Genomic DNA, 110,909 nt, shown 5'->3' on the forward strand with positions numbered 1-110,909 from the left:
ACCCCTACGACCCGCGCCGCCTGCGTCCCGAGTACGACTCCGGGGACCATCTGCACCCCAGCGACCTGGGGTTCGGCAAGATGGGCGAGGTCTTCGACCTGAACGCGCTCAAGGGCGCGGGGCAGGCGGAGCTGTAGGGGCCGCGGTCACTGTGCCGAGTCCCGGGCGGCCCTGTCCCGCCGCCGGAGCAGCAGCAGCCCGCCGGCCACGGCGGTGACGCTCGCCGCGCCCAGCCAGCCGAGGACGTCGGCGGTGCCGGTCGCGGCGAGGTCGTGCCCGGGTTTGCCGGTCGTCTGTGTCTGGGGGCGGGGGTCGGAGGCCGCGGCTGTCGTGCTGGGGTCGGAGGCCGCGGCTGTCGGGCTGGCGGAGGCCGGGGTCTGCGGCCGGGGGCTCCGGTCGCGGGTGAAGGTGAGCGTCCCCAAGCCGAGTTGGTCGTAGCCGCCGCTGTTGGGGCCGTAGTCCCCGCCGCCGCCCTCGGGTGCGGCCTTGGCGGCGATCCGGGTGAGGTAGGTGGCGGAGAGGCCGCGGCGCCTGGTGTAGTGGTTGACGATCACCGCCCAGATCGGGCGGGTCATGGCCGGGTCGACGGCAGCGGCGGCGGTGGCCGTCTCACTCCCGGACCAGCCGCCGATCGCACCTTTCTGCCGTGTGTCGGCCGTGTACGGCACGGATTCCCCGAGGCTCCATCTGGCCACGTACTGGGCGCCCTTGAGGAAGCGGCTGTCGTCGTAGCCGTAGAGGTCGATGCCCTGGTTCCAGGCCATCTCGCAGATGGTGCCCATGAGGCCCACGCCGAGCAGGGCGTGCCCCTGGTCGCGGCCGGCCTCCAGCCACTCGGCGAATCCGTCGGCCTGGACGACCGGGATGGCGTGCCGGACGGAGCCGAGACCGGCGCCGTGCTTGAAGTGCGCGACGGCCTGGTCGACCCGCCCCCGGTCGTCGCAGAAGATGCCGGTGGCGAGGACGCAGGCGAGGGCGCACAGGTCCCAGTTGGGCCAGTAGTTGGTGACGACGGCGTTGTTGTGCCGTTCGAGGAAGGATTCGCTGAGCGCGGAGAAGACGTTCAGCAGGACCTTTCTGGCGGCGGGCAGGTCGAAGTCCGGGTGGTCACGGACGAGTTCGGCGGCGTTGGCGAACTGGTAGCCGTACAGGCCGGCCGCGAGGAACCGGTCGGCGGTCCCGGCGAGCGAGGTGAGCGTGCGCGACCAGCCGTTGAGGATCGCCACGGCCGTGTCGGCGTACGCCTGCTCCCCGCCGACGTGGTGGCGCAGGGCGTTCTGGTAGGCGGCGTGGATGTCGTTGTAGAGGATCGCGTAGTTCTCCGGGCTGCCCGAGCCCCGGTACACGGTCGGCTGCGGGTTGGGCCGCCAGCCGCTCTGCGCATGCCGGTTGGCGGTGAGCCTCGCGTACCCGGCGGTCCAGGGCGTGGCGCCCGCCTTCACCTTGGCCGCCATTCGGGCGAGGTCGGTACGGGTGTGCAGCAGACCGGGGTGCGCGAAGGCGGTGGCAGCGGCGGCGGGTGTCGTACTCGTGCTCGTACCGAGGGCGGTTGCCGCGGTCGCGACTCCCGCGGCCTTGACGAGGCTCCGGCGGCTGAAGGTCTGAGGTGTCACGTGCATGCCCCGGAGACGGACGCCGGCCGCCGCCGATAACAGAAACTCAGGCTCCGGTCGTCGACCCCGGCCGCACGATCATCAGGATCGTCACGGCCGCCCACAGCAGGTTGCAGCTGCTTCCCGGTGGTCCGGTGGGCGAGCGAGGTGGGGTCACTCAGCCCCGGCGGTCCGGTCGGCGAACGAAGTCGGCCGGCTCAGCCCCGGCGGTCGGCGACGGCCCAGGAGGCGAGGGCGACGGCACCCGCGACGCCGAAGACCGACGGCCAGGCGCCGACCTTCTTCGCCAGCGGGTGGGACCCGGCGAACGCGGCGACGTACGCGGCGGTCAGCGCACCGGCGGCCTTCCCGCCCGCCTGCCGGCGCCACTGCTGTGCGGCGGCGGCCCCCGCGACGGCCAGGACGACCCCGCCGAGCGGCCGCTTCCTGGTCCAGCGGGCGACGCCGTACCCGCCGACGAGTCCGGTCGCGGCGATCACCGAGCTGGGAACCTTCGCCATGTCTGCCTCCCTTTGTCTGTGCCCTGAGGCTAACGCCGGGGTCGGCGGACGAGCTGAACCTGAGTCGGGGCTTGTCAGGTTTCCGCCTGCTGCTGCGCACCTCGCCCCAGCCAGACACCCGCCCGCTCAGGGGGCTGGCCGTCGGGGCGTACCGAAGTCAGTCCCACTGTGCGTCCGCGAGGGAGCTGACCGGCTGCGGCTTGCCGATGACGGCCAGGGCGATGAAGAAGTTGATCTGACCGATCGCGATGGTGAGGGTGGCCAGCGCCTTCTCGTCGTAGTGCTTCGCCACCTCGGCGTACAGCTCGTCGGAGACTCGCTCCCTGCCGTGCGGGGCGGGCTGGAGGGTGGCCTCCACCAAGGCGAGGGCGGCGCGCTCGGCGTCGGTGAAGTACGGGGCGTCCTGCCAGGAGGAGACGGCCGTGATGCGCTCCTCGGACTCCCCGGCCTTGCGCAGGAAGCCGGTGTTCAGGATCGTCAGGTAGGTGTTGCCGACGATCTGCCCGGCGCGCAGGTGGACGAGGCTCATCGTGGTGCGCGGCACCGAGCGGTTGCCCGTGGCCCGGAAGAGAGCGGCGCTGACGTCGTTCAGCTCGGGCACGAACTCGGCCGGGTTGGGCATACGGGAGATCGAGGTGTTCGTCATGGCTGCTCTCCTTGGCGTGGGCCTTGGTTGGCGTCTTCACAGCACTGACGGATGGACGCACGGGGATGTGACAGGAACCGGGAGGGATTTTTTCCGGCGTGCTCTGGAGGCGCTCCGGGCCTGCTCCGGGCCTGCTCCGGGCCTGGTGGCAGCCCCTCCTTGCGTCAACTTCCGTCGCACGAGGAGCCGTTGACGTCGGCAGACCAGGGGTGGCGACGGAGCCGGCAGACCTGCGGCGAGAGATTCGCGCACGTGTACGACAGTGGTGCGCACCCTCACCGCGGCCCCGTTCGTCCCGACGGGTGTGCCGGCCCTTCATGGTCGAGGCGTATGACGGGCACGGCTTTCGAGTCGTGGAAGGATCGGTGCCATGGGCACCGAGAAGCGCTGGGTGTACCGGGTCGACGAGCCGCACGGTTCGGAGGGCTGGCGCCTTTACGGCGGTCACCCCGGGCGGCGGCGGGGGACCGTGACCACCGACGATCCGGCCCATGAAGCGAGGTACGTCGCTGCGCTCGTCGTCACCGACCTGGTGACCGAGTGGGAGGTGCGCGGCGCCGGGGAGAGACATGTGCGCGTGATCGTCTGGGAGGACGAGGAAGGCGTCGGCCCCGAGGACGCGGCTTTCACCGTGGAGATCCGGCCCGACGTCGATGCAGGGTGACAGGCTGGTCGCATATAGCCCATACAGCGTGTTCGGGGGTGGGGGCGGGCGGGTGCTCGGCCGACAGGGCGCCTCTCAGACCCGCTCGAGCGCCCGATGCGGGCGGTCGGGCAGCTCCACGGCGATGGGATCCCCGGGCCGCACGACGCCCCCCACCTTCACCACACCCATGACCCCGGCCTTGAGCACGACGCGCCCGTCCTCACCGCGCCCCACGACCTCCTTCAAGAGCCCCTTCTGAAAGTTGTCGATCTGAGCGCAGGGATTGCGCAGCCCGGTCACCTCGACGACGGCGTCGTCCCCGATCCGCAGCAGCGCCCCGGTGGGCAGCCCCAGCAGATCGATCCCCCGGGTGGTGATGTTCTCCCCGAGCTCCCCGGCCGCCACCTGGAACCCGCTCCCCGCGACCCCCTCGAAGAGCTCCTCATGAATGAGGTGCACCTGGCGCAGGTTGGGCTGAGTCGGATCCTGGGCAACCCGGGACCGATGCTTGACGGTGACGCCGGCATGCACGTCCCCCTCGACCCCGAGCCCGGCGAGCAGCGTGATGCTCTCCCGATTCGGCTTGGTGAAGGAGTACTCCCCGTTACTGCTCACCGCAGTGACAGTCCCACCCATGTCGCAACCCCCGCTTCTGCTCGTCCGCTCTCGGCTTCGAGAACAGCCGAGAGCCTAACCCGCACAGTGTTGCGACTCAGAGGCTCGGGCGCCTCCGGGCGACGAGGGCGGCGATGTCGTCGTCGAGCTTGCCGCCGCTGTAGGCGATCAGGTCGCGGTGGAGATGGTCGAGGAGCTGGTGGGGCGCCTCGCCGCTCCATGAGCGGACGCGTTCGGCGAGGGGGTAGAAGGCGCCGGAGCGGTCGCGGGTCTCGGTGACCCCGTCGGTGTACAGCAGGAGCTTGTCTCCGGGGTGGAAGGGAGCGAGATCGACGTGGTACCCGTCGCTCACCAGGTTGCCCAGGTTGAGCGGCGGCGAGGGGGCGGCGGGCTGCAGCTCCCGGACCTCGCCGCGGTGCAGCAGCAGCGGGGGCGGGTGGCCGCAGGTGACGGTCCGGACGACCGGTTCGTCGTCCGGGATCTCGGCGAGGAGTGCGGTGATGAAACGTTCAGCGATCTCCGAGCCCGGGACCTCCGGGTACTGGGAGGAGTGGCGCCTCATGCTCGTCTCCAGCCGGTGCGCGAGGTGGGGCAGGTCGGGCGCGTCGTGGGCGGCCTCGCGGAAGGCGCTGAGCAGCGTCGCGGCCGCCTGAATCGCGAGCAGGCCCTTGCCGCGTACATCGCCGATGAGCAGCCGCACGCCGTGCGGGGTGCGCATCGCCTCGTACAGGTCGCCGCCGATCCGGGCTTCCGCCGCGGCGGCCAGGTACAGGCTCTCCAGCGTGATGTGCCCGAGGTGCCGCGGTACCGGATGCAGCACCGCCAGCTGGGCGGTCTCGGCCACTGAGCGGACCTGAAGCAGCTGATGGGCGCGTCGGTCCAGCAGACGGTTGAAGAAGACGGCGAATGCCGCAATCGCCACGAGAGTGGCCAGCTCGGAGTAGGCGGTCACATCCCGCAGCGCATCGAAGTCCACCATCAGGCCGACAAAGACGGCGCACGCGCCCACTCCGATGAACACGGTCCCCCACAGGGGCAGCAGCGCGGCGGCAGAAACCATGGCCGTGGCGAGGAAGGCGTCCGGCCTGACATCGCGGGGTGTGAAGAGGCCGACGAGCAGGCCGATGAGCAGCAGCAGAGCCGGCAGCACGGGCAGCAACCTGCTCCGCGCACCAGCCCTGTGCGGGGCTGCGCGTTCCTCAGGAGACCTCGCCACCGTGCCGCTCCCCAAGGTCATACAGGCCGAGCGGCAGCCCAGGTCCGGAAGCCAGGCCACCGATTTGAGTAATTTTATCTTTTTCGCCGTTCGCCCGTAGCCTACGAACAGCCGGTGAGCGGTGGTGACGGGCAGACGTCAACAGGTCCGCCGTGTCGCAGCACGGCGACAAGGACAACCCGCGGCCTACGCCGACTCGTCTCCCACTGCACATCCACCTGGACCAGCCCGGAGCGCCGGAGGCGATCCGTCGCCCGTGTGAAGCCATGAAGACGACGTCGTCGATGACGAAATCCGGTGCCGCGGGTGCCCCCACCGCCCGGTACAGGACAGTGAGCTGCGCTGGCAGCGGATCTGCGCGACGGGGATCGTCGGGAATAGCCTGGAGAAGAGCAGCACCGGGGCGGAACGGACTCCCGATGCATTTCCTTGGCCTTCACCGAGAGGGACGTAAGAGAGGGAGGCCAGGAGTCATGCCCTGGAATCTGAACGGCACGTATCTGGAGAGCTGCAACTGCGACGTGGTGTGCCCCTGCACTACCTCGGGCCTCACCGCACCGGCCGATCACGAGCGCTGCCAGGTGACCTTCGCGTTCCACGTGGACAGCGGGAACGTGGACGGCGTGGACGTCTCTGACCGCAGCGTCGCCGTCTTCATCGACGCGCCCCGGGTGATGGCCGACGGCGGCTGGCAGGTGGCGCTGTACCTCGACGCTGCGGCCGACGACGGCCAGGCGGATGCGCTGGGCAAGGTCTTCTCCGGCCAGGCCGGCGGGCCGATGGCGGCGCTCACTCCGCTCATCGGCGAGGTCCTCGGCGTGCAGCGCGTTCCCATCGACTACCGCGACGACGGCCGCCGCCACGCCGCGCGGGTGGGCGACGCCATCGACATCGAGATCGAGGATCAGGTTGCTCCGGAGTTCGGTGAGGACGGTCCGGTCATGGGCCTGACCGGCATGTTCCACCCGGTGAACAGCACACTGACCATTGCCCGGTCCACCCGGGCGACGGGCGACGGCGTGTACGGCAGGTCCTGGGACTTCTCCGGCGGCAACGGACACTCGGCGCCCTTCACGTGGTCCGCGTGACCGGTCGGTTGGTCACCGTCCGGCGCAGGGCGGGCCCCGCCGGACTGCTGCTGGTCGCGGGGGCTGCCGCCTGGATCTGGGTGGTGACGCGCTGGGGCGGCATGCAGGCGATGCCGGGCACCATGGGCCTGGACCTGCCTGCCTTCCTGACCGTGTGGACGCTGATGATGGCTGCGATGATGCTGCCCGCCACGGCGCCCGTCGCCGCGTTGTACGCACGCACCATCACCGTGCACAAGGCACCGCGCATGGTCGTGTTCACGGTCGCCTACCTGCTTGTCTGGGCCGCGGCCGGGCTGCCGGCGTACGGGCTGGCCGCCGGCCTGGGCCGGGCTGCCAGCCTCCCCGCCGTGGCGGGGACCGCAGTGGCTGCGGCCGTGTTCGCGCTCAACGGCGTCTACCAGCTCACGCCCCTCAAAGACCGCTGCCTGGCCAGGTGCCGCTCACCGATCGGGCTGATGCTGCGCTACACCTCGTACCCGGGGCCCTCGCGCGATCTGCGCGCCGGAGCCCACCACGGGGCCTTCTGCCTGGGCTGCTGTTGGTCGCTGATGGTGCTGCTGGCGGCGTTCGGTGTGATGAACCTGTGGGCCATGGCGGTCCTGGCCGCCGTGATCACCACCGAGAAGCTGGCTCCGGCCGGCCGCCTTGTGGCCCGTGCAGTGGGGATCGCCTCGATCGCCTTGGCCGTCGCCGTCTTCTGGGTCCCGGCGCTGGCTCCCGGCCTCACCGGTAGCGGTACGGCCGGGATGTGAGGACGGAGGCCGTGTTCGCCGAGCAATGCCTTCTCGTGGCAGGCGAGTTCGTCCTGGCCGGTGATGTCCACGCCGGACGACACGAGTTCGTAGTGGACCCGCTCGCCGTCGTACATGTTGAAGCCGGGCACGGGGATTACGCCCACCTCGACGGCGGCCGAGAGGATTCCGAGGCTGAGCGAGGGCAGGTCGATGTCACGCAGCAGGCGTTCCATCTGCCCCCGCATGACTTCCGGCCCTCCGACAGTTCGCGTACAGGGCTTGCTCGCCAAGGATCACGTCGTGGTGATGCTCCCTGTCGTACAGGACCTGCTGACGCTCCCAGCGCTTGGCTGTACCAGCCGCCACGTCGTTTGGCACACCGAGATGGGCTTCCTGAACGCTGGAGGAGGGGGGACGACATGGCGTCGGCACCCTCGCCATCGAAGTGGTTCACGAGTAGCAGGGACGCGTCGAACAGCCAGAAGTCGTTGCCGGGCAGGGCGATGCCGGTGGCTCTCTCAGCACCGGTCCCCAGGAAATCAAGCTGTGCGCGAGTGCCTTTGAGGCGGTCTGGGAACTGGGTGTTCCTCACGCCGACTACCGACTCGTCTGATCGGCAGAGGAAGATGCGGCAGCCAGCGCACTTCTTCGCCTGCGGCTATGTTCAGGCCGTTGGTCACCTCGTGCTCGAACCGGATGTACTTGCTCACCGGCTCGGACACGATGCGGGCGCGGCGGACCCTCACTCCTCGGCTCCTCGCCTCGGTGACCAGGGCGAGCCAGTCAGCCCACCTCTCACCGGGGTCAATCACCGCGCCGGCGTCCCAGTCGATGTACGCCGGGTCCGACTTCATGCAGGCGTCCCGCATCTCCAGATGGACTGCCGATTCGCGGCAGTCGCGGAACAGTTCCTCAAATGTCGAGAACGTGGTCACGCTATGCCTCCAAGAAGAACTGCACGAGATAGGTGTCCTTCTTCTCGTCCAGATACACAGTGGGCGAGCCACCGCTCGGGCTCTCGGGGTCCTTGCCGAGCTTACGCAGGGCCATAGGTCCCCCTCCGTCGTAGGTGACGGTCCGTATGCCAGAGGCTGCCGCCCAAGTCGCTTTAGAGGATAGGAGCTTGCCAGAACTTGCCAGAAGTGACGCAGTCCTTCGCCTGCAGGGAGGGGCGCGCACAACCTATTGGCCGAGTAGGTTGGCGTCATCGTGCTGCCGCCACGAAGTTCTTCGAAGTGGCAGCGGGACGGCATCAACGTCGAGAGTTGTTGAACCGATGGATCAGGCAACCCAGTTCAAGCAGACTGTTGACTCGGAAGGTCGGCAAGTGCAGGGCTTCAGGGGTGTTCCACTGGATGGTGGCCCAAGGTCCACGGCGCACAAGCGCAGTGCGCATCCCGGCCTTGCCAGCAGGGAGGATATCGTTGTCGCACCGATCCCCGACATAAAGGATCTCGTCGGCATCCAAGGGCACGACCTCGGCGAGCCGCTTAAAGAACTCGGGATCGGGTTTGCTGGATCCCCAGTCGTCCGACGTGCCGATCAGATCGACGTCCTTGGAGAAGAGCGCCTGCAGGATCAGCCCTGCCTGTACCGTCTGGTTGCCCGCGATCCCAAGTCACAGCCCGTCGGCCCGGAGTCGGCTCAGGGCCGGGCGCACATCGTCGCAGAGATCCTCTTCCCCAAACATCTCTGGCTGCCCGGCAGCCGCCCGCTTCTCTCGCTCCTTGAGTAGATCGAACCCGGGGCGGAACTCCTGGAAGGTATCTAGGTAGTCACGGCTTGGGCAATCACTGCCCCCGAACATCGCGTGAAAGGTGTGCCGCGGCACGTCAAGCCAGTCGGCCCAGGTGCCGTACTCCCAGGTCTCGTCTACGAGGCACTCACCGACGTCGAACACGACCACACGAATCATGAGAGGAAGGCTAGCGGGGTATCCCTTCGTCAGCGCGCTTCCAGTTCCCCTCGCCCTAGCGCATGTGTAAAGGCGTGCCAGGCCTGAGCTCGGACAGCTATCACAGACTCATGGTTATGCTTTGAGTCACGCACGAGGGTGCAGTCCCCAATCAGCGCGCACTCCACGCACTCAGTCCCGCTGCCGCCGCTGTAGGACGACTTGTACCATTGCGGCGTTGAGGGTGCTGTCATCAGAGCTCCTTGCTTATACGGTCGACGATCTCGGCCGAAGACTCGAGGTCGAGTGCCTGCGCGCTGAGGTACTCGAACGCCAACCTATAGCGCTCCAGTTCTTGTTGCTTCTCCATGAAGAGCCCGCCTCCGATCAGATCCACATACACGACGTCCAGGTTCGGCTGCGGACCGCGCAGGACAGCGAAGCTGCCAACTGCCGCAGCATGCACCCCCGATGAGAACGGCAGCACCTGGACAGTCACAAGGGGACGTTGCGACATTGTGAGCAGGTGATGCAGCTGCTCACGCATGACATCGCGGCCGCCCACATGGCGTCGTAGTGCCGCCTCATCGATGACGCACCAGAGACGAGGCGGGTCAGCTCGCTCGAGCAACTCCTGGCGCTTCATGCGGATATCGACCATGTGCTGGACTTCCCGCTCGGGGCACTGCACCTCTGAGGCTCGGTGCACAGCCTCGGCGTAGGCGCGTGTCTGTAGAAGTCCGGGGATGTACATGCACGCGTAGTGGTCTTCGCGTACGACCTCGTCCTCAAGCGTGAGCATGAGATTCATGGACTCGGGGATGGGATCGGCGAGTGATCTCCACCAGCCTTGGATCTTGGCGTCCTTGGCGAGCTCTACCAAGGCGAGGCGTTCCTCATCTGTGGCACCGTACTCGCGGCAAAGCGCGTCGACAGCTGGCCACTTGACCGTGCCTTCCTTCGTTTCGTAGCGGCTGAGCGTCGCCTTTGAGATGCCGACGCGCGCGCCGGCCTCTTCCAAAGTCAAGCCCTTGGACTCACGGAGGCGGCGCAGATCAGCGCCGAGCTGGCGCCTTCGTGTGGTGGGTCCAAGCGGCATGGTTTCAACCCTTCGTATCGATCGACCAGATCGTCCTCGTTGCCGGGAGTCAACGGCAAGCTTGCGTGCGCCGGGGGCGCGCGGCGTGGCTGAGTGCTCCTCTTCGCTCGGTATGAGAGTTCCATTTTGAGAGTTTCGCTGCGACTCTCGGTGTGTAGTGAGCGGGCGAACGTAACTTGGCTGATCGATGGAGGAGTTGAGCATGCACTGCCTGACGAGCATCCCAAGGAAGCCATGGGCCCTGCCGTTTCTCGCGGAACCCGAAGAAGTGTCTGCGCTGCGTCGTCTTCTACGGATCCATCTGGGGACTTGGGGGCTGCATCATCTCGCCGAAGGGGCGCAGCTCTGCGTGAGTGAGCTGGTTTCCAACGTGATCAAACATGTTGGGCACGGCACTCCGACCACTCTCGCGGTCTCGATGAACGACACCTTCCTGCACATTGAGATCCACGACCCCGACACGCGCGCCCTCCCCACTCTCCTCGAGGCCGACCTCGACTCCGAGGGCGGTCGGGGCATGGCGCTCGTCGATAGGTTGGCCGATCGCTGGGGTGTCCAACTTCGGGCGGATCGCAAGGTGACCTGGTGCGAGTTGGCCACCGGGTTGTCCTCCTCGACCGGGCATTGCGGTGGTGCGCGCGTGACCCGAGTCGAGGCTCTGCTCGGGCTCTACGGGGCCACGCGACTTCCGCAGGCGACGGTCCCGAGCATCCTGAGCGTGGCGGTGGCGGAGGAAGCGGCCATTGATGTGATTGCCGATCTCCTCCGCTGGCTCCGAGCGCATGGCTGCGATGCGGATGAGGCTTTGGACCGCGCCCAGATGCACTTCGAGGCTGAGTTCGATGTTGTGAGCGAATCGCCGTGACACGTCACCCGGCTGCGATCGCCGAGTACGTCCAGACGTCCGCCGGGATCTCGTGCCTCAGCTTCCACGTGATCGCCATCGGCTTGCTCCCGGTGTGCTCCACGTACTCAGCCGGACCCAGCAGCATCCAAGGCTGTGCACCGCCGATGTCCGTGCTCTTGTAACGGCGGACGAAGAGCAGTACATGGCTGCCCTCGGCAGCATGCTGCTGGTAGCGCAGGCCGGTGGGGGAGGTTTCCGAAGTCTGGTTCTGGGACTCCCAGTGGAAGAGGGTCTCGCTCAGCGCATAGTCGTGGTAGCGGGTCTGTGGCGAGAAATCCTTCTCGTCCTTGTCCAGGGTGATCAGCAGGGCATCAGTCTTGATCGATTCGCACCACTTAACCCCCTCGCGGAAGTCTCCTGGCATGAAGCCACCTATGGCGGATTGGCCGAGGGCGGGCAGGATTTCCTCACGGGTGTAGGACGCGTGCACGGTCAGCGGGATGCCGGCATGGTTGCCAATTCCGAGGAGCGGGATCGGAACGTGTTCGGTCTGGGCGAGGTTGTGCGCAAGCACCTGGCGCAGCTCACTCCGCACCGCGTGCTGCTTGCGTAGCGTCGCGAACCCCGCGCCATAGTGTGCAAAACCCTTTCGTGTTACGCCGCCAAGCGGCCAGAGCTGGAAGAAGAGCATGCGGGCGTACGCCTGCCCCTGCTCGTCGAGATCGCTGTAGGCAGGAGCGTCGTCTTCCAACATCCTGGTGTATGCGGCCACGCGCAAAGGGTCGTCCACGTGGAGGAAGGAGGAGACGCGCTTGAGGAGCGCCGTTTCACCTTCGGGCGGGTCACCCTTGAGGAGACCGGAGCGGCGGAGGAGCCCAGTCCAGGAGTTGCCGTTGCCGCGGTAGATCTCCTTGAGCTCGCGGCCGCTCTCGTTTAGGTAGCGGCTGATCGTTGGCTCGGCGTAATCAGCGACCTCGCGGGCCAGCACTGTGACGTTGACGCCGATCTGCTCCTTGATGTTGGCGATGATGGTTTTCTTCGCCTTCTCCTCAAGGATGATCTGGCAGCCGGACGGAAGCTGAGGGAAGTCGTGCTCAAGGTTGTCCAGCAGGCGCTTGCGGGTCAGGTTGGTGAGAGCCCGGAACTGGTTCTCGAAGCGGAATTCCTTGCGGTGCTGCCCGATGAAATCGAGCACGGTGAGTACGGCCTTGTCCTCCGAGCGACGCAGCCCCCGGCCGAGCTGTTGCAGGAACACCGTGGCGCTGGAGGTCGGGCGGAGCAGGAGCAGCGTGTCTACGTCAGGGATGTCGAGCCCCTCATTGAAGAGGTCGACCGAGAAGATCACCTGAAGGGCACCTGACCTCAGGTCTGTCAGCGCCTGCTTGCGCTGGTCCGCAGGGGTCTCGCCGGACAGGGCGATGGCGCTGAGGCCGGCCCTACGGAAGCACTCCGCCATGAATTGTGCGTGCTTCACCGAAACGCAGAAGCCCAGCGCTCGCATGGCACCCGGCTCAGCGACCTTCTCCTGGACAGCCTTCACGACCAGCTCTGCGCGCCTCGTGTCCCCCGACAGCTTGTTGCTCAGCTCGCTTGGGTCATATGCCCCTCGCTTCCACTCCACCGTGCTGAGATCGGTGTTGTCGCTGATGCCGAAGTAGTGGAAGGGGCTAAGGAGATCATTCTCCAGTGCCTCCCACAGTCGCATCTCGGCAGCGATCCGGCCGCCGAAGAACTCGTCCTGGATGTTCTTGCCGTCCATGCGCTCAGGTGTCGCAGTGAGCCCCAACAGCTCCAGCGGTTTGAAGTGATCGAGGATCTTCCGATACGTCGGTGATGTCCCGTGGTGGAACTCGTCGATCACGATCACATCGAAGTGGTCAGGATCGAGCTGATCGAGGGCCCGTGCATTGAGGGACTGCACGCTGGCGAACACATGGGTCCAGCGCTCCGGGATCTCACCACTGTGGAGTGACTCGCCGAAGTTCGGGTCCACCAAGACGTCTTGGTAGGTCCGAAGTGACTGCTGCAGGATTTCCTTGCGGTGAGCGACGAACAGGAGGCGCAGGTCACGGCAGTGCTTCTTGCGTAGCTGCTTGTAGTCGAGCGCAGCCATGACTGTCTTGCCGGTGCCGGTAGCGGCGACGAGCAGATTCCGGTGCTTGTCGTGCACCTCCCGCTCGACCTCCAGCCGCTCCAGCATGTCGCGCTGGTGCGGATACGGCCGCACTTCCACACCGGACAGGGTGATCCCGCGTTCAGCGGCGGTAGTCGACGACGTACCGCCTGCGATCGCCAACGCTTCCTGCAGGCGGCCGCCGTCGGCTTCGGGGTCGTATGTCTCGAAGGAAGGATCACTCCAGTAGGCCTCGAAGGTGGCCTCGAACTTGCGCAGTATGTCCGGTGTCGCTATGGAAGACAGCCGTACGTTCCACTCCAAGCCGTCCAGCAGCGCAGCCTTGGACAGGTTGGAACTACCGACATAGGCGGTGTCGTAGCCGCTCTTGCGGCGGAACAGCCACGCCTTGGCGTGCAGTCGCGTCGACCGGGTCTCGTAGTTGACCTTGACCTGGGCGTTGAACTCCTCCACCAAACGGTCCAACGCGCGCCGTTCGGTTGCCCCGATGTAGGTCGTCGTGATCACCCGTATCGGCACACCTCGCTCATGGGCTGCCCTCAGCGACTGCTCGATGATCCGCAAGCCGTGCCACTTCACGAAGGCGCAGAGCAGGTCGACGCGGTCAGCTGTGGCGAGTTCGGCGCGCAGCTCGAAGCCGAGGCTCGGGTCTTCGGGCGCATTGGTGATGAGCGCAGTTTCGGACAGCGGGATGCCGGGCCGTACGGCGAAGACGCCTGGGGCCTCTTGCTTTGTGAGCGCGAGGAGTTGGCGGGGACCATCGGCGACGAGGTCTACCCACTCCTGTGCACCTTCCAGCGTGCTTATGGACTCGAGGATGTGGTTGGCCGCGTAGACCCGTTCTGTGGCCGGGAGATTTTGCAGTACGCGCCGAACGGTGCCTGCGACATGTCGAGCCAGTACGTGCGGCACTGATTCCGGCTCGACCGTGTCGCTCACGGGGTGCCAGCCGAGGCTGTCAAGTTCCTTCAACTGCTGCTCGAAGCGCAACGTGATGAGCTGTTCGTACAGTCCGTCGGAGGGGGTAGCTGCGTCGTGGCGGCTCTGAGACATCGGCTTGTACCCCCGCTGAGCATGTCGATGGACGATGCAGATGTTCTACCAGGGGGCACTGACAGAGCCTAAGAGTGATCAAATCTGGTCATCGTCTATGCGTGCGCCGATCTATTCATGGGAGTAAATGATCGATGCAAGTTACCTTCTGGATGTGCCTCTACGTGACCTGTTCATACGCATTGCGGAGACCTACGACGCCAAGGGTGGTACGTCCAAGGGCGTTACGGCTCAGGACCTCCTAAGAGAGGTGAAGGAAAGGCCCGACCTCCCGTTGCCGCCCGGATTCGTCGCCTCAGGCCATGGCGGGCAGACGACCGCGGCCAGCACTCCGTGGATCGGGGTGTTCGACCCGGAGATCAACAAGGAGCCCCAGGAGGGGCTGTACCTCGCCTACATCTTCGACGCGGACCTCACCGCAGTGACCCTCACCTTGCAGCAGGGCGTGACGAAGCTGTCCGATGAGTACAAGCCGGCTGAGCTGCGGCGTGAGCTGAAGCGCCGAGCGAAGCATCTACGGGCCGGAATCCAACCGGAGTTGGCGGTCCGGTGGACGTATGCACCGTCCTTCGGCGCGCGGCAGGACCGGCCTCGCGCATACGAGGCAGGGAGCGTGGCCGCCCGACGCTACGAAATTGCCAACCTGCCTGCGGAGGAGGTCCTCGCCGAGGACCTTCGCACTGCGTCCCTACTGCTTCGTGATGCTGCTGCCAGCCAGCGCATCTGGCTCCAGACGACCACGCCGGATGATGAGCCCTTCGTGTACGCGAACGAAGGGCATGCTCCTGCTGATGATCCCCTGGACGGCTTCCACCCCAACAACAGCAGCGACTATTTCGTCCGTATCGAGGGCGGCCAGCACCGCAGGGAGCGTCTACACGAAGAGCTCATCAACGACTTTGCACTCCACGTCGTCACGCGCGGATACACGCCGATCACGCGTGGCACGTACCCCAGAGACCTGGTCCTGCGTCGACGTGTTGCCGACGAGCCGCGCACCTGGCTGGTCGAAGGCAAGGCGGTGAAGAAGGGGAACGCCACCAAGGCTGTCCGTGAAGCAGTTGCCCAGCTGCTGGAGTACAGCTACTACTGGCACGAGAAGCGCGGCGAACCGAAGCCCCACCTCATCGCGCTCTTCACTGAAGAAATTGGGCAGTATGTCGAATACCTTGAGGACCACGGCATTGCCTCGATCTGGCGCACTGCAGATGGAGACTGGGCGGGCTCATCCATGGCTGCTGCCTGGAATCTAGCCGTGTAGGCCTGAGCGAAGTCCCTACGCACCCCGCTCGGCCCGCCGTTGCCTCACGCCGCCGCTGCGCATCGTGGCCGGGGCAGGGCGCGGCATTACGCCCCGTGGCATACCCCGTAGCCCTGACCCGACCCACACCAGCACCCCGCCCCCCTCTGCGGAGGCCACCCCACAGCCCTCCCCCTCGCCGCCAACGTCGTCGCATACTGCGGCAGCAACGCCACGTCCGCCGGCGACGCCCCCTCCGACGCCGCGAACGCCTCGTACGACGGCACAGTCCCCGTCACGATGCCCAGGTTCGGGGTCCCCGAGGAGGACAGTTCGCGGAGCGAGGACTCTATGGTCGTGAGGTGGTCGGCGTGGGACGGGTACTCGGCGGCCAGGTCCGGGTACGCCGAGAGCAGTTCCCCCAGCTCATCGGCCGGCCAGTGCAGCACAGCCACCGGGAAGGGCCGGGACAGGGCCTGCCGGTAGGCGCCCAGCTCCGCCCGCAGGCGGGAGATCTCGGCCTCCAGTTCCGCGGGGTTGTCCGAGCCCAGGGACCACACGCGCTTCGGGTCGTGGAGTTCGTCCAAGGAGACCAGGGAGACCGGGGAGGAGTGGAGCGTGTCCGCCAGGGTGTCCCAGTCGTCGTGGGCCAGGCCCAGCATCCTGCGTACGCGGTGGCGGCCGAAGAGTAGAGGATGGGTCGAGTAGGGGGGCTCCGAGCCGTCCGTCAGCAGCAGTCTCGCCGCCTCCGTGAAGGTCTCCTCCGCCGCCTCCAGTTCGTCGTGCGACTCCAGGGACTCGGCCACGATCACCCAGGGGGCCGGGTCGCGGGGCGCCGATGCCCGGATTCCGTCGATGATCGCCCTTGCCTCTGCCTCGTGGTCGTACTCCCAGAGGTTCGACGCCTTCAGGGCCCGTACCAGGTGGGGGTTCTCCAGCGAGGCTGGATCGGACAGCAGACGGTCGTAGAGCGTCGTCGCGGCGGGGCGGTCGCCGGCCAGTTCCAGGTGGGCCGCGGCGCGCAGGAGCAGGGCCTCGGCGTCCTCGGGGTACAGGCCGGAGGTCCGCTCCAGGCGTGCCGCCTCGGCGGTGTGGTCGACATTCTCGGCAGGCGTGTCGGGGCGCATGGGTGACACCGTACTGCCGGGCGGTGACAAACGTGAGGCGCAAAGGGGAGGGAAAGTCGTGAGAAAGGGGAGGTGGGAAGTGGCTCCCGGCGCACGGGAGATGGCGGGAGGGCCGATACGGACCGCTATCTTCGACGCGGACATCGACAAGCGGAGTCGGCATGGAGAAGACAGGCGCCCTGGTCGCCGAGGAGCAGGCGGCGGCCGTTGCGGTAACGGACGGGGCGGGGGACGGTGATGCGCGGGCGGAGCGGCCCCGGTCGTGGCCGCTCCTCCTCCTCGGCGCCGCTGTCGTGCCCGGTACGGCCGTGGTGCTGATCGGGCGGTGGGGGGACGCCCCGGCTGTGCAGGCCTGGCGGACCGTGTGTCTGGCCGTCACGGTGCAGGCCCTGCCCTTCCTGCTGCTCGGCACGGCCCTGTCCGGCGCGATCAACGCGTTCGTGCCGGAGCGGGTGTTCAGCCGGGTGCTGCCGCGGCGGCCCGCGCTCGCCGTACCGGTCGCCGGCGTCGCCGGGGCCGTCCTGCCCGGGTGCGAGTGCGCTTCCGTGCCGGTTGCCAGCAGTTTGATCGGGCGGGGGGTCGCCCCGGCCGCCGCCTTCGCCTTCCTGCTGTCCGCCCCGGCCATCAATCCGGTCGTGCTCACCGCCACCGCCATCGCGTTCCCCGGAAACCCCGCCATGGTGCTCGCCCGTTTGCTCGCCTCGCTCTCCGCAGCTGTCGTCATGGGCTGGCTCTGGCTGCGGTTCGGGCGGGAGGAATGGCTGCGGCCCGGCGTACGGCACACCGGGCACCGGGAGGGGCACAGCCGGTGGAACGAGTTCCGGCTCGGGTTCCAGCACGACTTCCTGCACGCCGGCGGGTTTCTCGTCCTCGGGGCCGTGGCGGCCGCCACTTTCAACGTCGCCGTTCCCCGGTCCGTCCTCGACACCTTCGCCGGGGCGCCCTGGCTGTCCGTGCTCTTTCTGGCCGCGCTCGCCGTGCTGCTCGCCGTGTGTTCCGAGGCCGACGCGTTTCTGGCCGCCTCGCTGACCGGGTTCCCGCCGGTCGCGCGGCTGGTGTTCATGGTGGTGGGGCCCATGGTCGACCTGAAGCTCATCGCCCTGCAGGCGGGCACCTTCGGGCGAACGTTCGCCGTACGGTTCTCCGCCGCCACCGTCGTCGTCGCCGTCGCGTGCGGCTCGCTGATCGGTGGGGTGCTGCTGTGAAGCGATTCCTCCAGCCCGTCCTGCTCGTGCTGTGCGGGCTCGGCCTGCTGCACGTCTGCCTCTTCACCGACCTGTACCTGAGGTACGTCAAGGAGGGGATGCGGCCCCTGCTGATCGCCTCCGGGGCGGTGCTGCTCCTGCTGGGCCTGGCGAGCGCCGTACTCGACAAACAGCGGGAGGAGGACGAAGAGGGGCACGGCGGTCACGGTCACGACCACTCCGCCATGCCCCGCGTCGCCTGGCTGCTCCTCCTCCCGGCGCTCAGCCTGCTCTTCTACGCGCCTCCCGCCCTCGGCGCCTACACCGCCTCCCGCCAGCCGCCCAGGGCTGTCGCCGAGCAGAGCGACTTCGATCCGCTCCCCGCCACCTCGCCCGTCCCCATGACTCTCTCCGACTTCACCAGTCGGGTACGGCAGGACCGCGAGGACCAGGCCATCAAGGGGCGCAGCATCCTGATGACCGGGTTCGTCACACCCGGTGGGCCGGGCGGGAGCTGGGACCTGACGCGGGTCATCCTCAACTGCTGTGCGGCGGACGCCCAGTCCGTGAAGGTGCGGATCTACGGTGGTCCCGCGCTGCCCGCCAACACCTGGGTGACGGTCACCGGGACCTGGCACCCGGGTGGGAAGCTCGGTACCAGGTCCGCGCCGGTCGCGCTCGACGCCCGTACGGTCAAGAAGGTGCCCCGCCCGTGGAACGCGTACCAGGACTCACTCCCTCCCGAGGCCCTGAGCCGCCGGGCTACACGGTGACCCCGTCCACCTGCAGCGTCTGCACCGACTTCGCCGCGAAGGGGACGGCCACGGTCCTGCCGGACAGCTGTGTGTCCGAGTGGGAGGTGTAGAGGTCCCCGCCGCCCGTCGTCAGCGTGTTCCAGCGCGGGACCAGGCCGCCCGTCCCGCCCGTCACCGTCGTGAACCGGGACAGGTCGAACGTGAGCGTCTGGGCGGAGGACGACGTGTTCGCCGCCACGATCACCAGCCGCTTCGCCGTCTTGTCCAACGCCGCCACCGCGTAGCTCACGCCCGTGTCCAGGATCGTCATCCCCGGGCGGATGTGACGGCTGAACTGGGCCATCACGTAGTACTTGGTCTGGATCGCGCCGGGCCGCAGCGTGCTCGCGTCGTACGCGATCATCGCCCAGCCCGCGCTCGGGTCCATCACCTGCCAGTAGACCCAGGCCGTGGGGTGCAGCCAGCGGAAGTCGTAGAGGAGGTTGCCGGCCAGGGTCATCCCTGTGCCGTCGCTGTCGCCCGTCTCCGAGTTCCACAGGGCCTTGCCCGCCGTCGTCACCACGTCCGTGTAGAGGAGGTCGCGGCGGCCGCCCGAGCCCTGGTAGCCGTGGACGTTGACCCGGTTCACGTAGCCCTTCGTCGTGGAGGAGAAGGAGTTCCACGTCGTGCGGGCCAGGTCGTAGCTCGTCTCGTCCGATGCCGAGATCTTCGTGCCTGTCAGGCCTCGTTTGTCCAACTCGCTGCGCAAGTAGGGGAGTACCGCCGACTGGACCGTCGCGTCCATGTGGCAGCCCTCCTGGGTGCCTGTCGCCGTCCACCAGGACGACGACGGCTCGTTGAAGGCCTCCACCGTCGCGAAGTTCACTCCCCAGTTCTGCTTCGCGTAGAGGGCCACCGCCGCCAGGTGCGAGGCGTGTTGGCGGTAGTTCCAGGACTGGAGGTTGTTGCCGCCGTCGGAGGCGCCGGAGGGGTTGTGGTTGAGGCACATCCACCACATGGGGGAGTTGGCGAACAGTTCGGTCGTCGCGCCCCGCGCCGTCGCCTTCAGCAGCATCGCTCGCTGCGTCGCGTCCGCCGTCCACTTCCAGGCCGAGGACGTGGGGTCCTCGTTGTTCCAGTCCTGCCAGTAGCCCTCGATCTGCTTGAAGGACGGGATGTTGGGGGACGTCGCCATCGACTCGCCGCCTACGCTGTTCCAGCTGCACGCGCCGAGGTTGTAGCGGGCGATGTTGAGGCCCAGGCCGGGGAGTGCCGTGCCGTTGTACGTCGTCGTCCTGGTGGTGAAGAAGAGGTCCGCGAAGTCGTCCCGGGCGCCGAAGACGTTCGCCCACCAGGCCAGGGAGGTGCCCCAGCCCTCCCAAGTGCCGTAGGTCGTGGAGGGGTTGACGGCGATCGTGGCGTCGGCGCGGGCCGTGCCCGTGGCCAGGGCGCTGCCCAGGAGGCCGCCGCCCGCGGCGGCCAGCAGCGTTCTGCGTCGGATCATGGCTTCTTCTCTGCCTCTCCGTGCGGCTCAAACACCGGTTCCCGGACCGGCGTCGACTCGTCCCCCCGCATGCCAACAGGAAGCATCGGGTGTGGCCCGTGAGGTTGTCGAGGGTTGTGACAGCCCTTTCTAAAACCCGTTGAGGAAGCCGACGTCAGCGGCCGAAGTGCTTACGGCTCTGGTGAGTTCACCTGACTCGCCCTATCGTGCGGGCGGCTCCTGGGAGGTGGGTGTGCGGATGCGTGTCGTGCAGCACCGTGACCGGCGGAGGCGGGCCAGGTGGCGGCGGGGGCTGTGGGGCGGCGGCGAGGTGCTCGTCACCGTCGGGGCCGTGCTCATGCTGCTTGTCGTACATCAGTTGTGGTGGACCAACCGGGAGGCGCGGCAGGGGGCCGAGCGGAAGGTGGAGGCCCTGGAGAAGGAGTGGGGGAGCGGCAGTTCCGCTTCGGGTGGCGCGCCCTCTGTGTCCGCGTCGGCGTCGCCGTCGGCGGCCGCGCCGGCTCCCGGACGTGCGCGGCAGCGGTCGTACACCCCCGTCCTCGTCTCCGGCACGCCCCGCCGCTCCCAGGCGTACGCCGTCCTCACCATCCCCCGGCTGCATCTCCGCGTCCCCGTCGCCGAAGGCGTGAGCAAGCCGGACGTCCTCAACAAGGGGTACGTCGGCCACTACCCGGGCACCCAGCAGCCCGGCCAGGCGGGCAACTTCGCACTCGCCGGGCACCGGAACACCCATGGTGAGCCCTTCCGGTACCTGCCGAGGCTGCGCCCCGAGGACACCCTTCGGGTCGAGACGAAGGCGGCCACGTACACGTACGCCGTCGACAAGATCCTTCCGCAGACGTCCTCCCGGGACTCCGGGGTCGTACGACCCGTGCCGCGGTCGCTCGTCCGGCCCTCCTACGGGTACGACGAACCGGGTTACTACATCACCCTGACCACCTGCACCCCCGAGTTCACCTCGCGCTACCGGATGGTGGTGTGGGGGAAGCTGGTGTCGATGCGGCCCAGGGGATAGACGGCCGGACCGGGCCGACTCACCCCCGCTCTCGCAGCACTCCCACAGCCACGGCGCCCAGCGCTGCCAGCCCCGCCGACACCACCATCGCCACGTCCGCGCCCCGCGCCGGCCCGCCGCCCGACGACGTGACGAGGGCGATGGTCAGGGCCACGCCCGCGCAGGAGCCGATGTAGCGGAACGTCTGCTGGGCGCCGGAGCCCATGGCCGCCCGTGCGGCCGGTACCGACTCCACCGCGAGGAGGGGCAGTGCGGCGTTCAGGAGGCCGCTGCCCACACCGCCGAGCACCAGGCCGGGCAGGAGCCGCGTCCAGGAGCCCGCACCGATCGCGCCCAGCATCGTCAGCGCGCCGACCGCGTGGAGCAGGAAGCCGGCGGCCAGCTGCCGGCGGGGTGCCACCCGTCCCGCCAGTCGCTTCGCCTGCAGCGCGACGGTGAAGGAGACGCCGGACCAGAGCAGGAACAGCCACGCCGTGTCCATCGCGGACAGGCCCAGTGCCCGCTGCAACAGGGCCGGGAGGAACGAGAACAGGCCGATCACGGTCAGCCCGGTGAACAGGCCGCTGGCGGAGGAGGCCAGGAAACGGGGGTGGCGCAGCAGGCCCAGGTCGATCATCGGGGTCTTCGCCACGCGGGTCTCCACCAGCGCGAACAGGCCGAGCAGCACCACGGCCGCCGCCAGCAGCAGGCCCACCGGCGCCCGCAGCCAGCCGTCCCGGCCCAGCGTCAGCGCGGCCACCAGGGCCACCAGCGCCAGCCCGAAGGTCAGGGCGCCCAGCACGTCGGGCCGCCCGCCCCTCGGTGCCCGGGACTCGGACAGCCGGCCGAGTCCGAGGCCCGCCACGAGCAGCGCGGCCGCGCCGAGGACGACGTAGGCCAGCCGCCAGTCGGGTATCGCGCCCGAGACCAGCGGGCCGACCGCTATGCCACCGCTCACGAAGGCGCCCCACACGCCGGTCGCGTGCAGCCGGCCGCGTGGGCTCGGGAAGGCCGTCACGAGCAGCCCCAGGCTGCTGGCCAGGATCGCCGCGCTCGCCGCGCCCTGGGCCACCCGGGTCAGGGTGAAGGCCCAGGTGGAGGTGGTCAGCCCGCTCAGCGCGGTGGTCAGGCCCAGGGCCAGGGTGCCGGCGAGGAAGACGCGGCGGCGGCCGTAGTCGTCGGCCAGGCTGCCGGCCACCAGGAGCAGGGCCGCGAGGCCCAGCGGGGTGCCGTTCAGGAGCCAGGCCTGGGCGGAGAGGGGGGTGTGCAGCGCGGCCGCGGTGTTCGGCAGGGAGACCGCCGGTGCCGTGTACGTCATCAGGGCCACGCCGGTCGCTGCGCTGGTCAGGGCCAGGGTCGCCCGGGGGCGGTGCGGGGGTGCCGAGGGGTGGGTGTCCTGTCGGGTGGCCGCGGGGCGCGCGGTGAGAGTTCTTTCATTGAACCTAGTCATGGGGGTACCGTAGCACCGTAGGTTCGGTCATTGAACCAAGAGGTCGGAAAGTGGCTAAGGTGGACGCCATGGCACTGGGCAAGGACTACGCGACGCAGGAATGCTCGATCGCCCGCGCGCTCGAGGTCGTCGGCGAGCGGTGGACGCTCCTCGTCGTCCGCGACGCGATCTACGGCGTCCGGCGCTACAACGACTTCCTCGTCCACCTCGGCATCCCGCGCGCGGTCCTCTCGGCCCGGCTGAAGACGCTCACCGAGGAGGGGCTTCTCGACAAGCGCCGGTACCAGGAGTCGCCGCCGCGCGACGAGTACGTCGTCACCGAGCGCGGCATCGCGCTGTGGCCGGCGCTGCGGGCCCTCGCGCTGTGGGGCCGCGAGAACTTCCAGACGGCCCAGCTGCGGTCCTTCCGGCACGCGGAGTGCGGTACCGAACTGGGGCCGTACAGTGAATGTCCCGCCTGCGGAACCGTCGTACCCGTCGCGGACGTTGTACTGATGCCGGGCCCGGGACTCGATCCCGATCCGGCGGATCCGGTCAGCAGGGCACTGCTCAAGCCGAAGAGGCTCCTGGAGCCCCTGGAGATCGATCCTGTATAACCGGGAGTGAGCAGAACAGCAGGTCAGCGAAGGGGGAGGAAGTGGACCGAAGTCGTGTCGTCGGCACGCGTCCCGTCGCCCTGCTGCTCGTCCTGGTGAACCTGCTCCTGCTCCAGGCCGCGCTCCTCGACACCGGCAGCCTCTCCACCACCGTCGCGCTCGCCGCGACCGCCGCCGCCGGTTCCGCGCTCGCCGCGAGCTCGCTCCTTGCCGCCCGCTGCGCACCCGCCGTCCCGCCCACCCGGGTCCGTACGGCGATACGCGACCGGGCCCGCCGTACGGCCTTCCTGCCCCAGCGCGACCCCGACGCCTCGGGACGCCGCCGGCCCCGGGCACCCGGACACGCCCTCGCGACGATCTGCGCGTAGGGCACCGCCGACCCGGTCACACCTGGTCCGGGCCGAACCGGGGCGCACCTGGTGCGGGCCGACCCCGGTCGCATCCGGTCCCGGCCGACCCCGGTCTCACCCGGCCCCCGCGCGGGTCGTCATGCCGCCATGCCATCTCCGGTCACCCCGGCACGACGACACACCCCTGCACGGAGGGTCCCGCCATGTCCGCGTTCATGTCCGTTTTCGCCCGCCTGGTCGAGCAGCTCGCCGACCTGCTCCAGCCGTTCTTCCACGCCTCCGCGGCCGCCGCCGCGATCGTCCTGTTCACCGCGCTCGTACGGCTGCTCGTGCATCCCCTGTCCCGGGCCGCCGCCCGCGGCCAGCGCGCCCGGGCCGAGCTGCAGCCGAGAATCGCCGAGCTGCGCAAGAAGCACGCGAAGGAGCCCGAGCGGCTGCAGAAGGCGGTACTCGAACTGCACGCCGAGGAGAAGGTCTCACCGCTCTCCGGCTGCCTGCCCAGCCTGCTCCAGCTGCCCGCCTTCTTCCTCCTGTACCACCTCTTCTCCAACACCTCGGTCGGCGGCGAGGCCAACGCGCTGCTGACCCACTCGCTGTTCGCCGCGCCGCTCGGCGGACGCTGGGCCGACGCCCTCTCGGGCGGCGGGGTCTTCGGGGCGGCCGGACTCGTCTACCTCGCGCTGTTCGCCCTCGTCGCGGCCGTCGCCGCCTTCAACTACCGGCGCACCAAGCTGATGATGGCCAAGAACCCGGTCACGGTCACCGCCGGTGAGGGCGAGCAGGTGCCGGGGCTCGGCGCGGTCAACAAGGTCATGCCGTTCATGTCCTTCTTCACGCTCGTCACCGTGGCGGTGGTGCCGCTCGCGGCCGCGTTGTACGTCGTCACGAGTACGACCTGGAGCGCGGTGGAGCGGGCCGCGCTCTACCGCTGAGCCGGCTCGACCCGGAGCGCGGAGCCGCCTTCTCGGGGCCGTGGTTACGGTCCAGTCCGTGAACAGGGTCTTGCGGACTGGACACCCGGATTGGAGGATCGACCAGTCCTCCGATGGCTGCACCCATTGGCGGGCGCCCGCGATCGAGGGAGATTGTGACCATGAAGCTGCTGCGAGTCGGTACGGCAGGGGCTGAGCGCCCCGCGCTGCTCGACGCCGAGGGGACCCTGCGGGATCTGTCGGGGATCGTGGACGACATCGACGGTGCGCTGCTCGCGGACGCCGGCGCGTTCGGCCGGGTACGGGCGGCGGCCGAGACCGGCGAGCTGCCCGCGCTGGACGCCGAGGGCCTCAGGATCGGTCCCCCGCTCGGCCGGATCGGCAAGATCGTGTGCATCGGGCTCAACTACCACGACCACGCCCGTGAGACGGGGGCCGAGCCGCCCGCCGAGCCCGTGATCTTCTTCAAGGCCGCCGACACGGTCGTCGGGCCGAACGACACCGTGCTCGTGCCGCGCCGGTCCGCCAAGACCGACTGGGAGGTGGAGCTGGCCGTGGTCATCGGACGTACGGCCCGCTACCTGGAGTCGGCCGAGGAGGGGCTCGCGCATGTCGCCGGCTACGCGGTGGCGCACGACGTGTCCGAGCGGGAGTTCCAGATCGAGCGGGGCGGGACCTGGGACAAGGGGAAGAACTGCGAGACGTTCAACCCGCTGGGGCCGTGGCTGGTGACCGCCGACGAGATCGCCGACCCGCAGGACCTGCCGCTCCGGCTGTGGGTCAACGGGGAGCTGAAGCAGGACGGGACCACCGCCGACCAGATCTTCCCGGTGGGCGAAGTCGTCCGCTACGTCAGCCAGTTCATGACCCTGTACCCCGGCGACGTCATCAACACCGGTACGCCGGCGGGCGTCGCACTCGGCCGGCCCGAGCCGAAACCGTTCCTGCGGGCCGGGGACGTGGTGGAGCTGGAGATCGAGGGACTCGGGCGGCAGCGGCAGGAGTTCAAGGACGCCTGAGGCACCTCGCCGTCGGGGTGTCGTGCTTGCCAAGCGGCGGTCTCGCGGGCAAGCATGGCGCCGGTGCCGGCTTGGCCGAAGGGTGAGGGATGGCCGCGACGGGAGCTGATGGGACCTCGACGATCGGTCGGAGAGGAGTCAGGCCGTTCCAGTGGGCGGCGGCTGTGCTGGCGGCACTCGCTGCGGGCGCGGCCATCGTTCTGTTCTTCACCACCGACGTGTGCGACCAGCAGATGGCTTCGAACGGGAACGTCGTCACCGTCTGTCGACATCCGCAGATGACGGATCCTCCGATGGTCGTCCTCGGCCTCGTGATCCTGGTGCTCCTGGGTGTCTTCTTCTCCGAGGTCTCCGGATTCGGCATCACGCTGAAGCGCCAGGTGGAGGAGGCCCGGAGTACCGCGCAGGAGGCCATCCGCGAGACGCGGGAGGTCGAGGCGAGGCATCAGGAGACCGCGGAGGATCTGGCCGACGGGGTGAGGGAGGCGCTCAGCAGAGCGCAGCCGGGCGGCCGGGCCGCCATGCCGGCGCGGGCCGACCCGGTCGATCAGCTGGCGGCGCGGTACAACGAGATCCGGTGGACCATGTCCAGTGGGCAGGCCAGGACACAGGCGATGTCCGACGTGGCGGACGAGATGGTCGGTCTGCTGCGAGGCGCACCGGACTTCGACGTCGAGAGCAATCTCCGGAGCAGCGACCGGGGGTTGCGGCTGGCTGCTGCCGCGTACCTGTACGCCAATCCGGATCCGGCGTGGGGACGCGCACTCGCCGAGGCGGCGGTGTCCGAGGACAAACCGTTCAACGAGTACTGGGCGCTCAAGGCACTACGCGAGGTCTTCAGGGGCCACTGCGAGTTCCTGGACGAGGAGACGAGGGGCCTGCTCCAACGCCGCATGAATCAGCTGCCCCCGGGTAACGACCGCGCCGGGCAGATCAGGAAGCTGCTGCGCGACTGCCCGGCGCGGCGCGGCGGTCAGGCCGCGGTCTGAGCCGCGCTTCTCAGTCCAGTACGGACGCCAGCCTGCGCCATGCCTCGCGCGGCAGCGCGTCACGCGCCCCCCCGTCCACCACCTGGATCGCCACATGATCCGCACCCGCCTCGTGGAACGCGTTGATCCGGCCCCGGATCCGGTTCTCGTCGCCCCACGCGTAGAGCGCGTCGACCAGGCGGTCGCTGCCGCCGGCGGTCAGGTCGTCCTCGGTGAAGCCGAGGCGCAGGAAGCTGTTGGTGTAGTTGGGGAGCATGAGGTACAGGGCGAGGTGGTCACGGGCCAGGGCGCGGGCGCGGGCCGGGTCGGCCTCGGGGACGACCGCGAACTCCGGGGCCAGCAGCGGCTCTTCACCCAGGATCTCGCGCGCTTGGGCGGTGTGCTCGGGGGTGACGAGGTAGGGGATCGCGCCTGCCGCCCGGTCCCGGGACAGCTCCAGGGTCTTCGGGCCGAGCGCCGCCAGGACCCGGCGCCCGGCCGGGACACCGGCCGTGTCCAGCGCGTCCAGGTAGGCGACGAGTGCAGAGTACGGGCGGCGGTACTGGTCCGCGAGCTTGGCGTGGCTCACGCCGAGGCCGAGCAGGAAGCGGCCGGGGTGGGCCGACTCGACCTCGGCGAAGGCGGCCGCGCTCGCATCGGCCTCGTACTGCCAGATGCTCTGGATGCTCGTGCCGACGACCAGCCGGGACGTCGCTTCGAGGAGCGGGGCGGCGTGCCGGGCGGCGCTGCTGCCGCCCAGCCAGACGGCTCCGTACCCGAGTTGTTCCAGTTCCACGGCGGCCTCGGCGATGGCGTCGCGCCGGGCCGGGTCCTCCGAGCGGAGCCCCACACTCCAGACGCCGTACCGGCCGATCCTCTCCTTGAAGGTGCGCGCGCTGCTCGTCGACTCGCTCATCGGGTCCGTTCCCTCCGGGTGGGTGTCGTGCCGTGATCGTCGTTCACGTCGGTGCCAACCGGAGGGAGCCGCGCGGTAATCCTGCGTACGGGCTACTCGGCCAGGAACTGCTCCAGCGCCTCCACCACGAAGCGGTGGTCCTGCAGTTGGGGCAGGCCGGACACGGTCACCGTGCCGATGACGCCCACCTCCTCGACGTGGATCGGGAACGAGCCGCCGTGGGCCGCGTAGGTGTCCGGATCCAGGCGGGAGGAGTCCTCGAACGTCGTGCCCTTGGCGCGGAAGCGGGCGCCGACCAGGTACGAGGAGACGCCGTAGCGCTCCACCACCCGGCGTTTGCGGTCGATCCAGGCGTCGTTGTCGGGCGTGGAGCCGGGCAGGGCCGCGTGGAAGAGCTGCTGGCCGGAGCGGTGGATGTCGATGGCCACCGGCGCCTGGCGCTCCCTGGCCAGCTCGACCAGGAGGGAGCCGAGGGCCCAGGCGTCGTCATAGGTGAACCGGCGGAAGACCAGACGGCGTTCCTGCGCCTCCAGCTCCTCCACGCTCGGGGTGATCTCGGGGGCGAACTTCGGGGTGATCTGCGGGTGGTGCATCAGAGGGTCACCGTCACCTTGTCGCGGGCGGAGCGCCGGGCAGCTTCCAGTACGTCGAGTGCGGCGGCCGCCTCCAGGGCGGTCACCGGGTTGGGACCGGCGCCGGTCAGGGCCGCCGCCACGGCCGCATAGTAGGCCGGGTAGTCGCCGGGGAGGGTCGGTACGGGGCGGCCGCCGCCGGTCAGCGGGGACTCGCCGGAGCCGATGCGGCCCCACAGCGACTCGGGTTCCGCGCCCCAGGCGGGGCCCGGCCGCAGGCCTTCCCTGAGCGCGGCCTCCTGCGGGTCCAGGCCGTACTTCACGAAGCCCGCCTGCGAGCCGAGGACCCGGAAGCGCGGGCCGAGCTGGGCCGTGGTGGCGGAGACGTAGAGGTGGGAGCGGACGCCGTTCGCGTGGGTCAGCGCGATGAAGGTGTCGTCGTCCGTCTCGGCGCCGGGGCGGCGGACGTCCGTCTCGGCGTACACCTCGGTGACCGGCCCGAAGAGGACCAGGGCCTGGTCGACGACATGGCTGCCGAGGTCGTAGAGCAGACCTCCGATCTCTGCCGGGTCGCCGGACTCGCGCCAGCCGCCCTTCGGCTGCGGGCGCCAGCGCTCGAAGCGGGACTCGAAGCGCCAGGCGTCGCCCAGTTCGCCCTTCTCCAGCAGCCCGCGCAGGGTCAGGAAGTCGCTGTCCCAGCGGCGGTTCTGGAAGACCGAGAGCAGCAGGCCGCGCTCCTCGGCGAGGGCGGCCAGCTCACGCGCCTCGGCCGCCGTACCCGCCACCGGCTTGTCCACGACCACCGGCAGGCCCGCCTCGAGGGCGGTGGTGGCGAGCGGGACGTGCGTCTTGTTCGGGGAGGCGATGACGACCAGGTCCAGCTCGTCGGCGCGGTCGAACAGCTCGTCGGGGGTGGCGGCGATGCGGACGCCCGGGAACTCGGCATGGGCCTGCTCCTGCCGCTCGGGGTACGAGGTGACCACCGTGTCCAGGGCGAGGCCCTCGGTGGCGGCGATCAGCGGGGCGTGGAAGACAGAGCCTGCGAGGCCGTAGCCGATCAGGCCGACGCGGAGGGGGGTACCAGTCATGCGTCCTACTTTCGCAACGCTGTTGCCAAAGTGCAAGTGGCGGGGAGAATGGTGGCGTGAACAGGACGAAGAGCGGCGGGCCGGTGGGAGCGAACCTGCTCGCGGTGCGCAGTCACAACACCGCGCTGGTGCTGGATCTGCTGCGCGCGGCGGGGGCGGAGGGCATCAGCCGTCTGGAGCTGGCCGAGCGGACCGGGCTGACCCCGCAGGCCGTCAGCAAGATCACCGCGCGGCTGCGGGAGGAGGGGCTCGCGGCGGAGGCCGGACGCCGGGCGTCCACCGGCGGCAAGCCGCGCACCGTGCTGCGGCTGGTGCCGGAGGCCGGGCATGCGGTGGGGGTGCATCTGGACCGGGACGAGCTGCGGGCCGTGCTGGTGGATCTCGACGGGGCGGTGGTCGGGGAGCGGCGCGGGGACGTGGACCTGGGTGCCGGGGCGGAGGCCGTGCTGGGGGTGGTGGCCGACGCGGTGACCGGGCTGGTCGGGGAGGTTCTGGGCGGCGCCGATGAGGGACTTCCCGCCGTCGGGTCACTGCTCGGTGTGGGGGTCGCCCTTCCCGGGCCGCTCGATCACGCGCGCGGGGTGCTGCACCGAGTCACCGGGTTTCCGGAGTGGGACGGCTTCCCGCTGCGGGACGCGCTGGCCGAGCGGCTGGGGGTGCCGGTCGTGGTGGACAAGGACACCAACGCGGCGGCGCTCGGGCTGTCGGTCGGGGGTGAGGGCGGGTCCTTCGCCTATCTGCATCTCGGTACGGGACTGGGCGCCGGCCTGGTGATCGGCGGCAGTGTGCATCGGGGGGCGCGGACCGGGGCCGGGGAGTTCGGCCATCAGGTGCTTCAGCTGGACGGGCCGCCGTGCGAGTGCGGGAACCGGGGCTGCGTGGAGGCGCTGTGCCTGGGGGCTGTGGCGCGGGGAGAGGTGGGGGAGGCGGCGCGGGTGCTGGGGGTCGGGGCCGGGAACCTGGTGGGGTTGCTGGACATCGACCTGGTGCTGCTCGGGGGGCGGACGATCTCCGCAGCGCCGGAGCCGTTCGTCCGCGGGGTCGCCGAGATGCTCGACGCACAGGCCCGGCGGGAGGGCGTGCCCGGCGGGACGGTCCCCGTGCGGGTCGCTCCGCGAGGGGAACGGGTCGTCGCGGAGGGCGCCGCGCAGTTGCTGTTGGCGCCGGTGTTCGGGCGGGCGGACGGCTGATTCGGGCGGGCGGTCGGCTGATTCGGGCGGGCGGACGCCTGATGCGACCAGGCGGCTGAGAGGTGCACCGTCCGGACCGCTCGACGGTCCCTTCAGGTGATTGCCGGACGAGGCGCGAGCGGAGCGCGCGTCGCACGGGTACGGCGTCTGCGCACCAGATGCCCCGGACTCGTGAGGAGAACAGCGTGTACGCAGCCGTCAGACGGTACGAAGGGGTCACCGATCCGGCCGAGGCCGGCCGCCGGGTGAACGAGGGATTCGTGCCGCTCATCCGTGATATTCCAGGCCTCCTGGCCTACTACTGGGTCGACGCCGGCAACGGGGTCATGATCTCGACCAGCGTCTTCGAGAACGAGGCGGGAGCCGACGAATCGATCAGGAGGGCGGCGGTCTTCGTGCGGGACCACCTCGCGCCGCTGCTCCCCAACCCTCCCCAGGTCATGTCCGGCCAGGTCGTGGCTTCCGTCTAGCCCGTCGGCCGCGTCGGCTGATCGAGCGGACTTCCCCCCGGCCCCGGAGTGGCACCCCAAGCCCCCCGCCCCCACCCGGCATGGTCATGTGTTCATGCGACCGTGCACGTCTCTGCCCCTCTGCCTCGCCGCAGCCACCGCTCTCGTGCCCGTGTCGTCGGCTGCCGCGCACGCGGACGCGACCCCCTCCTGCGCGGCACCCGGCGGCCGTGCCTTCCCGGTGACCACCCGGATCCACGGCGGGCCCGCCTCCTACGAGGCGGGCGGAGGCTTCGGCACCTGGTACATCGACCTCACCAACACCACCAGCGGCACCTGTACCGACGTCCACCCCGTCGTCGTCCTCGTCGACGACAAGCGCACCCTGAAGCCGTCCCAGCCCAAGCTGGACTTCTACGACGGCCCCCGCGCCCGGCCCGTCAGCTTCGAGAGCACCGACGAGCAGGAGCTGGTCGGCGTGCTGGACGGCGAGGGGTTCGACGGGTTCACCGTGGCGCCCGGCGCGACCGTCACGGTCAAGGTCAGGCTCTCGCTCACCTCCGACGCCGTACCCGACCACATCACCGCCAACGCGGCCGTCGTCCAGCGCCGGGGCGAGGACGGCGACTGGGTCGGGGAGTCCAACGACTACCGCTTCGGCGTCGGAGACGAGCCGGAGGATCCCGCGGATCCGCAAGACCCGCAAGACCCGCAAGATACGGCGGACCCGGAGGCGACGGCGACCAGTCCGTCCGGCACTCCCCAGGCCACCCCGAGCAGTACCGAAGATCCCGGCGACCCCGAAGACCCCGGCGATCCCGAAGACCCCGGCGACTTCGGCGACTTCGACGACCCCTCCCTCCCCTTCGCCGCGGAGGCCGAGGAAGCCGGAGAGCGGGCCCGGGAACTCGCCCGCACCGGGCTCGGGCTCGCGCACGGGCTGCTCGCGGCAGGCGTCGCCCTGCTCGCCGTCGGCGGCGGCGCGTTCCTCCTGTCCCGCCGACGCCGCTGAGGCACGGGCCGCCGTACTACGGGCACGCCCCTGTCTGCGACGATCCCTGCGTGGACTACCCGAACGACCAGGCCCCCGGCGCCCCCGTCCGCTCCGGCATCCCCGAGCACGGGCGCATCCCGAAGTACTACGCGGTCAAGGCGCGCATCGCCGGGATGCTGGAGGAACTGGGGGAGGGCGGTCTCATCCCCACCGAACGCGATCTCGCCGAGCGGTACGACGTCGCCCGCGAGACCGTACGGCAGGCCGTTCGGGAGCTGGTACTGGAGGGGCGCCTCCAGCGGCGCGGCCGGGGAACCGTCGTCGCCGGGCCCAAGCTGGCCCAGCCGCTGTCCCTCGCCAGCTACACCGAGGGCGTGCGCCGGCAGGGCCGTACGCCCGGACGTACGCTCGTCACCCTCGACCGCTTCCCGTGCCCGGAGCCCCTCGCCGCCGAGACCGGGCTGACCCGGGGCGAACCCGTCTGGCACCTGGAGCGGGTGCTGCTCGCCGACGACGAGCGGGTCGGCCTGGAGAGCACCTACGTCGCCGTCGACCGGGTCCCCGACCTCGACTCCCGCTTCGACCCCGACTCCTCCTTCTACGCCTATCTGAAGGCCCAGGGCATCGGGTTCGGCGACGCCGACGAGCGCATCGAGACCGTGCTGGCGACCCCCCGCGAGGCCCTGCTCATCGGCACCCCGCCCGCCCTTCCGATGCTGCTGATCCACCGCGTGTCCCGGGACACGGAGGGGCGTCCGCTGGAGCGCGTGCGCACCCTGTACCGGGGCGACCGGTTCTCCTTCACCACGCACCTGAAGGGCTGAAAACCGCCCAAAATCGCCCATCATCCACCCTCCGCATTGTCACGAGAAGATAACGGGTCTAGCCCAAACGTGATGGGTCGTTCACGCTCTCGTTGTCAGCCGGACCCTTCCGGTTCCCTGTGCGCGAGGAGCGTTGCCGCCGTGAGAGTGACAGTCGTCGGAGCAGGCGTGGTGGGCACCATGCACGCCTGGCAAGCAGTGGAGCGCGGCCACCAGGTCGTCCAGATCGAGCGTGAAGCGGAGGCGCGCGGCGCCTCGCTGCGCAACTTCGGGCAGATCTGGGTCAGTGGTCGCGCCGGCGGAGAAGAGCTGGAGACCGCGCTGCGGGCGCGGGAGCTGTGGGAAGGGATCGGCGGGCGCGTGCCCGGGCTCGGCTTCCGGGCCAACGGATCGCTCACCCCGGTGCGCGGCCCCCTCGAACTCGCCGTCGCCGAGGCCGCCGTGGCCCGCCCGGACGCCGCCGAACGCGGCTACAAGCTGCTGACCCCCGGCGAGGCGCGGGCCCTCAACCCCGCCCTGCGCGGCGAGTTCACCGCCGCCCTCCACTGCGAGCGCGACGCCGCCGTCGAGCCGCGCACCGCCCAACTGGCGCTGCGCGCGGAGCTGCTGAAGTCCCCGAACTACACCTTCCTGCCGGGGCGCGAGGTGCGCGAGGTGGTCGGTGCCGGGGCCGTCCGGGACGACCACGGCGACGTGCACCACGCGGACGCCGTCGTGCTGTGCACCGGCGCCTGGCTCGGCGGACTGGTACGGGAGCTGGCCGGGCCCGAGCTGCCCGTGCGCCGCGTCCGCCTCCAGATGATGCAGACCGACCCGCTCGGCGAACCGCTCACCACCTCGGTCGCGGACGCCGACAGCTTCCGTTACTACCCGGCCTACGCCTCCCCGGCGCTGGACGCGCTCAACGCCGGCCAACCGCAGCCGGCGACCGCCGCCGAGCACAGGATGCAGCTGCTCATGGTGCAGCGCGCCGACGGCGGCCTGACCATCGGCGACACCCACGAGTACGAGCACCCCTTCGCCTTCGACACGCTCGAGGACCCCTACGACCACCTCGCCGAGGTCGTCGAGTCCCTCCTCGGCCGGCCGCTGCCGAAGATCCGCCGCCGCTGGGCGGGCGTGTACGCGCAGTGCGCCGACACGAGCCGGGTCGTGCACCGGCAGCAGGTGAGCGACGGCGTGTGGCTGGTCACCGGGCCCGGCGGGCGCGGCATGACCTGCTCGCCCGCGATCGCCGAAACCACCGCGAACGAACTGGGCTGGTGAGAGAGTTGACCACCGACATCCACGACATCCGTCTCGTCGTCCTCGACATGGCCGGCACCACCGTCGCCGACGGCGGCCTGGTCGAGCGCGCCTTCGAGACGGCCGCCGTCGAACTGGGCGTCGAGCCCGGCTCCGCCGACCACGCCGAGAAGCTGGCCTACGTCCGCGCCACCATGGGCGAGTCCAAGATCTCCGTCTTCCGGCACCTGTTCGGGGACGAGGGCCGCGCCCAGCGCGCCAACACCGCCTTCGAGAAGGCGTACGGCGACCTCGTCGACGCAGGTCTGATCGCCCCGGTCCCCGGCGCCCGCGAGGCCGTCGAGGAGCTGGCCGGCAGCGGCCGTACCGTCGTCCTGACCACCGGCTTCGCCCGCGTCACCCAGGACGCCGTCCTGGCCGCGCTCGGCTGGCAGGACCTCGTACCGCTCACCCTGTGCCCGGCCGACGCGGGCGGGCGGGGCCGACCGTACCCGGACATGGTGCTGGAAGCATTCGTGCGGACCCAGGCCGCCGAGGGCGTCCGGCAGGTCGCCGTCGTCGGCGACACGTCCTACGACGTGCTCAGCGGCGTACGCGCCGGAGCAGGCCTCGTCGTGGGCGTCCGCACCGGTGCCCACGGCGACGACGCGTTCCGCGCGGCCGGCGCCACGCACGTCCTCGACTCCGTCGCCGGCCTGCCCGCCCTGTTGTCGGGAGCGCGCTGAGATGGGCATCCGCTTCGACTCCGTCACCGTCGCCTACGACGGAAACGTCGTCCTCGACGCCCTCGACCTGACCGTCGAGCCCGGCGAGGTCATGGCGCTGCTCGGGCCGTCCGGCTCCGGCAAGACCACCGCGCTGCGGGCGGTCGCCGGATTCGTGCGGCCCGTGTCCGGGCGGGTGCTTCTCGGCGGCAGGGACGTGACGGACCTGCCGCCGTACCGGCGGGGCATCGGCATGGTGGTGCAGCAGTACGCCCTGTTCCCGCACATGCGCGTCGACGAGAACGTGGCGTTCGGACTCAAGGCCCGCAGGACGGCCGGGAGCGAGATACGACAACGGGTCGCCGAGGCACTGGAGATGACCGGCATGGCGGCCTACGCCCGCCGTCACCCGCGCGAGTTGTCCGGCGGGCAGCAGCAGCGCGTCGCCATCGCCCGCGCGCTCGCCGTCCGGCCGGACGTGCTGCTCCTGGACGAGCCGCTGTCCGCGCTGGACGCCCGGCTGCGGTCCGGGATGCTGGCCGAACTCGCCCGGCTGCACCGGGAGTTGCCGGACGTGTCGATGCTGTACGTCACCCATGACCAGGTCGAGGCACTGACCTTGGCCGACCGGATCGCCGTGATGGACGCGGCGCGGCTTCAGCAGTGCGGGACGCCTCGCGAGCTGTATCAGGCGCCGAAGAGTGAGTTCACGGCTTCCTTCGTGGGCGGCGCGAATCTGTTGCCGGTGACTGTGGGCTCCGGGGGAGTCGACTTCGCGGGCACGGAGCTGACGGTCGACACGGGCGGCGTGGTCGCGCAGGCGCGGGCCACGTTGTGCGTACGGCCGCATCTGGTCGGGCTCGGGGAGGGACCCAACCGGATCGTCGGCACTGTCACCGAGATCCAGTGGCGCGGGGCCACACACCGGCTGTACGTGGAGGTCGGTGGGCACACGGTCATGGCGGACCTGCGTGAGCTGAAGGCACCACCAGCACACGGGGACGCCGTGAGCCTGCACTTCGCTTCCGAGGACGCGGTGCTGCTGCCCGCCGGAGTCACCCATGAATAGGCGCCTGTTGTGGACCTTTCCACCGGTGGCCCTCCTCGCCCTCTTCTTCCTCTACCCCCTCGCCCTGGTCGTCCGGCAGTCCTTCCGGCCGGACGACGGAGGGGCCTGCCTCCAGCCGTACGTCGACGTATTCGCCTCGGAGGCGTTCCGGCACGCACTGTGGACCACTGTATGGCTCGCGCTGGCTTCCACGGCCGGGTGTCTGGTCCTCGGCTTCCTGCTCGCTCTGGTCATCGCGTTCGTGCCGTTTCCGGGGGCGAAGGCGGTGGCGCGGTTCGTCGACGTGTACCTGTCCTTCCCGTCCTTCCTCATCACGCTGGCGCTGCTGTTCATCTACGGCACCACCGGCATCATCGGTTCCTTCCAGTTCCTGACCACGCCGTGGGGCGTGCTGCTGGCGGAGGTCACCTACTTCACGCCGTTCGTGATGCGGCCGCTGCTCGGCGCCTTCTCGCAGCTCGACACCGCGCAGCTGGAGGCGGCCAGTTCGCTAGGCGCCCGCGCGCCCCGCATCGTGCGGCGGGTGATCCTGCCGGAGGCGCTGCCCGCGCTCGCGACCGGCGGGAGCCTCGTCCTGGTGCTGTGCCTCAACGAGTTCGGGATCGTGCTGTTCACCGGCGCGAAAGGGGTCACGACCCTCCCGGTGCTCGTCTACAGCAAGGCGATCCTGGAGTCCGACTATCCGGGCGCGTGCGTGGTCGCCGTCGTCAACGTCCTGATCTCCGTGGGGCTGTACGGCCTCTACCGGGTGGTGAGCCGTCGTGCTGGTGCATAGCCGCAAGGGCAGGTGGGCCGTGTGGGCGGTGTTCCTCGTCCTCTTCGTGCCGCTGTTCGCCCTGCCCCTCCTCGTCGTCCTCGGCGCCTCCTTCGCCACCCACTGGTCCGGCGTCCTGCCCTCGGGCCCGACGACGGCCAACTACCACTCCGCCACCCGCGGCGAGGCCCTCCAGGCGCTGACCACCAGCCTGGTCACCGCCGTCACCGCGAGCCTGCTCGCCCTGGCCACCGGCACCTGGGCCGCGCTGGCCGGTGCGGCCCTGAAGAAACGCCACCGCCGGGTCCTCGACGCGCTGTTCGTGCTGCCGGTCGCGGTGCCCTCGGTGGTGGTCGGACTGTCGGTCCTGGTGGCCTTCTCCCAGCCGCCGCTGCTGCTCAACGGCACCCGGTGGATCGTGATCATCGCCCACACCGTGCTGGTCACGGCGTTCGCCCACCAGTCCGTGTCGGCGGCGATCGCCCGCCTCGACCCGGCCTACGAACAGGCCGCCGCCTCCCTCGGCGCCCGGCCCGCGTACGTCCTGTGGCGGGTGCGGCTGCCGCTCCTGCTGCCCTCGCTCACCGCCGCCGCCGGCCTCTGCTTCGCCCTGTCCATGGGTGAACTGAGCGCCACGATGATGCTCTACCCGCCCGACTGGACCCCGCTTCCCGTCCTGATCTACGCGGCCACCGACCGCGGCGCCCTGCTCGCCGGGTCCGCCGTCGCGGTGGTGCTGATGGCCGCGACCCTGCTCGTCCTGTTCGCCGTCTCCCGGGTCCGCACCCGGGCGTCGTACCGCTGAGCCATCACCCGCCCAACCCGCCATCGTCTGCAAGGAGTTCGCCTCGCCATGCCCAGAAACAGCGTCACGCTCGCCATAGCCCTCACCCTCCTCGCCACCCCGCTGCTGTCCGCCTGCGGCGGCTCCTCCGCCGCCTCCGACGAGAAGGTCGTCACCGTCTACAGCGCCGACGGCCTCAGGGGCGAGAACGGCGACGGCTGGTACGACAAGGTCTTCGCCGACTTCCAGAAGCAGACCGGCATCAAGGTCAAGTACGTCGAGGGCGGCTCCGGCGAGATGGTGCAGCGCGCCGTCCGTGAGAAGAGCAACCCGCAGGCCGACGTGCTGGTCACCCTCCCGCCGTTCATCCAACAGGCCGACAGCAAGGGCCTGCTGGAGAAGTACGAGCCGAAGGACTCCGCGCTGGTCAGCGGCGCCGACAAGGCCGTCGACGGCACCTGGATCTCCGTCGTCAACAACTACTTCGGCTTCGTCTACAACAAGAAGGAGCTGAAGCAGGCTCCGAAGACCTGGGACGAGCTGCTCGACGCCAAGTACAAGAACAAGATCCAGTACTCCACCCCCGGCGTCGCCGGTGACGGCACCGCCGTTCTGATCAAGGCGATGCACGACTTCGGCGGCAAGGACGCGGCCCTCGCCTACCTGAAGAAGCTCCAGGCCAACAACGTCGGCCCGTCCGCCTCCACCGGCAAGCTCGCCCCCAAGGTCGACAAGGGCGAACTCCTCGCCGCCAACGGGGACGTGCAGATGAACTACGCCCAGACCAAGGACATGCCGGGCCTCGGCATCTGGTTCCCGGCCGGGAAGGACGGCAGGCCCACCACCTTCGCCCTGCCCTACGCGGCCGGCCTGGTCACCAGGGCCCCGCACGGCGAGAACGGCAGGAAGCTGCTCGACTTCATGCTCGCGCAGAAGCAGCAGCAGGAGGTCAGCGAGATCGGCGGCGGCTTCAGCGCCCGCCAGGACGTCAAGGCCACCGACGCCAACGCCACCGCGCTGACCGAGCTGATGAACGGCGTGGACATCTTCCAGCCGGACTGGAACGACATCGACAAGAACCTCACGACCTACGTCGAGGACTGGAAGTCCGCCACCGGCAGCTGAACCCTCCGGGGGTTCAGCCGTCCAAGAGGTTCCGTTCCGCCGTACGTATGCGCCTGCGCCGTCGTCGACAGCACACCACCGCGTACCGGGTGATCGACGGCGTACGGATCGGCCAGTGATCAGTCGGTGATGAGTCAGTCCTGACCAGGGTCAGGATCAGGCCTTCCTGACTAGGCTGGGGGCGTCGGTACGCCGTGGTTCCGGCGCCCCCGCTTCTTGACCGTACGCACGCAGGAGACGCAAGCACATGGCAGACCGCAAGCCCATCGAGTCGTGGCTCACCGACATGGACGGCGTCCTGATCCACGAGGGTGTCCCGATCCCCGGCGCCGACGCCTTCCTGAAGAAGCTGCGCGACTCCGGGCGGCCTTTCCTGGTGCTGACCAACAACTCCATCTACACCGCCCGGGACCTGCACGCCCGGCTGCGGCGGATGGGCCTGGACGTGCCGGTGGAGAACATCTGGACCTCCGCCCTGGCCACCGCCCAGTTCCTGGACGACCAGCGGCCCGGCGGCAGCGCCTACGTCATCGGCGAGGCGGGCCTGACCACCGCACTGCACGACGTCGGCTACATCCTCACCGACCACGACCCCGACTTCGTGATTCTCGGCGAGACCCGCACCTACTCCTTCGAGGCCCTGACCAAGGCCGTGCGCCTGATCAACGGCGGCGCCCGGTTCATCGCCACCAACCCCGACAACGTCGGCCCCTCCACCGAGGGCGACCTGCCGGCCACCGGCTCGGTCGCAGCCCTGATCACCGCCGCGACCGGCAAGCAGCCGTACTTCGTCGGCAAGCCCAACCCGCTGATGATGCGGGCCGGGCTCAACGCGATCGGCGCCCACTCCGAGACCTCCGCGATGATCGGTGACCGCATGGACACCGACGTCCTCGCGGGCCTGGAGGCCGGGATGCGCACCTTCCTGGTGCTGACCGGCGTCACCCAGCCCGAGGACATCGACCGCCACCCCTTCCGCGCCTCCCGGGTCGTCGACTCCATCGCGGACCTCGTCGACCTCGTCTGAGGGACGTTCAAACCCGGCCCGCATTCCGTACCACCCGTATGGAGCAGTCGTGCGCCTCCCTGGGATGCGGAGGCGCGCCGTACGGGGGAGCCTCCCACTATCTGGAGGTTCACGATGGGTTCAGCACGCCTCACTCTTTGTACAGGACTCCTGGCGGTCACCGCCCTGATCCCGGCGGCGTACGCGGCCGACGGCGGCCCCGGAGTCACGGTGACCCCGGCCTCCCCGGCCCCGGGCGGTGATGTGTCCCTGCTCGTGCGGGGCTGCACCGGAGCGCAGGGCACCGCCGCTTCCGACGCCTTCGTCTCCGACGCACGGCTGACCGGCGGCCAGGGCGCGCTGGCCGGGGAGACCCGCATCCGCACCTCGCTCGATCCGGGCGGCTACGACGTGCGGATCAGCTGTTCCGGCACGGTCATCACCGGTCGGATCACCGTCGTGGAGGCGTCCTCGGGCCAGGGCGAGAAGCCGTCCGGCATCGCCGCCTCGCCCATCGCCCCGGTCCACGCGGGTGGCGGCGGCACCGCACACTTCGCCACGGTGGCCACCAGCGGGTCCGCCCCCGGCACCGGCCAGGCGGTGACCGGCCTGGCCCTCGCCGGGGTCGCCGCGGCCGCCGTCGGGCTGCTCAGGGCCCGCCGGAGCCGCGGCACGGACTGAGGGCGTGGCGCGGCCATGTCCGACGAACCCGGGCGCACCACCGGCGCCGCGCGCCTGGTCACCGTTCTGGCCTGGGCGCTCCTGCTGCTCGGGCTGTGGTTGTGGGGCCGGGGCGTGACCGACGTACCCGAGAGCCCGTCCGGCCCGGGTGACGTGGCCGGCCTCGGCACCGACGGGGTCCGGCTGCCGCCCGCGGCCGAGCCGCTCGGCGCCGCGACCCCGCAGCGCATCGACATCCCCGAACTGGGCGTGCAGGCCCCGGTGACGGCCCGCGGCCTGGACAGCCGGGGTGCCGTCGACCCGCCGCCGTTCGACCGGCCGGGAGTGGTCGGCTGGTACGGCTCCGGGACCGCGCCCGGCGCGGCGGGGGCCGCGCTGATGGTGGGTCACGTCGACACCGAGACCCGGCCCGCCGTCTTCTACAAGCTCAGCACCCTGAAGCCGGGCGAGACGGTCCGGGTTTTCCGCTCGGACGGCAAGGTCGCCCACTTCACCGTCGACGGCATCCGCGTCCTGGCCCGCGACGACTTCGACGCCCGGCAGGCCTACGGCCCCCACCAGCCGGGCCGTGCCGAGCTCCGCCTGATCACCTGCGGCGGCACCTTCGACCGCACCAGCCGCAGCTACACGGCCAACGTGGTGGTCTCCGCGTACCTCACGGGCACCGGTCCGTGACCCCCCTGACACCCCCCGCGCGACCTCGTGACCGGCCCGGCCGGTATGCCACGATTGGTACTCGGTCGACCGGGCCGGAACGATGCGCTCAGGGGGGAATCGCATGTACGACACCAGGGGGGCCCGCTCTTCGGCGCGGGCACGGGCGTCCGCGGCGGTGCTGGGGGCGGCACTGCTGCTCGCCGGGTGCTCCTCCCCGGACGGGGACAAGGCGGCCGGCGCCGGGATCACTCAACAGCCCAAGTCCGCCGACCCGTTCTGGGTGAACCCGGACGGCACCGCGGCCCGCCAACTCGCCGCCTACGAGAAGGCAGGCAAGAAGACCGAGGCCGCGCAGATCCGCAAGATCGCCGAGCAGCCGGTGGGGGAGTGGATCGGCCCGGAGAATCCGGAGCGGGAGGCCCGCGGCTTCACCGAGGCCGCCGAGAAGTCCGACCGCAGGGCCCTGCTCGTCCTGTACGACATCCCGCACCGCGACTGCGGCCAGTACTCCCGGGGCGGCGCGGCCGACGGCAACGCCTACCGCGCCTGGGTCGACGGTGTCGCCCGGGGCATCGGGGACCGCCCCGCCACCGTCATCCTCGAACCCGACGCCGTGCTCCACCTCGTCGACGGCTGCACCCCGGACGAGTTCCACGAGGAGCGCTACGACCTCCTCAAGGGCGCCGTCGCCAAGCTCAAGTCCCTGAAGAACACCAAGGTCTACCTGGACGCCGGCAACGCCGGCTGGGGCCACCCCGACCAGATCTTCCAGCCCCTCCAGCAGGCCGGCATCGACCAGGCCGACGGCTTCGCCGTCAACGTCTCCAACTTCTACTCCACCGAGGACTCCATCGCCTACGGCAAGCAGCTCTCCGCCAAGGTGGGCGGCAAGCACTTCGTCGTCGACACCAGCCGCAACGGCAACGGCCCCTACACGGCGGGCGATCCGGCCCAGAAGTGGTGCAACCCGCCCGGCCGGGCCCTGGGCAAGACCCCGACGACGAAGACGTCCGACCCTCTCGTGGACGCCTACCTGTGGGTCAAGCGTCCAGGAGAGTCGGACGGCACCTGCAAGGGCGGCCCGAAGGCGGGCCAGTGGTGGGCGAGTTACGCACTCGCCCTGGCCAGGAACAGCAAGTAGCTACGGCACCTTGACCCACTGCGCCTTGGACGGCGTCCCCTGGTCGTCGTCCACGAACATCATGTACCAGCCCGACTGCACCAGATTCCGGTTCTTCGGCACGGTGACCGTGATCTTGTCGCCGTTCGTCCTGAAACCGAGAGCGATCGACCGCTGATCCACGTCCGTCACGTGGGTCGAGGCGCTCGGCCGGATCAGCCGCACCTTCCTGATGCTCGAGGCGTGCTTCGAGGTGAACGTCCCCGAAGCACCCCGGGCGATCGTCCGCGGCCCTCCGCTCAACGACGGCCGTGAGTCCCGGTACAGATAGGGCGGCGTGTAGATCTCGATGCGCTGTTCGAACTTCCCCGGCTTGGTGTTCGCCTTGTCCGCGTACAGCGAGTCGGAACCGAAGAACATCACCCGCCCGTCCGGCAGCAGGATCGACCCGGAGTGGTAGTTGCGCCCGACCAGCGGATCGGCGACCTGGGTGAAGCTGTTGCTGTCCGGGTGGTACAGCCGAGCCTGATGGATGTTGGAGTCGCCGCGCCCCCGGTAGTCCTCCGAACCCTCCGACACGAGCACGGTGTCGTCGGGCAGGATCGAGGACTGCGGATACCTGGTGCCCTTCTCCAGCTCGGGCCCGTCGACGAAGTGCGGGTTCTTCGCCTTCAGGTCGATGAGCCGCGTCTTCTTGCTGGACAGCTTGGACTCACCGACCCCGCCCCCACCGATCACCATGAACTTCTCGTCCTGGGCCGGAGGCAGCAGCACCGTCCCGGACGTCTCCATCATGTTGGGGTCGCTGAGCCCGGGCAACTTGGTGAACTTGTTGGTGTCGACGTCCCAGACCCCGGGCACACGGCCCACGTTGTCCGGGCCGTACCCCGCGTTGGAACCCGAGTAGAAGATCTTCCCGTTCTGCATCAGGAACAGCGCCGGGTACGTCGGGAACTGCCGGATCTTCTGCGTGTACGTCCACTTCTTGGTCTTGGGGTCGAAGACCTCGTTCTTCCCCGGGACCAGCTGACCGATGTCGTCGAGACCGGAGACGCTGAGGATCTTCCCGTCCGACAGGGTCGTGAGCGTCGGGTACCAGCGGGCCTCGTTCATCGGGTCGACCTTGATGTACCGCTCGGCGACCGGATCGAACTCGTAGGCGTCGCGGATGCCCTGGAAGTCCTTCTTGTCGAGGGCGAGCTTCTGCGCGATGCCGTACGTGTTGCGCGCGTCGGCGCCGGTCAGGCCCTGGATCCGGTAGTTGTCCTGGGTGCCGGTCTCGTACTTGGTGCCGCTGCGCTGCGCCTCGACGTAGATACGGCCGAGCCCGGGGTCGTTGCGCAGGAACGCGCCGGTCCGCGGGTCGAAGACCTTCTTCGCGCGCGGTACGAGCACCGGGTCCTTGGAGACGAAGGTCTTGCCGTTCTCCTTGCCGGTGAACTTGGTGCCCGCGGGCAGCGTCATCGGCTTGTCGGGGTTCTCGTTGTGCACGACCATCAGGCCCCCGGCCTTGGTGACGTCACCCTTGAGCTTCTCGTAACGCTTCGTCCCGCCCGCGATCAGCAGGTTGCCGTTGGCCAGCTGGGTGTGGCCGGTGCAGAACAGGTCGGCGGGCGTCGGCACCTTCTTGATGGTGCCCTTGACCGGGTCCCAGATGCGGGTGTCGAACTTCTTCTTGTCGAAGTTGTCCTGGTTGTTGCCCGAGCCGGCGACCAGCAGCACCTTGCCGGTGTGCAGGAGTGCCGCGTGGATGGTGTCCTGGCGGTACTCCTCGGGGAACTCGACGATGTCCCAGTGGCCGTTCGCGGCCTTGTACTCGGGCTTGTTGATCTTGTACTGGTGGTACTGCTCGGTTCCGAAGCGGTACAGCCACGGCCCGTTCATCCCGGCCAGCGCGAGTACCACCGCCGTGCCTATCGCGAGTCGACGGGCACGACGGCGGCCGGCCTGGTCCTTCATTCCTTACTTCCCCCATGTCCGCCAAGCGCGATCTGCATGCTCTGGTCGTTGTCCCCTGCGGGGTCCCCGCCCGGTCCCCGGGGGGCGGCGGCCCAACTGGGCCGCTGCTGCGGGGTGTGCGAGGTGTGGGCGCGCTGCGCGTGGGCCGCGTACTGCGCGGGCACCGCGTCCTGCGGCTCCGCCACCGCCGGCCCGGGTGCGGCCACCCCGGCAGCCGCACCCGCACCCGAGGCCGCCTCCGCCGCCTGCCGGGGCTTCTTCTTCTCCTGACGCAGCGCGTGCCGCCAGACGAAGATCGGCGAGGCGGTGATCAGCATGGCGAAGACCGCCCACGTGATCATCGCCGGGTGGGAGTGCCCGAACACGAAGCCCGCGGCGAGCGAACCACCGAAGACCAGGATGAAGAACCAGTGGATCCGGAAGGTCCCGAACAGCGTGTCCGGGCTGGCCGAATCGCCCTTCGGGGTCACCACGAACTTGCTCTTGCGGCGCAGCACCGCGTCCATCAGCGAACGGGCGTAGATCGGCGCGGACAGCGCCGACATCACCATGCCCGCGACACCGCCGGAGCCCTCCGGCTCGTGCGGGGAGACGTTGTGGCGGCGGTTCCAGATGTACAGGCCGATCTGGAGCGCGGAGGCGTTGCCGTACAGCATCAGCCACACGGTCGGGTCGATGTTCACACCCGAGGCGCCCAGGCCCAGGAACAGCGCGCAACTCAGCGCCGCCAGGATCCAGTTGAGGGCGGACATCGGGTAGAAGATGATCATCATCGTGTAGTTGAAGAGCTTGCCGGGCGGCAGCGAGTAGAAGCCCTTCCAGTACTGCTTGAGGATCGTCTCGTACGTCCCCCGGGACCAGCGCATCTGCTGGGTGAAGAAGTCCGTCCAGGCGTTCGGGCCCTCACCGACGGCGAGGACGTCCGGGGTGTAGACCGACCTCCACTTCCGGCCCGTGGCCGGGTTCTTGGCGCGGTGCATCTCGAACCCGGTGGCCATGTCCTCGGTGATCGAGTCGTACAGGCCGCCGATCTGCTTGATCGCGCTGATCCGCACGGCGTTCGAGGTGCCCACGAACATCGGGGCGCCGTAGCGGTTGCCGGCGCGCTGGATCAGGGCGTGGAAGAGGAACTGCTGCGACTCGGCGGCCTTGGTGACGAACGTGTCGTAGTTGCCGTAGACCTGCGGGCCGATGACGAAGCCGACGTCCGGGTCGCGGAAGTAACCGAGCATCCGTTCCAGGTAGTTGGGCAGCGGCACGTGGTCGGTGTCGACGGAGGCGAAGAAGTCGTACTCGTCGCCGTGTGCCTCCAGCCAGGCGTTGTAGTTGCCGTGCTTGGTCTTGGCGCGGTGCGGGCCCTTGGGCTGGTTCCACCGGGCGACGCCCTTGCGGGAGAAGTGGTGGACGCCGAGCCGGGCGCAGACCTCCTTGACGGCCGGGTCGTCCCCCTCGTCCAGCAGCCACACGTGCATCAGGCCCCGGTGGCGCAGCTTGACCGCGGCCTCCAGGGTCCTGGTCACCATTTCCAGCGGCTCCTTGCCGGGCACGAAGGAGGTGAGGAAGGCGACCCGGGTGCCGGTCTCCGGCACGACCGGGACCGGGTCCCGGGCGACGAGCGTGGCGTGCGCGTTGGACAGCACGTTCATGCAACGGAAGAACTCGATCAGACCGATCGAGACGAGCATGACGATGTCGAGCGCCGGCAGGAAGTCGTAGGCCGGGTAGTCCCGTTCGGTCCAGTGCTCGGGCTGCAGCAGCCAGAACAGCAGGACCAGGGAGAGCACCGGGGCGGCGCCCAGCATGAGCGCGGCTCGTATGCGGTGCGGCTCCTGGGAGAGCAGCGAACGGTACTGCACCTTGTAGGGCTTGCCCGGGTCGGGCTGGGTGAGGGGACCTGCCAGCCGGCTGTAGTGCTCGTAGTCGTATCTCGGCAGGCTCTTCTTTATACGGCGGAACTGGCCGGTCCGGTGTCCTATCGCACGGAGCTGGGTGGTCTGTGACGGATCGTTGTCCTGATCGTGGCTCTGCCGGGCGCCCGTCGGCGTCGACGTCATGAGTCATTCCCCCCACACGCAGTTCACCGCGTGTTCGTCGGTCCTTCGCCCGGTCGGGGCCCCCTCGGCCGTCACGGGCGGTTCAGTGGTGAGTCACCGTCACCACGTCTTGCTCACCCTATAGACACGGGACTGCGACCTTCCGGTTGCATGATGCCCCCCTCGGCACCGGTTCATGAGCGAGGCCCCCTCCTCGCCGGCACGCAACCGCTTTCCCCCCAACAGCCGCGAATCCGCGGCTTCATGAACAACCAGGGTTCTACGGTGCTCAGCATGATCGCAAGACGCGAAACGCGGTGTTTACCGGTCAAACCCGTTGATTGTGGCGCGGGTGGGGCTCGGGAGGCTCGGGTGCGCCGGTGGGGGAGAGGCGGGCGCGGATGTTGCCGAAGTGATCTCTTATGGCCCCCTCCGCCCGTATGGAATCGCCGGACCGGACCGCGTCGAGGATCTCCCGGTGCTGACGGCAGGTGACCCGCGGGTCCTGCGGTACGTCCACCAGATCCCGCTGGACCCGGTGGAACGCGTCCCAGAACGCCTCCAGCACCTCGCTCAGCAGCACGTTGTCCAGCCCCCGGTAGAGGGTGGCGTGAAACGCGCGGTCGGTCTCGGCGAGGCCGCAGCCCTCGGCGGCCTCCTGTTCCATACGGTTCACGAGGGCCTCCAGTTCAACGAGGTCCGTCTCCGGCAGCCGCCCGGCCAGCCGTGAGACCAGCCCCGTCTCGACCGCCTCGCGCAGCTCCAGCAGCTGGAGCAGGGAGTCCTCGCCCCGGTAGTGCCCGGCGACGGTACGGAAGGCGAGCCCCTCGATCATCGGGGCGAGCGACATCGGGCCCACATAGGTCCCGAAGCCGTGCCGGATCTCCACGATCCCCATCGCCTGCAGCGCCTTCAGCGCCTCCCGCACCGAGTTCCGGCTCGCCCCGAGGAACTCCATCAGCTCGGGCTCGGTCGGCAGCGGGGCACCCGAGGGCAGCCGCCGGTCGATGATGAGCTTCTTGATCCGCTCCTGGAGGTCACGCGCTGCCATGGCCAGAGGGTATCCGGCCAAACAGCAAGAAGGTCCCCCGTTCGCACGGGGGACCTTCTTCGTCTGTGCGCCGCCAGGGACTCGAACCCCGGACCCGCTGATTAAGAGTCAGCTGCTCTAACCAACTGAGCTAGCGGCGCCTGCTGACGAGAGAACTCTACCTGACCTGGAGGGGTGCTCCCGACCACCCCCGGGTGTCCCGGAGAGCGGTCATATCGGTCTGTACATCATTCGGACCGTCAACATGCGCGCTCCGACGACAGTTGTGAAACTGATCAACGTGCACATCCTCGGACAAATCAACCCCGAATGTGAGGCAGATCGCATGACCGCTCCGGCGTTCGAGGAAATCGACCCCGCGAGCGACTGCGGCTGCCCCGGCTGCGCCCGCCATCGGGTGAGCCCCCGCCCGCCCGGCCGCTTCGGCGGCCACCCGGCCGCCCGAGGGGTGGTGGTCGTGGCCGCCGCCGCGTCCGCCACCCTCGGTGCCACCCCGCCGGCCGTCGCTCTCGCCACTCCCCACGCCCAGCCCCGCCCCGGCGCCCCCGCGGCGGACGACGGGCCCGAGACCCCGCAGGGCCCCCGGGCCCCGCTGCACGGCCCGGCCGGCAAACCGGTCGAGCCCCCGCTCGTCCCGACCCCCGCCACCACCCGGACCAAGATCATCAACCGGGCCAAGACCTGGGTCGACGCCGAGGTGCCGTACAGCATGGACGACTACTGGTCCGACGGTTACCGGCAGGACTGCTCGGGTTATGTCTCCATGGCCTGGGGCCTGGGCTCCAACGAGTGGACCGGCAGCCTCGACCAGTTCGGGGTGAAGATCACCAAGGAGGAGCTGCAGCCCGGCGACATGCTCCTCTTCCACAACCCGGACAACCCCGAGAAGGGCTCCCACGTCGTGCTCTTCGGCGGCTGGACGGACCACACGCACACCAACTACCTGGTCTACGAGCAGACACCCCCGCACGCCCGCAGCCAGCCCACCCCGTACCCCTACTGGACGCACGCCGACAAGTACGTCCCCTACCGCTACAAGGGCTTGACCGCCGGCACCGCGGGCGTCCAGCAGGCCGCCGACAGCAAGAAGCCGGCGCCCTTCCCGGGTGCCGGGTTCTTCGGCGGCGGCGCGCACAACAAGTACGTCACCCAGTTCGGCCGGCTGCTCGTGGCCCGCGGCGCCGGCTCCTTCTACCCCGAGGGCCCGGGCCCGGCCTGGGGCGAGGCGGACCGGCGGGCGACCCGGGCGTTCCAGCTGGCCCAGGGCTGGACGGGCGAGGACGCCGACGGGCTGCCCGGTCCCAGTACCTGGGAGCTGCTCGTCACCGGGCAGGGCAAGAACGTCGCCTCCGGAGCCGCCGGGTCCGCCCGGCCCGCCTCGCACGGGGTGGCCGGCTATCCCGGCCGGAACCTCTTCCGTCCGGGCGCGGAGAACGAGTACGTCACCCGGCTGCGGAAGCAACTGGTGAAGAAAGGGTTCGGCAGCTTCTACGTCGACGGGCCCGGTCCGAGCTGGGGCGAGGCGGACCGGCGGGCCGTGGAGGCGTTCCAGCGCAGCCAGGGCTGGCGGGGCGGCGCGGCGGACGGCTACCCGGGCCCGGAGACCTGGCGCCGCCTGTTCGCGTAGGCGGCGCCGCGGGGCTCTCAGCAGTCCCCCTGATCTCACTCTCACTTCTCACTGTCATGACGCATCTGGCGCGGAGGCTGGAGGCACGCATGAGTACGACCACGTCACACACGTCCGAGTCCGGAGAGCAGCCGGAGGGCACGGTGGGCACCGGGGGCAGGACCACCCGTCCGGCCCGGTTGATCCAGAACGAGGTGACCACCGAGATCCCCGTCCACCTGCTCTTCCGTGACGAGCCCGAGCCGGTGCCGGTGCCGCTCAAGCCCGCCGTCGTGGGCCGCCGGCAGGCCACCGGTGAGCAGCCCCGGCTGAGGGGCCCGGCCCCGGCCCGCAGCCGGACGGTGCCGCAGGTCGACCCGGAGCTGGTGGAGCGTCCGGCGCGGGTGCTGCCCGGTCTGGCCGGGGTGCTGGCCGGGGCGGGCGGCATCGCGGGGTGCCTGGCCACCTCGTGGTGGGCGGGCGTGCTGCCGCCGCTCACGGCGGGGGCGCTGCGCCTGCCGGCCGGCACGGGCACGGGTCTCGGGCCCGCGCAGTGGGCGGCGTACGCCGGGGCCGGTGCGCTCGGCGTGCTCGGCTTCGGCGGGCTCGCCCGCGGCCGGACCGGACAGGCCCGGCTGCTCGGGCTGTTCGGCCGGTACCGGGGGACGGTACGGCGCACCGGCCTGCTCTGGGTGAACCCGCTGCTGGTGCGCCGCCGGGTGAACGTACGGCTGCGGCACTGGCGCAGCGAGGCGATGCCGGCGGCGGACGCCAACGGGATGGCGCTGCGGGTGGTCGTCCTGGTGGTGTGGCGGGTGCGGGACACCGCGCGGGCCGTGCTCGGCATCGACGACCACGAGACCTATCTGCAGGAGTGCGTGGAGGCGGCGCTCGCCCGGGTGCCGGTGGACCTGCCGGGCTCGGCGCGGGGCGGGGTGGCCGTGGCGGGGGAGGCGCTGACCCGGCTGGTGGCGGCGGATGCGGGGCCGATCGGCCTGGAGGTGTTCTCGGTGCAGCCGCTCCGGGTGGAGTACGCGCCCGAGGTCGCCGCCGCGATGCACCGGCGCACCATCGCCGCGCTGGACGCCCGGCAGCGGGCCACCATGCTCAACTCGGTCGTGGACTCGGTGGAGGACACGGTGACCCGGCTGACCATGCGCGGTCTGGTCGAACTGGACGACTACGAGCGCAAGGTGCTCGTCCGGGACCTGACGGTGGCGTTCTGCTCGGGCCGCAGGGAGCCGATGTGACGGTCGGGCAGCGGCTCGGGAGCGCCGACGCGATTGGTATGGACATGTTCAAGTGGCGGCAATAATCTGGGGCTTGGTCTAGACCTACTGTACGGCTCAGCTCAGCTCAGCTCAGTGAACCTCCCCCACGTTCTCCAGGAGCGGCAGCATGCGTACGAAGACCAGATTTTCTGCGCTATCCGCAGTCGTGCTGGGTGTGGTGACCGCCGGAGCCTTCGCGCTCTCCACCGGCGGCGCCAGCGGGCACGGCTACACCGACCTCCCCATCAGCAGGCAGAAGCTCTGCCAGAACGGCACCGTGACGGACTGCGGCGACATCCAGTGGGAGCCGCAGAGCGTCGAGGGCCCCAAGGGCTTCCCGGCCGCCGGACCCGCCGACGGCCAGATCTGCAACGGCGGCGTGAGCCGCTTCGCCCAGCTCAGCTCGCCGAGGGCGCCGTCCGGCGCGGCCTGGCCCACCACGAAGGTGACCGGCGGTCAGTCGTACACCTTCCGGTGGCAGTTCACCGCCATGCACGCCACGACGGACTTCAAGTACTACGTCACCAAGCAGGGCTGGAACCAGAACCACGCCCTGGCCCGGTCGGACCTCAACACCACCCCGTTCCTGACGGTGCCGTACAACGGCCAGCGCCCGCCGGCCACCCTCAGCCACAGCGGCACGCTGCCCACCGGGCTGAGCGGTCACCACGTCATCCTCGCGGTGTGGACGATCGCCGACACGGGCAACGCGTTCTACGCCTGTTCGGACGTCACGTTCTGAGCATTACTTGAGTCCGTCCGGCGGATTCCGCGGGTACCGTCCTGGCACGCCTACCGACGGGTAGGACGGTACCCGAGACCGGGGGATCCCATGGACGTGCTGTTCTACCTCGTGCCCTGCCTGATCATGGCCGTGGCCCTCTTCATGGCCTACCGCGTGGTGCGCCGCTGGCTGCAGATTCGCGGCGCCTGGAACAGCGGGCTCACCGCACAGGGCCGGTGCCTGCGGATGTTCACGACGACCCGCGGCGGCGCCAACGACACCTCGGTGAGCACGACGATCCACCACGTCTACGAGTTCACGACCCCCGACGGCCGCGAGATCCGCTTCGAGGAGGAGAACGGCCCGGCGACCCGCCTGGAGGGTGACCTCGTCACCGTCTACTACAAGGACGGCCCCACGGTGGCCGCCACGGCCCACGAGCCCGGGCAGGTCAGGCAGGCGGCGGCCACCCTCGGCATCCTCGCCTTCCTCGGCGTCGTGGTCGTGTTCTGCGTCGGCTTCATGGTCACGTACACCGACGTCTTCGTGAACGACGACATGGGCGGGTTCTGACCCTCCACATCTGATGGCACGTCAGTTACCGTGCCTCGCCATGAAGTCCACGATGCGCACGGTGGCCGAGCTGGTCGCGGCACGGTGGGGGGATCACCGGCCGGGGCTGTGGTGCGAGGAGCGGATGCTGACCCATCACGACGTTGCCGCGGGGGCGGCCGCCCGGGCCGCGCTGCTCGCCGATCTGCTGCCACCGAGTGCCGTCCCGCACGTCGGCGTGCTGCTCGACAACACCGAGGAGTTCCCGCTGTGGCTCGGGGCGGCGGCGCTCGCCGGGGCCGCCGTCGCCGGGATCAACCCCACCCGCCGGGGTACCGAGCTGGCCCGGGACATCCGGCACACCGACTGCCCGGTGCTCGTCACCGAGCGGGCGCAGCTGCCGTTGCTGGCGGGGCTGGAGCTGCCGGGCGTGCGCGTCCTCGTCACCGACGACGACGCCTACGACGCCCTCCTCGCCCCGTACGCCGGCGCCGTACCCGACCCCGCCCGGGCCGCCCCCTCCGACCGGATGCTGCTCTACTTCACCTCCGGCTCCACCGGCGCACCCAAGGCCGCGATCTGTTCCCAGGGGCGGCTGGCCGCGGCGGGGCATGCGCTGGCCGGACAGTTCGGGGTCCGTGCGGACGACGTGCACTACGTCTGCATGCCGATGTTCCACGGCAACGCGGTGATCGCGGACTGGGCGCCCGCGCTGGCCGCCGGGGCCGGGGTGGCGCTGCGGCGGCGGTTCTCGGCGTCCGGGTTCCTGGCGGACGTACGGCGCTACCGGGCGACGTACTTCACCTATGTCGGTCGGGCGATCCAGTACATCCTCGCCACCGAGGCGCGGCCCGACGACCGGGACAACCCGCTGCGGACGGGCTTCGGGACGGAGGCCGGGGCGGTGGACGCGGCGGCGTTCGAGCGGCGGTTCGGGGTGCGACTGGTGGAGGGATACGGTTCGTCGGAGGGCGGGGCGGCCATCCAGTGGGCGCCTGGGACCCCGGCGGGGGCGGTGGGGCCGGCGGGGCCCGGTCTTGCGGTGCTCGATCCGGATACGGGGCTGCAGTGTCCGGTGGCCGAATTCGATGCCGCCGGGCAGCTCCTCAACGGTGACGAGGCCATCGGGGAGCTGGTGAATCAGGGGCCCAGTCCCTTCGAGGGGTACTGGCGCAATCCGGCCGCCGAAGCCGAGCGGCGGCGGGGTGGGGCCTACTGGACCGGGGATCTCTTCTACCGGGATGCCGGGGGATACCTGTACTTCGCCGGTCGCACGGACGACCGCATCCGGGTCGACGGGGAGAATCTGGCCGCCGCGATGATCGAGAACATCGTCGCCCGGTACGAGGAAGCGGTGGCGGTGGCCGTGTACGGGGTGCCGGATCCGGTCACCGGGGACCAGGTGATGGCGACCGTCGCCGGCCGGTTCGACCCCTGGTCCTTCGCGGCGTTCCTGCGGGACCAGCCCGACCTCGGGACGAAGATGGCGCCCCGGTTCGTGCGGGTGGTGGAGCGGATGCCCGTGACGGCCACCAACAAGATCGAGCGGGCGAGGCTGCGGCGCGAGGGGTTCCGGTGTGCCGACCCGGTGTGGTGGCGGCCGCCCGGGGAGGACGCGTACCGGAGACTGACCGCGGAAGACGTCGAGGGGCCCCTCGCTTCCGCGAAGGGCCCGTCAGTGGGGGGTGTGGGTGGCGGAGCCCCCACGACGCGCGGCGTAGCCGCGCAATAACAGAGACGGCGAGCCAGGTCCGCGCTATCTGCGGACGTGGCTCGCCATCTTCATTGTGCGCCGCCAGGGACTCGAACCCCGGACCCGCTGATTAAGAGTCAGCTGCTCTAACCAACTGAGCTAGCGGCGCATGACTCTCGCCCTCCGCGGACTTTTCCTCCTGCGGCCGGCGACGAAGAAAATACTACCTGGTCCTCAGGTGTGCTCGTGACCACCTAGATCGCGAGCGAGAGCAGTACCGGAGCCGCGTTCCGGTTGAGGGTGTCCGCGGCCTGGCGGAGCCGGTGTGCGTGCTCCACCGGGAGGGACAGGGCCAGGCAGCCGACCGAGGAGCCCGCGGTGATCGGGACGGCCGCGCAGACCGTGCCGATCGCGTACTCCTGGAGGTCCAGGATCGGCACCGTCGGCGGCTGGGACTCCAGGCGGGACAGCAGCAGCTTGTCGCTGGTGATGGTGCGCGAGGTGAGGCGGGCCATCTTGTGCCGGGAGAGGTGGTCGCGGCGGGCGTTGTGGTCCAGCTGGGTCAGCAGGCTCTTGCCGGCGGCGGTGGCGTGCGCCGAGTAGCGGAAGTCGACCCACTCGTTGACCGCCGGGGTGGCCGGCCCGGCGGCGTACTGGGTGACCCTGACCTCGCCGTCCACGTACCGGCTCATGTAGACGGCCGCGCCGACGGAGTCCCGCAGCCGGTCCAGGGTGTGCTGGAGTTTCTCGCGCAGGGCCCGCTCGTGGTCGTGCGTCGAGGTGAGGCGGCGCAGGGTCTCACCGGTGACGTACGCGCCGTCGGCGATCTGCTCGACGTAGCCCTCGCGGCGCAGCATGCGCAGCAGCGCGGTCAGTCGCTCGGGGAGCAGGCCGGTGTGGCGGGCCAGCTCGGTGTCGGTGACGCCGGCGGGGTGACGGGCCACGGACTCCAGCACGCGCAGCGCGTCCTGGGCGGAGTGGTACGGGGCGGTCGGCTCGTGCATCAGCGCCACGGTGTTTTCCCCCTGCGCTCGCCTGTCTGTGGCCGCTAAGTCCGGTCGGCGGATCGCTACCACGATAACGGGCAAAGGGCCGTTGGGGAGAGGGCGTTGGCGAGATTGTGGTGCCCGCGCCCCTCTCCCAACTGCGACGCAGACCCTCTGGCATATGCCAAAGTCATCACCCAGCGCCCGGACCTCGGCTCTTCCCGTCTTCACACCCCGTAGTCACAGGACCGCGCTGAGGAATTCCCGGGTCCGGTCCCGCTCCGGATCGCTGAAGATCTTCTCCGGCGGGCCCGACTCGATCACCCGTCCGGCGTCGAACATCAGTACCTGGTCGGAGATGTCCCGGGCGAAACCCATCTCGTGAGTCACACAGAGCATCGTGATGTCGGTGGTGCGGGCGATGTCCCGGAGCAGGTCGAGGACGCCCGCGACCAGCTCCGGGTCGAGCGCAGACGTCACCTCGTCCAGCAGCAGCACCCGCGGCCGCATCGCCAGCGCCCGGGCGATCGCCACCCGCTGCTGCTGGCCGCCGGAGAGCCGGGTGGGCCGTGCGTCGCACTTGTCGGCCAGCCCCACCAGGTCCAGCAGCTCCCGCGCCCGCTCCTCGGCTTCGTCCCGGGACATGCCGAGCACCTGCACCGGCGCCTCGGTGATGTTCCGCAGCACGGACATGTTCGGGAACAGGTTGAACTGCTGGAACACCATCCCGATCTTCTTGCGGACCTCACGGACCTGCTTCTCCGGCGCCGGGAACAGCCGCTCGCCGTCGACCGTGATCGTGCCCTCGTCCGGCTTGGTGAGGGTCATCAGCAGCCGGAGGATCGTCGTCTTGCCGGAGCCGGAGGGACCGATCAGGGTCACGTGCCGGCCCGCGTCCACGGAGAGGTCGAGGCCGTCGAGGACCGTGTTGTCCCCGAACCGCTTGGTCACCCCCTCCAGGCGGACCAGCTCGGTCGGATGCGTGTCGGTGACGGCGGTCTGTTTACGGGTCTCAACGGACAAGGCGTCGCTCCAGGGCTCGCAGAAGAAGGGAGGCCAGGTAGGAGATGAGGACGAAGGCCACCCCGATCACGGTCAGGGGCTCGGTGAACTGGAAGTGCTGCTGGGAGAAGAGCCGGGCCCGCCCGAGCATCTCCAGCACGGTGATCACCATCAGCATCGGCGTGTCCTTGAGCATGGCGATCACGTAGTTGCCGAGGGCGGGGACCACCCGGCGGATCGCCTGGGGCAGGATCACCGCGGTCCAGGTCCGGCTCCGGGGCAGGTTCAGCGCCGTCGCCGCCTCCCACTGGCCGACGGGCACCGCCTCGATACCGGCCCGGTAGACCTGCATCGTGTACGTCGAGTAGTGCAGGCCGATCGCGAAGACGCCGGTGGCCAGCGCCGAGAACGTCAGGCCCCACTCGGGCAGCACGTAGAACAGGAAGAACAGCTGCACCAGCAGCGGGGTGTTGCGCACGAACTCCGTGACCACCCCGACCGGCCAGCGCACGAACCGGCTCGGCGTCCGCATCAGCAGCGCCCACACCAGGCCGAGGGTGAAGGACAGCAGCGAGCCGAGGGCCAGGGCCTCCAGGGTGACCAGCAGCCCGTCCCAGAAGTGCGGCATGAAGTCACGTACGGCGTTCCAGTCCCACTTCATCCGATCCCACCCCCGCCGACACCGGTGGTCTGTGCGCGCTTCAGCTCACGCGCCGCCGAGAACGTGCCGGTCTCCTTGCCGACCCCGGCCTTCAGCCGTTTCTCCAGAGAGCGCATCAGCCGGGTCAGCACGAAGGCGATCGCGAAGTAGATCAGCAGCACGTACGTGTAGATCTCCGCGCTCTGCTGCAATGCCAGCCGCACCAGGTTGGCGCTGAACGTCAGATCGCCCATGCCCATGACCGACACCAGCGCGGTGCCCTTGAGCAGCTCGATCAGCAGGTTGCAGAAGGAGGGGATCATCTCCGGCACCGCCTGCGGCAGCAGGACCAGCCGCAACCGCTGCCAGGGCGTGAAACCGAGCGCGATCCCGCCTTCCCGCTGCGCCGGGTCGACCGCGTTCAGCGCGCCGCGCACGATCTCCGAGCCGTACGCGCCGTACGTCAGCCCGAGCGCCAGCGTGCCCGCCCACAGCGGCACCAGCTGCCAGCCGAAGGCGACCGGCAGCACGAAGAACACCCAGAAGATCATCACCAGTGCCGAGGTGCCGCGGAACACCTCGGTGTAGAAGCCGGCGAGGAAGCGCACGACCCACAGCCGGTGGGTGCGCGCGACACCGACGGCGAAGGACACCGCGCCGGCCAGCAGCGTGCTGAACACCAGCAGCTGGACGGTGGTCCAGACGCCTTTCAGTACGAGTTCCCAGAGCCCCGAGGTCATCCGCCGCACAGCTCCTTCGCGGTGAGGTCCGTCAGCTCGGCCTTGGTGAAGCCGAAGGGCCGAAGGATCCCGAACAGTTCCCCGCTCCGCTTCAGCCTGTGCAGCTCGGCGTTGAAGGCGTCGCGCAGCTTCGTCTCGGTGGGCCGGAACGCGAACGCGCCGCCGTCGACGTGCGGTTTGCCCTTGACCAGCGGTGCGAACGGCTCGGTGGCCTCCGCCTTGGCGGACTTCTTCACCACCTCGCGCGTGGTCAGCGCCGTACCGGCGAAGACGTCCACGCGCCCGGCCTCGACGGCGTTGAGCCCGGCGACCTGGTCCGGGACGATCAGGATGTCGCTCTCCTTGTACCCGGCCTCCACCGCGTACTGGATCTCGGCGTACCCGGTCCCGGTGGCGAACTTCGCCTTCTTCGCCACCACGTCCTTGTAGGAGTGCAGCCCCTTCGGATTGCCCTTGCGGACGATGAAGGAGTCCAGCATCCGGTAGTCCGGATCCGCGAAGATCACCTGCTCGCAGCGCTCGGGATTGACGTACATCCCGGCGGCCACGACGTCGAACTGCTGGGAGTTCAGGCCGGGTATGAGCGAGCCGAACTCGGTCGGCACGGGCTGCACCCGGTCCACCCCGAGCCGCTTGAAGATCACCTTCGCCAGCTCGGGCGCCTCCCCGGTGAGACGGCCGTTCGTGTCGATGTACCCGAAGGGGATCTCACCGGCGATCCCGAGCCGTACGACCCCCTGCGCGCGCAGCCGGTCGAGCAGGTCGCCGCCCTTCACACCGGACGCCGAGGCCACCCGCGTACAGCCCGCGGCACCCAGTGCGCCCACCGCACCCAGCGCCGCGGCCCCCGCGAGCACCGAGCGTCTGCTGTGTCTGTGTTCCGACCGGATCGTGTGTACGTCGTTCCCAAGTGGTGGAGCCATGGCGGCGCGGCTACCCAAGCGCATCCGTCCTATGCACCCTGTATTTCATGGCCGACCGATTCGTCACCGTCTCGCTCGAGAAGCGGGAAGTGCACTGCACGGCACGACTGCTGGACGACCGCGCGCCCCTGACCTGCGCGGCAGTGTGGGAGGCACTGCCGCTCGCGGGGGACGTCTTCCACGCCAAGTACGCGCGCAACGAGATCTACGCCCTCTTTCCGCCCTTCGCCTCCACGGAACCCCCACTGGAGAACCCGACGGTCACCCCGATCCCCGGCGACCTCTGCTACTTCTCCTTCACCGGCACCGAACTGGGCACGAAGGCCTACGGCTACGACCGCGAGGTCCGCCCCGACGCCACCGTGGTCGACCTGGCCCTGTTCTACGAGCGCAACAACCTGCTGCTCAACGGGGACGTGGGCTGGGTGCCCGGGATCGTCTGGGGCCAGGTCGTGGCCGGTCTGGAGCCGATGGCCGAGGCCTGCAACGACCTGTGGCGCAGCGGGGCGGCGGGGGAGACGCTCAGTTTCCGGAGAGTGTGAGCCCCTCCTCGTAGAGGGCGTGCGAGGCCCGTAGCACCAGGTCGTCCCGGTGCCGGGCCGCGACGATCTGCATCCCGACCGGCAGTCCGTCGCCGTCGGTGCCCACGGGGACCGTCGCCGCGGGCTGCTGGGTGAGGTTGAAGGGGTACGTGAAGGGCGTCCAGCCGGTCCAGCGCCGCAGGCCGGACTTCCCGGGCACCTCCTCGTCCGCCTCGAACGCCGTGATGGGCAGGGTGGGTGTGACCAGCAGGTCGTACCGCTCGTGGAAGCGGCCCATCCGGCGGCCGAGGTCCATGCGGACGTCCACCGCGGCCAGATAGTCCAGCGCGCTGTACCGGGCGCCCTGGGCGCAGATCTCGCGCAGGCCGGGGTCGAGCAGCTGCCGCCGGCGCGGCGAGAAGCTCTGGGTGAGCCGGGCCGCGCCGCTGAACCACAGGGTGTGGAAGGCGTCCACCGGGTCGCTGAAGTCCGGGTCGGTCTCCTCGACGTACGCGCCGAGGTCCGCGAGTCCGGCCACCGCCCGCCGTACGGCCGCCGCGACCGCCGGGCGGACGGCCACCTGCCCGCCCAGGGAGGGCGAGTAGGCCACCCGCAGCCCGCGCACGCCCCGGTCCAGGCCCGCGGTGAACGACTCCGGCGGCGGGGCCAGCGCCGACCAGTCGCGGGCGTCGGGGGCGGCGATGACGTCCAGCATCAGTGCCGCGTCCGCCGCGTCCCGGGTCATCGGGCCGACGTGCGACAGCGTGCCGAACGCGCTCGCCGGGTACAGGGGCACCCTGCCGTACGTCGGCTTCAGGCCGAAGATCCCGCAGAACGCGGCCGGGATACGGATGCTGCCGCCCCCGTCCGTGCCCAGCGACAGCGGGGCCGCGCCGAGCGCGACGGCCGCCGCGCTGCCGCCGCTGGAGCCGCCCGCGGTACGCGAGGGGTCGTACGGATTGCGGGTCACGCCGGTCAGCGGGGAGTCGGTGACGCCCTTCCAGCCGAACTCGGGCGTCGTGGTCTTGCCGAGGAAGACCGCGCCGTGCTCGCGCAGCCGGGCGACCGAGGGCGCGTCCTCGTCCCAATGGCCCTGCTCGGACACGGTCTTCGAGCCGCGCAGCGTGGGGTGGCCACGCAGCAGCAGGATGTCCTTCACCGTCACCGGCACCCCGTCCAGCAGCCCGGCCGGCTGGCCGCGCCGCCAGCGCTCCGCCGACTCCCGCGCCCGCGCGAGCGCGTCCTCCTCGGTGAGGCGCACGAACGCGTTCACCTCCGGCTGGATCCGCCGCGCCCGCTGCAGGGCCTGTTCGGTCGCCTCCACGGGAGTGAACTCGCCCTTGCGGTAGCCGTCGAGGAGTTGTACGGCGGTCAGGTCGGTGAGCTGCATGCACCCTCCTGGTGGTTCAGTGACCGGGGACGTAGCCGCGCTTCTTGTCGACCACGTTCACCAGGGATCTGCCCGCCGCCCACCGCTCGTACAACTCCACGAACTGGATGCCGAGTTCATCTCGCCACCCGACCGTGTCGCCGCTCATGTGGGGGGAGACGATCAGCCCCGGCAGCCCCCACAACGGGCTGTCCCCGGGCAGGGGTTCGGTGGCGAACACGTCCAGGGCGGCGCCCGCGATCCAGCGCCGCCGCAGCGCCTCGGCGAGCGCGTCCTCGTCGACCAGCTGCCCGCGGCCGACGTTCACGAAGACCGCCGAGGGCTGCATCATGCCGAACCGGCGGGCGTCGAACATGCCGTGCGTCTGCTCGGTCAGCGGTGCGGCGGCGATCACCCAGTCCGCGCGGGAGATCAGCCGGTCCAGGTCGCCCGGGCCGTGGATGCCGGTGCGCGGGACCCGCCCGACCAGCGCCGTCGTCACGTCCAGGGCCTTCAGCGTGTGCGCGATCGCCCGGCCGATCGGCCCGGAGCCGACCACGCACGCGCGTGTGCCCGCCACCCGCCGGGTCTCCCGGTGCCGCCAGGTCCGCTCCCGCTGCAGCTCCAGCGTGCGCGGCAGGTCCTTGGCGACCGCCAGCACCAGGGCGGCCACGTACTCGGCGATCGGCTGGTCGAAGATCCCGCGCGCGTTGGTCACCACCGTCTCGGAGGCGGCGAGCTCCGGGCACATCAGGTGGTCCACACCCGCGCTCGCCGTGTGCACCCAGCGCGGCCGAGGCCCCGCCCCGGGCCAGGCCTCCCGTACGGCGTGCGAGGTGAAGTCCCACACCAGCAGCACGTCCGCCTCCGGCAGCCGCTCGGCGAGATGGGCCGCGTCGGTGCGCACGACCCGGGCACGGCCGGTGAGGCGGCCGAGCCGCGGTGGCGGGTCGGCGTCCAGGACGAGGACAGTGGGCAGGGTCAGCGTCATTCGGGGCCGCTCCGGGCGTCTGACATGCGCGGATTGACCACGCTCGCACCGGAACCTACCTTCGTCAACACGGGCGGCCCCACCGACCGTTGCCCCTCGTGTCCTCCCAGCGTGAGGCGGGTGTCTTGCCATGGACATCTCCTTTCTCGGCGGCCCCCGCCCCCAGCGCGGTGTCGGTGTGGTGGCCCCCTTCGACTTCGCCCTCGACCGCGAGCTGTGGCGCTGGGTGCCCGACGAGGTGTCGCTGCATCTGACCAGGACCCCGTTCGTGCCGGTCGAGGTGAGCCTGGACCTGGCCCGGCTGGTCAGCGAGCACCAGACCCTCGGCGAGGCGGTGCGCGCGCTGACCGCCGTCGCCCCCGAGGTCGTCGCCTACGCCTGCACCTCCGGCAGCTTCGTCGGCGGGATCGCGGGCGAACGGGCGATGTGCGCGCAGATGAGCGGGGCCGGCGGCACCCTGCCCGCCGTCACCACCTCGGGCGCCCTGCTGGAGGCCCTGACGGAGCTGCGGGTACGCCGGGTCGCCCTCGTCACCCCGTACACGGTGTCCGTCACCCGGGCCCTTCAGGAGTACGTCGCCGAGGCCGGCGTACGGGTGACCGGCTGCGCCTTCATGGGGCTGACCCGGCACATCTGGCAGGTGCCGTACCGGGACGTGGTCGCCATGGCCCGCGCCGCGATCCGCCCCGGCGCCGCCGACGCGCTCTTCATCTCCTGCACCAACCTTCCGACGTACGACGTCATCCCGCAGCTGGAGGCCGAGCTGCGCATCCCCGTGCTGTCGGCCAACCAGGTCACGATGTGGGCGGCGCTGCGCCGGCTGGGTACCCGAGCCGTGGGGCCCTATCAGGCGCTGCTGGACGAGGCCGCGCGGGAATGGCCCGTACTGCCGGAAGAAACGCAGGAACACCAAGAAGGGCCGTCATGACTGCACTCGGACTCCTCTACCCGGGCCACTCCGGCGAGGACGACTATCCACGCATCGAGCAGCTGCTGGGCGGCGACATCCGGGTCGACCTGGTCCACACCGACATCGGCGTGGACGCGCACCGGGTGGACGCGCTGCGCGAGATGGGCTCGGAGCAGCGGCTCGCCGCCGGCGTGGCGGAGCTGCGGCTGACCGGCGCCGAGACGGTGGTGTGGGCGTGCACCAGCGGCAGCTTCGTGTACGGCTGGGAGGGCGCCCAGGAACAGGTGCGGGCGCTGGCCCGGCTGGCCGGGATGCCGGCCTCCTCGACGTCCTTCGCCTTCGTGCACGCGGCCCGGGAGCTGGGGGTACGACGGGTCGCCGTGGGCGCGACCTACCCGGAGGAGGTCGCCGCGCTGTTCGCGGACTTCCTGCGGGCCGGAGGGCTCGAGGTGGTCGCGGTGCGGTCGTCCGGGATCGTGACGGCGGCGGAGGTCGGGACGTGGGGGAAGGAGGAGGTGCTGACGCTGGCGCGGGCGGCGGACGCGGACGCCTCCGGCGCGGAGGCCGTGCTGCTGCCGGACACGGCGTTGCACACGGCCGCGCATCTGCCGTTGCTGGAGAAGGCGCTGTCCAAACCGGTGCTCACGGCCAACCAGGTGTCGGTGTGGGAGGGGCTGAGGCTGGCCGACCGCCGGGTGAACGCGCCGCGCCTCGGGAAGTTGTTCACCCGCGAGCCGCTCGTGCAGGTCTGACCGGGCGGGCACCGGGGCTCCGCCCCTGGACCCCGATTCCCGCCCGCCCACCGTCTCGGCCGGAATAAGCGGGGACCGCCTCCTGTTAGGCCCGGGCAGGACAGCTCACGGCCAAAACAGGAGGCTCACACCGTGTCGGCAGACGAGATCCGGGGCACGACGCACGGGACCGCCCCCGTCCCCCTCTCCGTACTGGACCTGGTGACCGTCGGCGCGGGCAGTACCGCCACCGACGCGCTGCGCACCAGCGTGGAGCTGTCCCGGTTCGCCGAGTCGCGCGGCTTCCACCGGTACTGGGTGGCCGAGCACCACTCCATGCCCGGCGTCGCCTCCTCCTCGCCCGCCGTGATCCTCGCCCACCTCGCCGCCCACACCGACCGCATCCGGCTCGGCTCGGGCGGCGTCATGCTGCCCAACCACGCGCCCCTGGTGATCGCCGAGCAGTTCGGCACGCTGGAGGCGATGGCGCCGGGGCGGATCGACCTGGGGCTCGGGCGGGCGCCCGGCACGGACGGTGCCACCGCGGCCGCGCTCCGCCGTACGGACACGCTCAACGAGGGCGCCGACGACTTCCCGCAGCAGCTGGCCGAACTCACCCGTTTCCTGGACGACGACTTCCCGGACGGGCATCCCTACCGGCGGATCCACGCGATTCCGGGCCCGGTGCAGGGCAGCAGCCCCGGCGGTGTCCAGTCCCCGCACCGGCCGCCCGTCTGGCTGCTCGGCTCCTCGGGCTTCAGCGCCCGCCTCGCCGGTCTCCTCGGTCTGCCCTTCGCCTTCGCGCACCACTTCTCCGCGCAGAACACCATCCCGGCCCTCGACCTGTACCGGCAGACCTTCCGGCCCTCCGAGGTGCTGGCCGAGCCGTACGCCCTGATCGGTGTCTCCGCCCTCGCCACGGACGACGAGCGGGAGGCCGGCCGGCAGGTGCGGGCGGCCGCGCTGAACATGCTCCGGCTGCGCACAGGCCGCCCGGGCCTGTTCCCCGACCCGGCCGACGCAGAGAAGCACGAGCTCAGCCCCATGGAGGAGGACTTCGTCGCCTCCTGGACCGGCAACATCGTGCACGGCACGGCGGACGAGGTCCGCTCCGGCCTGGACGACCTGCACAAGCGCACGGGCGCCGACGAGTTGATGCTCACCTCGCACGCCCACCGCGGCGAGCTGCGGCTGCGCTCCTACGAACTGATCGCCGACGCCTACGGCTTGCCCACCGCGTAGGCCTCCTGCTCGCCCAGCAGCTCGGAGATACGATCCGGCGGCACCGGACGGGAGTAGAGCCAGCCCTGCCCGGTGTCGCAGCCGATCCGGCGCAGCCGCGTGGCCTGCGCCGAGGTCTCCACGCACTCCGCGGTGACCGTCAGGCCGAGGCGGTGGGCCAGCTGGATCATCGCCTCCACGATCACCTCGTCGGCCGGGTTGGGCGGCACGGCCACCGTGCTCTTGTCGCCCTCGTACTGGAAGCCGCGCACGAAGGAGCCGTCCAGCTTCAGCACCGACACCGGCAGCCGGCTCAGATAGGCCAGGTTCGAGTAGCCGGTGCCGAAGTCGTCGATGGCGATGCGGACGCCCATGTCGCTGAGGGCCTGCAGGGCCTGGAGCGGGCGGCCCGCCGAGCCCATCACGGCCGACTCGGTCAGCTCCAGCTGTAGCAGGTGCGGGGCGAGCCCGGTCTCGGCGAGGGTCCGGGCCACGTCCGCCACCAGGTCGGAGTCCCACACCTGGCGTACGGCGACGTTCACGCTGACGAAGATGGGCGGCTCGCCGGGGTGGTCCAGCTGCCAGCGGCGGGCCTGCCGGCAGGCGGTCTCCAGGGCCCAGCGGCCGAGCTGCACGATCGAACCGTCCTCCTCGGCCAGTCCGATGAACCGATTCGGCGCCAGCGTGCCGAACTGAGGATGATTCCAGCGGACCAACGCCTCGACCCCGCTCAGCCGGCCGTCCTCCATGCCCACCAACGGCTGGTACTCGAGGGCGAACTCACCGCGCTCGATGGCCGGGCGGAGGGCGGAGGAGAGGGCCTGGCGGGTCACCAGGTGCGCGTTGCGCTCGGGGTCGAACAGGGTCCAGCGGGCCTTGCCGTCCGCCTTCGCCCAGTACAGCGTCGTGTCGGCCGCCTGCATCAGGCCCGTGGCGGTCGTACCGGCCGCGTGCCGTTCCACGACCCCGATGGACGCGGTCAGCGACAGCCGCTGTCCGGCCAGGTCGAAGGGTGCCTCCAGGGCCTTCAGCGCGGACTCGGCGAGATCGGCGAGCTGCTCGGTGCCGGTGGAGTCCTCGACCAGCAGGGCGAATTCGTCGCCGCCGAGCCGGGCCACCAGGGGGGTGCCGGCGCGGGCGTACCCGGTCTCGTCGGCGACTTGGGTCAGCCGCTCGGCGACGGCCGCGAGCAGCCGGTCGCCGACGCGGTGGCCGAGGGTGTCGTTGACGGCCTTGAAGCCGTCCAGGTCCAGGTAGCACAGGCCGATCCGGCCGGTGCCGCTCTGCTCGTACGACTCCGCCTCCAGCGCGGCCGTCAGACGCTCGAAGAACAGGGTGCGGTTGGGCAGCCGGGTCACCGGGTCGTGCATCTGCAGGTGCCGCAGCCTGGCCTGGAGTTCGCGGCGGGCGCCGATGTCGGCGACCGACACGAGGACGCCGGGCTCGCCGCCGGGCAGCGGGGCGACGGTGACCTGCACCCACACCGAGTGCCCCTCGGGGTGCTTCACCCGACGGGTGCAGCGCAGCCTGGCCTGCCGACCGCGCAGGACCTCGCGGTAGGCGTGCCAGGTACGGGCGTCCGAGGCCAGGTCCACCACATCGGCGGCGACCCGTCCGGTCAGCCCGTCCGGGTCGGCGCCTAGCAGGTCGCCGAAGGCGGCGTTGGCGCTGACGACGAGACCTTCGCGATCGACGACGGCCATGGCGAGCGGGGCCGCCGCGAAGACACGGCGATAGGTACTGTGATCACTGTCTGTGACGGCTGACCGGTCGAGGTCTGCCGCGGGCGTCGGCCCTTCGGACGTTCCGCTCACCGCTCGCTCCCGCAGTGCACTCGATCCCTGTCCGTGCCGGAAAGTGTGCCGATCATAGAGGCTGGCCCCGAGGCCTTCCAGCCACTCTCCAGTGTCCCGGACAGACCACAGGTTCTGACAGATCGTTTCTGCCCGCACCTGGACGGGTTCTTCAGGCCCCCGACCAGTTGTGACGTTCCGTGAGTGTTTCGGGGTGTCGGCCGTCAACGCACGCCGGAGCCCAAACGAGCGTACTCACCCTTCTGGTTCAGGCAAACAGGACGAATGCTAATGAACTACCACAATCTGGATTCGGTGTCCCGCGAACCGCGTCCGGAGGTCCTTTCGTGCCCAAGCTGCGCAGCACCGCCGCCGTGTTCACCACGATGTCGGCGCTCGCCGCGACCTCGATCCTCACCGGCCCGTCGGTCGCCGAACCCTTCTCGACGGTCCCCTGTGCCCTGCACCGCAGCGAGGCCCACCACTCGGAGGGCGTGGACAGCTGGAACCCCGAATACACCCGCCCGGTCGGCACGCTCGACGCCGTCATGATCTTCCTGTCCTTCCCGGACGCCACCCCCCGCACCACCCCCGCCGAGCTGACCGCCGACCACTTCCCGGCCACCAGCCGCTTCTTCGAACAGGCCTCGTACGGCCGGTTCACGCTGCGCCCGCACCCGCTCGACCACTGGCTGCGCATGCCGCAGTCATCGGTCTCGTACGCCATGAAGCGCGACTGGAGCGCCGATGACCGCGCCGCCTATCTGCGCGACGCGTTCGCCGCGGCCGACAAGGAGGTCGACTTCTCCCGCTACGACGTCGTCTACTTCGTCGCCGACCCGGACGCGCCCGGCGTCGACTCGGACGCGACGAAGGTCGTCAACCTCGACACCCCCATGCACGTGGACGGCACGGACGTGCGCCGGGTCGTCACGGTGTTCGAGAGGCATCCGCCCGACCGGCTGGTCCTCGCCCACGAGACCGGCCACGTCTTCGACCTCCCCGACCTCTATCACCGCCCGGTCGACGGCAAGGGCGACTGGGACACCTACGTCGGCGACTGGGACCTGATGGGGAGCCAGTTCGGGCTGTCCCCGGACCTGTTCGCCTGGCACAAGTGGAAGCTGGGCTGGCTGGATCCGCGCCAGGTGGTGTGCGTGCGGGGTGCGGGGCCGACCCGGCTGACCCTGGAGCCGCTGGCGGCGGGCCCGGGTATCCCGGGGCAGGGCACGGCCGGTGCCCCGGCCTTCGGCCTGGGGCATGGCCCCAAGCTGGCGGTGGTGCGCACCGGCGCGGACAGTGTCCTGGCCTTCGAGGCGCGCGGTCCGGCGGGCAACGACCGTGCGGGCTGCCGGCAGGGCGTCCTGGTGTACCGGGTGCGCGGTGGCGCGGAGTCCGGCGGCGGTCCGGTCGAGGTGGTGGACGCCCACCCGCGCAGCGAGGCGTGCTGGGAGAACTCGGTCTACCCACCCCTGGCCGACGCCCCGGTCTCCCTCGGGGAGAGCTTCACGGTGCCCGAGGAGGGCGTGAAGGTGGAGGTGGAGGGACGGACGGCGTCCGGGGCGTGGACGGTGAAGATCACGCCGGGGCTGGAAGGCTGATCCCGTCGCCTGCGGGGCCTGGCTGGATTCCGCCTTCTGGGGGGCTTGGCTGATTTAGCCTTCTGTGACGCTCGTGTATACGAAAACGGCGGGCCGGATTCTTTCGAACCGACCCGCCGTCGTCCGGGCGTGTGGGTGGCGGAGCCCCATGACGCGCGGCGAAGCCGCGTAGAAACAGAGATGGCGAGGAGGTTCGCACTTTCCGCGAACACGCCTCGCCATCGTCATCGTGCGCCGCCAGGGACTCGAACCCCGGACCCGCTGATTAAGAGTCAGCTGCTCTAACCAACTGAGCTAGCGGCGCCTGCTGACGTCGTAGACCTTAGCATCCTGGTCGCCGGGAGGAAAAATCGATATCCGTACGGCCGCGCGGGCCGCTCGTACGGCTGCCCAGAGCAGGACCTCGGGGCCCGGCAGCCAGGGGTGACGGGTGTCCGGCGCGACCAGCCAGCGGGAGCCGCCGGGGGCGGGGGAGCCGTCGCCGGACAGGGCGGGGACGGTCACCGCGTCTCCCGTGCCGTGGCAGAGCAGCGGCGGTACCGCCTCCGTGCGGTGGGACCCCCACTCCTCCCAGCCCAGCAGCGAGGGCAGCCGGTGGGCCGTGCCCGGCGCGGCGAACAGCAGCATGCGGCCTCGGAACACCGCGACCGGCCCGGAGCCCGGCCCCTCGTCCCATAAGCGGTCCAGCATCCGGCGGCCGAAGACGGCCGGGGCGCTCACCACGTCGAAGACGCCGCCGCAGGGGAGGACCAGCGGGGCGTCCGGGCGTTCCTGCCACAGGGCGAGCATGCTTCGCGGATACGTTCCTGCCGAGGCCAGCCACGCGGCTCCGTCGGCAGTGGCACAGGTGACATGCGGTGTGCAGCTCATGCCAATTACATGTACCGGCCGTGAGCACGCGGTTCTCCTGGGTTGCGGAAAACCGGGACAGGAGCGGGTGGGGAGGAGTATCTTGCCCGCCTGGCATATGCCAGCCGCGGCTAGACGGGGTCGACGGGACTGCGGCCCTCCGTGTCGGCGCCGCGCAGCAGGTCCCGCCCGAACTCCACCATCTTCTTCGCGTAGTCCTCGGTCCACTCCGCCCGCTCGGCGATGTCCGCCGGGGTCAGCCGGTCGAACCGGCCCGGGTCGGCGAGCTGGGCCGCCGCGACGGCCTGGAACTCCACCGCCCGGTCGGCCGCCGCCTGGAAGGCCAGGGCCAGTTCCGTCGCCCGCGCCAGCAGCGCGCCCGGATCCTCCATCGACTCCAGGTCGAAGAAATGCTCGGGATCGGAGGCCGCCTCCGCGGGCTCGAAGATCAGGGGCGCGGGGCGTAGCCGCGGTTCATGCCGACGCGGCGTGGGCTCCGCCATGTCTCGTCTCCTCCTCGTACGGTTCGGTGGGCGCCGCCTTCAGGTGGGCCACCCTCCATTGTCTCGCGCGATGCAAGGGGACCTCAGTGTCTCCGGAAGTCCCGCGTGCACACCAAGAGACTCAAGGCCGCCAGCTCACGCGATGTTCCGCCAAGTGCGCCAGCACCGCGTGATTCGCCTCCCAGCCATCAGGAAACTTCACCAGCGTCCCCAGCTGGACCGGTTCCGTGGACGGGTAGTCGTCCAGGAGGTCGCTGACGCCCGCGCGGCAGACCACGATGCAGGCGTGGCGGTGGCGGGAGGCCAGGACGCACAGGCGGCCGGTCTCCAGGTGGAAGGCGGTGGCGTCGGGGCGGCCGGAGAGGGGGTGGAGGACGACCGTGACGTCGTACTCGCGGCCTTGGAGGCGGTTGGCCGTGTCGACGGTGACGTCCGTGACGCCCAGCTCCGCCAGCGCCGAGCGGACCGCCGCCGCCTGGTCGCGGTGGGCCGTGCCGACGGCGATGCGGTCGGGGGTGAGGGGCGAGGGAGCCGGGATGAGCGTCCCCCCGGTCGAACTGAGTTGAGACGGGGGGCGTTCCGAGACGGCCGCGCCCTCGCGGTCCAGCAGGCGTCGTACGACCGTCGCCACCGCCCGGACCGCCTCCGGGTCCGTGCGCGGGGTGTGCCGGGCGGGCAGCTCCAGCAGGCCCCAGCCGGATTCCGCCGCCTCGTCGATCACCCGGTCCGGGCCCGAGCCGTCGGAGGGGACGGCGAAGGCGAGGTGGCGGTCGTCGGGGCCGGTGCCGCTGCGGAACCGGGTGTAGGGGTAGAAGGCGTCCGAGACCAGCGGGGCCGCGGAGGCCGGGAGGCGCCAGGAGACCGGGAGCCGGTGCTGGGGCAGGCCCGGGTTGTGGGCCAGAAGGGTGGTGACCGCCGAGGCCGAGGGGTCGTACGACAGGCCCGCCCACTGCTCGCTGCCCACGATCGCGAACGGGTCCAGCTGGCCCGGGTCGCCCACGAACAGCGCCCGCTCGAACAGGCCCGCCACGGCCAGCAGGGAGTCCGAGCGCATCTGGTACGCCTCGTCGACGATCGCATGCCGCCACGGCTCGTCCACCTTGACGTGCGCCCACTTCGCGGCCGTGGACAGGACGACCGGGAGACCGGTCAGCTCGGCCGCCTTCGCCGACGTGCGGACCTGCGGCAGGTCGTCCAGCGCCTTGTCGTAGGGGTCCGTGTCACTGCTGTGCAGCCGGCCCACCGGCAGCTCGGGGTTCTTCGCGGCGAGCCGCAGCACCAGGTCGTCCACCTGGGCGTTCGTCTGTGCGACCACCATCAACGGGCGCCCGGCGCCGGCGAGCTCCAGAGCCGCGCGGACCACCAGGGTGGACTTGCCGGCGCCGGGCGGGGAGTCGACGACCACACCCCGCTCGGTGCCCTGCAGGGTGTCGTGGAGGATCGCTTCGGTGGCCTGTGCGGCGGCCGTACCGGGGTCAGGCGGGGCTCCGTGCATGCGACCCGTCACCGGTTGTGCCAGTCGAGTGACGGATGGTGGCGTCGCCGTGTGCTGCGCGAGAACCAAGCCGGCACAGCAACCTCCAATCTCTGGGGAAACCGGGCTGGTTCCAACCCGGCTGGTGCTGATCGCGGAAGACTCGATCTCTCGCTGAGGGATCGAGCGGCGTGAGCCAGGAATCCTGCTCGCTCGCGAGGGGGAGGGTTCAAAGGACGTCCTCCTCGGTCACGGGGTCGGCGATTTCGGGCACGGCGGCCTCGTCCGGCGGGCCGCCGTGCGTCCACGGGGTCTCCTCCGGGTCGGGCAGCTTCGCGCCGCCGCGCTGCTCGTGCTCGAAGAGGGTGAAGCAGAGCGCGTCGCCCTTCTCCGGCACCGAACCGGGCTCGGGCTCCTTGCCCCGGCCCATCTTGTCCACGATCCGCAGGACGAGCACGCCCTCGTCCGCCGAGCCCTCGTGTCCGACGAACTCCGCGGCCTGCGGCTTGCCGCCCAGCGAGCGGTAGACCTTCGCGCGCTCCGCCAGATGCGGCCGGTCGTCCGTGCGGACCGTCACCAGCGGGCGCGGGCTCGGCCGCTTGCCCTCGCTGTACGCCATGACGACATCGGTCACCTCGCCCGCGAAGGCCTCCCCGGCCAGCCGCCGCCCGGCCATCACCAGCGGGTCGTCCAGGGCTTCCTGCGCCTCCAGCCGGGCCTGCTCACGCTCGCGCGTGGCCAGCTTGTTCGCCGCCGTCACCGCGTCGTCGCGGCGTGGCTGCGGGGGCTCGCCCGCCACGACCCGGTCCCGGTGGCCGGTGAACGACCAGCGGTCCCGGGTCCACCGCTCCTCGACACGCGCCCCCTCCGGCAGCGCCCGCAGCAGGTCCAGGCCCCGCCACACCGCGTCCCAGGTGGGCCGGGTGCGGCTCTCGACCAGGTCGCGGATCTCCCGCTCGGCCGCGGTGAGCGCGGCCAGCCGGTCGTCCGCCTCCAGGGCGTCCTCGGCGGCGGCCAGCGCGCCGCGCGCGCGGTCGTAGCGCTCGATGGCCGGGGCCAGGAGCTTGTTGTCGAACGCCGGATCGGTGGCCGGGCCGGCCGGCGGGCACAACAGCTGGCCATCGGAATCCCGGGCGAGTTCGGCCCGGTGGGCGGCCTCGGCGCCGGAGCCGTCCCCGGGAGGGTCGATCCAGGCGAGCAGCGCGCCCAGATGCTGGTCCTCCAGGCTGGACTGGCCGGTCGCCCAGTGCCGGGACAGCACGTCGGTCAGGGCCAGGAGCAGCGAGGAGCCGGGGACGCGGGCCCGCTCGCCGTAGTGGGTGAGCCAGCGGCCCAGCAGGGGGATGCGGGGCGGCGCGGGGTGCGGCGTCTCCGGGTCCTGCTCGGCGGTGCGGCGAAAGCGCATGGAGCGGCCGAGCAGCCGTACGAAGTCCAGGCCCGCGCGGCTCGGCACGATCAGCTGGGGCGCGTCGGTGCACAGCTCGACCTCGACCTTGACCCGCTTGCCGGTCTCCGGGTCGGTCTCGTTGCGCTCGGCCGCCTCGACGTCCTGCGCGTAGGAGTCGAGGTACGGCAGGACGACGTCGGCCAGCTCCGCGAGGTACGCGAACCGCAGGTCCCGGTCGCGCGGCTGGGGTACGACCAGCAGCCGGGGTGCGTCCCGGTCGGTGCCGACCAGCGCGCCGAGCGGGGCGCCGGCCTCACCGGCGGTGGTGAGCGGCACGAACACCAGGGGCCGCTCGGACAGATGCCGGTGGCGGACGGTCGCGGCCGGCTGGGCGCGACCGGTGCTGACGGCCTCGAGCCGGGCCAGGGTGGCGATCAGGGACACGGGGCCACCGCCCGGCCGGCCGTGGCGAGTGCCTCCGCGCGCAGGGTCGCCGCCCGGCGCAGGGCGGCCACCGTCGGGTCGTCGGGGTCGCCGCGCTCGCCGCGGGCCGCCGCGAGGACGTCCTCGACCGTGGTCAGGCCGCCCAGTTCGGCCCGCAGGGGGCGGCCGAGGCGGGTCACGGCATCCGCCGCGCGGGAGCGTTCCCGGCAGTGGAAGGCCAGTTCGCAGGCCGACAGGCACTCGGGCGCGTACGCCGCCGGGACGGCCTCGACGGCCGCCGTCAGCTCCTCGGCCGGGCGGTCCGGTGCGAAGCACACGCCCTCGGGGAGTGCGTCGGCGATCTCCTCGACGCGGGTGAGCCGGGCCAGCTGGCGGGCGGTGACCGCGCGCTGCTTGCGCACGTCCACGGCCGAGGCGGTGGCCAGGTTGGAGAAGTCCTTCGGGCACACCAGCAGTACCTGGTGCCGTACCCGAGGGGCCGGGGCGCCTTCTTGGGCGCCGCGCCTGGGGGGCGCCTCAGCCGGTGTCGAGGAGGCGACCGTGCTCAGCCCTTCGGGCCTTTGCGTGCTCGCCCCCTCGGCACCGGCGTGCCCCTCCGGCTCCGCGCCGAGACGGGCCGCGACCTCCTCCAGGGCCAGTACGTACACCGCCGCCTGCCGGGCGGCCGCGCCCACCTTCGCCGGGTCGGCCGAACCGTCCAGCATCGGGAAGGACTTGATCTCCACGACGGTCCAGCTGCCGTCCGGGTGCACCACCACCGCGTCCGGCTCCAGGAACGCGAGCGAGCCCGCCACGTCCAGCGCCAGCATCGGGTGGTCGAGCAGCGTCCAGCCGCCCGCCGCCACGGCCTCGCGCAGCGCCAGCGCGGTACGGGCCGTACGCCCCTCGGGGCCGTGCGCGGACAGGTCGGGGACGGCCGCCCCGGCGGGCTGCTCGGCGCCCGGGTCCAGCCGTGCGTGGACCAGCCGCAGCAGCTCGGCGCCGCCGTCCGCCTTCACCCGCGCCTCGAACGCGTTGCCCCGGGTCAGCGCGAACTGCGACTGCCCGAAGCCGGAGGGCGCGCCCAGCGCGCCGGCCAGCGCCGCCTTGTCCACTCCGGCGCCGTCCAGGATCGCCCGCCTGCGGCACCCGGGGTTCGCGGCGAGCGCCGCGAGGGCGCGCGCGTCCAGGGCCTTGGCCGGTACGTCGGGACCGCGCAGCTCAGCGAGCCGCTGCCGGAGCCTCTTCCCCTGCGTCGCGGGGGGAGCCGTCCGGCTCGGCTGCGGATGCGAGCTGCGACTCGCGCTGCCGTGGAATTCGCTCACCCGCGGAAGTCTGGCATCCGTCACTGACAATCGGGGAACCCGTGCCCGACGGGACCGCTGGGGTACGGGGGTTGAAGCGGGCCCGCAGCAGATCCGCACCGCGCATCACGTGCGGCGTGAGCAGCAGACCCACGCCCATCACGGCGACGCCCGCGACCGCGTCCAGGAAGTAGTGGTTGGCGGTGCCCATGACGACGATCGCGGTCACCAGCGGGTAGACGACACCGAGGACCTTGGTGAGGCGGGTGCCGCCGTGCCGCCACAGCATGATCCCGCACCACAGGGCCCATCCCACGTGCAGGCTCGGCATCGCCGCGTACTGGTTGGTCATGCCGCCCATGCCGCGCGGCGCGCTGGCCTCGCCGCCCCACCAGCCGTACGAGCTGTACTGGGCCATCGTGTCGACGAAGCCGTGGCCGTCGGCGAGCAGCCGGGGCGGGCAGGTGGGCAGCAGGGTGAAGCCGATCAGGCCTATGAACGTGGAGGTCATCAGCCAGGTGCGGGCCACCCGGTAGTGCCCGGCGCGGGTCCGGAACAGCCAGACGAGGATGGCGGGCGTGACCAGGTAGTGCAGCGAGGCGTACCAGAAGTCGGCCGGTACGCCGAGCCACGCCTCGCGCGTGAACAGCCGGTTGAGCGGGTGCTCGGCGTTCAGGTGCAGGGCCTTCTCGATGCGCAGGAGCGCCAGACCGTGGTCGACGGCGGAGGAGACGTCACCCCGCGCGAGGAGCCGGCCGGCCGAGTAGCAGCCGTAGACCAGCAGGATCAGGGGCAGCTCGGTCCACCACCGCAGCCGGGTTCGCGGGGCCACCTCGGTGCCCGGTGTCTCGGTCTGCGGCATCCGATGCCCTCCCCCTTCTGCTGTTCGCCCCGGCGGGCGACCGTGTCACTTTACGTGGTCCATATCCCGGCCATGCGGGCGCTTCAGCCCTCAAAGACGCCGGGATCTCCCGGCGGGTTGCCCCTGCCCTGAGTGAGCGATGATGGAGGGACCCCTCCCTCCTTCCGGAAAGGTCTCCCATGGCACCGCGCATCCTGCTGGCCCGGCACGGACAGACGGAATGGTCGCTGTCCGGCAAGCACACCGGCAGGACCGACGTACCGCTCCTGGAGGAGGGCCGGCGCGGGGCCAAACTGCTCGGCGAGCGGCTGCATCGCGCTCCGCTGGACGGGCTGCCGGGTGTCGAGGTGCGGACCAGTCCGCTGGCACGCGCGCGTGAGACGTGCGAGCTGGCCGGGTTCGGGGAGCGGGCCGAGTCCTGGGACACACTCATGGAGTGGGACTACGGCGCGTACGAGGGCATGACGCCCGCCGAGATCCAGGCCGTGCGGCCGGGATGGCTGATCTGGCGGGACGGTGTCCCCGAGGGGGAGAGCATCGCCGAGGTCACCGCGCGCGCGGACGAGGTCGTGGCGTGGGCCCGGTCGGCCGACCGTGACGTGCTGGTCTTCGCCCACGGGCACATGCTGCGGTCCATCGGCGCGCGGTGGCTCGGGCTGCCGCTGGACTTCGCCGCCCGTATACGGCTGAACCCGACCTCGCTGTCGGTGCTGGGCTGGGCGTACGGGGAGCCGGCCATCGAGAGCTGGAACGACCTGGGGCACTTGGCGGGCTGACGGGTTGCCCGGCGCTGTGGCTGGGCGGGGGTGGGTCCGCTTCCCGGCGCCGGCAGGATGCCGCTGCGCGCACCCGTGCCGCCCCTAGGTCCTGTCGTCAGACTCCCGTCGTCCGCCCGAAGCGCGGCAGACGAGAGTTTGACGACAGGGCCTAGCGGCACGACTGCCCGCGGCCATGTGGGGACGGTCGGGCCGCTGCCGTCCGCGGCTGCGCGGCTATGGCGCCTGTGCGGCCGACGGCACCGCAACTCCCCAGGGGCGCGGGGCTGTATCGACATGCGGCTGCGCCGCGTGGGCGCGGCCGGCCCCCACTCACCCGCACCCGGCGACGGACCCGACAGCCCCGTTTCTACGCCCGCCCCGCCCGCGGCAACGACGCATGACGGTCCAGGAAGTCCGACACCCCCGACGCCCGCCGGTGCGGCAGCAACACTCGCGCCGTCCCCGCCAGCATCGTCTGGATGCGGGACGACTGCACCTGGTCCAGCAGGTCGAGGACACTCATCGCCGCCTGCGCCGCCTCGTCGGGACGACCCCCGCGGGCCAGGTCGTCGGCCAGTTCGGCGGTGTACAGGGCGATGTTGCGGGTGAAGTGGGGATCCTGGAGGCCCGCCGCCCGGCGGGCGTGGCGGGACGCCCGCCGCCAGTCGCCCAGCGTCGACCAGCACTGCGCCTCCAGCCCCTCCAGCTCGGCCTCTCCGTAGAAGCTCATCCACTCGGGGTCGGCGTCCGAGTGGCCCCGCTCGAAGAGGGCCTGGGCCCGGGCCAGTGCCTGTTCGCAGCCGGTGCGGTCGGCGAGCCCCGCCCAGCCGCCCGCCTCACGCAGGGCGAGCAGGGACATCAGCCGGGCGGAGCCCAGGGGGCGGGCGGCGCGCTGGGCCGCCTGCGCGGCGCGCACCGCCTCGCGGGGGCGGCCGGCGTCGCGGGCCAGGAATGCCGTGTTGCAGAAGGCGTGGGCCTCCAGACCGGCGTCGCCGGTCATCCGGGCGGTCGCGAGCGCCTCCGCGTAGTGCGAGCGGGCGTCGTCGAAGCGCCCGGAGTCGTGGGCCAGCCAGCCCACGGAGATGGCGAGTTCACCGGCGCCCGAGTGCAGCCGCTCGGCGGTCGTCTGCCGGGTCGCACCGGCGTCCAGGAGTGCGTAGGCGGCGCGCAGCGGCGCTGCCGCGCGCCGGTACAGGCCGTCCGCGCCGTGCCGGTCGTCGAGCAGCCGGATGCGGCGGACGGCTTCCTCCAGGGCGGCCGCCTCGGGGATTCCGGCGCGGCGCAGCGGCCGGGCCGCCGCCACGCCGTCGGTGGTGAGCCGCAACGGGCCCATCGTGGCGGCGGCGACCGTGGCGCCTCCGCCGGTCATGAATGCGCGACGCAGCACGTCGCTCTCCTCGTGGTTCAGGTGGTCGTTCTCGTACGGCTCGTGCGGGTCGTGCGGGTCCTGCGGGTCGTACCGGTCCGGCGTGTCATACGGCTCGCAGACCCCCCGCGTCTCAGCGGTACCGAACGCCGGGGGCGTGTCCCCGGGCGTACGCGCCGCGCGTCCGCGGACGGAGGAGCGCGGCGAGAAGCCGAGATCGGTGAGCGTGCGGCCGGGGAACATGTGCAGGAACACCCGTTCGTACGCGTAGTTCGGGCAGCGGATCTCACCCGCCTCGACCCTGCCGACGTAGCGCGCGTCACAGCTCACCCGCTCGCCGATCTCGCGGGCGGCCCGCCGCACCAGTGCCGCGAACTCGGCCGGTGAGCGCCGGCCGCGCAGCTGCCGGAAGGCGAGGTTCGGCCGGGGTGGCCGTTCGGGCTGTGACGAGGTCTCGGTTGACGACGCCATGGCCGGTCCTCTCGTGCGAACCGTCGAACCATGCCGGATCCGGGGTGGATTCGGGCTGAGTTGTCCGTGTGACACCCTGGTCCCGGCGAGCAAGAACGTACCTGCTGTGTCGGACCCGCCACGCTGTGTTTGGCTACAAACCGGATATCTCCTCCACGATCTGCCATGAAGTGCCATCCTTTGCGGCGCACTTGTGCCGTAGCCGTTGACGCGCTCACGCGTTGGACTCCCTGGACTGCAAGAGGGCAGCGTGGTGGAGGCCGGCATGGAGACCAGCCAGAGCAACGAACCTCGTATGTCGGACACGCCGGCTGCGGCGCCGTCGAAGGCGGCGGGCGACGCGGCGTGCGACCTCGTGACGGTGCCGACCCGGCAGGGGCTGGAGGCGGTCGACATCCTGCGGCGGGGGGCCGGGGAAGCGGTGGGGCCCGTCCTGCACGACGACGGAGGCGACACCCTCGGCTTCCTGGTGCCGGCGGGCACCGCCGCCTGTTGGGACGTACCGGGCAGCACGTGCACCGAGACGAACGGGCGGGGGCTGCGGCTCGCCCCGGAGCCGCCGGTGGAGGGTTCGGACTGGCTGCTGCCGCCCGGCGAGGCCGACCTCGCGACCGATCCGGTGGTGCTGCGCCGGGCCCTCGGGGAGGCGGCCCGGCTGATCGAGGCGGCCGACAGCTGCCGGTGAAGCGGGCGGCCGCGGCAGCTGCGAAAATGGACCGGTGGGCAGGTCCAGGAACAACCGGCGCAGGTCGGCCGCCGTCGAGGCCGTGGTGGAAACGGTCGACGGCGGGCTCGCACAGCTCGTACCCGACCCGGACCGCGGCCGCGCCTGGACGCTGCTGATCGACGGTGCGCCCCAGTCGCACGTCGACCTGGACGATCCGGCGTACCTCTCCTTCGAGTACCAGCGCCGCATCGGCCACGTCATCGACCTCGTTGCCCCGCCCGGCAAGCCGGTGCAGGCGGTGCACCTCGGCGGCGGCGCCCTCACCCTCGCCCGGTACGTCGCGGCCACCCGCCCCCGCTCCACCCAGCAGGTCGTCGAGCGGGACGCGGCCCTCGTCCAACTGGTCCGCCGCGAGCTGCCGCTGGATCCGAACGCCCGGATCCGGGTGCGGACGGCGGACGCCCGCGAGGGGCTGGCCAAGGTGCCGGACGGCTGGGCCGACCTGGTCGTCGCCGATGTCTTCAGCGGCGCCCGGACCCCCGCCCACCTCACCTCCACCGAGTTCCTGGACGAGGTCCGCCGGGCGCTGAAGCCCTCCGGCGTCTACGCCGCCAACCTCGCCGACGGCCCGCCGCTCGCCCATCTGCGCGGCCAGATCGCCACCGCCGCCGCCCGCTTCCCGGAGCTCGCCCTGATCGCGGACCCGGCCGTGCTGCGCGGCAAGCGCTTCGGCAACGCCATCCTGGCCGCCTCCGACCTCCCGCTCCCGCTCCCCGAACTCACCCGCCGAGCCGCCTCCGACCCGCACCCCGCCCGCGTCGAACACGGCAGGCAGCTCCTCGACTTCACCGGCGGCGCCACCCCCGTGACGGACGAGGCGGCGGTGGCCTCCCCGGCCCCGCCGCCCTCGGTGTTCCGTTAGCCGCCCGGAAGTCCAAACCTCGGGACAGCAGCGGCAGATGGCGTTCGTACAGCTCCGCCTTCCCGGCCGTGGTGTTCGCCCGATGACGGTCCGCAGGGCGACGTCAGTACGTGCCCACCTCCACATGCGGCGGCCCGTCGTGCCAGGTGCAGAACACCGACACCCGGTCCGCGCCGCTGCTGAACTCCACCCGGATCCACGTCTGCGTCTTCCACACCTGCATCGACCAGCCGGTGCCCGGGGTCGCCGAGACGAGGGTCGCGCTCGATCTGCCCAGGTCGAAGACCGCCCGGCCGCCGTCGGTGTCGTAGGCCTTGACCTGGCCGGAGGCGGTGGCGGACCGCGTCGGGGTGGTGCCGCCGGGCGGTGTCCGGGAGGGGGTGGGGGTCGGTGATTCGGGTGATCCGCTCTTCGACGGGGACGGCCGTGTGCTCGGCGGAGCAGGCGGCTTCGAGCGCTGCGTGGTCGTGTCCGCCGCCGTGATCGGCAGGGCGCGCGGCGGGTCGTACGCCGTCCCGGCCATCACCGTGTGCACGCCCCACCACGACAGCGTGACCGCCGCGCCCGTAGCGAGCAGCCACGCCAGTACGTGTACGAGTCCTCTGCGCATGGCGGGCCATACTGCCTCAGGGGTACGGCCTGCGCACCAGGGGGTGTCTTCTGGATCATGCCGGCGACGCGGGGTCCCCGAGTTATCCACAGGCTCCGACCGGCCTCGGCCGTATGGCGTACGGTGCGGCGCATGGCAAGTGTGCTCGTGGTCGAGGACGACCAGTTCGTACGCTCGGCGCTCATCCGGCATCTGACCGACGCCTCGCACACCGTGCGCAGCGTCGGTACGGCACTGGAGGCGCTGCGCGAGGTCGCCCATCTCCGTTTCGACGTGGTCATCCTGGACCTCGGACTGCCCGACCTGGACGGCTCCGAGGCCCTGAAGATGCTGCGCGGCATCACCGACGTGCCCGTCATCATCGCCACCGCGCGGGACGACGAGGCGGAGATCGTCCGGCTGCTCAACGCCGGGGCGGACGACTACCTGACCAAGCCGTTCTCGGTCGAGCACCTGTCCGCGCGGATCGCGGCCGTGCTGCGGCGAGCACGCTCCGGCGGCGGGGAGGCCCCGCCCTCGCCCGTCATCCGGGTCGGCGGGCTGACCGTCGACCCGCTGCGCCGCCAGGCCGAACTGGACGGTGTCCGGCTCGACCTGACCCGCCGTGAGTTCGACCTGCTCGCCTTCCTCGCCGGCCGCCCCGGTGTCGTGGTGGCGCGCAAGGAACTCCTCGCCGAGGTCTGGCAGCAGTCCTACGGCGACGACCAGACCATCGACGTCCATCTGTCCTGGCTGCGCCGGAAGCTGGGGGAGACGGCCGCCCGGCCGCGCTATCTGCACACCCTGCGGGGCGTCGGCGTGAAGCTGGAGCCGCCCGTGCTCGCCGACGGGGAAGGGGAGCCGCCGCGATGAGATGGGCCCTGGTCAAGGTGTGCCTGGCGGTCACCACGATGGTCGTGGTCGCCTTCGCGGTGCCGCTCGGCCTCGTCGTCAAGGAGATGGCCCGCGACCGCGCCTTCTCCAACGCCGAGCGCGAGGCCGCCGCGGTCGCCCCCGCCCTGTCCATCACCACCGACCGGGACAAGCTGGAGCGGGTGGTGGCCTCCGCCGGCGCCGACTCCGGAATGGCCGTGCACCTGCCCGCCGCCGACGGCCGGGCCGCGCTCGACCTCGGCCGGCAGCGCGCCGCCCACCGCGACATCGAGGCCGTACGGAAGATGGGCCGCGCCTCCACCACCTCGGTCACCGGCGGCTCCACGCTGCTGCAGCCGGTCGCGCTCAGCTCCGGCGCGATCGCGGTCGTCGAGGTGTACGTCCCCGAGTCCGAGGTGGGCCACGGCGTCGGGACGGCCTGGACGGTGCTCGCCGGCGTCGGCCTCGCGCTGATCGTCGGCTCGGTCGCGGTCGCCGACCGGCTCGGGGTGCGCATGGTGCGGCCCGCGCAGCGGCTGGTCGAGAAGGCGCACGAACTGGGCGACGGCAAGCTGGGCGCCCGAGTGCCCGAGGAGGGCCCGAACGAACTGAGACTCGCGGCTGTCGCGTTCAACTCCATGGCCGACCAGGTCGTCCAGCTCATGGCGAACGAGCGCGAGCTGGCGGCCGACCTCTCGCACCGGCTGCGCACCCCGCTGACCGTGCTCCGGCTCAACGCGGCCTCCCTGGGCGGCGGTCCGGCCGCCGACCAGACCCGGGATGCCGTCGCCCAGCTGGAGCGGGAGGTCGACACCATCATCCGTACGGCCCGCGAGGCCAAGCCGCAGACCGCGGCCGCCGGCCCCGGCGCCGGGTGCGACGCGGCCGAAGTGGTCCGCGAACGCATGGAGTTCTGGTCCGCGCTCGCCGAGGACGAGGGCCGCAAGTGGCGGGTGGCCGGAGTGGAGCGGCCGGTGCGCATACCCGTGGCCCGCGCCGACCTGGCGGCCGCGCTGGACGCGCTGCTCGGCAACGTCTTCCGGCACACCTCCGAGGGCACCGCCTTCGCGGTCGACCTGCACAACGGCGAGGACGCGGTCATCGTCCTGGTCTCCGACGCGGGTCCCGGCATACCCGACCCCGAGGAGGCGATGGCCCGCGGCCGCGGCTCCGGCAGCGCGGGCTCGACCGGTCTCGGCCTCGACATCGTGCGCCGGCTCGCGGAGGCCACCGGCGGCGACGTCCGCATCGGCTCCTCGGTGCTGGGCGGCACCGAGGTGCGGATCTGGTTCCAGCTGGACGGGCGCAAGCCGGGGGGCAGGGGGCACCGGGGGGCAGTGCGGAGACGCCGATCGGGCAAATTGGTCTCGACCTTTAACCGTCCCCGATCCCTTCCTTAACGGCACCATAAGTTCCCCAACAGCCGCCCCTATCAAGCCGTTTGTCCGATTCCCGCTCGCTAGCGTGCTGCCGCACCTCTCCCCCGTGAACAGCGAAGGCAGGCACGCGCATGAGCACGCACCGGCGCAGGATCAGTGGCAGGAACAAGGCGATCGGCGGCCTGGTGGCAGCGGCCGTGGTCGGTGGCGGCGCGGTCCTGCTGACCGGCACGGCGAACGCGGCCGGCGTGAACGCCGCGTACACCAAGACCAGCGACTGGTCGACCGGCTACACCGCGCAGTACGTCGTCACCAACAACAGCGGCCAGGCGGAGAAGACCTGGACGCTGGAGTTCGACCTCCCCGCGGGCGCGAAGCTCGGCTCGCTGTGGAACGGCGAGTCGAGCGTGAGCGGGCAGCACGTCACCGTGAAGCCGGCCAAGTGGGACACCGAGGGCCTCGCGCCCGGCAAGTCGGTCACCGTCGGCTTCGTCGTCAACGGCGCCGCCGATCCCACCGGTTGTCGTATCGACAACACGAGCTGCTCCGCGGACGGCGGCGCGACCCCCGAGCCGAGCGGCCGACCGACCCAGACCCAGTCGCCGGCCCCGACCCCCACCCAGAGCGCGACTCCGACCCGGAGCGCCACCCCCACCCAGAGCGCGACGCCCACGCCGACCGGCAGCACCGGCAGCGGCACCACCGCCTCCGCCGGCTTCGCGCCCTACGTCGACACCTCCCTCTACCCGGCCTTCGACCTGCTCGCCGCGGCCGACGCGACCGGCGTGAAGAACTTCAACCTCGCCTTCATCACCGACGGCGGCGGCTGCACCCCCAAGTGGGGTGGCGTCACGGACGTCACCAGCGACGGCGTGGCCGCGCAGATCGGCTCCCTGCGCGCCAAGGGCGGTGACGTCCGGGTCTCCTTCGGCGGCGCCTCCGGCTCGGAACTGGCCACCACCTGCTCCTCCGCGGACGCGCTGGCCGCGGCCTACGGCAAGGTCGTCGACGCGTTCAAGCTGACCAAGGTCGACTTCGACGTCGAGGGCGGCGCGCTGCCCAACACGGCCGCCAACACCCGCCGCGCCCAGGCCATAGCCAAGCTCCAGGCCCAGCACCCGGGCCTGGACGTCTCCTACACCCTCCCGGTGATGCCCGAGGGCCTGACCCAGGACGGCGTGAACCTGCTCTCCAACGCCAAGTCCAACGGTGTGAAGATCGACACCGTCAACATCATGGCGATGGACTACGGCCCCTCCTACAGCGGCGACATGGGCACCTATGCCGAGCAGGCGGCGACCGCCACCCAGGCCCAGGTCAAGAGCGTGCTGGGGCTGTCCGACTCCGCTGCCTGGAAGGCGGTCGCGGTCACCCCGATGATCGGCGTCAACGACGTCTCCTCCGAGGTCTTCAAGGTCGACGACGCCACCCAGCTGGTGAACTTCGCCAAGTCCAAGGGCCTCGGCGGGCTGTCCATGTGGTCCGCGACCCGCGACAAGCAGTGCGACGGCGGCACCAAGCCCACCGCCGACGCGACGTGCAGCTCGATCACCCAGGACAAGTTCGCGTTCTCGAAGGCGTTCAGGGCGTACAACTAGTTGCGCGATGTGCTGATGCGTGCATAACGGGCCCGGCGGATCGTATTCGCCGGGCCCCGCCTCATTCATCCCTGCCGTTGCAACCCGGCCAATTCGAGTGGCAGTGGCGCGAATTGGGTCGCTATGATTCCCGAGCCGTTGTGCGCCGGCGGAGAATCGGGGGAGATCCATGGGGTCGATACGCACGCGTGTGGCAGCCCTGTTTCTGGCGGGGACAACCATATTCGCCCTGGTGGGCGCGGCGGGCTGCGATCAGCAGGATCCGTCCGTCTCCTTCACTCCGGATTTCGTGCCGGTGACCTTCACGCTCGACTCCGCGGGAAAGATCAGCGTTTCCGCGGGCAGGAACTTCGTGACACCGATCGGCACTTTCAGCGTGAACACCGGTGTTGAGCACCAGTTCGAAACCAGCCCTAAGGGATACCTCACCGCCGTCATCCGGTACATCGACAGAAAACTCGGACCGGTCGAATCCGGTTATCTGGTCCACACCGACCACAAGGTGGAACCGGCGCTCGACGGAGTCGCGCTGGCCCCGGCGAAAGGCATTCTCCGGGCCGACTTCACGCACCGGAAGTCCGGCGGAGAACTGAAGATCTCCGACACCCCGCAGAACACGCCGGTCCCCACCTCCTCGGCGTCCTCCTGCCCGGCCGGCGGGAGCGCTCCGGTCACCCTGCCGAAGGTGTCGGCCGGCGACTCCGTCGCGGACACGGTGGCCAAGCTGTCCGCCGTCTGCCTCTCGGTCCAGTACGCCACCGAGACGGCCGACCAGCCCGACGGCACGGTGACCCGAGTGGTGATTCCCACCGCGCCCGAGGGTTCCGTACAGCTGCCCCCGGCCGCCGCAGGGGATCCGGGCCCCGGTGACAAGGTCACCGCGAGCACCGAGCAGGCGGCCACGGTCTACGTCTCCGCACCCGCCGTCACCCCGAGCCCCTCGGCGAACGACGGCTCGCCCTCTCCGACCGGCACCTCCTCCCCGACGGACCCCCCCTCGCCGGAGGTCACGCCCGACGGCACCCCGGACGCCGTCCCCGCCGACACCACCGGTGTCCGCGCCGACGCGAGCGCGCCCGTCCGCTCGGCGCCGAGCCGCACGGGCGCACAGGTCGGCGGTGTCGCGGCCGGCAACGACTACCAGGCGCTGTGCGCCCAGCAGGGAGAGGAGGTCAGCGCCCACGGCAGGACGAGCGGAACCTGGCTCCGACTGACCCTGGACGACGGCACCACCGGCTGGGTCACGGCCACCGCCTTCGACGGCGACCCCGACACCCTCGTACCCACCTCCTGCTGACCTCGGAAGCTGCCTGCTCCCCGCCTCAGGCCGCTTCCTGCCCCTCCGGCCGGTGGTGATACTCGCCTCAGACGTGGGCCGTATGGTCGATTCGATCGGCGAGCATTTCACGGAGAGTCTCCGCTTCAGGGAAATTGAGTTCGTCGTAGATGGACAGTGCCGTGCGCCAGCAGTCGGCCGCTTGGCCGGACCGGCCCATTCTGTCGAATGCGCGGCCCAGGAGAGTCAGGACGCCGGCGCGACGCCACTCGCCCCCCGATCCGTTCAGCACCGCGAGTGACTGCTCCGCCGAGGAGGCTGCCAGTTCGGGGGATCCCACGGAGAGGTGGATCTCGGCCATACGGAAGAGAGTCATGCCCTCCCAGATCCGCTGTCTGCTGCTGCGGAACGTTTCGAGCGCCTGGCCGAGGAGATCGATCGCGGCAATCGTCTCGCCGGTGGCGGCCAGGGCGAGGCTCAGCGCATAGCGTCCGATGGCCCCCCGGAGGGCGTGGCCCATGGCGTCGTACATGTCCGTGGCCTGCCGGGCCAGGGACACCGCACTGTCGGGACGTCCGTTCAGCAGCCGCAGGCGTGAGAGGTTGCACAGCGCGGATGCCTCACCGGGCCGATCCAGACAGGCGCGGAAGCCCTTGATCGCGCGCGTGAGATGGGCCTCGCCGTCCTCGTACCGGTTCTGGTGCGTGGCGATCACTCCGCGGATGTCGGCCGCCCAGCAAGAGGTCAGGGGATCGGCCTCCGTGCTCAGCTCCGTCGCCCGCTCGGCGGCTTCGTCCGCGCGCTCGAAGTCGCCGGTCGTCACGCGGAGATGAGCCAGGGCGATCAGGACACGCGCCTCCGCGTGGCGATCGGATGCCTCGCGCGCGGCGTCGTACAGAGCCAGAGCCGTGGCCTCGTAGGCCCCGAGATGGGTCCCGGATTCGGCAAGATCCAGCGACACCCAGAGCGTGTCGACAGCGCGCCGGACGACATCCGGTCCGACGCACTGACGGGCGCATGCGAGCAGGGACACCGCCTCCGAGTACAGCCAGTCCAGTGCCTGTTGCCGATCACCGAATGCGAGCCCGGGGTACTCGGTGGCCTCGACATGATCCGCGAGCCGGTCCTTCGGCCGCTCGATCGCGTAGACGCCCGTCGCGGTCGCCAGATAGAAGTCCAGCAGCCGGGACATGGCGGTCTCCCGCTCGCTCGGCGGCTGCTCGTCCCGTTCCGCGCAGGCGCGTGCGTAGAGCCGGACCAGGTCGTGGTAGCGGTAGCGGCCGGGGGCGGTCGATTCCAGCAGGGACGTGTCGACCAGGGACTCCAGCAGGTCCTCTGCGTCGTCGACCCGGAGGCCGAGCACCGCCGCGGCGGCCGCCAGCGAGATGTCCGGGCCGTCGGCCAGGCCGAGGAGGCGGAAGGCGCGGGCCTGGGCCGGTTCCAGTTGGCCGTAGCCCAGTTCGAAGGTCGCCTTCACCGCCAGATCGCCGGCCCGCAACTCGTCCAGGCGGCGGTGTTCGTCCGCGAGTTTGGCCGCGAGGACGGAGACCGTCCAGGTGCGCCGGGCCGCCAGTCGGCACGCCGCGATACGGATGGCGAGGGGCAGGTAGCCGCACAGCGCCACGACGTCCAGGGCCGCCACGCGCTCGGACGCCACCCGCTCCTCGCCGACGATCTTCGTGAAGAGCGACAGAGCCTCGTCGGGGGACATCACGTCCAGGTCGACCAGCTGCGCCCCGGCCAGGTCCAGCATCCGGATCCTGGACGTCACCAGCGTCGCGCAGCCCTCCGAGCCGGGCAGCAGCGGCCGTACCTGGGCCGCGTCCCTCGCGTTGTCCAGCAGCACCAGCACACGCCGGCCACGCAGTACGGATCGGTACAGGGCCGTCCGCTCCTCGAGGGAGGCGGGTATGGCGGAGTCCGGTGTTCCCAAGGCCCGGAGGAAGGAGCCCAGAACGGCCTCCGGCTCTGCCGGACGTGCGCCGGCGCCCTGCAGGTCGACGTACAACTGGCCGTCCGGGAAGGCGGAACGCATCTGGTGGGCCACGTGGACGGCGAGGGTGGTCTTGCCCACGCCCCCGATGCCCCCGAGCGCTGATACGGCCATTACCCTGCCCTCCCCCGAGGCCAGCAACTCACCCAGCTCGGCCACGAACTGCGCCCGGCCGGTGAAGTCGAAGACGGTCGCCGGCAGTTGGGCCGGGCGCACCGGTACCCAAGCCGGCTCCGCCACCGACGGCGACGGCTCGGCCAGGGCCGGATCCGCCTGGAGGATGCGCTGCTGGAGGTCCCGCATCCCCGCCCGCGGGTCCACGCCCAGCTCCTCGGCCAGCAGGCGCCGCGTGTCCGCGTACACCGCGAGCGCCTCCGCCTGCCGGCCGCTGCGGTACAGCGCCAGCATGAGTAGTTCACGCGGTCGCTCCCGGAGCGGGTGCTCGGCCGTCAGGGCCGTCAGCTCCGAGACCGCCTCCGCGTGGCCGCCCTGCTCCAGGTCCATGTCCAGGCGGGACTCCAGCAACTGAAGCCGCCACTCCTCCAATCGGATCCGCTGGGCCTCGGCGTACGGGCCGGGTATGCCCGCCAGCGGTGTTCCGTCCCACAGGGTCAAGGCCCGGTTCAGCACGTCCCGCGCGTGGCACAGGTCCCCTGTGTTACGCGCCTTCTCTGCCTGGGTCGCCAACTCTTTCGCGACCGTGAGGTCGAGAGCGTCTTCCCGCGAAGGGCGGATCGCGTAGCCGCCCGACTCGCTCACCAGGACGTCGGAGCTCAGGGCCTTGCGCAATCTGGAGGCGTAGGTGCGCATCACGGCCAGCGCCTGCGACGGTGGCTCGGCGCCCCACAGGTCGTCGATCAGCTCCGCTGCGGTGGCCGTTTTGCCCTCGCGCAGCAGCAGGGCGGCGAGCAGGGCCCGCTGCTGGGGGGAGCCCACGGGCAGAGCTTCGGCTCCGCGCCAGGCGCGCACGGGGCCGAGAACGGCGAATCGCAGCTCCGCGCTGTCGACTGCCGTTCCATCCAACGCTGTTCGCCTCCCTGCACGTCAGGGTAACAACGAGTACGGAGTGGACGTATAGCGTTCGTATATCTCAACCTGAGACGCTGCGGAGGCAGCCTTCCGCGACTTGCCCAGTCCGGGTTCGGCTTGAGCGGGGGTTACCCAGGGGTGGCACCCTGGGCCCCTGCTCCATTGGCCGTTGTTTTGGCCCGCCCTGTGCGGAGCGTACCGCTATCGCAGTGTGCGCTGGGTCTTCGCACCCATGTCTTCTCCAACTCTGGCGTATGAACGCCGACTTGGGCTACGGTCATCTCACTCGCACATCACCGCAGTTGGGTTCATGTCCCCTGCCAAGGGACGCCTATGGCCTTCCTGCGCTGCGTGTCGAGACCGGACTGGGCATGTCGTCAGAGAGAAGAGCATTGCTATGCACGCGATGAGTCCCGCTGTGTGGCTCGCGGCCGGAGTCGTGGTGACTCTGGCCTATTTTGTATTGGTCGGCTATCTCGCCAGGGCGTTGAAGTCCACACAGCGCCTGCCTGTGGTGATCGCGGCCCTGACAGGGCTGATCGGTGCGCTGCCGGCCATCCTCTACGCGCTGTACTCCGCACTCAAAGTGATCGCGTAGAGCCCACCGGCCGGCTGTCCGCGCGGCTGCTGGGTGGTTCCTGTGAGTGTCGGCTCGGGTTCGGCATGTCCATGCCCATATAGTTCCGGCCGTATCGATTCGATCTTGGTTTGAATCTCGGGGGAGCTATGAAGTCCATCCGTCACACCCTTGTCACCGCCGTCCTGGCCTGCGCCGCACTTACCCTGACCGCCTGCCAGCCCACCGACACCACCGCCGAGGCCGACGGCACCGCGAGCCCTTCGGCCTCCGCGAGTCCTTCCGCCAAGGGCGGCGCCAAGGGGGACTGCCCGACCCTCGCCAAGGGCCACAAGTACGTCCTGGTCGAAAGCGTCTCCGGCGCCATGAACACCCTCACCACCAAGGACGCCGTGCAGCACTGCAGCTCCACCGAGGGCGCCTTCTACCAGGCGACCGGGAAGGAGCACGAGTACACCGTCGAGTCCGGCGACACCCCCGTCACGGTCCTCCATGTGAAGAAGAGCGGCCCGGCGAAGACGACCGCAGCGGGCGGCGGCCTCGAGCACATCCGCATCTGCGTCAACGGCACCGCGCAGGACACCGCCACGGCCAAGGCCGACACCAGCGACTGCTACGGCCAGAACTTCTTCGACGTGGCCGTGGGCAGCGACGGCAAGCTCACCGAGATGACCGAGCTGTACGGCTCCTGACCGGTGAGGCGCGGCACCCCCGGGAGGGGCGCCGCGCCTCTTCCCGCTAGTGGGCCTGCGCCGCCGGCAGCGCACCCGCCCGGGCCGCCTCGCCGTACCACCGCGCACTCGACTTCGGCGTCCGCTCCAGCGTCGCGTAGTCCACGTACACCGCCCCGAACCGCTTGTCGTAGCCGTACGCCCACTCGAAGTTGTCCAGCAGGGACCACAGGTAGTAGCCGCGCACGTCCGCGCCGTCGGTGAGGGCGCGGCGGACCGCCGAGAGGTGGCCGTGCAGGTAGGCGATGCGCTCGGGGTCGTGCACCCGGCCGTCCGGGTCGGGCTTGTCGTCGTAGGCCGCGCCGTTCTCCGTCACGTACAGCGGCAGGCCCGGCGCCTCCCGCGTGTACCGCATGATCAGCTCGTGCAGGCCCGTCGGGTCGATCGTCCAGCCCATCTCGGTGCGCTCGCCCGGGGTCTGGTGGAACAGCACGTCGTCGGCGGCCGGCCAGGGGGAGTGCTCGCTGGCGCCGTGGCCGTCCGCCCGCGGGCCCTGGATCTCGCCGGGGGCCGCCGAGACCAGGGTCGGCGTGTAGTAGTTCAGGCCGAGCGCGTCCAGCGGCACGTTGATCGCGCTGACGTCGCCGTCGAGGACGTACGACCAGTCGGTGACCGAGGCCGTCGAGGAGAACAGGGTCTCGGGGTAGGCCCCGTGCAGCATCGGGCCGTGGAAGATCCCGTTGGCCAGGTCGTCGATGCGGCGGGCCGCCGCCAGGTCGGCCGGGTCCTGCGAAAGGGGCCGTACCACGGAGGAGTTGAGGCTGATGGCGATCTGGTTGCGGGCCGGCATCACCGAGCGCAGGGCCGTCGCGCCCAGGCCGTGGGCCAGGTTGAGGTGGTGGGCCGCGCGCAGGGAGGCGGCCGGGTCGGTACGGCCCGGGGCGTGGACGCCGGAGCCGTAGCCCAGGAAGGCGCTGCACCAGGGCTCGTTGAGGGTGATCCAGTGCTCCACCCGGTCGCCCAGCGCCTCGCCGACGAGCTGCGCGTACTCGGCGAACCGGAACGCGGTGTCCCGCTCCGGCCAGCCGCCCGCGTCCTCCAGTTCCTGGGGCAGGTCCCAGTGGTAGAGCGTGAGCGCCGGCTTGATCCCGGCGGAGAGCAGCTCGTCCACCAGCCGTCGGTAGAAGTCCAGGCCCACCTGGATCGCCGGGCCCCGCCCGGTCGGCTGCACCCGGGACCAGGAGACGGAGAAGCGGTAGGCGTTCAGGCCCAGCTCCGCCATGAGCGCCACGTCCTCGCGGTAGCGGTGGTAGTGGTCGACGGCGATGTCGCCGGTCTCGCCGCCGGCCGTCCTGCCCGGCGTATGGCTGAAGGTGTCCCAGATCGAGGGGGTGCGGCCGTCCTCCCGTACCGCCCCCTCGATCTGGTACGCGGAGGTCGCGGCGCCCCAGAGGAAGGCGGGAGGAAAGGTCACGGACGTAACGGGTTCAGGCATGGAAGCGCTCCCATTGGGGTCGTGGAAGACCGACGATGTCAGTGGGGACGAGAGTGGGGAGAGGGCGGAGAGGAAGGAGGGGGCCGGGGCGGCGGTGGCCCGGCCCCCGCAGGAGGACGGTCAGCCCTTGATCGCGCCCTGCATGATCCCGCCCACGATCTGCTTGCCGAACAGCAGGAAGGCGATCAGCAGCGGCAGCGTGCCGAGCAGCGCCCCCGCCATGATCACCGCCTGGTCCGGGACATAGCCGGTGCCGAGCGAGTTCAGGGCCACCTGCACGGTCGGGTTCTGCTGGTTCAGGGCGATGATCGGCCACAGGAAGTCGTTCCACGCGAACACGAAGGTCAGCAGGCCGAGCACCGCCATCGCGGGCCGGGCCGCCGGAAACACCACGTGCCACACGACCCGGATGCTGCTCGCCCCGTCCACCCGGGCCGCCTCGATCAGCTCCGACGGCAGCGCCTGCACCAGGTACTGCCGCATGAAGAACGTGCCGAACGCGGTCACCAGGCTCGGCAGGATCACCGTCTGCAGCTGGTTGGACCAACCGAAGTCCGCCATCCACAGATACAGCGGTACGACGGCCAGCTGCGGCGGGATCATCATCGTGCCGATGGTCAGCAGCAACAGCAGACCGGAGAAGCGGAACCGCAGCTTGGCGAAGGCGAATCCGGCCAGCGTGGCGAACAGCACGGTGCTCACCGTGATCGTGCCCGCGACGAGTACCGAGTTGAACATCGCGGTGCCGAGGCCCGCCTGGTCCCAGGCCGCCTGCATGTTCTTGAACAGGTTGCCGCCGAACCACAGCGGCGGCGGGGTCTGGGCGAGGCGCCGGTCGGTGCGCGAGGCCGCGATCGCCGTCCACACCAGCGGGGCCAGCGAGACCAGCGCGAAGAAGGTCAGTACGACATACGTCACCGGGCCCGCGTGCAGCTGCTTGCCCGCGCCCATCACCCGGCGCCGCTTCACCTTCGCGGCGGGCAGAGTCACTTCACTGGTCGTCATTGGGACTTCCTCAGCCGTCGGGTGAGCAGCAGGTTGACCGCGGCGATGATCAGCAGGAGCAGGAACATCGACCAGGCGATCGCGGACGCCTTGCCGAGGTTGCCGATGATCCAGCCCTGGTCGTACATGTACAGGCCGAGCGTCTGGTACTGGTGCTCGGAGCCGCCCTTGGACCCGCTGACCCCGCCGAACAGCAGGACCTCACCGAAGAGCTGGGTCGCGCCGATGGTGGAGACGACGATCGTGAACAGGATTGTCGGCCGCAGCTGCGGGATCGTCACATGCCGGAACTGCTGCCAGCGGTTGGCGCCGTCGAGCGCCGCCGACTCGTACAGATCCGTCGGGATCGCCTGCATCGCGGCCAGATAGATCAGCGCGTTGTATCCGGTCCAGCGCCAGATCACGATCGTCGACACCGCGAACTGCGAACCCCAGTCCGACTCACGCCAGTTGACGGGATCGACCCCGACGAAGTGCAGGATCCAGTTGATCATGCCGCCGTCCCAGGAGTACAGCAGCGTGAACACCAGGGTCGCGGCGGCCACCGAGGTGGCGTACGGGGTCAGCATCACGACCCGCCACACGGTCGAGCCGCGCAGCCGGTAGTTCAGCAGGTGGGCGAGGCCGAGCGCGGCCAGCAGCTGCGGAACCGTCGAGATCAGACCGATGGTGAACGTGTTCTCCAGGGCGTTCCAGAAGAAGTCCGAGGACAACAGGTTCTTGTAGTTGTCCAGGCCCGCCCACGTCTGGTGGTCCAGCGCCGACAGCTGGACGTTGTGCAGCGAGTACCAGGCCGTGTAGAGCAGCGGGACCAGCGTGAAGGCCCCGAACAGGACGAAGAAGGGGGCGACGAACGCGTACGGCGACGCCTTCATGTCCCAGCGGTACAGCCGGCTGCGCCAGGAGTCGGCGCCCGCCGGCGCACCGCGACCGTGAGCGCCCCGGGCCGCGCCCGGCGAACTGCCGGACGCGGCCTCGGCGCTCGACGCGGGGTGCGCGAGGGCCTGCTTGGAGCTGGTCACTGGCCGAGCACGTCCTTGATCTCCTTGGACGCCGCGTCCCAGCCCTGCGCGGGCGACTTGCCCTTCTGCTCGACCTGGAGGATGCCGACGTCGCTGATCGCGTTGTCGATCGGCTTGTCCTTGGCGCCGAGGGGCTGCGCCGGGATGGTCTTCGCCGAGTCGGAGAAGATCTGGGTGAGCGGGGCTCCGGAGAAGTACGCGGTGGTGTCGGCGGCCGGCTTCAGGCTCGCGTACGCCGACGGGGTCGACGGGAAGCTCGCCTGCTTGGCGAAGACCTTGGCCTGCTGTTCGGGCGCGGTCAGCCACTTGGCCAGCTCGACGGCCTCCTTCTGGTGCCGGCTCGCCGTCGGCACCCCGAGGAAGGAGCCGCCCCAGTTGGACGCCGCCGGCGCCGCCGCCACGTCCCACTTGCCCTTGCCGGAGTCACCGGACTTCTGCTCGATGTAGCCGATCATCCAGGCCGGGCAGGCGAGGGAGGCGAAGGTGCCGTTGGCGAAGCCCTGGTCCCACGTCGGGTCGAACTGCTTCAGCTTCGCCGACATGGTGCTGGTCGCGACGCTCATGGCGGCGTCCCAGGCCTTCTTCACGCCCTCGGACTTGTCCCAGACGATGTTGCCGTCCTTGTCGTAGTACCGCTCGCTCGCGCCGCCCACGGCCGCGTTGTAGACGGAGGAGGCCGAGTCCACGAACTTGGTGCCCTTGGGTGCCTTCTTCATGTACCGCTTGCCGACGCCGACGTACTTGGACCAGTCGCCCTGCCACATCTCGGCGAGCTTGGTCCGGTCGGTGGGCAGCCCGGCCTTCTGGAACAGGTCCTTGCGGTAGCAGATGGCCATCGGGCCGATGTCGGTCCCGAGCCCGATGAGCTTGCCGTCCTTGGTGGTGGCCTGGGCGTTCTTCCAGTCCAGCCACTGGGACTTGTCGACGTCCTTGCCGAGGTCGACGAACTTGTTCCCCTGCGTCTGGACGGCCTCGGTGATGTTGCCGACCTCGATGGCCTGGATGTCGTCGGTGCCGGAGCCGGCCTGGAGGCGGGTGAGCACCTTCGGCCAGTACACGTCGGTACGGGTGGTGACGTTCTCCTTGATGTTGATGTTCGGATGGAGCTTCATGTACTCGTCGTAGAGGCCGGCCTGCTTGTAGCCGAAGACGCCGAAGGTCCCGATGGTCAGCGTGATCTTGCCCTTGCCACTGCCGTTGCCGCCGTCCGAGTTCGACGAGCCGTCGTCCGAGTCGTTGGCGCAGCCGGCCAACAGCCCTGTGGTCAGCGCGGCGACGGCCACGAAGGCCCCCAGCCTGCGGGACCGGCGGATGCTCGTGCGCATTGCGTCCTCCTGTTGCCTGACGTGCCGACCCCCCGGCCAACTGCATGGTTGGGCCCGTTTTACTCGCTGCGGCTCGGGCGGGGAACGTGCGGGACATGTATGTGTCAGGTACTGTGGGAGCGCTCCCACCAGTGATGTGTTGAAGAGTCGTCGGTTCGGGGCGGGGTGTCAAGGGAGCGGACGCGGAGGGATGCGTTCAGTTATCTGAGCGTTAACTGGCCCTCCCCGGACGTCCGGTGCCGCTCGCCGCTCTGGCCAGGACTGTTAGATTCCAGCCAGCCGGATGTTGGTGCGAGGGAGGCGGATCCCATGGCAAGCCACGGAGCGCGGAGCCGGAGCGGGGGGCGGCCCACGCTCGAGGAGGTGGCCGCCCGGGCAGGGGTCGGCCGGGGCACGGTCTCGCGGGTGATCAACGGCTCGCCCCGGGTCAGTGAGGCGACCCGGGCGGCGGTCGAGGCGGCGGTCGCCGAACTCGGCTACGTCCCCAACACGGCGGCCCGCGCGCTCGCGGCCAACCGCACCGACGCCATCGCGCTGGTCGTCCCCGAGCCGGAGACCCGGTTCTTCGCGGAGCCGTACTTCTCGGACATGCTGCGCGGTGTCGGCAGCGAACTGTCCGAGACGGAGATGCAGCTGCTGCTGATCTTCGCGGGCAGCGACCGGGAGCGGCAGCGCCTCGCGCAGTATCTGGCGGCCCACCGGGTGGACGGCGTGCTGCTGGTCTCGGTCCACGCCGACGACCCGCTGCCCGACCTGCTCGCCCAGCTGGAGATCCCGGCGGTGATCAGCGGTCCGCGCTCGGCGGCGGAGACGCTGACCTCGGTCGACTCGGACAACTACGGCGGCGGCCGCTCGGCCGTGGAGCACCTGCTCTCCCGGGGGTGCCGCAGGATCGCTCACATCACCGGCCGCCTCGACGTCTACGGTGCCCAGCGCCGCGTCGACGGCTACCGCGACGCCCTGCGGGACGCGGGCCGGGAGGTGGACGAACTCCTCATCGAGCCGGGGGACTTCACCGAGGAGGGCGGCCGCCGGGCGATGGCCACGCTGCTGGAGCGCTACCCCGACCTGGACGCGGTCTTCGCCGGCTCCGACGTCATGGCGGCGGGTGCCCGCCAGGTGCTGCGCGAGGCGGGCCGCCGGATCCCGGACGACGTGGCACTGGTCGGTTACGACGACTCGGCCATCGCCCGCCACATGGACCCTCCGCTGACCAGCGTGCGCCAGCCCATCGAGGAGATGGGCCGCGCGATGATCGACCTGCTGCTCACGGAGATCGCCGACCGCCGCCCGGCCGTGTCCCGGGGCCTGGAGCGGCGGCACGCGGTGCTGTCGACGGATCTGGTGGTGCGGGCGTCGTCGTGACGCCCGTCATGGTGCGGGGCTGCCCCTGACCAGGGGCAGTGGACGCCGGAAAACGAATCAGCCGGTGACCCGTCTTGCGACGGAGTCACCGGCTGATCACTCAGGGTGAGTGACGGGACTCGAACCCGCGACATCCTGGACCACAACCAGGTGCTCTACCAGCTGAGCTACACCCACCATGACCGGTCGCTGACTTTGTTGCTTCCCCGACCGGCCGAGAAGAAGTCTACAGGGTCCGAAGGGGTGCTCGCGCACAGGTTTTCGCGGGGACCTCCGATGCGGCCCTACTGCGCGGGCAGGACGTGCTTGGCGGCGATCGCCCTGGCGGTGTCGGAGTCCGGGCCGGGCTGCGGGACGAAGACGGCCTCACGGTAGTAGCGCAGCTCGGCGATCGACTCGCGGATGTCGGCGAGGGCGCGGTGGTTGCCGTTCTTCTCCGGGCTGTTGAAGTACGCCCGCGGGTACCAGCGGCGGGCCAGCTCCTTGATGCTGGAGACGTCCACGATCCGGTAGTGGAGGTAGTCCTCCAGGGTCGGCATGTCCCGCAGCAGGAAGCCGCGGTCGGTGCCGACGGAGTTGCCGCACAGCGGCGCCTTGCCGGGCTCCTTCACCCACTGCCGTACATACGCCAGCACCTGCTCCTCGGCGTCGGCCAGCGTCGTGCCCCCGGCCAGCTCGTCGAGGAGGCCGGACGCGGTGTGCATCTGACGCACCACCTCCGGCATCGTCTCCAGCGCCGAGTCCGGCGGACGGATGACGATGTCCACCCCCTCGCCGAGTACGTTCAGCTCGGAGTCGGTGACGAGGGCGGCCACCTCGATGAGAGCGTCGTCGGACAGCGAGAGGCCGGTCATCTCGCAGTCGATCCACACCATGCGATCGTTCATGCGACCACCCTAAAGCTGGCGTCGGCTTTTGGGATGCCCCGCGTCGGTGCGGGGCTCACTGGGAGCTGCCGCCCGCGGGCCGGGACAGAGCAAGACGGAGGGGGCGGGTGTGTGCCCGCCCCCTCTTACGCGCTCCTCGTTCAGTGGCCGGTGCGCGGCCCCGGCAGCAGGCTCACCGCGCCCGCGGTCTGGCGGCGGGTCTGCATCGGCACTCCGCTCTCCCGCTCCGGGTGCAGCACGGCGGGCGGGGCGCCCGTCGGGCCGTGGCCGGGCAGGCCGACGGGCGCGCCCGTCGGGCCGGACTGGGTCATCGGCGGCTCCGTGTCACTGGGCCGCTCGCCCTGCGGCCGCCGGGCGCGGTAGGCGGCCCGGTAGGCGGCGGGCGACGAGCCGAGCTGGCGGCGGAAGTGCCCACGCAGCGCGACCGGTGAGCGGAAGCCGCAACGGCCCGCCACCTCGTCCACGGAGTAGTCCGACGTCTCCAGCAGCCGTTGCGCCTGCAGCACCCGCTGGGTGATCAGCCACTGCAGCGGTGCGCTGCCGGTGAGCGAGCGGAACCGGCGGTCGAACGTACGGCGGCTCATGTAGGCGCGTGCCGCCAGTGTCTCCACGTCGAACTGCTCGTGGAGGTGTTCCAGCGCCCAGGCGACGACCTCGGCGAGCGGGTCGGCGCCGATCTCCTCTGGTAAAGACCTGTCGAGGTAGCGCTCCTGACCGCCGCTGCGGCGCGGCGGGACCACCAGCCGGCGGGCCAGCGCACCGGCCGCCTCGTTGCCGTGGTCCGTCCGCACTATGTGCAGACACAGGTCGATCCCCGCGGCCGTACCGGCCGAGGTCAGTACGTCTCCGTCGTCGACGAAGAGTTCGCGTGGATCCACGTGCACCGACGGATAGCGCTTGGCCAGCGTCGGTGCGTACATCCAGTGTGTGGTCGCCGGGCGGCCGTCCAGCAGTCCGGCCGCGGCCAGGACGAACGCCCCGGTGCACAGCCCGACGATACGGGCGCCCTCCTCATGCGCACGGCGCAGCGCGTCGAGCGCTTCCTCCGGCGGCGGTGAGGTGATCGAGCGCCAGGCCGGCACGACGACCGTCCCTGCGCGTGAGATCGCCTCGAGCCCATGCGGTGCGGTGAGTTCCAGGCCCCCTGTGGTCCGCAGTGGGCCTTCCTCGCCGGCGCTCACCAGCAGTCGGTAGCGCGGCACGCCGGCGTCCTGGCGGTCGATCCCGAACACCGACAGTGGAATGGAACTCTCGAAGATGGGGCCGCCGCTGAACAGCAGCACCGCGACGATCTCCTTGCGGCGTCGCCCGGAGAGTTTCCGGGCCACGGCTTCCGGTGCGGCAGTGGAGTCGTGGCTCATCCTGCTAAGCCCCCCTCGGTGGTCGCGGCTCCTCGGTTGTGTCGCTCCTGCACGTTTCCCCTCGGTCCTGCACGAGTCCCCCGCCGTAAGACAGTCAAGATCGAATCTACTGGCTACCGCGGTCTCACGGTGGCCGGTTAGACACGCCGGACATTGTCGACATGACAACTTGGCGTGAAGCATTCGATCACGAAGGGTTGCACTCGTGGGCCGTGCGGGGAAGTGCGCCTTGTCGCAGTGGCCAAACCGCGTAGGGTGCGCGGGTCCGCTCAGACCCTTTCCGTGCAGGTGGAACGGGGGTTGGGGGGTGGGTGGGACCCCCTCGAGGCGGTACTTGGAAGTTGGCCGAAAAGAAGCGTTCAGAGGCGCAAAAACCGGTCAGTCGACCGGTGTCTCCTCTTTAGTGTGACGTCCGCCTCTTTGCGCGGCGCAACGCTCGGACCGCCGCAGCAGGACGCGGCAGGCGGCCGTGACGGCGGCGAGGCCGAGCGCGGCACCGGCGGCGCCGGCGAGCGAGGTGCCGTACCAGACCAGGACCACGGGTACGAGGACACAGCTGAAGGCCGCCCAGCGGATCACGTCGCTCGTGGTGTCCGGGGCGGGGTGCGGGGCGGGGTGCGGGTCGGAGGTGGAGCGGGGTCCGGACATCTCGTACTCCCTGTGGCGGTGACTCACCGGGTTCAACGCCTGTTCGATCGGTCGGTCACCGGCCGTCGCGCCGGTCCTGCGCAAACCGCCTGTACGGGGCAGCAACCATTGCGTTACGGGCGCTGCTCGTGCATGCTCCGGGGAACCCCTGGGGACACCGGGGGCCGCTTACGGAGCGTGTGCGGGATCTGGGCAGAGGAGGCGTGCCGCCGTACCCTTGGGGGTATGGGGTTGGGAAGAGGAATCCCGGACACAGCTCCGCCACCCGATGTCACCCCCCACCCACAAAGGATCACAACGCCGAGACAGCCATGGCCGGTCACGAATTCTTCGAACCCGCGGACCGCAAGCGGCCCGTCGCCGATCCCACGGCGGCCGATCCCCTCGCGGCGGAAGAGTCAAGCCCTTCCTGCGATCCCGCCTTCAAGCACGGTGTGGTCGTCGGCTTCGACGGCTCGACGTCCAGCGAGCGCGCCCTCGCCTACGCCATCGGCATGGCCCACCGCTCCGGCTCGGGCCTGATCATCGTCCATGTGGCCAACCGGCTGCCCACCACGGTGTGGGCCGGCTGCGAGCCGCCCGTCTTCGTCGACGTGCCGGACCACCGCACCGAGGTGCTCGGTCTGGAGCTGGCCTGCGCGGACTATCTGGCCGAGGTGCCCTGGATCCTGGTCGAGCGCGGCGGCGACATCTGCCACGAGCTCGAAGAGGTGGGGCGGGAGTACGAGGCCGACGCCATCGTGGTCGGCTCGACGCACGGCATCGTGGGCCGGATCTTCGGCTCCGTGGCCGGCCGGCTCGCCAAGCGCGCGCAGCGGCCCGTCATCGTCATTCCCTGAGCTTCCGACACTCTGTCAACTTCTTTTGTGCAGCGCGAAACTACTCGTGCGTAGAGGTGTTTGTGCCCTTGTGAAGGGCATATATCGGTCACCGCGCAACTGCACATGCATGAAGGGAGCCCGCCGTGGACAACGACGTCTCCGCGGGAAGCGGAAACACCACCGTGGTCGGCCGACTCGCCCTGGGTGTCACCCTGTTGGCGTTCGGGCTCGGTACGACCGGTGTGATCGACGGCGTGGGGGCATCCGACGCCGTGTCACTGGCTCATTACGTGGGCGGCGTCGCCCTCTTCCTCGTCGGTCTCCTGGCCTTCCGCGCCGGTGACAGCGCCTCCGGCACCGGCTTCGTGGCCCTCGGCGCGCTCTGGTTCACCTGGGCCGTCGCGGGTCAGATGTCGGCCAACGCGGCCGGCCTCTTCCTGCTGCTGTTCGCCCTCGTGGCTCTCACCCTGACCCTCGCGGGCGGGGACACCCTGGGTCAGGTCATGCACGGGCTGCTGTTCCTGGCGATGCTGGTGCTCGCCGTCGCGGCCTTCGCCGACAGCTCCTCCCTCGCGAAGGTCGGCGGCTGGGTGGCCGCGGTCTCCGGGGCGGTCGCCTGGTACGCGGCGACGGCCGCGCTGGCCCACTGGCCGACGGCCCTTCCCGGGCGTGCCGCCCGCCGGGGGGTGACGGCCACCGGCTGATCCGCAGCGGCACTGAAAGGACCCCCACGTGACGGGTGGCACACGTGGGGGTCCGTTCTGTTGGTCGCGCCCGTGCGGGTGCGCGGGGGTTGCTCGCGCAGTTCCCCGCGCCCCTTAGGGAGTTACTCGACCGTTACCGACTTCGCGAGGTTCCGCGGCTTGTCGATGTCGCGGCCCAGGACCTTTGCCGTGTGGTACGACAGCAGCTGGATCGGGATGCCCATGAGGATCGGGTCCAGCTCGTCCTCGTTCTTCGGGACGACGATCGTCTCGTCGGCCTTCTCCTGGTGCTGGTGGGCCACCGCGAGGATCTTGCCGCTGCGGGCCTTGATCTCCTCCAGGGCCGCGCGGTTCTTCTCCAGGAGGTCGTCGTCGGGGACGATCGCCACCGTGGGCAGGGCGGGCTCGATCAGGGCCAGCGGGCCGTGCTTCAGCTCGGAGGCGGGGTAGGCCTCGGCGTGGATGTAGGAGACCTCCTTGAGCTTCAGGGAGGCCTCGCGAGCCACCGGGTAGCCCCGGACGCGGCCGATGAAGAGCATCGAGCGGGCGTCGGCGTACTGCTCCGCCAGCTTCTTGATCTCCTCCTCCTGCTCGAGGATCTCGGTGATCTGCCCCGGCAGCCTGCGCAGGCCTTCGATGATCCGCTTGCCGTCGCGGACCGAGAGGTCACGGGTGCGGCCGAGGTGCAGGGCGAGCAGGGCGAAGGCCACCGTGGTGTTGGTGAAGCACTTGGTGGAGACCACACAGACCTCGGGGCCGGCGTGCACGTAGATGCCGCCGTCGGCCTCGCGGGCGATCGCGGAGCCGACCACGTTGACCACACCGAGCACCCGGGCGCCCTTGCGCTTCAGTTCCTGGACGGCGGCGAGGACGTCGTACGTCTCACCGGACTGGGAGACCGCGATGTAGAGGGTGTCGGGGTCCACGACCGCGTTGCGGTAGCGGAACTCGGAGGCGGGCTCGGCGTCGGCGGGGATGCGAGCCAGCTCCTCGATCATCTGGGCGCCGATCATGCCCGCGTGGTACGAGGTGCCGCAGCCGAGGATCTTCACGCGGCGGATCTTGCGCGCCTCGCGGGCGTCCAGGTTCAGGCCGCCGAGGTGCACGGTGGAGAAGCGGTCGTCGATGCGGCCGCGCAGCACGCGGTCCACGGCGTCGGCCTGCTCGTGGATCTCCTTGTGCATGTACGTGTCGTGGCCGCCCATGTCGTAGGAGGCCGCCTCCCACTCCACGGTGGTCGGCTCGGCCGTCGTGCGGGTGCCCTCGGTGGTGTAGGTGCGGAAGTCGTCGGCCTTGAGGGTGGCCATCTCGCCGTCGTCCAGCGTCACTATCTGCCGGGTGTGGGCGACCAGGGCGGCGATGTCCGAGGCGACGAACATCTCCTTCTCGCCGATGCCGAGGACCACCGGGGAGCCGTTGCGGGCCACCACGATGCGGTCGGAGAAGTCGGCGTGCATCACCGCGATGCCGTAGGTGCCCTCCACCACGCGCAGGGCCTGGCGGACCTTCTCCTCCAGGGTCTCCGCCTGGGAGCGGGCGATCAGGTGGGTGAGCACCTCAGTGTCGGTCTCGGAGAGGAACTCGACACCGTCCGCCTCCAGCTTGCGGCGCAGGTCGGAGGCGTTGTCGATGATGCCGTTGTGCACGACGGCGACCTTCTGGTCGGCCGACATGTGCGGGTGGGCGTTCAGGTCGGAGGGGGCGCCGTGGGTGGCCCAGCGGGTGTGGGCGATGCCGGTGGTGCCCTTGAAGCGCGCGGGGACCTTGGCCTCCAGGTCGCGCACCCGGCCCTTGGCCTTGACCATCTTCAGGCCGGCCGTCTTCGGGGAGGTGACGACGATGCCCGCGGAGTCGTAGCCGCGGTACTCCAGGCGCTGCAGGCCCTCCAGGAGCAGGGGCGCCACGTCACGCTTCCCGATGTATCCGACAATTCCGCACATATATAGGTATTCCTCAGTCCGTGGTTCCTGGCTGGTTCTCAGCCGTAGACCATGCGGCGCAGCTGCCGGAGCGTCAGCTCCGGCGGTGCGACCGCCCGGTATTTCAGGTCCGCCTCGATCCGTTCGAAGATCTCCGTGTTCTGCAGGCCCTGGACCTGCAGTTCTCGGTGGCGGCGACGGACGTAGTCCTGCGTCGTCTCGTCGAAGTAGGCGAGCACGTCCTGTATCACCCGCAGCGCCTCGCCCCGGTTCAGGGGCGTGGACCGCGTCAGGTGATCGACAAGTTCCTCGTGCACCCGGTAGATCCTGGGCCACCGGCGCGAGTTTCGCAAGAATCGTGCCCGATTCCGGGCAAGTGCCTGTTGAAACTCTCATGGGGCTCTGTTCGCAAGCTGTCCATCCTGCGTCTTGTGCTGCGTCGCCCGGACCCACGAGTTTCAGACGCCATGGACATTCCTCGTATGGGAGTACCCGAGAAGCTTGCCGAGCGCATGAGCATGGCCGAGCAGCATGAGTACCTGCGCGCCAGATTCTCGCGGCGCACCATGATCAGAGGCGGCGCGGTCACTGTGGGCGCCGTCACGGGCGGCGCGTTCATGCCGGGCGGCACCGCCCAGGCCGCCGTACCGACCCGGCGCACCGCCTCCGCCGCCGAGGAGGTCGACGGCGCCCTCGTCGCCCCCTTCGGTCGCCACCTCGCCTACGGCAACGACCCGCGCACCGAGATGACCGTCTCCTGGCAGGTCCCGGTCGCCGTCAAGAACCCCTTCATCCGCGTCGGCGCCACCCCCTGGGACCTCTCCCGCAAGATCGAGGCCGAGGTCCGCACCCTCTACACCCCGGCCGGTGTCGGTGCGAGCGGCGACCACACGCAGTACTACCTGCACGCCCAGCTCACCCACCTGCGCCCCGGCAGGACGTACTACTACGGCGTCGGCCACGACGGCTTCGACCCGGCCGAGCGGCACCTGCTGGGCACCCTGGGCACCTTCACCACCGCCCCCGTCCGCAGCGAGCCGTTCACCTTCACCGCCTTCGGCGACCAGGGTGTCAGCTACCACGCCCTGGCCAACGACAGCCTGATCCTGGGCCAGAACCCGGCCTTCCACCTGCACGCCGGTGACATCGCCTACGGCGACCCGACCGGCGCGGGCAAGACCACCGACACCGGGTTCGACTCGCGCACCTGGGACCAGTTCCTGTACCAGACCGAGTCGGTCGCCAAGCAGATCCCGTGGATGGTCTCGTACGGCAACCACGACATGGAGGCCTGGTACTCGCCCAACGGCTACGGCGGCGAGGAAGCCCGCTGGACCCTCCCGGACAACGGCCCGGACCCGGAGAACCTCCCGGGCGTCTACTCCTTCGTCTACGGCAACACGGCGATCATCTCGCTGGACCCCAACGACATCTCCTTCGAGATCCCGGCGAACCTGGGCATTTCCGGCGGAACCCAGACAAAGTGGTTCGAAGTCCAGCTGAAGAAGTTCCGGGCCTGTGACGACATCGACTTCGTCATCGTGTTCTTCCACCACTGCGCGTACTGCACGTCCAAGGGGCACGCCTCGGAGGGGGGCGTGCGCCAGGAGTGGGTGCCGCTGTTCGACAAGTACCAGGTGGACCTGGTCATCAACGGCCACAACCACCAGTACGAGCGCACCGACGTCATCAAGGGCGGCGAGGTCACCAAGAAGCTGCCCATCGGCGGCACCGCCTACCCCGAGACCGAGGGCGTGGTCTACGTCACCGCCGGTGCGGCGGGCCGCAGCCTGTACGCCTTCACCGCCCCGGACTCCTACGAGGGCCACGAGAACGAGGTCGACTCCGTGTCCTCCTTCATCTGCCTCAAGGACGGCGCCCGGCAGCCCGAGACCGTCACCTGGTCGCGCGTCCGCTACCTGAACTACTCCTTCCTGCGCGTGGACGTCACCCCCGCGCCGACGGGCCGCTACACCACGCTGAAGGTCCAGGGCATCGCCGAGAGCGGTGACCGCATCGACCACTTCACGGTGGCCCGCAGGGCGAAGTAGGTTCCGGGACCAGGCGGTCCTCACATGCGCTTGAGGACCGCCCGCTTGGCCAGGGCGAACTCCTCGTCCGTCAGCACCCCCGAGCGGTGCAGTTCACCCAGCTCGCGCAGCCGTCGCAGCAGCGCGTCGTGGTCGTCCTCGGCGGGGGGCGCCTTCGTGAGCCGCGGCGGCTCGGGGCGTGCCTCCGTCTCGGCGGGCGGCGCCGACGGGTGCGGCAGCCGGGCCTGTACGGCGGCCGCGACCAGGGCCATGAGCGGGTCCCTCTTGAAGCCCCACAGCTCGACGGCGTTGGGGTCGTACTTCGGCGGTGCGGTGGCGGGCGCGCCGCGCACGGTGAAGCGCAGATGGCCGTTCTCCAGGCCCGCCGCCGGCTGCCACTCCACGGCCGTGATCTCGGCGAGCGGGATCGTACGGGGCCCGGTGGCGGCCTTCGCGTCCTCCGTCTTCCAGTTCCACTCCAGCCGCACCTGCTCGCCGTCGAAGCCCGCCGTGCCGTCCCCGGCCGAGGCGGACAGCGGCACGGACGGCCCGGGGACCAGATACTCGGCGACCGGTTCCGGTGAAACCCCGTCCAGCAGCAGGGCGCCTCGGACCTCGTCCGCGAAGTACTCGGCGACGCCGTACCGGTCGGACTCCACGGTCAGCTGATAGGGGTCGTGCGGCTCGGTGAGCCGGCCGCCGGTGGCGTGCAGCAGCGGGTCGGCGCCGTCGCGCAGCCGCAGCCTCAGCCGCCCGGACCTCTTGCCGTGCTCGAACGAGACCCCCGCCAACGCTCCCAGCGGTACGACGAGTTCACCCAGTGTGCTGCGCAGCAGGCCGGTGTTCCTGTCCCGGCCCGGGGTCAGCCTGAGGGCGTCTCCGTCGAAGACCCAGGTGCCGTCCTTCTGGATGATTTCCGCCATGCGGGGATTGTTTCACCGGATCTGCGGGAGAGTGGTCTTTACCACTCGTGAAGGGAGCGCATGTGAGACCGAACCACAGCACGACTCCCCGACTCACCCGCATCCTCGGATCCCTGCTGCTTCTGGCGGCGGCAGGCGTGTTCACCGTCGGCGCGGCACCCGTCCCGAGCGCCGCCGCGACGACCCCGCTGGACCGGGTGGTCCCCGCGCCCGCCTCGGTCAGGCCCGCCGGATCCCCGTACCGCATCACCCGTGCCACCCGGCTCCGCGTCGACGACTCGGCCGAGGTCCGCCGGATCGGCGCCTACCTCGCCGGCATCCTGCGCCCGTCCACCGGCTACCCGCTGCCGCTCACCGGGCAGGGCACCGGCGGCATCCGACTCCACCTGGCCGACGGTCCGTTCGGCGCCGAGGGCTACCGCCTCACCAGCGGACCCCACGGCGTCTCCCTCACCGCGCGCACCCCCGCCGGCCTCTTCCACGGCGTCCAGACCCTGCGTCAGCTGCTCCCGGCCTCTGTGGAGAAGAAGACCGTCCAGCCCGGCCCCTGGCGGATCGCCGGCGGCACCATCGAGGACCGCCCGCGCTACGGCTACCGCGGCGCCATGCTGGACGTCTCCCGGCACTTCTTCACGGTCGCCCAGGTCAAGCGCTACATCGACCAGATGGCCCTCTACAAGATCAACACCCTGCATCTGCACCTCAGCGACGACCAGGGCTGGCGCATCGCCGTCGACTCCTGGCCGCGCCTGGCCACCTACGGTGGCTCCACCCAGGTCGGCGGCGGCCACGGCGGCTACTTCACCAAGGCCGACTACCAGGAGATCGTCCGCTACGCCGGCTCCCGCTATCTGGAGGTCGTCCCCGAGATCGACATGCCCGGCCACACCAACGCGGCCCTCGCCTCCTACGCACAGCTCAACTGCACCGGCACCGCACCCCCGTTGTACACCGGCACCGACGTCGGCTTCAGCTCGCTGTGCGTGCCCAAGGAGGTGACGTACACCTTCGCGGACGACGTCATCCGCGAGCTGGCCGCGCTCACCCCCGGCCGCTACCTGCACATCGGCGGCGACGAGGCGCACTCCACCAGCCACGCCGACTACGTGAAGTTCATGGACCGCGTGCAGCCGATCGTCGCCAAGTACGGCAAGACGGTCATCGGCTGGCACCAGCTGACCGGCGCCACCCCCGCCCAGGGCGCCCTCGCCCAGTACTGGGGCGTGGACGGCACCAGTGCGGCCGAGAAGGCCCAGGTGGCCAAGGCGGCCCAGAACGGCACCGGGTTGATCCTGTCCCCGGCCGACCGGGTCTACCTCGACATGAAGTACACCAAGAACACCGGGCTGGGCACGAAGTGGGCGGGCTACGTGGAGGTGAAGCGCTCCTACGACTGGAACCCGGGCGCCTACCTCCCCGGAGCACCCGCCTCGGCGATCAAGGGCGTCGAGGCGCCCCTGTGGTCCGAGACGCTCACCAAGTCCGCCGACATCGAGTACATGGCCTTCCCGCGCCTCGCGGGAGCGGCCGAGCTGGGCTGGTCCCCGGCGGCCACCCATGACTGGGCCCGCTACAAGGCGCGCCTCGCGGCCCAGGGCCCGCGCTGGACCGCCCTCGGGATCACCTACTACAGGTCGCCCCAGGTGCCCTGGCCGACGGGCTGAGCACAGGCCGACGGGCACCGCGCAGGACCGTACTCCGGGGTGCCCGTCGGCCTGCGAGCCGTCAGAACCCGGCGATCGGGTTCCTCAGGTTCCCCACCAGCTGGAGCGCGCCCGACGGATCGGCGAGGTCCACCATCTGCCGGTTGTCGCGCAGCTGGAGCCGGTTCAGGCAGGACAGTGCGAACTCCGGCGCGAACATGTCGTACTGCGCGAACCTGTCGGCGAGTTCCGGCGCCGACTCCTGGTACTCACGGGTGACCTCCGCGACCGTGCGCCAGAAGCCGTCCTCCGCCAGGATTCCCTCGGCGGCCAGGTTCGCCGCGAGGAACCGGAAGAAGCAGTCGAAGACGTCGGTGAAGATCGACAGCAGCTTCTTGTCCTCGGGCACCTCGACGCGGATCCGCCGCACCCCCGGCGGCAGGACCGCGTCCGGGTCCATGACGGCGATCTCCTCGGCGATGTCCTTGTAGATCGCCCGCTCGACGACCCCGTCCCGCAGCACGAGGATCACGTTCTCACCGTGCGGCATGAAGACCAGGTCGTAGGCGTAGAAGCTGTGCAGCAGCGGGGTGAGGTAGGCCCGCAGGTACTGCCGCAGCCACTCGGCGGGCGCCAGCCCCGACCGCTCGATCAGCGCGCCCGCGAACGAGGCGCCCTCGTGGTCCACGTGCAGCAGGGCCGCCATCGTCGCGAGGGACTCGCCCTCCCGCAGCGACGGCACCGGGCTCTCCCGCCACAGCGCGGCCAGCATCTTGCGGTACGGCGAGTGGCGGTCGGTGGCCTGCTCGTACTCCAGATGCCGGTAGCCGACGGCCGCCCGCTCCCGGATGATCGTGAGGCCGGTCGACTTCAGCACGCTGTCGTTCTCGACGAGCTGGGCGAGCCAGTCGTTGATCGCCGGTGTCGCCTCCATGTAGGCGGCCGAAAGCCCCCGCATGAAGCCCATGTTGAGGACGGACAGGGCCGTCTTCACATAGTGCTTGTGCGGGTCGGAGGTGTTGAAGAAGGTCCGTATGGACTGCTGGGCCAGGTACTCGTCGTCGCCCTCGCCCAGGCACACCAGGTGCCGGCGGGCCACCTCGGCGGCGAAGGTGACGCTGAGCTTGTTCCACCACTGCCAGGGATGGACGGGTATGAGCAGGTAGTCGGCGGGGTCGAGCCCCTGTCCGGTGAGCGTCTCGTCGAACCGCTCGACGGTCCCGGCCCCCAGCTCCTGCCGGACGAAGTCCTCGTACTCGATCCCGGCCCCCGCAGTGAAGGCGGCCCGCGAGCGGTGCGCGGCCAGCCACACCAGTCGGACGGGGCTCGCGGTCTCCGGCGCGTACGACAGGTACTCGTGGATGCCGAAGCCGAGCCGCCCGTTGTTGGCGACGAAACAGGGGTGGCCCTCGGTCATCCCGGTCTCGATCGCCTGGAAGCCGCTCCGCGCCAGCTCGGCCGAGGTGACCTTCGGCTTGGTGAGCTTGTAGCAGGTGCCGGAGAGGGTGGAGGAGATCTCCTCCAGGTAGACGGGCAGGATCTCGTCGCTCAGCCCCAGCGCCTGCCTCAGCTCGATGAAGAAGTCCAGGGCCGCGAGGGGGAGTTCGGTGCCGGCGCGGAGCCGGGTGATGGACTCGGCGTCGACCTGCCAGTGGTCGAGACCGCGCACAGTGGCGGCGAACCGGTAGGCGGTGAGCCCGTCGTCGCTGCGCACGACGTACCGGTCACCTTCCTGCTCGGGCGTGATCAGCCGCTCGTGGGCGAACTCGGCGAGCGCCTTGCGGACGAGGAGGCGGTTGGCGGTGCCCCAGCGCTCCGGGGACAGATGGGCCACGGCGTCGGGGAGGCTCATGCGGCCACCGCCCTCTCGAACCGGTCCCGCGTGCAGAAGCTCAGCAGGGCCTTCTTCTCCGGCTTCTGGATCTCCCGCTCGGGCACGAACCCGACCGCCTCGTTCAGGGCGTGCACGGCCTTGTTGCGCACGTCCGGCTCGACGACGACCCGGGAGGTGGCCGGGTCCTCGAAGAGGTGCGCCATCACGGCGGTGATGACGGACCGCGTGAACCCGTGCACGGGCGTGCCGGTCGCGGGGGTGAGGAAGTGCATGCCGACATCGCCGGGCTGCGGCTCGTACAGCCCGACCAGCTCACGGCGGGCGGGGTCGTACTTCTCCATCAGGAAGGCGGGCACGCCGTCCCGCAGGCCGAGCAGGGCGTGGTGGTGCTCGTCGGCCGCGATCTCCGTGTAGGCGCGCTCGACGTCCTCCGGCTTCGCGTCCTGCATCATCCAGAAGGCCGCTTTGGGGTGGGTGACCCAGGAGTGGAGGAGTCCGGCGTCCTTCAGCGGCTCCACCGGGCGGAATGTGAAGGTCATACGGCAAACTCCTGGAACGCGATGGTCTTCTCGACCGGGTAGTACTCGGTGCCGAGCAGCTCACGGACGATGTACGAGTTCCGGTACGCACCCATGCCCAGGTCGGGGCTGGTGATGCTGTGGGTGTGCACGCCGGCGTTCTGCAGGAAGACGCCCCGGCCCGTGGTGTCGATGGAGTAGTTGCGGGCGACGTCGAAACGGCCGTGGCCGTCGAAGCGGAGGCGGTCGCGGATCGGGCCGAGGAAGGCCGGCGGCTCGTAGTGATAGCCGGTGGCCAGCACCAGGCCCTCGGTACGGATCTCGAAGTCCTTGCCCTGCTCGTCCTGGTGGAAGCCGAGCGTGTACGAGCCGTCCTCGTAACGGGCGCTGTTCAGCGAGGAGTTGGTGAGCAGGCGGGTGGGGACCGGGCGGTCGCCGCTCTCGACGTTCTTCTGGTAGAGCAGGTCGAAGATCGAGTCGATCAGGTCCGAGTTGATGCCCTTGAACAGGCCCTTGTGCTGCTTCTCCAGCCGGTAGCGGGTCTCCTCGGGCAGCGCGCGGAAGTAGTCGATGTAGTCCGGGGAGGTCATCTCCAGGGTCAGCTTGGTGTACTCCAGCGGGAAGAACCGCGGGGAGCGGGTGACCCAGTTGAGGTCGTAGCCGTGGACGTCGATCTCGCAGAGCAGCTCGTAGTAGATCTCCGCCGCGCTCTGGCCGCTGCCGACGACGGTGATGGACTTCTTGCCCTGGAGCTCCGCCTTGCGGTGCATGTACTGGGCGGTGTGGACGAGGTCGCCGCCCAGCCCCTGGCACGCCTGCGGAACATGGGGGACCGTTCCCGTGCCGAGGACCAGGTGCCGGGCACGAAACGTTTCCCCGGTCCGGGTGCGGACGACGTAGCGCTCCTCCTCGTACGTCACCTCGGTGACCGTGGTGTTGAAGCGGACGCTGCCGAGCTTGCTCGCCGCCCAGCGGCAGTAGTCGTCGTACTCGACCCGCAGGGGATAGAAGTTCTCGCGGATGTAGAACGAGTACAGTCTGCCCCTCTCCTTCAGGTAGTTGAGGAAGGAGTACGGCGAGGTCGGGTCGGCCAGCGTGACCAGGTCCGACATGAACGGGGTCTGGAGGTGCGCGCCGTCCAGGAACATGCCCGCGTGCCACTCGAAGTCGGGCTTGGAGTCGAGGAAGACGCCGTCCAGTTCGGCGATCGGCTCCGTCAGGCAGGCGAGGCCGAGGTTGAACGGGCCGAGCCCGATCCCCACGAAGTCGTAGGTCGTGCTGTGGGCTTCAGGACGCGCGGTCAAGGGACTCTCCCAGGTACTGCTCGGCGTGGCCGGCGATCAGGTCGAGGACGGCGGCGATGTCGGCCGGCGTCGTCTCGGGGTTGAGCAGGGTGAACTTCAGGTAGTGGCGGCCGCCGACCTTGGTGCCCGCCACCACGGCGTCGCCGGAGGCGAACAGGGCCTTGCGGGCGTACAGGTTGGCGCGGTCGATCTCGGCCGGGTCGGTGACGGCGGCCGGGATGTAGCGGAAGACGAGGGTGGAGAGCGAAGGCGCCACGACGACGTCGTAACGGGGGTCGGCGGCGAGCAGCGACCAGCCCTCCTGGGCCAGCTCGCAGACCTGGTCGAAGAGTTCGCCGATGCCGTCGGCGCCCATCACCCGCAGCGTCATCCACAGCTTGAGGGCGTCGAAGCGGCGGGTGGTCTGCAGGGACTTGTCGACCTGGTTGGGGATGCGCTCCTGCACCATGCGGCGCGGATTCAGGTACTCCGCGTGGTAGGTGGCGTGGCGCAGGGTGGAGGCGTCCCGGACCAGCACGGCCGAGGAACTCACCGGCTGGAAGAAGGACTTGTGGTAGTCGACGGTGACCGAGTCGGCGCGCTCGATGCCCTCGACGCGGTCCCGGTACTTGAGGGAGGCGAGCAGTCCGCAGCCGTAGGCCGCGTCGACGTGCAGCCAGGTGGTGAACTGCTCGCACAGCTCTGCGATCTCGGGCAGCGGGTCGATGGAGCCGAAGTCGGTGGTGCCGGCGGTGGCTACGACGGCCATGGGGACGAGGCCGTCGCGACGGCAGCGCTCCAGCTCGCGGGCGAGGGCGACGGTCCGCATCCGCTTGTCGCGGTCGACGGGGACGGACACGACGGAGTCCGCGCTCAGGCCGAGCAGTTTCGCGGACTTCTTCACGCTGAAGTGGCTGACCTCGGAGGCGAAGACGCGCAGTTTGGCGAGGGAGGCCCCTTCTTCCCACCCTGCCTGCCCTGGCTTCGACTCCTCGCGGGCGAGGAGCAGCGCCTGGAGGTTGGACTGGGTGCCGCCGGAGGTGAACACACCGTCGGCGTTCTCGCCCAGGCCGATGCGCGCGGTCGTCCAGTCGATGAGCTTGCGCTCGATGAGGGTGCCGCCCGCCGACTGGTCCCAGGTGTCCAGGGAGGAGTTGACCGCGGAGAGCACGGCCTCGCCGAGCACCGCCGGGATGACCACCGGGCAGTTGAGGTGGGCGAGGTAGCGGGGGTGGTGGAAGTAGACCGCGTCCCGCAGGTAGACGTGCTCCAGCTCGTCCAGGACCGCGGTGGTGTCGCCCAGCGGCCGGTCCAGGTCGATCGCGTCGATGCGGGGGGTGAGGGCGTCCACGGTGACGCCGGTGAACGGACGGTCGGTGGTGGCGAGTTTGGCCGCCACCCGCTCGACTCCTTCGGTCACGGAGCGGCGGTAGTGCTCCGCGGTGAGGCCATTGAGCAGGTGCGAGCGCATGTGGGGGTCCTCCGAGGGACAGTCCGTGCGGGGGATTAATTTAGGTTAGCCTAACCTAAGTTTCATGGGTCGAGGCGCGCCTCTGCCGTGACTGGCGTCACTCCAGGGGGAGTTACTCGCCGGCCGAGCGGAGCTGTTCCTCCGTCAGGCCCTGCCTCCAGTACCCGACGAAGGTGACGCGCCGCCGGTCGATCCCGCGCTCGCCGACGAAGTGCCGGCGCAGCTCCTTCACCCGGCCGGACTCACCGGCGATCCATACGTACGGCCTTTCGGCGGCTGCGAGTTGAGCGGTCTGTACGGCGTCGACGGCCATGGGGGACCCGTCATGCCGTACGAGCCATGTGATCTCCGCGTCCGCCTCGGTCGCCACGTCCTGGATGTCACCGGCGTGCGGCACCTCCAGCCAGGCGCGGACACGCGTGCCGGACGGGAGGGACTCGAGAATGGCGGTGGCGGCGGGCACGGCGGTCTGGTCGCCCCAGAGGACGACGAGGTCGGTGTCGGCCGGCGGCCGGAACCGGATCGCCCGGTTGTCGGCGATGGCCGGTCCGAGCAGCAGGACCCGGTCACCGGCGGCGGTCCGGGAGGCCCAGCGGGAGGCGGGCCCGGCGGGCGTGTGCAGGGCGAAGTCGACGTCGATCTCGTCGGGATCGCGGCGCAGGGACCGGAGGGTGTACGACCGCATCACGGCCCGCACGTCGTCCGGGAGTTCACGCCACCCCTGCCACCACCCTCCCCCACTCTCGGCTTCGCTCGAGCGGGGGGACCCCCGTCCCGGCTCCAGCGGTACGACGGGTTCGCTCTGGCCCGGATGCGGCAGGAACAGTGACAGGGACTGGTCACGCCCGTCCGAGTGGAAGGCGTGCAGATCGGCCCCGGCAAAGGTGACCCGGACCAGAGACGGCCCGAGCCGCCTCGTCCGTACGACCTGAAGAGAGAAGAAGCGGAACGGGGCGGCTACGGCCGTCGTCATAGGAGGCTCCTGAGGTTGCTGTTCAGGAAAGGGGCTTCAGCTGACCTTCTCGGCCTTCTCCAAGGCCTCCGCCAGATTCGTCAGCAGCGGCACGCACTTGTCGTACGACAGAATCGGCTCGGGCGACCGAGCGACGACCTGCCCCGCCTTGACCGCAGGCAGCTTCTTCCACGTCGCCTTGGTGATGTCGGCGGGCTGAATCGCCGAGGACCGGTCGTCCATCATGATGATGTCGGCCTGGTACTTGTCGACGTTCTCCCAGCTCAGCGACTCGTACCAGCCGCCGCCCTGCTTCTTCGCGCTCTCCGGCGGCTCCACGAAGTTCACGCCGAGGGCCTTGAAGTACTCCAGGTCGATGGAGAGGTCGGTGCCGGAGACGTAGAAGAGCTGGTCGCTCGCGGAAGCGGCCATCACCTTGATGCCGGGCTTGGCCTTGGCCGCGGCGCGCAGCCGGGCGGCCGCGTCCTCGAACCGCTTCTTGGCGTCCGTCACCTTGGCGGCCTTCATGTCGGCGCCCAGCGACTCGGCCAGCTCCCCCATGCGCTGCAACGCCTTGGTGAGCTGGCGGTCGTAGACGGAGATGCCGACGCCGGGGGCCAGCTGCGCGATCTTCTTCGCCGACTCCGCGGGGACGTACCAGAGGGTGCCGGCGTTGTCGAACATCGTCGTGATGAGCACGTCGGGCGCGAGGGCCGCGTACTTCTCGATGTTGAACTGCCCCCAGGTGTTGCCGAGGACCGTCACCTTGCTGATGTCCATGTCGCCGGCCTGGACGTCGGCCTTGCCGCCGGTGGTCTTCGTCGGGCCGAAGACGCCCTTGACCTGGATGCCGTAGTCGTACAGCGCGGCGCCGACACCGGTGAACGCGACGATGTTCGCCGGGACCTTGGCCAGCTTCACGGTCGTACCGCGGTCGTCCTTGAAGCTCCAGGGGCCGGACTTGCCGCTCTCGGCCGCCTTCCCGGAGTCCGCGTCCTTCCCCTTGCCGTCCCCGCAGGCGGCGAGCGCCGCACCGAGTCCGAGGGTGCCG

Annotated in this window: 103 protein-coding genes, 4 tRNA genes and 4 pseudogenes (2 of these 111 running past the window's edge); 53 read left to right on the forward strand and 58 right to left on the reverse strand. The window is 70.5% G+C overall.

Features of this window, described 5'->3' with window-relative positions; genetic code table 11:
• Positions 1–137, forward strand: the 3' end of a protein-coding gene (locus ACWC5O_RS06865; protein ID WP_450580415.1) for an SGNH/GDSL hydrolase family protein. It extends 1,198 nt beyond the left edge of the window; only the last 137 of its 1,335 coding nucleotides appear in the window; the start codon falls outside the window, past its left edge; it ends in the stop codon at positions 135–137.
• A gap of 9 nt (positions 138–146) precedes the next feature.
• Here ACWC5O_RS06865 and ACWC5O_RS06870 read toward each other — a convergent pair whose 3' ends face one another.
• The 3 genes from ACWC5O_RS06870 to ACWC5O_RS06880 form a co-directional block, all read right to left on the reverse strand.
• Positions 147–1,619, reverse strand: a complete 1,473-nt coding sequence (locus ACWC5O_RS06870; protein WP_450580416.1) for an alginate lyase family protein — start codon at positions 1,617–1,619, stop codon at positions 147–149.
• Positions 1,620–1,810: 191 nt separating this feature from the next.
• Positions 1,811–2,113, reverse strand: coding sequence for a hypothetical protein (locus ACWC5O_RS06875; protein WP_450580417.1), 303 nt, complete (start codon positions 2,111–2,113; stop codon positions 1,811–1,813).
• 157 nt (positions 2,114–2,270) lie between these two features.
• Positions 2,271–2,759 (reverse strand): carboxymuconolactone decarboxylase family protein, encoded by a 489-nt coding sequence (locus ACWC5O_RS06880; protein ID WP_450580418.1) that lies wholly within the window; start codon positions 2,757–2,759, stop codon positions 2,271–2,273.
• 370 nt (positions 2,760–3,129) lie between these two features.
• Here ACWC5O_RS06880 and ACWC5O_RS06885 point away from each other — a divergent pair, with 370 nt between their 5' ends.
• Positions 3,130–3,423: a hypothetical protein gene (locus tag ACWC5O_RS06885; RefSeq protein ID WP_450580419.1), complete on the forward strand. Its 294-nt coding sequence runs from the start codon at positions 3,130–3,132 to the stop codon at positions 3,421–3,423.
• Between the two features lie 75 nt (positions 3,424–3,498).
• Here ACWC5O_RS06885 and ACWC5O_RS06890 read toward each other — a convergent pair whose 3' ends face one another.
• Both ACWC5O_RS06890 and ACWC5O_RS06895 read right to left on the reverse strand, forming a co-directional pair.
• Positions 3,499–4,041 (reverse strand): MOSC domain-containing protein, encoded by a 543-nt coding sequence (locus tag ACWC5O_RS06890; RefSeq protein WP_450580420.1) that lies wholly within the window; start codon positions 4,039–4,041, stop codon positions 3,499–3,501.
• Positions 4,042–4,117: 76 nt separating this feature from the next.
• Positions 4,118–5,170, reverse strand: coding sequence for a PP2C family protein-serine/threonine phosphatase (locus ACWC5O_RS06895; RefSeq protein WP_450580421.1), 1,053 nt, complete (start codon positions 5,168–5,170; stop codon positions 4,118–4,120).
• A 539-nt stretch (positions 5,171–5,709) separates the two neighbouring features.
• Between ACWC5O_RS06895 and ACWC5O_RS06900 the strand changes: the two genes are divergently transcribed.
• Both ACWC5O_RS06900 and ACWC5O_RS06905 read left to right on the forward strand, forming a co-directional pair.
• Complete coding sequence (locus ACWC5O_RS06900) at positions 5,710–6,324, forward strand: DUF1326 domain-containing protein (protein WP_450580422.1); 615 nt, start codon at positions 5,710–5,712, stop codon at positions 6,322–6,324.
• Complete coding sequence (locus ACWC5O_RS06905) at positions 6,321–7,079, forward strand: DUF2182 domain-containing protein (protein WP_450580423.1); 759 nt, start codon at positions 6,321–6,323, stop codon at positions 7,077–7,079. Before ACWC5O_RS06900 ends, ACWC5O_RS06905 begins: the two co-directional genes overlap by 4 nt.
• A gap of 86 nt (positions 7,080–7,165) precedes the next feature.
• On the opposite strand, the pseudogene ACWC5O_RS06910 reads toward ACWC5O_RS06905, so the two are convergent.
• Positions 7,166–7,306: pseudogene (locus ACWC5O_RS06910) on the reverse strand (DNA-binding protein); the annotation flags it as partial.
• Positions 7,307–7,482: 176 nt separating this feature from the next.
• Positions 7,483–7,581 (reverse strand): annotated as a pseudogene (locus tag ACWC5O_RS06915) (DUF6879 family protein); the annotation flags it as partial.
• 24 nt (positions 7,582–7,605) lie between these two features.
• On the opposite strand from ACWC5O_RS06915, the gene ACWC5O_RS06920 reads away from it, so the two are divergent.
• On the forward strand, positions 7,606–7,674 hold the full coding sequence (locus ACWC5O_RS06920) for a hypothetical protein (protein WP_450580736.1): 69 nt from the start codon (positions 7,606–7,608) through the stop codon (positions 7,672–7,674).
• 73 nt (positions 7,675–7,747) lie between these two features.
• On the opposite strand, the pseudogene ACWC5O_RS06925 reads toward ACWC5O_RS06920, so the two are convergent.
• The 4 genes and pseudogenes from ACWC5O_RS06925 to ACWC5O_RS06940 all read right to left on the reverse strand — a co-directional run.
• Positions 7,748–7,930, reverse strand: a pseudogene (locus ACWC5O_RS06925) (DUF6879 family protein); the annotation flags it as partial.
• Positions 7,931–8,313: 383 nt separating this feature from the next.
• Positions 8,314–8,976: pseudogene (locus ACWC5O_RS06930) on the reverse strand (HAD family hydrolase).
• Positions 8,977–9,005: 29 nt separating this feature from the next.
• Positions 9,006–9,209: a DUF397 domain-containing protein gene (locus ACWC5O_RS06935; protein ID WP_450580424.1), complete on the reverse strand. Its 204-nt coding sequence runs from the start codon at positions 9,207–9,209 to the stop codon at positions 9,006–9,008.
• Complete coding sequence (locus ACWC5O_RS06940) at positions 9,209–10,054, reverse strand: helix-turn-helix domain-containing protein (RefSeq protein WP_450580425.1); 846 nt, start codon at positions 10,052–10,054, stop codon at positions 9,209–9,211. Before ACWC5O_RS06940 ends, ACWC5O_RS06935 begins: the two co-directional genes overlap by 1 nt.
• A gap of 202 nt (positions 10,055–10,256) precedes the next feature.
• Here ACWC5O_RS06940 and ACWC5O_RS06945 point away from each other — a divergent pair, with 202 nt between their 5' ends.
• Entirely contained in the window at positions 10,257–10,919 is a 663-nt protein-coding gene (locus ACWC5O_RS06945; RefSeq protein WP_450580426.1) for an ATP-binding protein, read from the forward strand.
• A gap of 4 nt (positions 10,920–10,923) precedes the next feature.
• Here ACWC5O_RS06945 and ACWC5O_RS06950 read toward each other — a convergent pair whose 3' ends face one another.
• Positions 10,924–14,088 (reverse strand): DUF3427 domain-containing protein, encoded by a 3,165-nt coding sequence (locus ACWC5O_RS06950; protein WP_450580427.1) that lies wholly within the window; start codon positions 14,086–14,088, stop codon positions 10,924–10,926.
• A gap of 127 nt (positions 14,089–14,215) precedes the next feature.
• On the opposite strand from ACWC5O_RS06950, the gene ACWC5O_RS06955 reads away from it, so the two are divergent.
• A complete protein-coding gene (locus ACWC5O_RS06955; RefSeq protein ID WP_450580428.1) occupies positions 14,216–15,349 on the forward strand; it encodes an MrcB family domain-containing protein in 1,134 nt (377 codons plus the stop codon).
• Between the two features lie 86 nt (positions 15,350–15,435).
• On the opposite strand, the gene ACWC5O_RS06960 is transcribed toward ACWC5O_RS06955, so the two are convergent.
• A complete protein-coding gene (locus tag ACWC5O_RS06960; protein ID WP_450580429.1) occupies positions 15,436–16,455 on the reverse strand; it encodes an SEC-C domain-containing protein in 1,020 nt (339 codons plus the stop codon).
• A gap of 161 nt (positions 16,456–16,616) precedes the next feature.
• Between ACWC5O_RS06960 and ACWC5O_RS06965 the strand changes: the two genes are divergently transcribed.
• Both ACWC5O_RS06965 and ACWC5O_RS06970 read left to right on the forward strand, forming a co-directional pair.
• Positions 16,617–17,660 (forward strand): permease, encoded by a 1,044-nt coding sequence (locus tag ACWC5O_RS06965; protein ID WP_450580430.1) that lies wholly within the window; start codon positions 16,617–16,619, stop codon positions 17,658–17,660.
• Positions 17,657–18,412: a TIGR03943 family putative permease subunit gene (locus ACWC5O_RS06970; protein WP_450580431.1), complete on the forward strand. Its 756-nt coding sequence runs from the start codon at positions 17,657–17,659 to the stop codon at positions 18,410–18,412. The genes ACWC5O_RS06965 and ACWC5O_RS06970 overlap by 4 nt, the downstream gene beginning before the upstream one ends.
• On the opposite strand, the gene ACWC5O_RS06975 is transcribed toward ACWC5O_RS06970, so the two are convergent.
• Positions 18,402–19,877 carry a beta-1,6-galactanase gene (locus tag ACWC5O_RS06975; protein WP_450580432.1) on the reverse strand — a complete coding sequence of 492 codons (1,476 nt, stop codon included), beginning with the start codon at positions 19,875–19,877 and terminating at the stop codon, positions 18,402–18,404. The genes ACWC5O_RS06970 and ACWC5O_RS06975 overlap by 11 nt on opposite strands.
• 238 nt (positions 19,878–20,115) lie before the next feature.
• On the opposite strand from ACWC5O_RS06975, the gene ACWC5O_RS06980 reads away from it, so the two are divergent.
• Positions 20,116–20,892, forward strand: coding sequence for a class E sortase (locus tag ACWC5O_RS06980; protein WP_450580433.1), 777 nt, complete (start codon positions 20,116–20,118; stop codon positions 20,890–20,892).
• Between the two features lie 19 nt (positions 20,893–20,911).
• Here ACWC5O_RS06980 and ACWC5O_RS06985 read toward each other — a convergent pair whose 3' ends face one another.
• Entirely contained in the window at positions 20,912–22,321 is a 1,410-nt protein-coding gene (locus ACWC5O_RS06985) for an MFS transporter (RefSeq protein WP_450580434.1), read from the reverse strand.
• A 68-nt stretch (positions 22,322–22,389) separates the two neighbouring features.
• Between ACWC5O_RS06985 and ACWC5O_RS06990 the strand changes: the two genes are divergently transcribed.
• The 5 genes from ACWC5O_RS06990 (at position 22,390) to ACWC5O_RS07010 (ending at position 26,207) form a co-directional block, all read left to right on the forward strand.
• Complete coding sequence (locus tag ACWC5O_RS06990) at positions 22,390–22,917, forward strand: winged helix-turn-helix transcriptional regulator (RefSeq protein ID WP_450580435.1); 528 nt, start codon at positions 22,390–22,392, stop codon at positions 22,915–22,917.
• 41 nt (positions 22,918–22,958) lie between these two features.
• A complete protein-coding gene (locus ACWC5O_RS06995; RefSeq protein WP_450580436.1) occupies positions 22,959–23,285 on the forward strand; it encodes a DUF6412 domain-containing protein in 327 nt (108 codons plus the stop codon).
• Positions 23,286–23,482: 197 nt separating this feature from the next.
• On the forward strand, positions 23,483–24,199 hold the full coding sequence (locus tag ACWC5O_RS07000; protein WP_450580737.1) for a YidC/Oxa1 family membrane protein insertase: 717 nt from the start codon (positions 23,483–23,485) through the stop codon (positions 24,197–24,199).
• Between the two features lie 161 nt (positions 24,200–24,360).
• A complete protein-coding gene (locus tag ACWC5O_RS07005) occupies positions 24,361–25,218 on the forward strand; it encodes a fumarylacetoacetate hydrolase family protein (protein ID WP_450580437.1) in 858 nt (285 codons plus the stop codon).
• 278 nt (positions 25,219–25,496) lie between these two features.
• Complete coding sequence (locus ACWC5O_RS07010) at positions 25,497–26,207, forward strand: hypothetical protein (RefSeq protein WP_450580438.1); 711 nt, start codon at positions 25,497–25,499, stop codon at positions 26,205–26,207.
• A 10-nt stretch (positions 26,208–26,217) separates the two neighbouring features.
• Here the strand turns inward: ACWC5O_RS07010 and ACWC5O_RS07015 are convergent, their stop codons facing one another.
• From ACWC5O_RS07015 to ACWC5O_RS07025, 3 genes are all read right to left on the reverse strand, one after another.
• A complete protein-coding gene (locus ACWC5O_RS07015; RefSeq protein ID WP_450580439.1) occupies positions 26,218–27,102 on the reverse strand; it encodes an LLM class F420-dependent oxidoreductase in 885 nt (294 codons plus the stop codon).
• 92 nt (positions 27,103–27,194) lie between these two features.
• Positions 27,195–27,695, reverse strand: coding sequence for a heme-degrading domain-containing protein (locus ACWC5O_RS07020; RefSeq protein ID WP_450580440.1), 501 nt, complete (start codon positions 27,693–27,695; stop codon positions 27,195–27,197).
• Positions 27,695–28,762 carry a Gfo/Idh/MocA family protein gene (locus ACWC5O_RS07025; RefSeq protein ID WP_450580441.1) on the reverse strand — a complete coding sequence of 356 codons (1,068 nt, stop codon included), beginning with the start codon at positions 28,760–28,762 and terminating at the stop codon, positions 27,695–27,697. The genes ACWC5O_RS07020 and ACWC5O_RS07025 overlap by 1 nt, the downstream gene beginning before the upstream one ends.
• 56 nt (positions 28,763–28,818) lie before the next feature.
• Between ACWC5O_RS07025 and ACWC5O_RS07030 the strand changes: the two genes are divergently transcribed.
• The 14 genes from ACWC5O_RS07030 (at position 28,819) to ACWC5O_RS07095 (ending at position 41,385) form a co-directional block, all read left to right on the forward strand.
• Entirely contained in the window at positions 28,819–29,952 is a 1,134-nt protein-coding gene (locus tag ACWC5O_RS07030) for an ROK family transcriptional regulator (RefSeq protein ID WP_450580442.1), read from the forward strand.
• A gap of 185 nt (positions 29,953–30,137) precedes the next feature.
• Positions 30,138–30,422 (forward strand): hypothetical protein, encoded by a 285-nt coding sequence (locus ACWC5O_RS07035; RefSeq protein WP_450580443.1) that lies wholly within the window; start codon positions 30,138–30,140, stop codon positions 30,420–30,422.
• Between the two features lie 94 nt (positions 30,423–30,516).
• On the forward strand, positions 30,517–31,413 hold the full coding sequence (locus ACWC5O_RS07040) for a hypothetical protein (protein ID WP_450580444.1): 897 nt from the start codon (positions 30,517–30,519) through the stop codon (positions 31,411–31,413).
• A gap of 50 nt (positions 31,414–31,463) precedes the next feature.
• Entirely contained in the window at positions 31,464–32,219 is a 756-nt protein-coding gene (locus ACWC5O_RS07045; RefSeq protein WP_450580445.1) for a GntR family transcriptional regulator, read from the forward strand.
• Positions 32,220–32,360: 141 nt separating this feature from the next.
• Complete coding sequence (locus tag ACWC5O_RS07050; RefSeq protein WP_450580446.1) at positions 32,361–33,485, forward strand: TIGR03364 family FAD-dependent oxidoreductase; 1,125 nt, start codon at positions 32,361–32,363, stop codon at positions 33,483–33,485.
• 5 nt (positions 33,486–33,490) lie between these two features.
• On the forward strand, positions 33,491–34,189 hold the full coding sequence (locus ACWC5O_RS07055) for an HAD family hydrolase (protein ID WP_450580738.1): 699 nt from the start codon (positions 33,491–33,493) through the stop codon (positions 34,187–34,189).
• Between the two features lies 1 nt (position 34,190).
• Positions 34,191–35,237 carry an ABC transporter ATP-binding protein gene (locus tag ACWC5O_RS07060; protein WP_450580447.1) on the forward strand — a complete coding sequence of 349 codons (1,047 nt, stop codon included), beginning with the start codon at positions 34,191–34,193 and terminating at the stop codon, positions 35,235–35,237.
• Complete coding sequence (locus ACWC5O_RS07065) at positions 35,230–36,012, forward strand: 2-aminoethylphosphonate ABC transporter permease subunit (protein ID WP_450580448.1); 783 nt, start codon at positions 35,230–35,232, stop codon at positions 36,010–36,012. Before ACWC5O_RS07060 ends, ACWC5O_RS07065 begins: the two co-directional genes overlap by 8 nt.
• Positions 35,999–36,796 (forward strand): ABC transporter permease, encoded by a 798-nt coding sequence (locus ACWC5O_RS07070; RefSeq protein ID WP_450580449.1) that lies wholly within the window; start codon positions 35,999–36,001, stop codon positions 36,794–36,796. The genes ACWC5O_RS07065 and ACWC5O_RS07070 overlap by 14 nt, the downstream gene beginning before the upstream one ends.
• A 48-nt stretch (positions 36,797–36,844) precedes the next feature.
• Entirely contained in the window at positions 36,845–37,900 is a 1,056-nt protein-coding gene (locus tag ACWC5O_RS07075) for a 2-aminoethylphosphonate ABC transporter substrate-binding protein (protein ID WP_450580450.1), read from the forward strand.
• 247 nt (positions 37,901–38,147) lie between these two features.
• Positions 38,148–38,927 carry an HAD-IIA family hydrolase gene (locus tag ACWC5O_RS07080; RefSeq protein ID WP_450580451.1) on the forward strand — a complete coding sequence of 260 codons (780 nt, stop codon included), beginning with the start codon at positions 38,148–38,150 and terminating at the stop codon, positions 38,925–38,927.
• A gap of 114 nt (positions 38,928–39,041) precedes the next feature.
• Positions 39,042–39,587, forward strand: coding sequence for a hypothetical protein (locus ACWC5O_RS07085; RefSeq protein ID WP_450580452.1), 546 nt, complete (start codon positions 39,042–39,044; stop codon positions 39,585–39,587).
• Positions 39,588–39,602: 15 nt separating this feature from the next.
• The gene (locus ACWC5O_RS07090) at positions 39,603–40,262 is read left to right on the forward strand and encodes a class F sortase (protein WP_450580453.1); all 660 of its coding nucleotides are present in this window, start codon (positions 39,603–39,605) and stop codon (positions 40,260–40,262) included.
• A gap of 103 nt (positions 40,263–40,365) precedes the next feature.
• Positions 40,366–41,385: a glycoside hydrolase family 6 protein gene (locus ACWC5O_RS07095; protein ID WP_450580454.1), complete on the forward strand. Its 1,020-nt coding sequence runs from the start codon at positions 40,366–40,368 to the stop codon at positions 41,383–41,385.
• Here ACWC5O_RS07095 and ACWC5O_RS07100 read toward each other — a convergent pair whose 3' ends face one another.
• The 4 genes from ACWC5O_RS07100 to ACWC5O_RS07115 form a co-directional block, all read right to left on the reverse strand.
• Positions 41,386–43,323 (reverse strand): galactose oxidase-like domain-containing protein, encoded by a 1,938-nt coding sequence (locus ACWC5O_RS07100; protein WP_450580455.1) that lies wholly within the window; start codon positions 43,321–43,323, stop codon positions 41,386–41,388.
• On the reverse strand, positions 43,320–45,377 hold the full coding sequence (locus tag ACWC5O_RS07105; protein ID WP_450580456.1) for a glycosyltransferase family 2 protein: 2,058 nt from the start codon (positions 45,375–45,377) through the stop codon (positions 43,320–43,322). The genes ACWC5O_RS07100 and ACWC5O_RS07105 overlap by 4 nt, the downstream gene beginning before the upstream one ends.
• 307 nt (positions 45,378–45,684) lie before the next feature.
• On the reverse strand, positions 45,685–46,407 hold the full coding sequence (locus tag ACWC5O_RS07110; protein ID WP_450580457.1) for a FadR/GntR family transcriptional regulator: 723 nt from the start codon (positions 46,405–46,407) through the stop codon (positions 45,685–45,687).
• A gap of 66 nt (positions 46,408–46,473) precedes the next feature.
• A tRNA-Lys gene (locus ACWC5O_RS07115) sits at positions 46,474–46,547 on the reverse strand.
• Positions 46,548–46,732: 185 nt separating this feature from the next.
• Between ACWC5O_RS07115 and ACWC5O_RS07120 the strand changes: the two genes are divergently transcribed.
• The 5 genes from ACWC5O_RS07120 (at position 46,733) to ACWC5O_RS07140 (ending at position 52,292) form a co-directional block, all read left to right on the forward strand.
• On the forward strand, positions 46,733–48,034 hold the full coding sequence (locus ACWC5O_RS07120; RefSeq protein WP_450580458.1) for a peptidoglycan-binding protein: 1,302 nt from the start codon (positions 46,733–46,735) through the stop codon (positions 48,032–48,034).
• Positions 48,035–48,123: 89 nt separating this feature from the next.
• A complete protein-coding gene (locus ACWC5O_RS07125; RefSeq protein ID WP_450580459.1) occupies positions 48,124–49,263 on the forward strand; it encodes an SPFH domain-containing protein in 1,140 nt (379 codons plus the stop codon).
• A 148-nt stretch (positions 49,264–49,411) separates the two neighbouring features.
• Positions 49,412–50,026 (forward strand): lytic polysaccharide monooxygenase auxiliary activity family 9 protein, encoded by a 615-nt coding sequence (locus tag ACWC5O_RS07130; RefSeq protein WP_450580460.1) that lies wholly within the window; start codon positions 49,412–49,414, stop codon positions 50,024–50,026.
• Between the two features lie 90 nt (positions 50,027–50,116).
• Positions 50,117–50,581 carry a hypothetical protein gene (locus ACWC5O_RS07135; protein WP_450580461.1) on the forward strand — a complete coding sequence of 155 codons (465 nt, stop codon included), beginning with the start codon at positions 50,117–50,119 and terminating at the stop codon, positions 50,579–50,581.
• A gap of 40 nt (positions 50,582–50,621) precedes the next feature.
• Entirely contained in the window at positions 50,622–52,292 is a 1,671-nt protein-coding gene (locus tag ACWC5O_RS07140) for an AMP-binding protein (protein ID WP_450580462.1), read from the forward strand.
• A 56-nt stretch (positions 52,293–52,348) separates the two neighbouring features.
• Here ACWC5O_RS07140 and ACWC5O_RS07145 read toward each other — a convergent pair.
• The 6 genes from ACWC5O_RS07145 to ehuB all read right to left on the reverse strand — a co-directional run bounded on the left by ACWC5O_RS07145 (position 52,349) and on the right by ehuB (position 56,544).
• A tRNA-Lys gene (locus tag ACWC5O_RS07145) sits at positions 52,349–52,422 on the reverse strand.
• 85 nt (positions 52,423–52,507) lie between these two features.
• Positions 52,508–53,266 (reverse strand): IclR family transcriptional regulator, encoded by a 759-nt coding sequence (locus ACWC5O_RS07150; RefSeq protein WP_450580463.1) that lies wholly within the window; start codon positions 53,264–53,266, stop codon positions 52,508–52,510.
• Positions 53,267–53,479: 213 nt separating this feature from the next.
• Positions 53,480–54,262, reverse strand: coding sequence for an ectoine/hydroxyectoine ABC transporter ATP-binding protein EhuA (gene ehuA / locus ACWC5O_RS07155; RefSeq protein ID WP_450580464.1), 783 nt, complete (start codon positions 54,260–54,262; stop codon positions 53,480–53,482).
• The gene (gene ehuD, locus ACWC5O_RS07160; protein WP_450580465.1) at positions 54,252–54,902 is read right to left on the reverse strand and encodes an ectoine/hydroxyectoine ABC transporter permease subunit EhuD; all 651 of its coding nucleotides are present in this window, start codon (positions 54,900–54,902) and stop codon (positions 54,252–54,254) included. The genes ehuA and ehuD overlap by 11 nt, the downstream gene beginning before the upstream one ends.
• Positions 54,899–55,621 (reverse strand): ectoine/hydroxyectoine ABC transporter permease subunit EhuC, encoded by a 723-nt coding sequence (ehuC, locus tag ACWC5O_RS07165; protein ID WP_450580466.1) that lies wholly within the window; start codon positions 55,619–55,621, stop codon positions 54,899–54,901. Before ehuC ends, ehuD begins: the two co-directional genes overlap by 4 nt.
• Entirely contained in the window at positions 55,618–56,544 is a 927-nt protein-coding gene (gene ehuB / locus ACWC5O_RS07170; protein ID WP_450580467.1) for an ectoine/hydroxyectoine ABC transporter substrate-binding protein EhuB, read from the reverse strand. Before ehuB ends, ehuC begins: the two co-directional genes overlap by 4 nt.
• Before the next feature lie 47 nt (positions 56,545–56,591).
• Here ehuB and ACWC5O_RS07175 point away from each other — a divergent pair, with 47 nt between their 5' ends.
• A complete protein-coding gene (locus ACWC5O_RS07175) occupies positions 56,592–57,086 on the forward strand; it encodes a DUF3830 family protein (protein WP_450580468.1) in 495 nt (164 codons plus the stop codon).
• Here ACWC5O_RS07175 and ACWC5O_RS07180 read toward each other — a convergent pair.
• A complete protein-coding gene (locus tag ACWC5O_RS07180; RefSeq protein ID WP_450580469.1) occupies positions 57,067–58,455 on the reverse strand; it encodes an amidase in 1,389 nt (462 codons plus the stop codon). The two genes, ACWC5O_RS07175 and ACWC5O_RS07180, sit on opposite strands and share 20 nt — an antisense overlap.
• 16 nt (positions 58,456–58,471) lie before the next feature.
• Entirely contained in the window at positions 58,472–59,425 is a 954-nt protein-coding gene (locus tag ACWC5O_RS07185) for a D-2-hydroxyacid dehydrogenase (RefSeq protein WP_450580470.1), read from the reverse strand.
• Between the two features lie 130 nt (positions 59,426–59,555).
• Between ACWC5O_RS07185 and ACWC5O_RS07190 the strand changes: the two genes are divergently transcribed.
• The 3 genes from ACWC5O_RS07190 to ACWC5O_RS07200 all read left to right on the forward strand — a co-directional run bounded on the left by ACWC5O_RS07190 (position 59,556) and on the right by ACWC5O_RS07200 (position 62,308).
• Positions 59,556–60,353, forward strand: coding sequence for a maleate cis-trans isomerase family protein (locus tag ACWC5O_RS07190; RefSeq protein WP_450580471.1), 798 nt, complete (start codon positions 59,556–59,558; stop codon positions 60,351–60,353).
• Entirely contained in the window at positions 60,350–61,087 is a 738-nt protein-coding gene (locus ACWC5O_RS07195) for a maleate cis-trans isomerase family protein (protein WP_450580472.1), read from the forward strand. Before ACWC5O_RS07190 ends, ACWC5O_RS07195 begins: the two co-directional genes overlap by 4 nt.
• A 132-nt stretch (positions 61,088–61,219) precedes the next feature.
• Positions 61,220–62,308, forward strand: coding sequence for an LLM class flavin-dependent oxidoreductase (locus tag ACWC5O_RS07200; protein ID WP_450580473.1), 1,089 nt, complete (start codon positions 61,220–61,222; stop codon positions 62,306–62,308).
• Here the strand turns inward: ACWC5O_RS07200 and ACWC5O_RS07205 are convergent.
• Complete coding sequence (locus ACWC5O_RS07205) at positions 62,287–64,101, reverse strand: putative bifunctional diguanylate cyclase/phosphodiesterase (RefSeq protein ID WP_450580474.1); 1,815 nt, start codon at positions 64,099–64,101, stop codon at positions 62,287–62,289. The genes ACWC5O_RS07200 and ACWC5O_RS07205 overlap by 22 nt on opposite strands.
• A gap of 365 nt (positions 64,102–64,466) precedes the next feature.
• Here ACWC5O_RS07205 and ACWC5O_RS07210 point away from each other — a divergent pair, with 365 nt between their 5' ends.
• Positions 64,467–65,681, forward strand: a complete 1,215-nt coding sequence (locus ACWC5O_RS07210; protein ID WP_450580739.1) for a M6 family metalloprotease domain-containing protein — start codon at positions 64,467–64,469, stop codon at positions 65,679–65,681.
• Between the two features lie 230 nt (positions 65,682–65,911).
• Here the strand turns inward: ACWC5O_RS07210 and ACWC5O_RS07215 are convergent.
• The 7 genes from ACWC5O_RS07215 to ACWC5O_RS07245 form a co-directional block, all read right to left on the reverse strand.
• Positions 65,912–65,985, reverse strand: a tRNA-Lys gene (locus ACWC5O_RS07215).
• Complete coding sequence (locus tag ACWC5O_RS07220; protein ID WP_450580475.1) at positions 65,976–66,551, reverse strand: bifunctional DNA primase/polymerase; 576 nt, start codon at positions 66,549–66,551, stop codon at positions 65,976–65,978. Before ACWC5O_RS07220 ends, ACWC5O_RS07215 begins: the two co-directional genes overlap by 10 nt.
• A 110-nt stretch (positions 66,552–66,661) precedes the next feature.
• Positions 66,662–67,033 carry a hypothetical protein gene (locus ACWC5O_RS07225; RefSeq protein ID WP_450580476.1) on the reverse strand — a complete coding sequence of 124 codons (372 nt, stop codon included), beginning with the start codon at positions 67,031–67,033 and terminating at the stop codon, positions 66,662–66,664.
• A 121-nt stretch (positions 67,034–67,154) separates the two neighbouring features.
• A complete protein-coding gene (locus tag ACWC5O_RS07230; protein WP_450580477.1) occupies positions 67,155–68,528 on the reverse strand; it encodes an AAA domain-containing protein in 1,374 nt (457 codons plus the stop codon).
• 208 nt (positions 68,529–68,736) lie between these two features.
• Positions 68,737–70,338, reverse strand: coding sequence for a hypothetical protein (locus tag ACWC5O_RS07235; RefSeq protein WP_450580478.1), 1,602 nt, complete (start codon positions 70,336–70,338; stop codon positions 68,737–68,739).
• A complete protein-coding gene (locus tag ACWC5O_RS07240) occupies positions 70,329–71,537 on the reverse strand; it encodes a hypothetical protein (protein ID WP_450580740.1) in 1,209 nt (402 codons plus the stop codon). The genes ACWC5O_RS07235 and ACWC5O_RS07240 overlap by 10 nt, the downstream gene beginning before the upstream one ends.
• A 1-nt stretch (position 71,538) precedes the next feature.
• Positions 71,539–72,483, reverse strand: a complete 945-nt coding sequence (locus tag ACWC5O_RS07245; protein WP_450580479.1) for a phosphatase PAP2 family protein — start codon at positions 72,481–72,483, stop codon at positions 71,539–71,541.
• Between the two features lie 179 nt (positions 72,484–72,662).
• On the opposite strand from ACWC5O_RS07245, the gene ACWC5O_RS07250 reads away from it, so the two are divergent.
• Complete coding sequence (locus ACWC5O_RS07250; RefSeq protein ID WP_450580480.1) at positions 72,663–73,259, forward strand: histidine phosphatase family protein; 597 nt, start codon at positions 72,663–72,665, stop codon at positions 73,257–73,259.
• Positions 73,260–73,608: 349 nt separating this feature from the next.
• Here the strand turns inward: ACWC5O_RS07250 and ACWC5O_RS07255 are convergent, their stop codons facing one another.
• On the reverse strand, positions 73,609–75,078 hold the full coding sequence (locus ACWC5O_RS07255; RefSeq protein WP_450580481.1) for a hypothetical protein: 1,470 nt from the start codon (positions 75,076–75,078) through the stop codon (positions 73,609–73,611).
• 265 nt (positions 75,079–75,343) lie between these two features.
• On the opposite strand from ACWC5O_RS07255, the gene ACWC5O_RS07260 reads away from it, so the two are divergent.
• Both ACWC5O_RS07260 and ACWC5O_RS07265 read left to right on the forward strand, forming a co-directional pair.
• A complete protein-coding gene (locus tag ACWC5O_RS07260; protein ID WP_450580482.1) occupies positions 75,344–75,763 on the forward strand; it encodes a hypothetical protein in 420 nt (139 codons plus the stop codon).
• Positions 75,764–75,797: 34 nt separating this feature from the next.
• The gene (locus tag ACWC5O_RS07265) at positions 75,798–76,667 is read left to right on the forward strand and encodes a spermidine synthase (RefSeq protein ID WP_450580483.1); all 870 of its coding nucleotides are present in this window, start codon (positions 75,798–75,800) and stop codon (positions 76,665–76,667) included.
• A 103-nt stretch (positions 76,668–76,770) separates the two neighbouring features.
• Here ACWC5O_RS07265 and ACWC5O_RS07270 read toward each other — a convergent pair whose 3' ends face one another.
• Complete coding sequence (locus ACWC5O_RS07270; RefSeq protein WP_450580484.1) at positions 76,771–77,277, reverse strand: hypothetical protein; 507 nt, start codon at positions 77,275–77,277, stop codon at positions 76,771–76,773.
• Positions 77,278–77,409: 132 nt separating this feature from the next.
• Between ACWC5O_RS07270 and ACWC5O_RS07275 the strand changes: the two genes are divergently transcribed.
• The 4 genes from ACWC5O_RS07275 (at position 77,410) to ACWC5O_RS07290 (ending at position 82,403) form a co-directional block, all read left to right on the forward strand.
• Complete coding sequence (locus ACWC5O_RS07275; RefSeq protein WP_386580184.1) at positions 77,410–78,129, forward strand: response regulator transcription factor; 720 nt, start codon at positions 77,410–77,412, stop codon at positions 78,127–78,129.
• The gene (locus ACWC5O_RS07280; protein ID WP_450580485.1) at positions 78,126–79,529 is read left to right on the forward strand and encodes a sensor histidine kinase; all 1,404 of its coding nucleotides are present in this window, start codon (positions 78,126–78,128) and stop codon (positions 79,527–79,529) included. The genes ACWC5O_RS07275 and ACWC5O_RS07280 overlap by 4 nt, the downstream gene beginning before the upstream one ends.
• 110 nt (positions 79,530–79,639) lie before the next feature.
• On the forward strand, positions 79,640–81,106 hold the full coding sequence (locus ACWC5O_RS07285) for a cellulose binding domain-containing protein (RefSeq protein ID WP_450580486.1): 1,467 nt from the start codon (positions 79,640–79,642) through the stop codon (positions 81,104–81,106).
• A 169-nt stretch (positions 81,107–81,275) separates the two neighbouring features.
• A complete protein-coding gene (locus ACWC5O_RS07290; RefSeq protein WP_450580487.1) occupies positions 81,276–82,403 on the forward strand; it encodes a hypothetical protein in 1,128 nt (375 codons plus the stop codon).
• A gap of 67 nt (positions 82,404–82,470) precedes the next feature.
• Here the strand turns inward: ACWC5O_RS07290 and ACWC5O_RS07295 are convergent, their stop codons facing one another.
• Positions 82,471–85,398 (reverse strand): BTAD domain-containing putative transcriptional regulator, encoded by a 2,928-nt coding sequence (locus ACWC5O_RS07295; protein WP_450580488.1) that lies wholly within the window; start codon positions 85,396–85,398, stop codon positions 82,471–82,473.
• A gap of 412 nt (positions 85,399–85,810) precedes the next feature.
• On the opposite strand from ACWC5O_RS07295, the gene ACWC5O_RS07300 reads away from it, so the two are divergent.
• Both ACWC5O_RS07300 and ACWC5O_RS07305 read left to right on the forward strand, forming a co-directional pair.
• Entirely contained in the window at positions 85,811–86,002 is a 192-nt protein-coding gene (locus tag ACWC5O_RS07300; RefSeq protein ID WP_450780930.1) for a hypothetical protein, read from the forward strand.
• A gap of 128 nt (positions 86,003–86,130) precedes the next feature.
• Positions 86,131–86,673, forward strand: a complete 543-nt coding sequence (locus ACWC5O_RS07305; protein ID WP_450580490.1) for a hypothetical protein — start codon at positions 86,131–86,133, stop codon at positions 86,671–86,673.
• A gap of 46 nt (positions 86,674–86,719) precedes the next feature.
• On the opposite strand, the gene ACWC5O_RS07310 is transcribed toward ACWC5O_RS07305, so the two are convergent.
• The 4 genes from ACWC5O_RS07310 to ACWC5O_RS07325 form a co-directional block, all read right to left on the reverse strand.
• On the reverse strand, positions 86,720–88,147 hold the full coding sequence (locus ACWC5O_RS07310; RefSeq protein WP_450580491.1) for a GH1 family beta-glucosidase: 1,428 nt from the start codon (positions 88,145–88,147) through the stop codon (positions 86,720–86,722).
• 120 nt (positions 88,148–88,267) lie between these two features.
• Positions 88,268–89,152, reverse strand: a complete 885-nt coding sequence (locus tag ACWC5O_RS07315; RefSeq protein ID WP_450580492.1) for a carbohydrate ABC transporter permease — start codon at positions 89,150–89,152, stop codon at positions 88,268–88,270.
• Complete coding sequence (locus ACWC5O_RS07320; RefSeq protein WP_450580493.1) at positions 89,149–90,174, reverse strand: carbohydrate ABC transporter permease; 1,026 nt, start codon at positions 90,172–90,174, stop codon at positions 89,149–89,151. The genes ACWC5O_RS07315 and ACWC5O_RS07320 overlap by 4 nt, the downstream gene beginning before the upstream one ends.
• Complete coding sequence (locus tag ACWC5O_RS07325; RefSeq protein ID WP_450580494.1) at positions 90,171–91,499, reverse strand: ABC transporter substrate-binding protein; 1,329 nt, start codon at positions 91,497–91,499, stop codon at positions 90,171–90,173. Before ACWC5O_RS07325 ends, ACWC5O_RS07320 begins: the two co-directional genes overlap by 4 nt.
• A gap of 309 nt (positions 91,500–91,808) precedes the next feature.
• Here ACWC5O_RS07325 and ACWC5O_RS07330 point away from each other — a divergent pair, with 309 nt between their 5' ends.
• Positions 91,809–92,864 carry a LacI family DNA-binding transcriptional regulator gene (locus ACWC5O_RS07330; protein ID WP_450580495.1) on the forward strand — a complete coding sequence of 352 codons (1,056 nt, stop codon included), beginning with the start codon at positions 91,809–91,811 and terminating at the stop codon, positions 92,862–92,864.
• Between the two features lie 104 nt (positions 92,865–92,968).
• On the opposite strand, the gene ACWC5O_RS07335 is transcribed toward ACWC5O_RS07330, so the two are convergent.
• From ACWC5O_RS07335 to ACWC5O_RS07350, 4 genes are all read right to left on the reverse strand, one after another.
• Positions 92,969–93,041 (reverse strand) — tRNA-His (locus ACWC5O_RS07335).
• 107 nt (positions 93,042–93,148) lie between these two features.
• On the reverse strand, positions 93,149–93,751 hold the full coding sequence (orn, locus tag ACWC5O_RS07340) for an oligoribonuclease (protein WP_450580496.1): 603 nt from the start codon (positions 93,749–93,751) through the stop codon (positions 93,149–93,151).
• Between the two features lie 140 nt (positions 93,752–93,891).
• Positions 93,892–95,112, reverse strand: coding sequence for a helix-turn-helix domain-containing protein (locus ACWC5O_RS07345; RefSeq protein ID WP_450580497.1), 1,221 nt, complete (start codon positions 95,110–95,112; stop codon positions 93,892–93,894).
• Between the two features lie 378 nt (positions 95,113–95,490).
• Positions 95,491–95,760, reverse strand: a complete 270-nt coding sequence (locus ACWC5O_RS07350) for a hypothetical protein (protein ID WP_450580498.1) — start codon at positions 95,758–95,760, stop codon at positions 95,491–95,493.
• A gap of 311 nt (positions 95,761–96,071) precedes the next feature.
• Between ACWC5O_RS07350 and ACWC5O_RS07355 the strand changes: the two genes are divergently transcribed.
• Positions 96,072–96,599, forward strand: coding sequence for a universal stress protein (locus tag ACWC5O_RS07355; protein ID WP_393464248.1), 528 nt, complete (start codon positions 96,072–96,074; stop codon positions 96,597–96,599).
• Between the two features lie 125 nt (positions 96,600–96,724).
• Positions 96,725–97,285 carry a GPR1/FUN34/YaaH family transporter gene (locus tag ACWC5O_RS07360; RefSeq protein ID WP_450580499.1) on the forward strand — a complete coding sequence of 187 codons (561 nt, stop codon included), beginning with the start codon at positions 96,725–96,727 and terminating at the stop codon, positions 97,283–97,285.
• A gap of 122 nt (positions 97,286–97,407) precedes the next feature.
• Here the strand turns inward: ACWC5O_RS07360 and glmS are convergent, their stop codons facing one another.
• Together glmS and ACWC5O_RS07370 are read right to left on the reverse strand one after the other, a co-directional pair.
• Positions 97,408–99,225 carry a glutamine--fructose-6-phosphate transaminase (isomerizing) gene (gene glmS / locus ACWC5O_RS07365; protein WP_450580500.1) on the reverse strand — a complete coding sequence of 606 codons (1,818 nt, stop codon included), beginning with the start codon at positions 99,223–99,225 and terminating at the stop codon, positions 97,408–97,410.
• 38 nt (positions 99,226–99,263) lie between these two features.
• Entirely contained in the window at positions 99,264–99,521 is a 258-nt protein-coding gene (locus tag ACWC5O_RS07370) for a hypothetical protein (RefSeq protein WP_145878051.1), read from the reverse strand.
• A gap of 165 nt (positions 99,522–99,686) precedes the next feature.
• On the opposite strand from ACWC5O_RS07370, the gene ACWC5O_RS07375 reads away from it, so the two are divergent.
• On the forward strand, positions 99,687–101,255 hold the full coding sequence (locus ACWC5O_RS07375) for a fibronectin type III domain-containing protein (RefSeq protein WP_450580501.1): 1,569 nt from the start codon (positions 99,687–99,689) through the stop codon (positions 101,253–101,255).
• A 20-nt stretch (positions 101,256–101,275) separates the two neighbouring features.
• Here ACWC5O_RS07375 and ACWC5O_RS07380 read toward each other — a convergent pair whose 3' ends face one another.
• A complete protein-coding gene (locus tag ACWC5O_RS07380; protein WP_450580502.1) occupies positions 101,276–102,157 on the reverse strand; it encodes a DUF4429 domain-containing protein in 882 nt (293 codons plus the stop codon).
• Positions 102,158–102,219: 62 nt separating this feature from the next.
• On the opposite strand from ACWC5O_RS07380, the gene ACWC5O_RS07385 reads away from it, so the two are divergent.
• Complete coding sequence (locus tag ACWC5O_RS07385) at positions 102,220–103,821, forward strand: beta-N-acetylhexosaminidase (protein ID WP_450580503.1); 1,602 nt, start codon at positions 102,220–102,222, stop codon at positions 103,819–103,821.
• 61 nt (positions 103,822–103,882) lie between these two features.
• Here ACWC5O_RS07385 and ACWC5O_RS07390 read toward each other — a convergent pair whose 3' ends face one another.
• The 6 genes from ACWC5O_RS07390 to ACWC5O_RS07415 all read right to left on the reverse strand — a co-directional run.
• Positions 103,883–105,652, reverse strand: coding sequence for an IucA/IucC family protein (locus ACWC5O_RS07390; RefSeq protein ID WP_450580504.1), 1,770 nt, complete (start codon positions 105,650–105,652; stop codon positions 103,883–103,885).
• Positions 105,649–106,173 (reverse strand): GNAT family N-acetyltransferase, encoded by a 525-nt coding sequence (locus ACWC5O_RS07395; RefSeq protein WP_450580505.1) that lies wholly within the window; start codon positions 106,171–106,173, stop codon positions 105,649–105,651. Before ACWC5O_RS07395 ends, ACWC5O_RS07390 begins: the two co-directional genes overlap by 4 nt.
• The gene (locus tag ACWC5O_RS07400) at positions 106,170–107,456 is read right to left on the reverse strand and encodes a lysine N(6)-hydroxylase/L-ornithine N(5)-oxygenase family protein (protein WP_450580506.1); all 1,287 of its coding nucleotides are present in this window, start codon (positions 107,454–107,456) and stop codon (positions 106,170–106,172) included. Before ACWC5O_RS07400 ends, ACWC5O_RS07395 begins: the two co-directional genes overlap by 4 nt.
• Positions 107,440–108,906: a lysine decarboxylase DesA gene (gene desA / locus ACWC5O_RS07405; RefSeq protein ID WP_450580507.1), complete on the reverse strand. Its 1,467-nt coding sequence runs from the start codon at positions 108,904–108,906 to the stop codon at positions 107,440–107,442. The genes ACWC5O_RS07400 and desA overlap by 17 nt, the downstream gene beginning before the upstream one ends.
• A gap of 112 nt (positions 108,907–109,018) precedes the next feature.
• Entirely contained in the window at positions 109,019–109,879 is an 861-nt protein-coding gene (locus tag ACWC5O_RS07410; RefSeq protein ID WP_450580508.1) for a siderophore-interacting protein, read from the reverse strand.
• A gap of 36 nt (positions 109,880–109,915) precedes the next feature.
• Positions 109,916–110,909, reverse strand: partial view of an ABC transporter substrate-binding protein gene (locus ACWC5O_RS07415; RefSeq protein WP_450580509.1) — the 3' portion only. It continues 53 nt past the right edge of the window; the window shows 994 of its 1,047 coding nt (coding positions 54–1,047); the start codon falls outside the window, past its right edge — the gene reads right to left on this strand; the stop codon is at positions 109,916–109,918.

This window comes from Streptomyces sp. NPDC001450 (assembly GCF_053597295.1).

Excerpts from the sequence above, each read along its gene's own strand:
- ACWC5O_RS06870 (WP_450580416.1), bottom strand. The coding sequence starts at position 1,619 with ATGCACGTGACACCTCAGACCTTCAGCCGCCGGAGCCTCGTCAAGGCC.
- ACWC5O_RS06875 (WP_450580417.1), bottom strand. The coding sequence starts at position 2,113 with ATGGCGAAGGTTCCCAGCTCGGTGATCGCCGCGACCGGACTCGTCGGC.
- ACWC5O_RS06880 (WP_450580418.1), bottom strand. The coding sequence starts at position 2,759 with ATGACGAACACCTCGATCTCCCGTATGCCCAACCCGGCCGAGTTCGTG.
- ACWC5O_RS06885 (WP_450580419.1), top strand. The coding sequence starts at position 3,130 with ATGGGCACCGAGAAGCGCTGGGTGTACCGGGTCGACGAGCCGCACGGT.
- ACWC5O_RS06890 (WP_450580420.1), bottom strand. The coding sequence starts at position 4,041 with ATGGGTGGGACTGTCACTGCGGTGAGCAGTAACGGGGAGTACTCCTTC.
- ACWC5O_RS06900 (WP_450580422.1), top strand. The coding sequence starts at position 5,710 with ATGCCCTGGAATCTGAACGGCACGTATCTGGAGAGCTGCAACTGCGAC.
- ACWC5O_RS06935 (WP_450580424.1), bottom strand. The coding sequence starts at position 9,209 with ATGACAGCACCCTCAACGCCGCAATGGTACAAGTCGTCCTACAGCGGC.
- ACWC5O_RS06940 (WP_450580425.1), bottom strand. The coding sequence starts at position 10,054 with ATGCCGCTTGGACCCACCACACGAAGGCGCCAGCTCGGCGCTGATCTG.
- ACWC5O_RS06945 (WP_450580426.1), top strand. The coding sequence starts at position 10,257 with ATGCACTGCCTGACGAGCATCCCAAGGAAGCCATGGGCCCTGCCGTTT.
- ACWC5O_RS06950 (WP_450580427.1), bottom strand. The coding sequence starts at position 14,088 with ATGTCTCAGAGCCGCCACGACGCAGCTACCCCCTCCGACGGACTGTAC.
- ACWC5O_RS06955 (WP_450580428.1), top strand. The coding sequence starts at position 14,216 with ATGATCGATGCAAGTTACCTTCTGGATGTGCCTCTACGTGACCTGTTC.
- ACWC5O_RS06960 (WP_450580429.1), bottom strand. The coding sequence starts at position 16,455 with ATGCGCCCCGACACGCCTGCCGAGAATGTCGACCACACCGCCGAGGCG.
- ACWC5O_RS06965 (WP_450580430.1), top strand. The coding sequence starts at position 16,617 with ATGGAGAAGACAGGCGCCCTGGTCGCCGAGGAGCAGGCGGCGGCCGTT.
- ACWC5O_RS06975 (WP_450580432.1), bottom strand. The coding sequence starts at position 19,877 with ATGATCCGACGCAGAACGCTGCTGGCCGCCGCGGGCGGCGGCCTCCTG.
- ACWC5O_RS06980 (WP_450580433.1), top strand. The coding sequence starts at position 20,116 with ATGCGTGTCGTGCAGCACCGTGACCGGCGGAGGCGGGCCAGGTGGCGG.
- ACWC5O_RS06985 (WP_450580434.1), bottom strand. The coding sequence starts at position 22,321 with ATGACTAGGTTCAATGAAAGAACTCTCACCGCGCGCCCCGCGGCCACC.
- ACWC5O_RS06990 (WP_450580435.1), top strand. The coding sequence starts at position 22,390 with ATGGCACTGGGCAAGGACTACGCGACGCAGGAATGCTCGATCGCCCGC.
- ACWC5O_RS07000 (WP_450580737.1), top strand. The coding sequence starts at position 23,483 with ATGTCCGTTTTCGCCCGCCTGGTCGAGCAGCTCGCCGACCTGCTCCAG.
- ACWC5O_RS07005 (WP_450580437.1), top strand. The coding sequence starts at position 24,361 with ATGAAGCTGCTGCGAGTCGGTACGGCAGGGGCTGAGCGCCCCGCGCTG.
- ACWC5O_RS07010 (WP_450580438.1), top strand. The coding sequence starts at position 25,497 with ATGACGGATCCTCCGATGGTCGTCCTCGGCCTCGTGATCCTGGTGCTC.
- ACWC5O_RS07015 (WP_450580439.1), bottom strand. The coding sequence starts at position 27,102 with ATGAGCGAGTCGACGAGCAGCGCGCGCACCTTCAAGGAGAGGATCGGC.
- ACWC5O_RS07020 (WP_450580440.1), bottom strand. The coding sequence starts at position 27,695 with ATGCACCACCCGCAGATCACCCCGAAGTTCGCCCCCGAGATCACCCCG.
- ACWC5O_RS07025 (WP_450580441.1), bottom strand. The coding sequence starts at position 28,762 with ATGACTGGTACCCCCCTCCGCGTCGGCCTGATCGGCTACGGCCTCGCA.
- ACWC5O_RS07040 (WP_450580444.1), top strand. The coding sequence starts at position 30,517 with ATGCGACCGTGCACGTCTCTGCCCCTCTGCCTCGCCGCAGCCACCGCT.
- ACWC5O_RS07060 (WP_450580447.1), top strand. The coding sequence starts at position 34,191 with ATGGGCATCCGCTTCGACTCCGTCACCGTCGCCTACGACGGAAACGTC.
- ACWC5O_RS07065 (WP_450580448.1), top strand. The coding sequence starts at position 35,230 with ATGAATAGGCGCCTGTTGTGGACCTTTCCACCGGTGGCCCTCCTCGCC.
- ACWC5O_RS07075 (WP_450580450.1), top strand. The coding sequence starts at position 36,845 with ATGCCCAGAAACAGCGTCACGCTCGCCATAGCCCTCACCCTCCTCGCC.
- ACWC5O_RS07080 (WP_450580451.1), top strand. The coding sequence starts at position 38,148 with ATGGCAGACCGCAAGCCCATCGAGTCGTGGCTCACCGACATGGACGGC.
- ACWC5O_RS07085 (WP_450580452.1), top strand. The coding sequence starts at position 39,042 with ATGGGTTCAGCACGCCTCACTCTTTGTACAGGACTCCTGGCGGTCACC.
- ACWC5O_RS07090 (WP_450580453.1), top strand. The coding sequence starts at position 39,603 with ATGTCCGACGAACCCGGGCGCACCACCGGCGCCGCGCGCCTGGTCACC.
- ACWC5O_RS07095 (WP_450580454.1), top strand. The coding sequence starts at position 40,366 with ATGTACGACACCAGGGGGGCCCGCTCTTCGGCGCGGGCACGGGCGTCC.
- ACWC5O_RS07100 (WP_450580455.1), bottom strand. The coding sequence starts at position 43,323 with ATGAAGGACCAGGCCGGCCGCCGTCGTGCCCGTCGACTCGCGATAGGC.
- ACWC5O_RS07105 (WP_450580456.1), bottom strand. The coding sequence starts at position 45,377 with ATGACGTCGACGCCGACGGGCGCCCGGCAGAGCCACGATCAGGACAAC.
- ACWC5O_RS07110 (WP_450580457.1), bottom strand. The coding sequence starts at position 46,407 with ATGGCAGCGCGTGACCTCCAGGAGCGGATCAAGAAGCTCATCATCGAC.
- ACWC5O_RS07120 (WP_450580458.1), top strand. The coding sequence starts at position 46,733 with ATGACCGCTCCGGCGTTCGAGGAAATCGACCCCGCGAGCGACTGCGGC.
- ACWC5O_RS07125 (WP_450580459.1), top strand. The coding sequence starts at position 48,124 with ATGAGTACGACCACGTCACACACGTCCGAGTCCGGAGAGCAGCCGGAG.
- ACWC5O_RS07130 (WP_450580460.1), top strand. The coding sequence starts at position 49,412 with ATGCGTACGAAGACCAGATTTTCTGCGCTATCCGCAGTCGTGCTGGGT.
- ACWC5O_RS07135 (WP_450580461.1), top strand. The coding sequence starts at position 50,117 with ATGGACGTGCTGTTCTACCTCGTGCCCTGCCTGATCATGGCCGTGGCC.
- ACWC5O_RS07140 (WP_450580462.1), top strand. The coding sequence starts at position 50,622 with ATGAAGTCCACGATGCGCACGGTGGCCGAGCTGGTCGCGGCACGGTGG.
- ehuD (WP_450580465.1), bottom strand. The coding sequence starts at position 54,902 with ATGAAGTGGGACTGGAACGCCGTACGTGACTTCATGCCGCACTTCTGG.
- ehuC (WP_450580466.1), bottom strand. The coding sequence starts at position 55,621 with ATGACCTCGGGGCTCTGGGAACTCGTACTGAAAGGCGTCTGGACCACC.
- ehuB (WP_450580467.1), bottom strand. The coding sequence starts at position 56,544 with ATGGCTCCACCACTTGGGAACGACGTACACACGATCCGGTCGGAACAC.
- ACWC5O_RS07175 (WP_450580468.1), top strand. The coding sequence starts at position 56,592 with ATGGCCGACCGATTCGTCACCGTCTCGCTCGAGAAGCGGGAAGTGCAC.
- ACWC5O_RS07180 (WP_450580469.1), bottom strand. The coding sequence starts at position 58,455 with ATGCAGCTCACCGACCTGACCGCCGTACAACTCCTCGACGGCTACCGC.
- ACWC5O_RS07185 (WP_450580470.1), bottom strand. The coding sequence starts at position 59,425 with ATGACGCTGACCCTGCCCACTGTCCTCGTCCTGGACGCCGACCCGCCA.
- ACWC5O_RS07190 (WP_450580471.1), top strand. The coding sequence starts at position 59,556 with ATGGACATCTCCTTTCTCGGCGGCCCCCGCCCCCAGCGCGGTGTCGGT.
- ACWC5O_RS07195 (WP_450580472.1), top strand. The coding sequence starts at position 60,350 with ATGACTGCACTCGGACTCCTCTACCCGGGCCACTCCGGCGAGGACGAC.
- ACWC5O_RS07210 (WP_450580739.1), top strand. The coding sequence starts at position 64,467 with ATGTCGGCGCTCGCCGCGACCTCGATCCTCACCGGCCCGTCGGTCGCC.
- ACWC5O_RS07220 (WP_450580475.1), bottom strand. The coding sequence starts at position 66,551 with ATGAGCTGCACACCGCATGTCACCTGTGCCACTGCCGACGGAGCCGCG.
- ACWC5O_RS07225 (WP_450580476.1), bottom strand. The coding sequence starts at position 67,033 with ATGGCGGAGCCCACGCCGCGTCGGCATGAACCGCGGCTACGCCCCGCG.
- ACWC5O_RS07230 (WP_450580477.1), bottom strand. The coding sequence starts at position 68,528 with ATGCACGGAGCCCCGCCTGACCCCGGTACGGCCGCCGCACAGGCCACC.
- ACWC5O_RS07245 (WP_450580479.1), bottom strand. The coding sequence starts at position 72,483 with ATGCCGCAGACCGAGACACCGGGCACCGAGGTGGCCCCGCGAACCCGG.
- ACWC5O_RS07250 (WP_450580480.1), top strand. The coding sequence starts at position 72,663 with ATGGCACCGCGCATCCTGCTGGCCCGGCACGGACAGACGGAATGGTCG.
- ACWC5O_RS07255 (WP_450580481.1), bottom strand. The coding sequence starts at position 75,078 with ATGGCGTCGTCAACCGAGACCTCGTCACAGCCCGAACGGCCACCCCGG.
- ACWC5O_RS07260 (WP_450580482.1), top strand. The coding sequence starts at position 75,344 with ATGGAGACCAGCCAGAGCAACGAACCTCGTATGTCGGACACGCCGGCT.
- ACWC5O_RS07270 (WP_450580484.1), bottom strand. The coding sequence starts at position 77,277 with ATGCGCAGAGGACTCGTACACGTACTGGCGTGGCTGCTCGCTACGGGC.
- ACWC5O_RS07275 (WP_386580184.1), top strand. The coding sequence starts at position 77,410 with ATGGCAAGTGTGCTCGTGGTCGAGGACGACCAGTTCGTACGCTCGGCG.
- ACWC5O_RS07280 (WP_450580485.1), top strand. The coding sequence starts at position 78,126 with ATGAGATGGGCCCTGGTCAAGGTGTGCCTGGCGGTCACCACGATGGTC.
- ACWC5O_RS07285 (WP_450580486.1), top strand. The coding sequence starts at position 79,640 with ATGAGCACGCACCGGCGCAGGATCAGTGGCAGGAACAAGGCGATCGGC.
- ACWC5O_RS07290 (WP_450580487.1), top strand. The coding sequence starts at position 81,276 with ATGGGGTCGATACGCACGCGTGTGGCAGCCCTGTTTCTGGCGGGGACA.
- ACWC5O_RS07300 (WP_450780930.1), top strand. The coding sequence starts at position 85,811 with ATGAGTCCCGCTGTGTGGCTCGCGGCCGGAGTCGTGGTGACTCTGGCC.
- ACWC5O_RS07305 (WP_450580490.1), top strand. The coding sequence starts at position 86,131 with ATGAAGTCCATCCGTCACACCCTTGTCACCGCCGTCCTGGCCTGCGCC.
- ACWC5O_RS07310 (WP_450580491.1), bottom strand. The coding sequence starts at position 88,147 with ATGCCTGAACCCGTTACGTCCGTGACCTTTCCTCCCGCCTTCCTCTGG.
- ACWC5O_RS07315 (WP_450580492.1), bottom strand. The coding sequence starts at position 89,152 with ATGACGACCAGTGAAGTGACTCTGCCCGCCGCGAAGGTGAAGCGGCGC.
- ACWC5O_RS07325 (WP_450580494.1), bottom strand. The coding sequence starts at position 91,499 with ATGCGCACGAGCATCCGCCGGTCCCGCAGGCTGGGGGCCTTCGTGGCC.
- ACWC5O_RS07330 (WP_450580495.1), top strand. The coding sequence starts at position 91,809 with ATGGCAAGCCACGGAGCGCGGAGCCGGAGCGGGGGGCGGCCCACGCTC.
- orn (WP_450580496.1), bottom strand. The coding sequence starts at position 93,751 with ATGAACGATCGCATGGTGTGGATCGACTGCGAGATGACCGGCCTCTCG.
- ACWC5O_RS07345 (WP_450580497.1), bottom strand. The coding sequence starts at position 95,112 with ATGAGCCACGACTCCACTGCCGCACCGGAAGCCGTGGCCCGGAAACTC.
- ACWC5O_RS07350 (WP_450580498.1), bottom strand. The coding sequence starts at position 95,760 with ATGTCCGGACCCCGCTCCACCTCCGACCCGCACCCCGCCCCGCACCCC.
- ACWC5O_RS07355 (WP_393464248.1), top strand. The coding sequence starts at position 96,072 with ATGGCCGGTCACGAATTCTTCGAACCCGCGGACCGCAAGCGGCCCGTC.
- glmS (WP_450580500.1), bottom strand. The coding sequence starts at position 99,225 with ATGTGCGGAATTGTCGGATACATCGGGAAGCGTGACGTGGCGCCCCTG.
- ACWC5O_RS07375 (WP_450580501.1), top strand. The coding sequence starts at position 99,687 with ATGGGAGTACCCGAGAAGCTTGCCGAGCGCATGAGCATGGCCGAGCAG.
- ACWC5O_RS07380 (WP_450580502.1), bottom strand. The coding sequence starts at position 102,157 with ATGGCGGAAATCATCCAGAAGGACGGCACCTGGGTCTTCGACGGAGAC.
- ACWC5O_RS07390 (WP_450580504.1), bottom strand. The coding sequence starts at position 105,652 with ATGAGCCTCCCCGACGCCGTGGCCCATCTGTCCCCGGAGCGCTGGGGC.
- ACWC5O_RS07395 (WP_450580505.1), bottom strand. The coding sequence starts at position 106,173 with ATGACCTTCACATTCCGCCCGGTGGAGCCGCTGAAGGACGCCGGACTC.
- desA (WP_450580507.1), bottom strand. The coding sequence starts at position 108,906 with ATGCGCTCGCACCTGCTCAATGGCCTCACCGCGGAGCACTACCGCCGC.
- ACWC5O_RS07410 (WP_450580508.1), bottom strand. The coding sequence starts at position 109,879 with ATGACGACGGCCGTAGCCGCCCCGTTCCGCTTCTTCTCTCTTCAGGTC.